Below are 113,268 nucleotides of genomic sequence, written 5' to 3'. Positions count from 1 at the left end.
TGCTGGCGCTGATCCTTGGCGTGTCGATTGTGATGATTCCATTGCTGGTCCTGGGTGTGCGCCGGTTGCTGTTTCCGCCTGCTCGGCCCAAGGCCTGGTTCGACGCCCAGGGCCTGCACCTGGCCTGCGGCACTGAAACAGCCCCCGGTGGCGTTTACCGGCACTTCATTGCCTTCGGTGATATCACCCGCATCGCGAGCCTGGATCAGTCGATCGATCTGCCGCGGCGCGGTCATGCCCAGTACCGCACCTACCTCGTCGAAACTCGGCAGTTTCTGGGCGACGACACCTGTATCCACATCAGCACCCAGCAGAGCCTGGAAGCGCTGCACAGCGTACTGGAGCGCCTGAGGAAACTGCCCGCGGCGGCCCATATCAGCCTGCCGCCGACGCACCCGTACGGCGCCTGAACCGCTGTCCAGCGTGCCTCAGCCGGGTGACGCATCCAGACGCATCCGCGCCGCCTCTGTGCACTGCGCAAGCCGTGGGTCGTTGTCTTCGAGGAGGTAGGCCTGGACCCTCAGGTGCAGGCGGGGCATTAGCCGATCCAGCAGTTGCTCGCAGTTGCGCTGGCTGTAGTTCTGCTCGCCGGTCAGACGGCTGACGAGGCGCAGCAGAAGGTTCTCCCGGGCCTGGACCAGCAGCACATAGTTCCGGCTATCGGGCTGGCGCAGCAGCCAGACACCGCTGGCGATGCGCAGCAGCGGGGCCAGGGTCTGAGCCAGTTTGTTGACTTCCACGGTGGCCAGTTCATGGGCGTGATACTGCGGCGGGCCCTGCTCGGCGTTGGTCTGTTTTTGCAGGCGGTCGGCCTGTTGCCGATAGTGGCTGGCCTGCTCCCAGTCCTGCGTGGTCATGGCCAGCATGCTCAATTGGCGCAAGCTGCCCAACTGGTAGGGCCCGGGCTCGGCGGCCAGTTGTTGCCAGCGTTGCGCGGCGGCTTGATGCTCCCCGGCCTGATACAGGCTGAAGGCTTGCTGCTGGCGCAGGGCGCGGTGTTCCGGGTCCTGGCCCAGGGCCTCTTCCAGCAATGAGGCGGCCCGGGGGTTGTCGTCCAGGTGGGTGCGATACAGCCAGGCCAGGCGGGCGATCTCATCACTGTTGAGGCTGCGGATCCGTTGCTTGCGCAACAGCTCGTGGTGTTCGCCGACCAGGGCCTGATAGTCGTCGCGGGCGTCGTTGCAGCGCTCGCGGATGAACTCGGCAAATTCTTGGTCCAGACGTTGCGCCAGGGCCTGGTGCTGTTCTCCCAGCCACGCCTGGGCGGCGCTGGGTTGGGCGCGTTGCCAGTGCAGGGGCAGGTCGGTGCGTGCGGTGTCGATGCCCAGCGCGGCCAGGCGCTCGGCCAGTGCCGGGTGGGTGTCGCTGCGTTCGGTGCTGTTGCACAGCTCGGCGTGCAACCAGGTGCCGGCCTGGGCGGCGTCCACCGGGGTCGCCAGCAGGCCGTGGCGCGCCAGTTCGAGCAGGGGTTGCAGGTCGTCCCGGGGCTGGTTCACCGCCTGGGTGTAGAGCCTGGGCCAGTAGTCCTCGGCCAAGGCGCGGCGTTGCAGGGCGGTGCCGATCAGGGCCTGGGCGAAGGTGTCGGCGCCGCAGACTCGCGCCGCCTCGGCATCGGCCTGGTATTCACAGTGGCGGGCGAAATCCAGGCTGATATCGAGAAACCTCGGCACGTACCACTCCACGAACAACCGCAGCGGGGCGCCGCTCAGGGTGCGATTGCGCTCCAGTCGGTCGCTGACGGCATGCCATTGCAGGCGGGCGAAATACACCCGGCTGGCGTAGCGCCCGTGGCGATGGGCAATGTGCGCGCATTCGTGGGCGAGGATGGCCGCGCAGGCGGCGGGCGACAAGGTGTCGAGCAACGGCAGCCCCAGCCACAGCACATTGCGGGTGCGGCCGGCGAGCACCCGGTGCTGGCGAATGCTGGCGTTGAACTGGCTGTTGAGGTACACCGCATCCAGCCTGGGCGCGCCCAGCTCGCTGCGGATCCGCTCCAGTTCGGTGAACAGCTGCGGCGCCTGCTCGGGCAGCAAGGGGATGCCGTCTTCATCCCCCTGGACCCGGCTGCTGAACGGAACCTTGAGCATCACCAGGCCGAACGGCGCGGCGGGGAAGGTCGCCACCGCCGCCAGCACTCCAAACAGCCCCGGCAAGGCCACCAGCAACAGCGCCGGCAGCAGGCAGAGCAGCAGGCCCAGGGTCAGCAGCGCCACGTCCCCCAACAGCAGCCAGGCGCTGATCCGCAGCCGGTGTCGACGCAGGTTGGGCATTTCACTCATGACGCAGGTTTGGATGGCAGGTCGTCGGGGCTGATGTTGCCGCGCTTGAAAAAGGCCCCGACCACCGTGCCCACGGTCTTCACCAGGCTATGGGAGTTGAGCACCTCGCGTTCGATTTCCTCGATGCCCTCGTTGTCCGGCAACAGGCGGGTGGCGTGCTGGGCCCATTCGATGGCGGCAAAACGGCTGCGCTTGGCGCCGCGTCCGTTCATGTAGGCCAGGGCGATTTCCGCACAGGCGCGGGCGGCGGCCCAGTCGTCCTGGTCGTCGATCAGCGAGCGCAGGTAGCCCTGCACGCCTTCTTCCTGCTCGTCGAGGGTGCCGAAGTCGCGTTGCAGCACGCCGATCCGCAGCCGGGCGAATGCTTCGCAGCGCGGGTCCTCGCGGGACTCCTGCAGCAGTTGGCGCACGGCGTTGAAGTGCTTGCGCTCGTTGAAGTCCAGGCCCTGGCTGAACAGCCGGTCCCAGGCCATGTTGTACTTGGCCAGGGCCGAACCGTCGGCCACTGCGCGCTCCAGCCAGAACTCGCGGGCGGCGTCATTGATATAGCTCTCCGGGGTGTTGCTGCGGCTGCCCCGGTGAATGTCGTACATGGCACTGGAGGCGTCGTGTACCCGGCGTTCGGCGCATTGTCGGATCAAGTAGTAGCCCGCCTCATGGGCGCCGCTGTCCCACAGCAGGTAGCCGGCATTGAGGATATTGAAGTTGTCGTCCATCTGGTTTTTGCTCAGCACCGCGGCGCGGTTGAGCAGGGTGCGTGCGCGCTCCGCATCGTGAGCAAAGCCCCAGAGCCCGAACTCGTGACCCACGGCGGCCAGGGCCAGCGGGGTGGCCAATTCATCCATGCGGCACATGCGTTCGATCGCGTCTCTGAAGACGTCGATGTGGTCCGTCATCTGATGGATCAGGGTCAGGTAGGCGAAGCTGTGGAACGGGCCGTCGACCTCACGGAAATACACCCCGGGCGCAAAGGCCGCGACGCTGGCCACATGCAGCGAGTAGGCGCGGGCTTCGTCGTTCAGCGAGTAGCTGCAGAAGTTGGCGAAGCGGCCCAGGGCATCGCCGCGCTCTTCGGGCCGCAGGTCGCGTTGCAGCCAGGCTTCGAAGCGCGTCTGGAAGGCTTGCGCGGTGCTGACTTCATCGGCGGCCGGGTAGTCGCTGATGGCGTCGTAGGCGCCAATCCAGCGGATCGCGTTGCGTTGCGCTTCGTCCAGCCCGGTGGCGAGCGGGCCGCTGGCCAGGCCTTCGATGTCTTCGTAACTGCCGCCCCAGCGCGGCCGCAGATAATTGGTGTAGGCCAGCAAGGCTTCGAGGCAGGCGGGGCGCCATTGCAGGATCTGATGCAACCAGTAGTCCTGGCCCTGGTCCATTTCGTGGGCCTCCCGGGTCGGCAGCAGCTCCGGCAGCGCCTGAGGCGCTTGGGCCAGCGGGGTCAGGCCATAGTCGGCCAGGTGCGCCAGGGCTTGGGCCAGCAGTTCCGGCTCCTGGTCGTTGGCGGCGCAGGTGACGGCGGGCTGTTGGCGGAACAGCTCCAGCAGCCAGGCCGGCTCCTGGAAGTGTGACGACAATTGCAGCATGGCCATGCCGGCTGCCACCGGGCGCGACGAGCGCTGCATGGCGGTCAGCAGTGCCGCGGTGGCGTTCTCGCAGGCCATGGCTGCGCCCAGCCAGCAGTCCTGGGATACGCCCTGGGCCCAGCCGTAGCCGCGGATGTCGGTGGCGCGGCCAAAGCAGAATTTGCCCCAGATCAGTTGTGGGTGATACGCCTCGGGGCAGGCCGCGATCCAGGCCTGGAGAAACTGCGCCACGGACGCATAGGACTGGGTGCTGTAGTCGAACAGCGTCCCGGCCTGGGTTGCATCGATGTAGGGATGGCTGCCAGTGGGCGCCTCCAGCCATTGCGCCTCGAGCTCGTTGTAGTAGTGATCCAGCTCGGCATAGGCGGCAGTGCGTACCAGATCACGAACGTGCAGGCGCAGGGTAGAGAGGGTATGCAAGGGGCATCATCCTTGATCGGGTAAGGGGGCGGCGCAGTCCGGGGTTTGCGCGTGGGGCGTATCGCATGGGGCATCGCGCCCGGGCTGCGGTAAAAAATCCGCGTGATATTAATACAATGGCAGGCGTGACGCAGCCGGATGTTCAGGTTGGCAGCGGTGGGGTGTCGGCATCGAGCTTTTTGGCGGCCTGGGCCTCATCGTCAGCGCGCAATTCATCCTCCAGCCATTGCACCAGGGCCCGGGTTTCGTGACGATCGCGATCCTGATAGCGGCTGAACACCGAGATCGCCTCCGGCAGCGGCACGCTCTGCACGCAAGGGCGGATCAGCGCGCCGCTCTCGATCAAGCGGTTGGCCGTGCGCTGCCAGCCCATGGCGATGCCATGCCCCTCGACAGCGGCTTGCAGCATCATCGGGTAGTTATCGAACACCTGACTGGCACTGTGCTGGGCCAGGGTCAGGCCGAACTTGCCCAGCCAACTGTCCCATTCCATCAAGTGCGGCGGGCTGGAGCGGTGGTGCAGCAGGGTGTGCTGCGGCAAGTCAGTGAGGGCCAGCGGCAGTGCGGTACCTGCCAGATAGCTCGGGCTGCACACCGGGAATACCTCGTCGGACGCCGTGAACGCCAGGGCCTGGGAGCCGCTGGCGCGCCCGGTGCTTTGCAGGGCGACGTCGAAATGGCCGTTAAATTCGGTCAGCGGGCGGGTGGTGGTGACCACCTGGATCTCGATCTGCGCATGCCGCTGATGAAAACCGGACAGGCGCGGCATCAGCCAGTAGAAGGCCTCGCACAGCTGGCACAGCAGCACCAGCTGGTTCTTGCGCGGCGCGCCACGCAGTTCGTCGGCGCTGGTGCCGATGCTGCGCAAGGCACTGCCGACCACCCGCGACAACTCGATGCCCTGGGCCGTGAGAAACACCGCGCGATTGCGCCGGCTGAACAACTGCACACCGAGGTTCTCCTCCAGCCCGCGAATCTGCCGGCTGATGGCGGCCTGGGTGATGTGCAGCTCCTGCGCCGCCAGGGAAAAACTGCCGAGCCGCGCGGCGGCCTCGAACGGCAGCAAGCTGGCGAGTGGGGGAAGGGACTTGCCGAGAGCATTCATAATCTGTGGTTATGCATAGGCGGCTGAGAACTCGTTTGTAGCACAGAACCGGCGTTGCGCAGTATGGCCCCACGTTATCGATGGAGGCTGTCATGTCCCAACCTGTCCCACATCTGGCCGCTGGCATCGCCTGCGCCGTGTTCGCCACCCTGAGCTGGGCGCTGAACTTCATTGCGCCCTACGTCAGCGGGGCTTACAGCCTGTTTGATCTGCTGGCGCTGCGGTTTCTGCTGGCGGGGTTGGTCGGCGGCGTGTTGCTGCTGATGCACCACCGCCAACTGACCTTTATCCGCCCGTGGCAGCGCGGGCTCGGGCTGAGCCTGGGGGTTATGGGTTACCTGGGCTACAGCGCCTGCATCGCCGGCGGCATCCTCTTCGCCGGCCCGGTACTGACTCCGGCCCTGATTGGCCTGGTGCCGGTGCTGCTGGCGCTGCTGGGCAATGTCCGCTGCCCGACATTGACGTGGAGCCGGCTGGTGTTGCCCCTGGGCTTTCTGCTGTGCGGCTTGCTGTTGATCCACCTCGGTAGCCTCAATCAACCCCTTATCGCCGGTCCATCGCTGGGCATTGGCCTGCTGTTCTCGGTGCTGGCGGTGGTGATCTGGCTGGTGTTCAGCCTGCTCAACCAGCACGCCATGGACCAGTTACCGACCACCGCCAACGGTGCGTGGACCGGGCTGATGATGGCCGGTGGCGCCCTGGGCACCCTGTGCTTGCTACCGATCGGCCTGCACCTCGACCTGTTGCGCCTGCCGCACCTGGGGTTCGGCTTCGATCAGGCCGGCTCGCTCTACGCCTGGGCCCTGGCGCTGGCCCTGCTGTCATCGGTGGCCGGCGGCTGGGCCTGGAACCTCGCCACTCGCTACCTGCCGATGGTGCTCTCGGCCCAATTGATCTCCCTCGAGTCCCTGTTCGCCAGCGTGCTTGGCCTGCTGTTCCATGGGCGCTGGCCGACCCTGTTTGAAGCCTTGGGCCTGGGGGCCGTGCTGCTGGGGGCAATGCTGGCGGTGCGGGTGATTTTGCCGGGGCGGGGGCAGGAGGTGGGTGAGGGCAGGGCGTGCGTGGGTGGGCGTTTGGATTAGCCGCGTAAACATCTCAACACGAACAGAAGTCTGTCTCAAAAAAAGCTGGCTCAGGCACAAAACAACCTGTGGCGAGGGAGCTTGCTCCCGCTGGGCCGCGCAGCGACCCCAAACCCAGCCACCGCGATCTGTCAGGAAAATCTTGCACTCGGGTTTGCGGATTCTGCGCCCCAGGACGCCGGCCGCCCGAGCGGGAGCAAGCTCCCTCGCCTCTGAACACGCCGGCGCAGGTATGCTGGCGGCTTTTGCTGATGGACCAGGAACGACAACGATGACATTACGCACATGGATTGGGCTGGCGCTGCTGGCTGTCAGCGGGCCGCTATGGGCCAGCGAACCGGCCTCGGTGTACCTGCGCTGCACGATGACAGCCGAGCAGTACGCCAAGGCCATGGCGGCGCCTCCAAGCTCGGCGCTGGCCTATAGCGATTGGCAGGCGTGGTTCGACAGCCAGGGCCCATTCGGCCCGGGGCTGGTCGAGGTGGAATGGCTGCGTGACTATTCCGCTGTCCCCAGCCTGCAAACCCTGGTGCAGTGGTGGCTGGGCGCAGGCGGGACCTCACGCTATGACCCGCAGACCGGGAGTTGGCAGTTTGCGCTGCTGGAATTCACCGACAACTACGGCGAAATGATCCAGCTGCTGGCGCCCCTGCGCGGCGTCGCCTCTTACTGCCAGCCGCAGTCCGGCAGCTTCCTGTTTATCTACTCCTACTTCTGGGGCAACGGCGACAACGCCTACCTGACCCTGGATACACAACGCAGCCAGTTCGCCCCCGGCCCGACACCGGCCCAGCGCACCGAGGCGGATGCGGCGCTCAAGGCGCTGATGGAGTCGAGTGCCGACTGAAACCGTCTTATGCCCAGGTATTTTTCGGGACTGAGCACTTCGTCGGTTCGGCAAGGAATTCATTGATAGTCTGTAAACTGTGGTTTACATTTCTTTCATGCATGCACTTATCCAGACTGAGCGTTACAGCCGATGGTTTGCCAGGCTGCGTGACGCTCGGGCACAAGCTCGAATCAAGGCTCGATTACGTCGGGTTGAGTTGGGGGTTCTGGGTGACTGCAAATCGGTGGGTGAGGGTGTATCGGAATTGCGGATTGATTATGGGCCTGGTTATCGCGTGTATTTCATCCAGCATGGGTATGAAGTGATTGTGCTGTTGGCTGGCGGTGACAAGTCGACGCAGGCCAATGACATTCGGGCGGCTATCAAGTTGGCTCGTGAGCTTTAGGAGGGTGGCATGGCAAAGATCAAACTGAGCAAGTGGGACGTTGTGGACCACTTGAAAACCGAGCAGGACATGGCGCTCTATCTGGAGGCCTGTCTGGAAGAAAACGATCCGGTTCTGCTGGCTGCTGCTCTGGGAGATATCGCCCGAGCGCGAGGCATGTCGCAGCTGGCACGTGATACTGGCCTGACCCGTGAGGGGCTTTACAAGGCGCTTTCTGTCGAGGGCAACCCCAGTCTGGCGACCGTCATGAAGGTAATGGCGGCGCTGGGGATAAAGCTTCACGCTGAAGTTGCGCCGGTATCATTGTTGTCGCCAACAGGTCTGGTAGAAGGCTAACCCCAGACAACAAAAAACCCGCACTAGGCGGGTTTTCTGGTTGCTCTCACGTGATGTAAACACCACCTGAAAGCTGAAGGTGGTGCCCAGAGACGGAATCGAACCGCCGACACGGGGATTTTCAATCCCCTGCTCTACCGACTGAGCTATCTGGGCAACGGGGCGCATTAAACGGGTTTTTCGGGGGGGCGTCAAGCGAGTTTTGAAAAAAATGTTTAATTATTACCGTCGCTTACGTTCCACCCCCGATTTATACGGGTTTACTCAGCTGGCGGCACGTAGCCGTCGGCCTTGGCGTATTCCTCGCCGGAGAAGAACTTGTCCATCTCGCCCTGCAAGTATTTGCGGTCTTCGGCGTTCATCATGTTCAGGCGTTTTTCGTTGATCAGCAGGGTCTGGTGTTTTTGCCAATCGGCCCAGGCCTTGGCCGAGACGTGGTCGAAGATGTCCTGGCCCTTGGCGCCGGGAAACGGCGCGCGCTCCAGGGCGGGCAATTCTTCTTGGTACTTGCGGCACATGATGGTGCGGGTCATGACAACTCTCCTGCGTTCAAGACGTCGGCCGCGCGTTTAAGCAGCTTTTTCACCGGGGCGGCAAGGCCCAGGCGCGGCGGGGTGGCGAGGTTATACCAGAGCCAGTCGGCCTCGGCCACGTGATGGGCCGACTCCTCGACCTGGACCAGCCAGGGTTCGATGGCCAGCTGGAAGTGGCTGAAGGTGTGCACCAGGCTCGGCAGTTCGTGTTGCTCGCCCAGGGCCAGCGAGTGTTGCAGCGCCAGGTGTTCGAGGTCGGCCAGGTCATCGAGCTCCGGCAGACTCCACAAGCCGCCCCAGAGGCCGCTGGAAGGGCGGCGATAAAGCAGGATCGCGCCGTCGCGATTGGCCAGCATCGGCATCAGGGTGCGCTTTTGCGGCACGCTCTTGCGCGGCTTGGGGATCGGGTAGCGGGTTTCGAGCCCCAGCATGTGAGCCTCGCAGCCGCGCTCCAGGGGGCACAGCAGGCAACTGGGCTTGCTGCGGGTGCAGAGCGTGGCACCCAGGTCCATCATCGCCTGGGTGTAATGGTTGACCCGGGTGTGCGGCGTGAAGCGCTCGGCGGTGGCCCACAGTTGCTTGGCCACCTTGGGCTCGCCCGGGTAGCCCTCCTGCGCCGTAAACCGTGCCAGCACGCGCTTGACGTTGCCGTCGAGGATCGAGGCGCGGATACCCATGCTCAGGCTGGCGATGGCGCCGGCGGTGGACAGGCCGATGCCTGGCAGTTCGGTGAGTTTCTCGACGTCGCGGGGAAACTCGCCGCCGTAGTCGGCAACGATGATTTTCGCGGTCTTTTGCAGGTTGCGCGCCCGGGTGTAGTAGCCCAGGCCGGTCCACAGGTGCAGCACTTCGTCTTCCGGCGCGGCGGCCAGGGCTTCGACCGTCGGCAGCGAGGCCATGAAACGGTCGAAGTAGTTGAGCACGGTGCTGACCTGGGTCTGTTGCAGCATGATCTCCGAGACCCACACCCGGTACGGGGTGATGCCCTGTTGCCAGGGCAGGTCGTGGCGGCCGTGGTGGTCGTACCAATCCAGGACCGCCGGTGCAAACTGTTCCGCTCTCATCGTTTGAACAGCCCTTTGAGCGCGTTTTTCAGTTCCGGGCTGACCTTGTCGCCGAGTTTCTCTTCAAGTTTTTCGCTGAGGCGATCGCCGGCCATCCGCGTCGCGACCTGACCCAGGCCATCCTTGTCCAGGCGGCAGGCCTTGGCCCCCAGTTCCAGCGGGCCACGGCAGCGCAATGGCAGTTCGAGGCCGACAAAGCGCTCGCCGACCTGGCAGGCCGGGTCGGGCATGTCGCTCTTGTCGCCTTCGACCACGATGCCGACGCGGTAGTCCATGCCCAGCACCCGCAGGTCGATGTCGCCGTTGCCGTTGACGGTCATGCCCGGGATGCGCACCTTCAGGTCCGGGTTGCTGGCCACGCCGTTGCGCAAGGTCAGGTTGCCCTTGAGTTCCTGGAACGGCGTGTCCTTGCCGCGCGGGGTGCTGCTGAGGGTCTTGCGGTTGAGGAAGGCGATGCCCTGGCACAGCTGCTGTTCCAGGTTGGCGTTGAGCAGTACGCCGTTGTTGATCACAAAGCTGGTGGTGCCGTTGAGGCTGTCGATCAGGGCTTTCTGGCTGTTGCCGCTACCGCTGAGGTTGCTGTTGAGCGTCACCAGACCCTTGACCGGAGGCGTCTGCCCCTGGCTTTCGAGGATGCGCTCCACCGGCACCCGGTTGATCTTGGTCTGCAGGCTCAGCAGGGGGGTGGCCTGGCGCACGTCGAGGTTGCCGCTGGCATCGAAACTGCCGTTGTACAGCTCGCCGCGCAGGCTTTGCAGTTTCAGCAGGCCGCCCTGGCCGTTGGCCTTGAGTGCGGCATTCTGGATCGGCAGTTTGTCCAGGGTCAGTTGGCCAAAGCTCAGGTCGGCGTCGACGTCCAGCTTGCTCAGGCGTTCCACCGGCAGCAGGCGTTCGGTGCTCCAGGCGCCCTTGGTCGGTGCGTCCGGCAGCGGGGTGGTGCCGGCACCGGCCATGGCATCGGCCTCGCTGCTTTGCACTTCGGCCTTGCGCGCCACTGCTGCGCTGTTGGCGGCGGCGGACTTGGGCGGCAGGTAGCGGTCGACGTTGAAGGTATCGGCCTTGAGCTGGGCGCGCAGCGACTGCTTGGCGAAGTCTTCGATGGCCAGGCGGCCGCTGAAGGTGCTGTCGTCGAGCTTCAGGTTCAGGTCTTCCAGCGCCATGCTGGTGGGCGTGCCTTGCAGGCGGCTGACCAGCTCGACCTTGGTCAGGCTACCCTCGGCCATGGCCGGCAGGGTCTGGCCGATGCTGTCGACGAATTTGGCCAGGTCGAACTGGGCAATCGAGATGCCGCCACTGATCTGCGGGGTTTTATCCAGGTCATTGACCTTGAGTTCACCCAGGGCGCGCAGTTGGTTGGCGGAGATTTTCAGGCCGGTCCATTCACCGACGTTGGCGGCCTTGTCCAGCAGCAACTGGCCTTGGGCGGCGAAGGTCACGGTCTTGCCTTGCAGCGGGTCGCCGGTGACTTCGCCCGACAGGCGCATGTCTTCGAACTGGTAGCGCTGCAGGGCGCGGTCAAAGCGCAGCTCGCCGTTGAGTTCGGTGCGCACCCGCACCACTGGCTGGTTGCTGGCCAGGAATGCGGTGAGTTTGACCGGGGTGGCGGTGGCCTCGTGGATCGGCCCGGTACTGAGCTGGATGCTCTCGGCGGTGAACTGCTTGCCGCTCTGTTCGTCGTTGTATTCAACCCGGGCGTTGTTCACGGTCAGGCTGTCGATGTCGAGGCGGATCGGCTGCGCGGCCTTGTCGGCCGTGGCCGGGGTTTCGACGCTCGGCTCGCCGGTGCTGGTGGCCGGGGTCTCGGCCTGTTTCGCCAGGGGCGCGGCACGGCCGATGTCTTCCCAGTTGCCGTGGCCGTCCTTGTCGCGGTTCAGGCGCAGGTTCAGGCCTTCGACCCTTACATCGCTCATCTGCACTTCGCGGCGCAGCAGGGGCAGCACGCGTACCGACAGGCCCAGCATCTGCAGGTCGGCGAAGGGTTGGGTCGGGTTGGCCAGGGTTGCGACGCTGGCTTCGTGCAGTTCGAGGCCGAGCCAGGGGAACAGGCTCCAGCCGATGTCGCCATTGAGCGTCAGCTCGATGTGGGCCTTGTCGCGGGCAATCTGGCGAATCTCGTCTTTGTAGTCGTTGGGATCAAACAGGTGGGTCAGGGCAAAGCCCAGAGCCACGATGATCAGCAACAGCCCGAGAAGTACCAGACCCAGGATTTTGCCGAACGCTTTCATGGGCGAGTCCTTGTAGTGTCGAATTCAAATTTAGCCGGGGAGTATAGCGCCCCGGAACCGACGACTGGTCACCGATCGCGCCTAGAGCTCATCCAGCTCCAGATGCAGTTTGGCGGCCAGTGCCTGGGCCGGCAGATGCCCGGCTGGCGCGAGCAGGCGCAAGGTTGCGCCCTGTTGTCGGGCCATTCTTTGTGCCTCGCTCACCAGTCGCTCGGCCACACCGCGGCGGCGGGTGATGCTGCGCACGCACAACTGGGACAGGTGCCAGACCGCTTGGTGCCGTTGCAGGCGCGCGGCCCCTAGCAGGCGGTCGTTGAAGCGTCCGGCGATCAGCGAGCCGTCGCCCAGGCCGGTTTCAATCAGCTGCCCGGCGTCGCTCAGCGGTGCGAAAAGCCAGTGGGGGGCGTCCTGGTAGATTTTCTGCAGGTCCTGCTGATCCTGATAGCTCACGTGGTGCAGCGACTCGACAACGATGGGCATGGATTCTCCTGGGCAGGCAGTGCGGCGTCGGCAAACACGGTTGCAGACGGGCCGGCTGCTGCGCATGGCTCGGGCTTTTGCCGGGTGTGCCTGCAGGTTTGCAGGGGTTCGAAGCAGATGAGCACTGCGCCGCCATCTGTTTGCGTTTTCTGTGGCGGGCAAATGGTAACCTCTCGCCGTTCGTCCGTCCCTCTGCGACTTAACGTCGCGCTCAAATGGAGCTTTACTCAATAAAACGGCCATGCCTGCGTGCAAAGGCCGTGGGTGAAGAGCGGCCGACGAATAATTCTAACAATTGGGGGAATATCCATGAGCACTAGCACTTCGGCGGGCAGTTCCGCCGTCCAGCCAGCGTTCTTGTCCAAAGAACGCATCATCGCCAAGCCCGGTTTCAACCGCTGGCTGGTTCCACCGGCCGCCCTGGCCATCCACCTGTGCATCGGCATGGCCTATGGCTTTTCCGTGTTCTGGCTGCCGTTGTCCCAGGCCCTGGGGGTAACCGCCCCGGTGGCCTGTGCGCCGGACATGAGCTATATCGCGCAGATCTTCTCGTCCCAGTGTGACTGGCCGATCTCCATGCTCGGCTGGATCTACACCCTGTTCTTCATCTTCCTCGGCTGCTCGGCAGCGATCTGGGGTGGCTGGCTGGAACGCGCCGGCCCGCGCAAGGCTGGGGTGGTCTCGGCACTGTGCTGGTGCGGCGGCCTACTGATTTCGGCGTTGGGCATCTATACCCACCAGATCTGGCTGATGTGGCTCGGTTCTGGAGTGATTGGCGGCATCGGCCTGGGACTGGGCTACATCTCGCCGGTGTCGACCCTGATCAAGTGGTTCCCGGACAAGCGCGGCATGGCCACCGGCATGGCGATCATGGGCTTTGGCGGCGGTGCCATGGTTGGTGCTCCGCTGGCCGCGGCGTTGATGGGTCACTTTGCCTCGCCGACCGGCGTCGGCGTATGGCAGAGCTTTCTGGTCATGGCGGCGATCTACTTCGTGTTCATGCTGGCCGGCGCCCTGTCGTACCGCGTTCCGCCGACCGGCTGGAAGCCTGAGGGCTGGACCCCGCCGGCGAAGCGAGCCGCCAACGCGATGATTACCCATCGCCATGTGCACGTGAGCGTGGCCTGGAAAACCCCGCAGTTCCGCCTGGTATGGCTGGTGCTGTGCCTGAACGTCTCGGCCGGTATCGGCATCCTCGGCATGGCTTCGCCGCTGTTGCAGGAAGTGTTCGGCGGCAAGTTGCTGGGCAATGGCTTGTCGTTCGGCCAACTGGATACCGCGCAAAAGGCGTCGATTGCGGCAATCGCCGCGGGCTTCACCGGTTTGTTGAGCCTGTTCAACATCGGCGGCCGCTTCTTCTGGGCCTCGTTCTCCGACTACCTGGGGCGTAAAAATACCTATTTCGTGTTCTTCGCCCTGGGCTTTGCCCTGTACGCGCTGATTCCGAACCTGGGCCACCTGGGCAATATCGCGCTGTTCGTGGCGGCGTTCTGCATCATCCTGTCGATGTACGGCGGCGGTTTTGCCACGGTGCCGGCCTACCTGGCGGACCTGTTCGGCACGCAGATGGTCGGCGCGATCCATGGTCGGCTGCTGACGGCCTGGGCTGCTGCCGGCGTGCTGGGCCCGGTGCTGGTGAACTACCTGCGTGAGTACCAGTTGAGCATCGGCGTCGAGCGTGCCGCCGCCTATGACATCACCCTGTACATCCTCGCCGGCCTGCTGGTGCTGGGTTTCCTGTGCAACCTGCTGGTACGCCCGGTGGCGGACAAGTACTTCATGACCGACGCGCAACTGGCGGCCGAGCAGGCACTGGGGCATGACAAGGGCGCCGACAGCAGCACCATGCTGGAGTGGAAGGCGTCGGCGTCGAGCCTGCCGCTGGTGATCGTGGCCTGGCTGGTGGTGGGTATTCCGCTGGCGTGGGGCGTGTGGGTCACCCTGCAAAAAACGGCGGTGCTGTTCCGCTAGGCCTCGGCCTGATGCACAAAAAGCCGGTGCGTGATCTTCACGCGCCGGCTTTTTGCCGTGTGGGCTGGGCCAATGTCCGTTCGGCTGGCTTGTCATGACAGGTATAGCCCCGCAGCCATTGGCTCGCGCCCGTCAGGATATTGTCCGGCATGTTTCTGTTTGGCGGCCGTCGGGCCTATAATGGTCGCCTTTTTCGCCCAATGATTTTGCGGAGCTGGTGATGGCCGAACGTAAGGCGTCTGTCGAGCGCGACACTCTGGAAACCCAGATCAAAGCCTCGATCAACCTGGATGGCACCGGAAAGGCCCGATTTGATATCGGTGTTCCGTTCCTTGAGCACATGCTGGACCAGATCGCCCGTCACGGGCTGATCGACCTGGATATCGTCAGCAAGGGCGACCTGCATATCGATGACCACCACACCGTGGAAGACGTCGGTATCACCCTGGGCCAGGCGTTTGCCAAAGCCATCGGTGACAAGAAAGGCATCCGCCGCTATGGCCATGCCTATGTGCCGTTGGATGAAGCCCTGTCGCGCGTGGTGATCGACTTCTCCGGCCGCCCGGGCCTGCAGATGCACGTGCCCTACACCCGCGCCACCGTTGGCGGCTTCGACGTCGACCTGTTCCAGGAATTCTTCCAGGGCTTCGTCAACCACGCCCTGGTCAGCCTGCACATCGACAACCTGCGCGGCACCAATACCCACCACCAGATCGAGACTGTGTTCAAGGCCTTCGGCCGTGCCCTGCGCATGGCGGTGGAGCTGGATGAGCGCATGGCCGGGCAAATGCCCTCGACCAAGGGCGTCCTTTAATGCAGACGGTCGCGGTTATCGATTACGGCATGGGCAACCTGCACTCGGTGGCCAAGGCCCTCGAGCACGTAGGGGCCGGCAAGGTGCTGATCACCAGCGATGCCGATGTGATTCGCGAAGCCGACCGGGTGGTGTTCCCCGGGGTGGGTGCGATTCGCGACTGCATGGCGGAGATCCGGCGCCTGGGTTTCGACTCGCTGGTGCGGGAAGTCAGCCAGGACCGTCCGTTCCTCGGCATTTGCGTGGGCATGCAAGCCCTGCTCGATCGCAGCGAAGAGAACGACGGCGTTGATTGCATCGGCCTGTTCCCGGGCCAGGTGAAGTTCTTCGGCAAGGGCCTGGTAGAAGACGGCGAGCACCTCAAAGTCCCGCACATGGGTTGGAATGAAGTGCAGCAGACGGTGGATCACCCGCTGTGGCACAACATCGCCGACCGTGCGCGCTTCTACTTCGTGCACAGCTACTACATTGCCGCCGGCAATGCGCGGCAGGTGGTGGGTGGCGGTCATTACGGCGTCGACTTCGCCGCGGCGCTGGCCGATGGCTCGCGTTTCGCCGTGCAGTTCCACCCGGAGAAGAGCCATACCCATGGCCTGCAATTGCTGCAGAACTTCGCCGCCTGGGACGGGCGCTGGTAATGGCCATCAAGAAAAAGCCGCCGATCCTGACCCTCACTCCCGAGCAGGAGAGCGAGGCCAATCACAAGATCAAGCGCTTTATGGAGGATCGCTTCGAACTGGACCTGGGTTCGTTCGAAGCGGCCGAAATCCTCGATCTGTTTACCCGCGAAATTGCGCCGCACTATTACAACAGGGCGATTTTCGATGTGCAGACGCACCTTAAAGAAAGGTTCGAAAGCATCGAAAGCGACTTGTGGGCGCTCGAGAAGAACTAGGGCAGCGGCAAGCTTCAGGCTGCAAGCTGCAAGAAGTAGACACGCGTGCGCGCTTGCAGCTTATGGCTTGCAGCTTGCAGCTCTTTGACGAAGGAAAAGCATGCTAATTATTCCCGCTATCGATCTCAAGGACGGCGCCTGCGTACGTCTGCGCCAGGGCCGCATGGAAGATTCCACAGTGTTCTCCGATGACCCGGTGAGCATGGCTGCCAAGTGGGTGGAGGGCGGTTGCCGTCGCCTGCACCTGGTGGACCTGAACGGTGCCTTCGAAGGTCAGCCGGTCAATGGTGAAGTGGTGACCGCGATCGCCAAGCGCTACCCGAACCTGCCGATCCAGATCGGCGGCGGCATCCGCTCCCTGGAAACCATCGAGCACTACGTCAAGGCTGGCGTCAGCTACGTGATCATCGGCACCAAGGCCGTGAAAGACCCGGCCTTCGTCGCCGAAGCCTGCCGTGCGTTCCCGGGCAAAGTCATCGTTGGCCTGGACGCCAAGGACGGCTTCGTCGCCACTGACGGCTGGGCTGAAATCAGCACCGTGCAGGTGATCGACCTGGCCAAGCAGTTCGAGGCTGATGGCGTGTCTGCCATCGTTTATACCGACATCGCCAAAGACGGCATGATGCAGGGCTGCAACGTGCCTTTCACCGCTGCGCTGGCGGCGGCCACGAAGATTCCGGTGATCGCCTCCGGTGGCATTCACAACCTGGGTGACATCAAATCGCTGCTGGACGCCAAGGCGCCTGGCATTATCGGCGCCATCACCGGCCGTGCGATCTACGAAGGCACCCTGGACGTCGCCGAAGCTCAGGCTTACTGCGACGCCTACAACGGCTGAGGACTGACCATGGCGCTGGCCAAACGCATCATCCCTTGCCTGGACGTCGACAACGGTCGCGTGGTCAAGGGCGTCAAGTTCGAGAACATCCGTGACGCCGGCGACCCGGTGGAAATCGCCCGTCGCTACGATGAGCAGGGTGCCGACGAGATTACCTTTCTCGACATCACCGCCAGCGTCGACGGTCGTGACACCACGCTGCATACCGTCGAGCGCATGGCCAGCCAGGTGTTCATTCCGCTGACCGTGGGCGGTGGTGTGCGTACCGTGCAGGACATCCGCAACCTGCTCAATGCCGGTGCGGACAAGGTTTCGATCAACACCGCAGCCGTGTTCAACCCCGAGTTCGTGGGCGAAGCGGCGCAGCATTTCGGCTCGCAGTGCATCGTCGTCGCCATCGACGCGAAGAAGGTATCCGGCCCGGGCGAAACCCCGCGCTGGGAGATCTTCACCCACGGCGGGCGCAAGCCTACCGGGCTGGACGCGGTGGAGTGGGCGAAGAAGATGGAAGGCCTGGGCGCCGGTGAAATCCTCCTGACCAGCATGGATCAGGACGGCATGAAAAACGGCTTCGACCTGGGCGTGACCCGCGCCATCAGCGATGCCCTGGGGATTCCGGTGATCGCCTCTGGTGGCGTCGGCAACCTGCAGCATCTGGCCGATGGCATCCTCGAAGGTCACGCCAGTGCGGTGCTGGCGGCGAGTATTTTCCACTTCGGCGAGTACACGGTTCCCGAGGCCAAGGCGTACATGGCCCAGCGCGGAATAGTTGTGCGATAGCCACTGGACAGCATGGCGGGCTCACGGCACTCTTGAGCACGCCATGGATTCCGGTAGCCCGTCATGTTCAAACGTCTGCTCCTTGTTCTTGCCAGCGCTACGCTCCTGCTTTCAGCGGCCTCTCGTGCCGCCGACACGTCCGATACCTCCCTGGTGTTGCTGACGGAAAACTTCCCCCCCTACAACATGGCCAAGAACGGCAAGAACTTCGCCCAGGGCGATAACATCAACGGCATCGCCGTGGATATCGTGCGGGAAATGTTCAAGCGCGCCGGGATCAATTACAGCCTCACCCTGCGTTTCCCCTGGGAGCGGATCTACAAGCTGGCCCTGGAGCAACCGGGTTACGGCGTGTTTGTCATGGCGCGCCTGCCGGACCGGGAGCAGCTGTTCAAGTGGGTCGGCCCGATCGGCCCGGATGACTGGATCATGCTGGCCAAGGCCGACAGCAAAATCGCCCTGGAGAACCTGGAGCAGGCGCGTCAGTACAAGATCGGCGCCTACAAGGGCGACGCCATCGCCGAGACCCTGGCCAAGCAGGGCCTGGCGCCGCTGGTGGTGTTGCGTGACCAGGACAACGCGAAGAAGCTGCTCAACGGCCAGATCGACCTCTGGGCCACCGGCGACCCGGCCGGGCGCTACCTGGCCAGGCAGGAAGGCATCACCGGTCTCAAGACCGTGCTGCGTTTCAACAGCGCTCAGTTGTACATGGCCCTGAACAAAGACGTCCCCGACGAAATCGTCACCAGACTCCAAGCCGCCCTGGATCAGCTGCGCAAAGAAGGCGTGGTCGACGAAATCATGGGGCGTTATCTCTAGAGCAGTTGCCCTACCTGTACTTGCCGTTCTTGCCGTGAGCTGCTGTGGCCTGGTTGCTGCGCACGCTGATCATCAATTTGATATCGATCCACTCGATGCCCTGGGCCTTGAGCTTGGGCAGCTCGCGTTCGAGTACGGCCAGGGTCTGTGGATAAGGGTGGCCGATCATCACCGCCGAGCCCTGCTTGTGCGCCAGGTTGATGGCGGTTTGCAGTTGCCCGGCAATAGCGGCTTCGGTGCGCTCGTCGTCGAGGAATACATCCCGTGAAACACTGGCCAGGCCGATTTTCTGGGCCTCGGCGGCGGCGACGGTCTGCGCGCTGGTGCGGCTGTCGACGAAGAACTTGTGGCGGCGCTGCAACTCAGCCATCAACCAGGCCATGGCCTGCGGCTGAGCGGTCATGCGACTGCCCATATGGTTGTTGATACCGCTGGTGTAGGGCACGGCCTTGAATGCCGCATCGAGACGCTTTTGCAGTTCTTCGATGGGCAGCTCGGGGTGCCAGGCAAAAGGTCCGGTGGCAGGGTCCATGGGCATGTGCAGGATGACGATCTTGCCGGCGCGATGGGCTTCGCGGGCGAATTCGGCGGCGTGGGGAGTGTCGGGCATGATCGCGGTGGTCACCGGCCCTGGCAGGGCCAGCACGCGGCGATCCCGGGGCAGGTTTTGCCCAAGGTCATCGATGATCAGGGTCAGGTAGGCCTTGCGCGGCACCCGGGAGGTTTCAGCCGCCTGGGCCGGGATCACATTCAGAAGACACAACAGGGCGACCAGAAGCCCCCACGACAACCTTGAAACGGGTTGGCGCTGGCGGGTCAGGGGGATGCGTAACATGGGATTGGGCTGCGGCCTTTGCACGGGTGGTGAGGCGCCTTCGCCGGCGAGGGGCGTGCCCCTCGGGCTCCCGCAGAATGCGCGGGAGCCGCTTTACCGGCGATGGGTTTGACGGTCAGCGACCGCGGGTGATGCTCAAGCCCTTGAGCAGGCTCAACGCCTGGGCCAGCTGGTAATCGTCGTCCTGCGGCATCGGCTTGGCCTTGCTCGCCGAACCGCTCGGCTTGTCGGCGCCGCCGTTGCCATTGCCCAGGTGGCCCTGGAGATCGGCTTCCTTGAAGTATTCGCCGTCCTGGGACTCGCTGGTGATCTTGGCGCGACGCACCTCGATGTCCGGCACGATGCCCTGGGCCTGGATCGAGCGCCCATTGGGGGTGAAGTACAGCGCGGTGGTGATCTTCAGCGCGCGGTCGTTGTTCAGGGGCAGCACGGTTTGCACCGAACCCTTGCCGAAGCTGGTGGTGCCCATCAGCACCGCGCGTTTCTGGTCTTGCAGGGCGCCGGCGACGATTTCCGAGGCCGAGGCGCTGCCGCCGTTGATCAGCACCACCATCGGCACGGCTTCGCTTTCGTCCTTGCCGGTGGCCGAGAAGCGCAGCTCGGAGTTGGCGATACGGCCCTTGGTGTAGACGATCAGGCCCTTGGTGATGAAGTGGTCGACCACTTCCACCGCCGATTGCAGCACGCCACCCGGGTTGTTACGCAGGTCGAGAATGATCCCGCTGAGTTTCTTGCCGTTGTCCTTGCGCAGCTTGGCCAGGGCCTTGGAGACTTCTTCGCCGGTCTTGACCTGGAACTGGGTGATGCGGATGTAGCCGTAGCCCGACTCCAGCAACTGGCTCTTCACGCTTTTGACCTGGATCGTGGCGCGCGCCAGGGTCACGTCGAAAGGTGTACCGCCGTCGCGGACCAGGGTCAGGGTGATCTTCTGCCCGAGTTTGCCGCGCATCTTGTCCACGGCTTCGGTCATGGTCTGGCCACGGGTCGGCTGGCCGTTGATCTTGACGATCAGGTCGCCGGCCTGGATCCCGGCCTTGGACGCCGGGGTGTCGTCGATCGGCGATACCACTTTGATAAAGCCGTCTTCGGCGCCGACTTCGATGCCCAGGCCACCGAACTCACCGCTGGTGCTTTCCTGCAGCTCGGCAAAATCTTCCGGGCCCAGATAGGCGGAGTGTGGGTCGAGGTTGCTGAGCATGCCTTTGATGGCGTTTTCCAGCAGGGTCTTGTCGTCGACAGGTTCGACATACGCGGCCTTGATCCGGTCCATGACCTCGGCAAAGGTGCGCAGCTCTTCGAGCGGCAATGGCGCCTTGGTGGTCGCGGCGGCCGCCGATTGAGCAGTTTCGGCGGCGAACGCCAGCGGCGCGCCGATCACCAGAGCGATCGTCAGGGCCAGCGAGGTGAGGCGGGACAAATGCAGCATGTCGAACGAACTCCTAAATTAGGTAACGGCGCTTATCCTTGCGCGCGGCACCATTGTGCCGGGTCGCTGGGGCGGCCCTGCTGACGAATAGCGAAGTACAGCGCAGGTGTGTCTTGTCCGCCACTATTACCGACCGTGGAAATGGACTCACCGGCTTTGACAATGTCGCCAGCTTCTTTAAGCAATGTCTGGTTGTGTCCGTAGAGGCTGAGGTAACCGTTGCCGTGGTCGAGGATCACCAGCAAGCCGGCGCCGCGCAACCAGTCGGCAAACACCACGCGACCACCATGTACGGCGTGTACCTGACTGCCGGCACTGGCGCTGATCATCACCCCGTCCCACTTGGTACGGGCGTCGTCGCCACGGGATTCACCAAAGCGTGCAAGCAGTCGACCATCAACAGGCCATGGAAGTTTTCCCCGGGCTGAAGCAAAAGGCCCGCCGAAGGATGCGCCTGAACTTGAAACCAGGGGGCCTGGCGCTGATCTGGTCGGTTTGCGTGGGGCATCGCTGGCGTCTGCTTGGGCCTCACGTAAACGCTTTTTTTCGGCTTCCTGCTGGGCGATCAGCGCTTTCTGTCGCGCTTCTTCTGCCTCTCGAGCCTGGCGAGCCAGGGTTTCCTCGATGGTTTTCAGGACTTTCGACAGGTCGGCCTGGTCTTGCTCGCGGGCTTGCAGCTTCTGGTCGCGGGCCTTCACATCGTCGTTGAGCTTGGCCAGGACCTGCTGGCGTTCCTTGCGGACTTTGTCGAGTTCTTCGCGCTGGCTGTCGAGGCTGCTTTTCTGCACCAGCAACTGGGCCTGTTGCAGGGAGATGTCTTTTTCGACATTGGCCAGTTGGCGCAGGGTTTCGTTGAAGTTCTTCAACTGCTCCAGGCGTGCCTGGCTCAGGTAGTCGTAATAGGTCAGGGTGCGGGCGAATTTTTCCGGATTCTGCTGGTTGAGCAACAGCTTGAGGTATTCCTGGCGACCGTTCTGGTAGGCCGCACGGGCCTGGATCGCGATCAGTCGTTGCTGTTCAGTGCGCGCGCTCTGGAGTTTTTTTTTCTCCTCATCGAGTCGCTGCAGCTCGGTCTCGCTTTTCTTCAGCTCTTTTTGCAGGGTTTCGACCTGCTTTTCCAGCTTGCCCATCTCGGTTTCAGTGCCGCGCAGGTCTTTTTGCACGCCGGATTTTTCTTCCTGCAGCTTGCCCAGCAGCTTTTTCAGCTCGGTAATGTCCTGACGCGTGGCGTCCAACTGTTGTTGGGTTTGCGCGCGCTCATCGGCAAACGCCGGTTGGAGCAGGCAGATCAGAGCAAGGGCAATCAGCGAGCGAAGCATAGAGGCGGGCGACACCAGGGAAAGGGACGGCCTAGTATGCCCGCCCATCGCAGCAAAAAAAACGCCTCAAAGCCAACTGCTTTGAGGCGTTCGTCATAAAAAGCCGTTTCCGGCCGGTTTTGGGCCTTTTGCTATCAAACCAGGATCGATTTGCCGGTCATCTCTTCAGGCTGCTTGAGGCCCAGCAGCTTGAGCATGGTCGGCGCGACGTCGGCCAGGACCCCGCCTTCGCGCACTTTCAGTGCACGTTTGCCGACATAAATGAACGGCACCGGCTCGGTGGTGTGGGCGGTGTGCGCCTGGCCGGTGGATTCGTCGGACATTTGCTCGACGTTGCCATGATCGGCGGTGATCAGGGCTTCGCCGCCGACCTTCTCCAGGGCGTCGACAATCCGCCCCACACACAGGTCCAGGCATTCCACGGCCTTGACCGCCGCGTCGAACACGCCGCTGTGGCCGACCATGTCGCCGTTGGCGTAGTTGACGATGATCACGTCATAGCGCTGGTGTTCGATGGCGTCGACGATCTTGTCGGTGACTTCCGGGGCGCTCATTTCCGGCTGCAGGTCATAGGTGGCGACCTTGGGCGACGGGATCAGGATGCGTTCTTCGCCGGGGAAGGGCTCTTCACGGCCGCCGGAGAAGAAGAAGGTCACGTGGGCGTATTTTTCGGTTTCGGCGATGCGCAGCTGGGTCTTGCCGTTTTTCGCCAGGTAGTCGCCGAGGACGTTTTCCAGGCTGCCGGGAGCAAAGGCCGATGGCGCGGGGATGCTGGCGGCGTATTGGGTGAGCATGACGAAGCCGGCCAGTTTCGGCTGGCGGGCGCGCTCGAAGTCCTTGAAACCGTCCTCGACGAAGACCCGGGTCAACTCGCGGGCGCGGTCGGCGCGGAAGTTCATGAACACCACGGCGTCGCCGTCTTCGACCTTCACCGGCTCGCCCAGGGTGGTGGCCTTGACGAATTCGTCGCTTTCGCCACGCTCGTAAGCGGCCTGCAGGCCTGCCTGGGCATCGGCGGCGTTGAATTCAGCCTGACCGTCGACGATCAGGTTGTAGGCCTGGGCCACGCGGTCCCAGCGATTGTCGCGGTCCATGGCGAAGTAGCGCCCGATCAGGCTGGCGATACGGCCCTTGCCCAGGGTCTTGAAGGATTCATCCAGCAGTTCGATGGACGACTGGGCGCTTTTAGGCGGGGTGTCGCGGCCATCGAGGAAGGCGTGCAGGTAGATTTTTTCGGCGCCACGCTTGAACGCCAGCTCGGCCATGGCCACCAGGTGGTCCTGGTGGCTGTGCACGCCGCCGTCGGACAGCAGGCCGAGGATGTGCACGGCCTTGCCCGCCGCCACGGCTTTATCGACGGTGGCGCAGAGGGTCGGGTTCTCGAAAAAGTCGCCGTCGCGGATCGATTTGGTCACCCGGGTGAAGTCCTGGTACACCACGCGCCCGGCGCCGAGGTTCATGTGGCCGACTTCGGAGTTGCCCATTTGCCCGTCCGGCAGGCCGACATCCATGCCCGAACCCGAGATCAGGCCGTTCGGCATGCTGGCGCACAAGCGGTCCAGGACCGGCTTCTTGGCCGAATAGACGGCGTTGGATTCGTGGCTCTCGCTGTGACCGAAGCCATCCAGAATCATCAGGACCAAAGGTTTAGGCGTGGTAGTCATAGATTCCACTCGTGGCTGGATTGGGGGAGGTGTTTAAAAAGGGAGTGGCAGTTTAAAGCTAAGTTCCGGTGCCGTCACCGCCGGGCGGGGTTTGGCCGACCTTGACGGCTGTGTATACTGGCCGACATTTTAACGCCCTGGAACCTCCTTGATGGTTGCTCACCTGATTCAATTCGCCACTGATCACTACTTGCTCGTCGGCGCCTTCGTCATCTTGTTGGCTCTGTTGATCGCCCATGAGTTGAGCCGCGGCGGCCGCAGCCTCAGCACCCGCGAGCTGACCGCACTGGTCAACAGCGAGCAGGGCGTAGTGATCGATATCCGTCCATCCAAGGACTTCGCCGCAGGCCACATCGTGGGCGCGCTGAACATTCCCCAGGACAAACTGATGGCTCGCATCGGCGAGCTGGAAAAACACAAGGCCAAGACCCTCATCCTGGTCGACGCCCAAGGCCAGCATTCAGGCATTCACGCTCGCGAACTGCTGAAGGCCGGCTTTACCGCCGCCAAGTTGTCCGGTGGCATCGGCAGCTGGAAAGCCGACAATCTGCCGTTGGTGAAGTGATATGGCCGCTGTCGTCGTCTACTCAAGTGATTACTGCCCTTACTGCTCGCGGGCCAAGCACCTGCTCGAGAACAAAGGCGTAGCCTTCGAAGAGATCAAGGTCGATGGCAAGCCCCAGGTGCGCGCCGAAATGGCCCAGAAGGCCGGACGCACGTCCGTGCCACAGATCTGGATCGGCAGCACCCATGTGGGCGGTTGTGATGATTTGTTCGCCCTGGAGCGCGCCGGCAAGCTCGACGCGCTGCTTAAGGCTTGACCGAACCCCCCAAAATAGTCGAACCCTCTAGTAGCCCCGAGATCAAGAAGGATCCGAGATGACTGACCAACAGAACACCGCCGCTACCGAAGACGAAAGCGCTCCACAATTTTCCCTGCAGCGCATTTACGTGCGTGACCTGTCCTTTGAAGCTCCGAAAAGCCCGGCAATCTTCCGCCAGCAGTGGGAGCCAAGCGTCGGTCTGGACCTGAACACCCGCCAAAAACCACTGGAAGGCGACTTCCATGAAGTGGTCCTGACCCTGTCGGTGACCGTGAAAAACGGTGAAGAAGTGGCATTCATCGCTGAAGTGCAACAGGCCGGGATCTTCCTGATCAAGAACCTGGACGAGGCTTCCATGAGCCACACCCTGGGTGCCTTCTGCCCGAACATCCTGTTCCCGTACGCTCGTGAAGCGCTGGACAGCCTGGTGACCCGTGGTTCGTTCCCGGCACTGATGCTGGCGCCGGTGAACTTCGACGCGCTGTACGCCCAGGAGCTGCAGCGCATGCAGTCGGCTGGCGAAAACACCGTCCAGTAAACCGCACGTGCAGTACGAAAAAAGCGCCGTTCAAGGCGCTTTTTTCATGTTCGGCCCAGCCATTTCCAGCGATCACCTTCAGCCGCTGCCGAGCCCGCGGGGCTGCGCTGGCCGGTGAGCTCGCCGTCGGTTGCGATCTGCGGCTGGAGCGTTTAGCAGTCTTGCGCCAGCGGCTGAAACTTACTTGAAACCCAGCTGCCGCCAGCCTTCATAGACGGCGACGGCTACGGTGTTGGACAGGTTCAGGCTGCGGCACCCTTCGCGCATCGGCAGGCGCAGGCGCTGCTCGCCGGGCAGGGCGTCCAGCACTTCGGCGGGCAGGCCGCGGCTTTCCGGGCCGAACAAAAAGGCATCGCCCTCGGCAAAGCTGGCATCGTGGAACGGCCGCGAGCCCTTGGTGGTGAAGGCGAACAAGCGTGGCTGGCCGAGACTTTCCAAGCAACTGGCGAGGTCGGCATGGCGTTGCAGGGTGGCGTATTCGTGATAGTCGAGGCCGGCACGGCGCAGGCGCTTGTCGTCCATGTCGAAACCCAGCGGTTCGATCAAATGCAGGTGGCAGCCACTGTTGGCGCACAGCCTGATAACGTTGCCGGTATTCGGCGGAATTTCTGGTTGAAAGAGGATGACGTGAAACATGCACGGCTCCGAAGAGAAAGACAGGCTGCATTCTACGCCTGAAGAAGACCCCAGGCCGAAGCTAATGCTGCGGGTGTTCGGCTCGTTGGCGATTGTCGGTTTGATGGTGGGGCTGATGATCGGCCGGCTGACGACCCCCGAGCCCACGCTGCTGCAGCAAGTGGAGGTGCAGCCCGATGGCCTGGTGGTGTGGTTCAGTCAGGAACCCAAGGTGCATGGCGAGCATATCGACGGCACCGTGGCGCTGCTGTTCGATGCCCAGGGGACGGCGCAGAACGGTCGGCTGAAGGTCAATGACAAGGATGTGAATTGGCGGGTCAGGGCGGCGGATGCGGGGTTGCTGCTGAACCTGGTGGCGGCGCGACCGCTGCACGGCGAGTGGGCCGGGACCAAGGTCGACGGGCGCTGGAAGCTGCAGATCCATCTGCGGGAGGAATAAAAGAGGGAATCCCCGGCCTGCCTGTACCAAGGTTCCCGAAACGGGTTGGACTCGTCGCTGTGAGCGTGATGAGCCCGGTGTAAAAGAGGGAATCCCCGGCCTGCCTGTACCAAGGTTCCCGAAACGGGTTGGGCTCGTCGCCGTGAGCGTGATGAGCCCGGTGTAAAAGAGGGAATCCCCGGCCTGCCTGTACCAAGGTTCCCGAAACGGGTTGGGCTCGTCGCTGTGAGCGTGATGAGCCCGGTGTAAAAGAGGGAATCCCCGGCCTGCCTGTACCAAGGTTCCCAAAACGGGTGGGCTCGTCGCTGTGAGCGTGATGAGCCCTGGTGTTAAAGAGGGAATCCCCGGCCTGCCTGTACCAAGGTTCCCGAAACTGGGTCGTGCTTGGGGTATTGCAGGGGGCGTGCCAATGTTCGAAAAGAATGTGGTTGTTGCCGGTATCCATGGTTGAAAGCCCCGTAATACGGGGCTTTTACCTTTTCGAAAGGCCACTGTTCGAATCCGAACTCCGCGAGACTCAAGGCCCGCTCCGTGCCCGATCACGGGGCACCGCGCATTCAGGCAGTGCAAAAGTCGCCTTCCCTGGCCGCCAACATAAATGCCAAGCAGAACTCCCATGCCTGTAGCCGCTGCCAAGCCCGCGAGGCTGCGCTGGCCGGGGGATCGCTCATGGATGTCAGAGTGGTTCAGAAGTGTTTGGAAGGGCCAGCGGTCGAACGCGGCCCGAGCCTGCGGCAGCGGCTACACGAGTCTGTAGCCGCTGCCGCGCTGGCGAGGCAGCGATGGCTGGGAAGGTCGCCGAAGGGTGTCAGGTGGTTTTGCGGTGTATGCGCGGGCCAGTTCAGCCTTCCTCGCCTTCGTCATCGTCACCGCCGTCGACCTTCATCCCCAACTCCTTGATCTTGCGGGTCAAGGTGTTGCGGCCCCAGCCCAAGAGCACGGCGGCATCGCGCCGGCGGCCTGCGGTGTGCTTGAGGGCCGTCTCGATCATGATCCGCTCGAAGCTCGGCACGGCGCTGTCCAGCAGGCTCGACTGACCACGGGCCAAGGCCTGGTCGGCCCATTGGCGCAGCGCCTGTTCCCAGTTGGTCACTGGCGCCGAGTCCTGCGGCAGGCTCAGCAGCTCTGGCGGCAGGTCGCTGATGTGCACTTCACGCCCCGAAGCCATGACCGTGATCCAGCGGCAGGTATTCTCCAACTGGCGCACGTTGCCCGGCCACGGCAGATTTTTCAGGTATTCCTCTGTCTCGCTTTTCAGCAGCTTCGGCTCGACCGCGAGCTCCTGGGCGGCACGGCTGAGGAAGTGGCGGGCGAGGGTCGGGATGTCTTCGCGGCGATCGGACATCCGTGGAATATGGATGCGGATCACGTTCAGGCGGTGAAACAGATCCTCACGGAATTTGCCGGCGTGGACCAGGGTTTCCAGGTTCTGGTGGGTCGCGGCGATGATCCGCACATCGACCTTGACCGGCGTGTGCCCGCCGACCCGATAGAACTCGCCATCGGCCAGTACCCGCAACAGGCGGGTCTGGGTCTCGGCCGGCATGTCGCCGATCTCATCGAGAAACAGCGTGCCGCCATCGGCCTGTTCAAAGCGTCCGCGGCGCAGATTGGCTGCGCCGGTGAAGGCGCCTTTTTCATGGCCGAACAGCTCGGACTCCATCAAGTCCTTGGGAATCGCCGCCATGTTCAGCGCAATGAACGGCGACGCCGCACGCGGGCTGTGGCGATGCAGGGCGTGGGCCACCAGCTCTTTGCCAGTACCGGATTCGCCATTGATCAACACCGTGATGTTGGAGTGACTCAGGCGGCCAATGGCGCGAAACACTTCCTGCATCGCCGGCGCTTCGCCGATGATTTCCGGGGTCCGGGCCAGGGCGGGCACCACTTCCAGGCCTTGCTGCTCCTGGGCGTGCTGGTTGGCGCGCTTGACCAGGGACACTGCCTCATCCACATCGAACGGCTTGGGCAGGTACTCGAAGGCGCCTCCCTGATAGGACGCGACAGCGCTGTCCAGGTCCGAATGGGCGGTCATGATAATCACCGGCAAACGCGGGTGCTGCTCGCGGATCCGCGCCAACAGGTCCAGGCCGCTGGCACCGGGCATCCGGATATCGGAAATGATCACGTCCGGTTGCTGGCGCGCCAGGCGACTCATCACGCCATCGGCACTGTCGAAGCTCTGGGTGGTCATGCCTTCCTGCTGCAAGGCTTTTTCCAGGACCCAACGGATAGAACGGTCGTCATCGACGATCCACACGGTTTCACTACGGCTCATGTCGATGGGGCTCCTTGTTCCAGTGGCAGAAAGATCGAGAACGTGGTGTGGCCAGGATGGCTGTCACATTCGATCAGGCCCTGGTGCTGGCTGATGATGTTCTGGGTAATGGCCAGGCCCAGCCCGGTACCGTCCGGGCGGCCACTGACCATGGGGAAGAAGATGGTTTCCTGCAGGTCGGCAGGGATCCCGGGGCCGTTGTCGATGATCTCGATTTTGGTCACCAGACGATGGCGCACGTGGCCGATGGTGAACTGGCGCATGGCCCGGGTGCGCAGGCTGATGCGCCCCAGGCGCAGTTCATTCTGGCTGCTGATGGCCTGCATCGCGTTGCGCACGATGTTGAGCACCGCCTGGATCATCTGCTCGCGGTCGATCAACACATCGGGAATGCTTGGGTCGTAGTCGCGCACCAAGGTGATGCAGCCCTGGCTCTCGGCTTCCACCAGGCTGCCGACCCGCTCCAGCACTTCATGCACATTGCACATGGCCAGGGACGGCAGCTTGTTCGAGCCGAGCATGCGGTCCACCAGGTTTCGCAGGCGGTCGGCTTCTTCAATGATGACGTTGGTGTAGTCCTTGAGGCTTTCTTCCGGCAGCTCCCGGGCCAGCAACTGGGCGGCGCCGCGAATCCCGCCGAGGGGGTTCTTGATTTCATGGGCCAGGCCGCGCACCAGCATCTTGCTGGTTTCCTGCTTGGACAACTGGGCCTCTTCCTTGGTGATGCGCAGCAGCCGGTCCCGAGGGTGGACCTCCAGCAGCAGCAAGGTGTCGCCGTTACTCAGAATCGGCGTCACCGCGTAATCCACGGTCAGGGTCTGGCCGGTCAGCGCGGTGAGCATGGCTTCACGCTTGGTGAAGGGATGAGCCTGCTCCACGGCCTGGCGCAAGGAGCTCAGTGCTTCGGCCGACTCGGTGAACAACTCACTGATAAATTGCCCGTGGCTGCGTTGTCCGCTGATGGCCAGGAGCATTTCCGCGGCCGGGTTCATGTACTCAAGGCGCAGGTCGGCGTTGAGCAGAATGGTCGCGGTGGTCAGGTTGTCGAGTAGCAAGCGGTGCAATTGGTCGCTGATGGTCATTAGGACCTCTTTTGGAGCAAAACACTTCGGGGCCGATCCCGGAGTGCGCGCGCGGGTAAAGCGCTGAGTGAGGAAAATGCAAAAACCAAACCAAGGCTCCGAAAAGAAGCGTCAAAGCCCTGAAACAGCTGTTTGAAGCTCGATTGCGTGGCGCTTGGCCAGCTTTGGCGGGTATTTTCGAACCAAAATGGGCCGGGTAATGGGTATCGGGGCGTGCGTGCGCACCAATATAGTGCGCTTCCTGAACGAGTGCTCTAAAGAATAGCCGCTGCCCGTGGCGACGCGATCGGCGCTGCGTTTTTGTGCGGCGCACCACGCACAAGGCCCGCTCGGGGCGGGCCTTGTTATTCAGTCAAAAGCGAACACTTCCTATGGGGGGGGAGCAAACTCCCGCGCCACCGGAGGCTGGTCGCTCGGTCAGCGGGCGGGCTGGGGCAATCCGCCCACGTCCTGATGTGCCGGGCGAGGACTGTCTGTCGGGGTGATGGTCGAAGTGCCGGCTTCGCGGGCCAGTTCATCGGCATCCTCCTGCTCGGCGGTCGACAGCTCGGCGGCGTTATGGCCGATGCGTTTGAGCAACAGCAGCATGCACACCAGCGACACCACGGCATAGCAGGCCGACGCGATGGCCACGCCGACGATGCTCCCGGTGCCGTTGAGGATGCTTTGCGCCAGTACCGGCGTGGCGCCGCCCACCAGCAACGAGCACAGCTGATAGGAAATCGACAGCCCGCTGTAGCGCACCCGGGTCGGGAAGGCACGGGCGAGGATACCGCCGACGGCACCGTAGAACATCGAGTGCGGCACGGTGGCCAGGCACATGCCGAGCACGGCGATCCAGTAAGTGCCGGTTTCCACCGCGAAGAACATCGCCGGCATCAGGAAAAATTCCGGCACCACCATCAGCACCACGGCCTTGCGCATGTCCATGCGTGACACCAGCACCGCGCCCAGGGGCTGGGTGATGAACTGCACCACCAGGGCGATGATGATCACGCTGAGAAACGTGCTTTGAGTGTAGCCCAGTTCCTTGGTTGCCCAGGACAGGGCAAAGGTGCTTTTGAAGTAGGTGACGTGGATGATCGGCAACACCCCGGCCCCCAGCAGCACGATTTTCCAGTGGCTGCGCAGAACCTCGAGGATCGGCAGCTTGACGGTCTTTTTCTGCTGGATCAGGCGCTTCATGTCGTCCGACTCTTCGAGCTTGAGGCGGATCACCATGCCGACGATGACCAGCGCCGCCGAGAGCAGGAACGGAATGCGCCAGCCCCAGAGCAGGAAGTCCGGCGCCGGCAGCGCACTGAGGGCAAAGAACACCAGGGTCGCCAGCAGGTTGCCGGCCGGTGAGCCTTGCTGAGCGAAGGCGGCGTAGAGAATGCCCTTGCCCTTGGGCGCGCTTTCACTGGCGATCAGCACCGCGCCGCCCCATTCACCGCCTACCGCGATGCCCTGGATGATGCGCAGCACCACCAGGGCGATTGGCGCCCAGATGCCGATCTGCAAGTAAGTGGGCAGCAGGCCGATGCAAGTGGTGGCGATGCCCATCATGATCAGGGTGATGACCAGGGTGGTCTTGCGCCCGATCTTGTCGCCCAGGTGGCCGAAGATGATGCCGCCGACGGGGCGTGCGACAAAACCGGCCCACAGGGTCAGGAACGACAGCAGGGTAGCGGTGCCTGGTGGCAGGTCGGCGGGGAAGAACACTTTGCCGAAGACCAGGGCGGCCGCGATCCCGTAGGCATAGAAGTCATACCATTCGATGGTGGTGCCGATGAATGAGGCAACGCCCGCTTTGCGGGCTTTTTTGTGGGCAGCAGCTTCCAGGGCGGGATTCATGTTCACTTCCTGCTTGTTGTTATTGTTATGTGCGCCCCGCGCCATTTTCTGCCGAAAATGTCGCGGACATTTCGCTGGGCGAATCGGCGCATGAGGTTCTTGCAAGGTCCGACTGCTCGGAGCCTATACAGGCAGGTATGAAAAAAATAATGATTAAAACTTATTGTTTGATACGTGATTTCGTATGGTCGCCCGGGCTCAGGGCTCCGCTGTTGCGGGTTGTTGCAGGGCCTTGAGCAGCGCCAGGAAACTCTCGGCGGCGGCCGCCGGTTTGTCGGCATGACGAATCGCATGGATCTCTGAAAGCGCGCCCTCGCCCTCGATCTCGCAGTAATGCACCCCTTGTTGCCGAGTCATGGCCAGGGTCTGCGGGACCAGCGCCACGCCCATTTCGTAAGCCACCATCGCCACCACGGTTTGCCAGAGCCGGGTCTCATGGCGGATGCGCGGGCTGAACCCGGCGGCCACGCAGCGGGCGATGATCAGGTCGTGGTAGTGCGGCGAGACGTTACGCGGAAACAGAATGAAATCATCACCGGCCAGTTGTGCCAGGTCGATCCGCTGTTGCTGCGCCAGGGGGTGTCGCTCGGGCAGGCAGCAGAGAAAGGGTTCGGCCAGCACCGGCTCGCAGTGGATGCTCGCGGCGAAGGTGTTGCCATGCACGAAGCCGATATCGATCTGGCCGCGTTGCAGGGCCTGGACCTGTTCGGCGCTGTTCATTTCCATCATCACCACTTCGGTGTCCGGGTGTTGCTGCTCGAAGCTCTTCACCGCCTGGGGCAGGCCGCGGTGCAGGATCGAGTTGACGAAACCGACACTCAGGCGCCCGACAAAACCCTGGGCCGAACGCTGGGTCAGGCGCCGCGCCTGCTCTGCGCGCAGCAGCAGGTAACGCGCCTCGTCGAGCAGCACCTGGCCGGCATTGGTCAAACTCACCGACTTGTTGTTGCGGATCAGCAGCTGGATATCCAGCTGGCTCTCGAGCTTTTTGATGTCGAAACTCAGCGCCGGTTGCGAGATGAACAGGCGAGTCGCGGCGCGCCCGAAATGCAGTTCTTCGGCCACGGCGACGAAGTAGCGCAACTGTTTGAGGTCCATGCTGATCCCCTGCTCTACGATTTGGTTTTCTTATCGTAGTGGAATGATTTTGTATTAGATACTTATCGATGGCGGTTCTAGTCTCGGCGTACAAGAACCAGGAGACGCCCCATGAACGTCGAGCCACACGCCACCGAAGACAGCCTGAACATCCCCGATAGCCGGGGCCTGAATCTATTCGAATGCGATGCCGGGCTGGCCGCGCTGCTCAAGGTTTACCTGCCGGCGCAGGTCTATGGGCAGTGGCTACCGACCTGGCAGCGCCTGGGGGCCAGGGCGGGTGGCGAACTGGACGTGCTGGCCCTGTCGGCCGACAAGAATCCCCCGGTACTGCGGCCCCGCACCCGACGAGGGGAAAACCTGCAAAGCATCGCCAAGCATCCCGACTTCGTTGAGCTGGAGCGTGTCGCCTATGCCGAACTGGGCCTGGCCGCCATGAGCCATCGCCCCGAGCCGGCGCTGCCGCTGGTGAAGTACGCGCTGACCTACCTGTTCGTGCAGGCGGAGTTCGGCCTGTGCTGCCCGGTGAGCATGACCGACTCCCTGACCCGCACATTGCGCAAGTTCGGTGCCCCGGAATTGGTGGAACGCTACCTGCCGCAGCTGGCGTCACAGGATTTTGACCAACTGTTCCAGGGCGCCATGTTCATGACCGAGCAGGCGGCCGGCTCCGATGTGTCGCGCACCGAAACCCGGGCGCGGCTTGAGAATGGCGAATGGCAGCTGTTTGGCGAAAAGTGGTTCTGTTCCAACCCGGATGCCGACCTGGCCATGGTTCTGGCCCGGCCAGACGATGCCCCGGCGGGCATGGCCGGGGTCACCCTGTTCCTGCTGCCCAGGCTGCGCCACGATGGTTCGCGCAACGCCTACCGGATCCAGCGCCTGAAGGACAAGTTGGGCAGCCGCTCGATGGCCAGTGGCGAGATCACCCTGGAAGGGGCCACCGCGTACCTGATCGGCGAAGTCGGCCGCGGTTTTCAGCAGATGGCCGACATGGTCAACATGTCGCGCCTGTCCAACGGGGTGCGTGCGGCGGGGTTGATGCGCCGTGGCCTCAACGAGGCGCTGTTTATCGCGCGCCAGCGCCGAGCCTTCGGCAAACACCTGATCGAAATGCCCCTGATGCAGCGCCAGTTGCTGAAGATGATGCTGCCCACCGAGCAGGCCCGCTCGATGTTCATGCAGATCGCCACGTTGCTGCCTCGGGCCGATGGCGGCGATGAAGCGGCGCGCAAGTGTGTGCGCATCCTCACCCCGATGATCAAGTTCCGCGCCTGTCGCGATGCGCGGCGGGTGACCGGCGATGCCATGGAGGTACGCGGCGGGGTTGGTTACATCGAAGAGTGGAGCGACGGGCGGCTGGTGCGCGATGCCCACCTGGGTTCGATCTGGGAAGGCACCAGCAACATTGTTGCGTTGGATATCGCCCGCGCCGTGACCCGCGAGCAAGCCCTGGAACCCTTGCAGAAAATGCTTGCGCAATTGCTGGCCGAAGCCGACTTGCCGGAGCCCAGCCGGCGCCTGTTCGAGGTGACCCTGCAGCGTACGGTCAGCCACTTCGACGAGGTGGCCCGGCAGCGTCAGGATGAACAGGTGCGCCAAGCCGGCAGCGCCCTGTATCACCTCGCCAGCGCGATTTTCATGGCCTGGGAAGCCTGTCGCCAGGCACCTGACTATCGCCGCCTGGCCTTGGCTCATCTGGTGCTGCAGCACAAGTTGCTGCCCCGCGACCCGCTGCGTTCGGCACCGGTGATCGACGCCGCGCTGCTGGCGAACCTGGCCAATGAGCGTCCGCTGTCGCTGGCTGAAGCCATGCAGTTGCTGCCTGCCTGAACGGCACTTCCCCTCTTTGCTGGAGAACACTGATGAACCCAACCCAAGGTGCCCTGGCGGGCCTGAAAGTCATTGACCTCAGCCGCGTGCTGGGCGGCCCTTACTGCTCCCAGGCACTGGCTGACCATGGCGCCGAAGTGATCAAGCTCGAACCATTGGGCGGCGACGAAACCCGTGGCTGGGGGCCGCCCTTCGAGGGTGACGATGCCTCGTACTTCAAGGGTGTGAACCGCAACAAGCAAGGGATCGCCGTTGACCTGTCGCGGCCCGAGGGCCTGGATCTGTTGATGCAACTGCTGGAAGGTGCCGACGTGCTGGTGGAGAACTTCAAGCCAGGCACCCTGCAGCGCTGGGGGATCGGTTATGCCGAGGTGCTGAGCCAGCGCTTCCCGGGGCTGATCCATTGCGCGATTTCCGGCTTTGGCGGCGATGGGCCCCTGGGCGGCTTGCCCGGCTACGACGCGGTGATCCAGGCGATGGCGGGCTTGATGAGCGTCAACGGCGAAGGCGATGGCGGGCCGTTGCGCATCGGACTGCCGATTGTGGACATGGTCACCGGCCTGAACGCCCTGGCCGGGATTCTGCTGGCGCTCAATGAACGTCACCGCAGCGGCCTTGGGCAGTCCCTGGACATCAGCCTCTACGATTGCGGCGTGTCGCTGCTGCACCCGCACCTGGCGAACTTCTTCGCCGCCGGCAAGACCCCGCAGCGCACCGGCAATGCCCACCCCAATATCGCGCCCTACGACAGCTATCGCACCGGCAGCGTGCCGATCTTCCTGGCTGTGGGCAACGACCGCCAGTTCGCCCGATTGTGCGAGCAACTGGGGGCGGGTGCCTTGCTCGATGACCCGCGTTTTGCCAGCAACGGCAGCCGTTCGGTCAACCGTGAGGCACTGAAGCAGGCGCTGGAGCACCACCTGCAAACCCATGACGGCGCGGCCTTGGCCCAGCAACTGATTGGCCTGGGGGTGCCCTGCGGTTCGATTGCCACCATCGACCAGGTGGTGGCCCACCCCCACACCCGGCACCGGGGCTTGCTGGTGCAGATCGACGAGTACCGCGGGGTCGGCTCGCCGGTGAAGCTGTCGCGCACCCCCGCCAGCTACCGCAGTGCACCGCCGGCCCTGGGCCAGGACACGCGCCAGGTTCTCGAAGGCCTGGGCCTGGATGCGCAGATGATCGCCGGCCTGTACGCCAGCGGCATCGTGCGCGGCTGAGCACGTCATGGCTGTTTCATTTTTCGGGAGCGCTTTATGAATGGCGAGTCGGTCTGCCTGAACACCTTGCAATGCATCGGCGTGGTCGGTGCCGGCGCCATGGGCCAGGGCATCACCCAGGTGCTGCTCCAGGCCGGGCTGACGGTGCAACTGTTCGACGCCCGTTCCGGTGCCGCCGATAGTGCCCGCGAACAACTGCACGTGCGCTTCGCCCGGTTGCAGGACAAGGCACGCATGAGCCCGGAGGCAGTGGTGCAGGCGCTGGGCAAGCTACAGGTCGTGGACAGCCTGCAAGCGCTGGGCGACTGCCAGTTGGTGATCGAGGCGATCGTCGAAAACCTGGAGGCCAAGCAGCAGCTGTTCCGGGAGCTGGAGCAGGTGCTGGACAGCAGCGCGCTGCTGGCGAGCAACACCTCGTCGCTGTCGATCACGGCCATCGCGGCGGCCTGTCGTAACCCGCAGCGGGTCGCGGGGCTGCACTTCTTCAACCCGGTGCCGCGTATGCGCCTGGTGGAAGTGATCGCCGGCCTGGAAACCGCGCCCGAGATCGCCGGGCAATTGCAGGCCCTGGTGCGGCACATTGGGCACCAGCCGGTGCTGGCCAAGGATTCCCCCGGTTTTATCGTCAACCATGCCGGCCGTGCGTTTGGCACCGAGGCCTTGCGTATTTTGAGCGAGGGCGTGGCGTCGGTGGCGCAGATCGATGCGCTGCTGCGTGACGGTGCCGGATTCGCCATGGGGCCCTTCGAACTGATGGACCTGGTGGGCCTGGATGTCAGCCTGCCGGTGATGGAATCGGTCTACCGGCAGTTCTACCAGGAGCCGCGCTACCGCCCCCATCCGCTGCTGCGCCAGATGCAGGCTGCTGGCCATCTGGGGCGCAAGAGTGGCCAGGGTTTCTACCGCTATGACGGCGTGCACGACACTCCGCAGCCATCCTCTGTATCAGCGCCACGTGGTATGCCGCCGGCGGTGTGGATGGCCGCCGATGACGAGCTGGGGCATGCGCGTCTGCTGGCCCTGCTCCAGCGCCTGGGGGTGGAGCCGCAAACCGGCCCTAGGCCATCCGGCGATGCGTTGTGCCTGCTGGCGCCCCTGGGCGATGACGCCACTGAGGCCGCCTTGCGTCATGGGGTCGACCCGGCGCGCACGGTGGCGAGCGATACCTTGTTCGGGCTCGATCACCAGCGCTGCCTGATGCTCACTCCCTGCACCCGGCCGGACATGCAGCAGGCTGCCCACGACTTGTTCAGTGCTGACGGTGGCCGGGTGACGCTGATCCACGACAGCTGCGGTTTTGTCCTGCAACGAACCCTGGCGTCGATCGTCAACCTGGCTTGCGACATCGCCCAGCAAGGCATTGCCTCAGTTGCCGATATCGATACCGCGGTGCGCCTGGGGCTCGGTTACCCCCAGGGGCCGCTGGCCTGGGGCGATCAATTGGGTGCCGAGCGGCTGTTACAGATTCTGCTGCGCATGCACGCCCTGACCGGCGAGCCGCGCTATCGCCCGAGTGGCTGGCTGCGGCGCCGGGTGCGCCTGGGCCTGTCGTTGTGTCAGGCGCCCGAGCCGCTGCTGGCTTGAGTGCTGTCGTCCACCTGCCATGAGAGTTGCGCCATGCTTGATGCCTACATTTACAGCGGTTTGCGTACCCCGTTCGGCCGCTATGCCGGTTGCCTGTCGCGGGTGCGCCCGGATGATCTGGTCGGGCCGTTGCTGGCCCGGTTGATGGAAACCTCGGGCTTGCCGATGGATGAGCTGGAGGAGGTGATTCTGGGCTGCACCAACCAGGCGGGCGAAGACAGCCGCAACCTGGCGCGCAATGCCTTGCTCAGCGCCGGCCTGCCTTGGTGCGTGCCCGGGCAGACGATCAACCGCCTGTGCGCCAGCGGCCTGTCGGCGGTGGTCGATGCGGCGCGTGCCATCACCTGTGGCGAGGGCCAGTTGTACCTGGCTGGCGGCGTCGAAAGCATGTCCCGTGCGCCCTTTGTCATGGCCAAGGCCGAGAGCGCGTTCAGCCGCTCGGCGGAGGTGGCGGACAGCACCCTCGGCGCGCGTTTCAGCAACCCGCGTCTGGTCCGGCTCTACGGCAACGACAGCATGCCGCAGACCGCTGACAACCTGGCGCGGCTGTTTTCCATCAGTCGCGAGCAGGCCGATATCTTTGCCGCGCTGTCCCAATCGCGTTACCAGTCGGCCCTGCAGGCCGGGCACCTGGACGACGAGATCCTGCCGGTCGAGGTGCCGGCGGGGCGCAAGGGCGAGGTGCTGCAGGTCAGCCACGACGAACATCCACGGCCGCAATCCGATTTCGAACGGCTGTCGAAAATGTCGCCCCTGGCTCCGGGCTCGGTGATCACTGCGGGTAATGCCTCGGGGATCAACGACGGTGCGGCGGTGCTGTTGCTCGGCAATCGCGCCATTGGCGAGGCGCATGGGGTGGCCCCGATGGCGCGGATTCTTTCGTCGGCCGCCGTCGGCGTGGAGCCGCGAATCATGGGGATCGGCCCGCATCAGGCCATCGAGCTGGCGTTGCACCGTGCCGGCCTGACCCTGGAGCAGGTCGACCTGATTGAAATCAACGAGGCATTCGCGGTGCAGGTGCTGGCCTGTCTCAAAGTCCTGGGCCTGCGCCATGACGACCCTCGGGTCAACCCGGGCGGCGGGGCCATTGCCATCGGTCATCCGCTGGGCGCATCCGGCGCTCGCCTGGTACTGAGTGCCTGCCGCACCTTGCAACGCTACAAGCTGCGCTATGCGGTGGTCAGCCTCTGCGTCGGGTTGGGCCAGGGTGTGGCCATGGTCATTGAGCGCGCCTGAGGCCCAGGGCTCAACCTCAAGGCCGGTGCACCCGCAGCAGGTGAAACGTGGTGCTCGGGCTTTGTTGCACCACGTGTTCGCCATCGAGTACCTGGACCGCCAGGCGATGTTCGCCGCGGTCGATATTTTCCAGATGCAGTTCCAGTGCCGTGCCGGGTTGGCCGTAGGGCTGGTCGTCCAACAGCAGGCGCAGGCGATGGGGCCCTTGCAGGTTCGGTCGCAGCAGCACCTGCACGCTGAAGCTGCCGTTGTTGGCCCGCAATGCGCCGTCGCGCGGCAAGCCACTGACTTGCAGCACCTCATAGGGCTGCGCCACAACGGTGCGCGGCCTGGCGGCAGGTGGCGGCGTCGGTAACGGCAAGCGGGTTGGGCCGGAAATGGCATGGGTGGGCGTTGGCGCAATGGCCTGGCTGCGGGTGTCGCTTGGCGGCTGATCACTGTAGGCCGGGTTGCCCTGGGCATCGGTGTATTGATAGATCTGCGCCGTCGCCGGCAGACAGATGATCAGCAGCAGGTAGCAAACGGCAGCGCGCATGGCTGAGGGTTCCTGGGCGGCGAGGTGAGGGCCCCAGCCTAGAGCAAGGGGCCGTTCGCGGGGCGCGGGCTTAACCTTTGAACACACAAAGCTCGGCCGTGGCCCGGGTCAGGGCCAGCCTGCGCAGTGGGTCCTGGCTTGCGGCCTGGGTGGCCTGGGCCAGCCACTGCGGGCATTGCGCATCGGTGCGCGCCGGGCTGAAGTCGGCCAGTTGCTGCAGCAGGCGTTTTTGTAACTGATCGAGTTGCGGGCGGATCTGCCCCAGCAGATCGGGGCGGGCGCTGTCCGGCGCGTGGCCTTGCAGGTGCCAGGCAGACAGGTGGGCGTATTGCACCAGCTTGTTGGCTTCGATCTGCGCTGCAAAAAACTGCTCAACATCGGCGGCGGCCAGTGAGTATTGCGCGGCCTGGGCCACCGCGCCGGCAATCACTTCACGCTCCCGGGGGCGGTCTTCCACGGCTTTATGGCTGTCCCATTTGCTCAGGGCCACCTGGTCGGCTATTGCCAGGCGCGCCTCGATACTGCTCAACAACGGGGCGAGAGTGGTCGGGGCGTTGGCTGCGCAGGCGTTGCCGGCCAGCAGCAGGGTCGTCAGGGCGAGGCAGAGTGTGGCGTGCAGGGGCATGGGCGATCTCGGCTGTTGTGGGCAAGTCGGCGGCCATGATGCACGCAAAGGCGCCCGGTCTGGCAAGCGCTCGCCCTGGGCGCGGGGATTTGGCGAGCGCCGATTGTGACCTGTACCAGGCGCGCCGGTCAGTGCACGGCCTCGGCACTGGTCGGTCTGCGGCAACCGCTGGGGCCGGGGAAGGTTTGCTTGCCGGTCTCGTCATACAGGGTCTTGCAACCGGTGGGGCCCTTGTCGAAAAAGTCGCGACTCTTGATCACGCCATTGGGGTAGTAACACAGCTGCTCGCCGCTCAGGACCGCCTGGTTGTAGTTCTTGAGCTTCTGCTGGTTGATGGTCATCCACTCGAACCCGACCTTGTTGACCCGGCACTCGACCTGGCCGTTGTCGTAGTAGGTGATTTCGCTGACCTGGTCACCCTCGCCGATGACGCGCTCTCGAGTCTTGAGTCCGGTTTGCGCGTTGTATTCGCGGTATTCCTGCAGCTCGCCGTACAGGTAGTCGCGTTCGCTGGTGACCCGGCCCTGGCGGAACTCGCGGGACATGCCGCAGAGGCCGACGGTCGACTGGTAGCTTTGGAAGCGGCAGCGGGTTGCGGCGGAAAAGATCTGGCCATGCTCATCGAGCTGGGTCATCAGGCCAATGAATTCGCTGCCCTCGACGCGCCCGACCGTGGCCGGCGAACCGTCCGCGAGGAAAGTCAGGTACGGGCCCTGCTTGTTGCCGTTCTTGTAGCTCATGTCCGACAGCAGCACCTTGCCGTCGGCGCTGTAGATCAGCGAGCGACCTTCGCGCTGGCCGTTTTCGTAGGCATAGGAATACATCAACTGGCCGCTGTCGTTGTAACCCTCCTGAGTGCCCCAGAGCAGGCCGTCGCGATAGTGCTCGATGACCCGCAGCACGCCCTGGGCGTCGGTGTCGCGTAGTTCGCCCTGCATCTTGTCCGCAACAAAGCTGACGCTGTGGGTATGACCATCGGCGGCCTTGAGTTGCCAGGGCCCGCTCTTCAGGCCCCGGTCGTAGCTGCCGCTGCCGGCGGTGGTCAGCCAGGGCCCCTGGCGCAGGTCATCGCGGTAGTCGCCCCGCTCCAGCACCGCGCCACCTTCGCGGCTTTCACTGGGGCCGTTGCGCAGGTCATGGAGGTAGGTGACGAAGCCGCCGTCTTCCAGGGCTTCGGAGTCGCTCAGCTTGATGTCCCAGCGTCCTTCCCGCAGGTCGTCGCGATACAGACCGGTCATGCCGTAGCCTTCGCTTTCATTGGACAGGCTCCATTGGCCCTGGCGCTTGCCGTCGACATAGGGCCCGTGGGACCAACTGTTGGACGGTCCGGCAAAGCCCCACTCGCCGTTGCGTTGGCCATGGGTGTAAGGCCCGCGAGAGGCGATGGCCCCGTCTTCGCTGTAGGCCACCGAGGGCCCGTCTTCACTGCCGGTCAGGCGCGCGGGTTCGGTGTCCCAGGTCACGCGGCTGGCCTGGTAGTTGTAGAGCTGGCGCGGGCCGTCGACCAGGGCCGGGCTCTGGTCGCGCTGATAGGTGACGCTGAGATAGCGCCCCTGTTTTTCGCCAAAGGTCTTTTTGTAGCTGTAGGCCTCGGCACCTGGCGAGGTATTGCCCAGGGGCTGGCCGTCCTGGCCGAAGTAACCCACCAGGGTCCCGGCGCTGTGGTCGAGCTGGTCGAACTCGGCAATGCCCGAATCTTCGTAGGAAACCCGGTAATTGAGCGGCGTGAGCTGGCTCAGGGCCTGGTTCACCGTGCGTGCGTCGAGTTTGCGCTGGCCCTGGGTAATGCGGTCCAGGGCTTTTTGCAGATTGCCCAGGCGGCTGTAGAGGTGGTCGTTGTCGTCATAACGGTAGGCGCGCAGGTGATAGTTGCCCTGCAGCTTGAACAGCACCAGGCGTGTCAGGTGCTGGTTATCCAGGGCGATGTTGAACACCGACTCGATCGAGGCCTTGCCGAAATCGTCCAGCAATTGCGCCTGGCTTTGCGCCTCATCGACCGCGTAATAGCCCCGCACTCCGGCAGGCGTCTTGATAAAGGCCAGGGTCGCCGAGCTTTCCGCCAGGCCGGTGATCAGCGGATGGGCCAGGGTCTTGCCTTCGTAGAAGGGCGCAGCCTGGGCCTGGCTCAAAGCCAGGCAAGCGATCAGGCCGAGCGCGCGTGTCCATTGCATACCATTCCTTCGTCAATGCGCCGCACCGAGGGTGCGCGAGGCGCGGATTATCCACCGAAGGGGCGAGCGAAGGAACAATCGCGGCCAATGGCCGGGCAATAAAAAAGGCCTCCCGAAGGAGGCCTCTTGGTTACGCCGCTTGCGCGGGCGTCACGGGATCAGCAGCTGTAGTACAGCTCGTATTCCAGTGGGTGCACGAAGGTACGAACCTTGATTTCTTCTTCGCTTTTCAGGGCGATGTAAGCGTCGATGAAGTCGTCGCTGAAAACGCCGCCTTTGGTCAGGAACGCACGACCTTTGTCCAGCTCTTCCAGGGCTTCTTTCAGGCTGCCGCAAACTTGTGGGATCTCTTTGGCCTCTTCAGGCGGCAGGTCATACAGGTTTTTGTCAGCAGCGTCGCCAGGGTGGATCTTGTTCTGGATGCCGTCCAGGCCAGCCATCAGCAGTGCAGCGAAGCCCAGGTACGGGTTGGCTGCTGGATCCGGGAAGCGGGCTTCGATACGGCGAGCGCGAGGGCTGGACACGTAAGGAATACGGATCGAAGCGGAACGGTTGCGAGCCGAGTAGGCCAGCATCACGGGTGCTTCGAAACCTGGGACCAGACGCTTGTAGGAGTTGGTCGACGGGTTGGTGAAGCCGTTCAGGGCCTTACCGTGCTTGATGATGCCGCCGATGAAGTACAGGGCGGTGTCGGACAGGCCGGCATAACCTTCGCCAGCGAAGGTGTTCTTGCCATCTTTGGCGATGGACAGGTGAACGTGCATACCCGAGCCGTTGTCGCCGTACAGAGGCTTAGGCATGAAGGTAGCGGTACGGCCGTAGGCATCAGCCACGTTGTGTACGCAGTACTTCAGGGTCTGAACTTCGTCAGCCTTGGCTACCAGGGTGTTGAACTTGACGCCGATTTCGTTCTGGCCGGCAGTCGCCACTTCGTGGTGGTGAACTTCGATGACCAGGCCCATTTCTTCCATGGCGTTGCACATGGAGGTACGGATTTCGTGGTCGTGGTCGAACGGAGGAACCGGGAAGTAGCCGCCCTTGATACCTGGACGGTGGCCACGGTTGCCGCCTTCCACGTCCTGGTCGGACATCCACGAACCTTGTTCGGAGAAGATTTTGAACATGGAACCGGAGATGTCGGACTTGAACTTCACTTCGTCGAAGATGAAGAACTCAGGCTCCGGGCCTACGAATACGGTGTCGCCGATACCGGTCGACTTCAGGTATTCCTCGGCACGCTTGGCGATGGCCCGTGGGTCACGGTCGTAGCCTTGCATGGTCGAAGGCTCGATCACGTCGCAGACCAGGATCAGGGTCGGCTCTTCGGTGAACGGGTCGAGTACGGCAGTGGTGTCGTCCGGCATCAGGATCATGTCGGAGGCTTCGATGCCTTTCCAGCCAGCAATGGAGGAGCCGTCGAACATTTTGCCTTCTTCGAAGAAGGCGTCATCCAGCGCGTCACGGGCCGGCATGGTCACGTGGTGCTGAGTGCCTTTGGTATCAGTGAAGCGCAGATCAATCCACTTGACGTCATGATCTTTGATGAGTTGAACCGACTTCGACATAGTGTCCTCCGGGTGGCTTCGGGCTAAGTAGTGGAGTGCCCTTAGAATGTGGGTGATGCCGGCGCGAATACTCGACCAAGGCAACCTGCCTCACAAGGGAGCAAATTGCATGCCAGTGCCCCGACTTGGGTTTTCTGCCCCAAACTCACGCATATAAAGGTGCAATCCGCCGTTTTCGGGAAAATCGCGCACCGCAATGTGGCGCTGATAAATCAAAATGACCTGTTTTGGTGCATCGAAAACCATCTGTACATAAACTGGTTAAACCTTGAGCAATTTCCGCTATAATCCGCGCCCCCCTTTTTCGGCTGGCCCTGCGCGCGCTGTTTTCATGAAACTAATCGTTAAAGTTTTCCCGGAAATCACCATCAAGAGCCGCCCGGTACGGATGCGTTTCATCCGTCAGTTGGCGAAAAACATCCGTGCCGTGCTCCGCGATCTGGACCCGGCTGTGGTGGTCAATGGTGTCTGGGACAACCTCGAGCTTGAAACCGCGCTCACTGACCCCAAATCCTTGAAGGACATGACCGAGCGCCTGAGTTGCATGCCGGGCATCGCGCATTTCCTGCAGGTCGACGAGTACCCGCTGGGTGACTTCGACGACATCGTCGCCAAGTGCAAGCAGCACTTCGGCGAAGCCCTGGCGGGGAAGATTTTTTCCGTGCGCTGCAAGCGTGCCGGCAAGCATGAATTCACCTCCATGGAGGTCGAAAAATACGTCGGCAGCCAGCTGCGTCGTCAGTGCGGCGCCGCCGGAATCTCCCTGAAAGAGCCGGAAATCGAAGTTCGCATCGAAATTCGCGACCAACGGTTGTTTGTGATCCACAACCAGCACAACAGCATCGGCGGCTACCCCCTGGGCGCCCTGGAACAGACCCTGGTCCTGATGTCCGGCGGTTTCGATTCCACGGTGGCGGCGTACCAGATCATGCGGCGCGGGCTGATGAGCCATTTCTGCTTCTTCAACCTGGGCGGGCGTGCCCACGAATTGGGCGTGATGGAAGTTGCGCACTTTATCTGGAAGAAGTACGGCAGCTCCCAGCGCGTGCTGTTTGTCAGCGTGCCGTTCGAGGAAGTGCTGGGAGAAATTCTCGGCAAAGTCGATAACAGTCATATGGGCGTAGTATTGAAGCGTATGATGTTGCGCGCTGCGTCGAGAATCGCCGACCGCCTGGAGATCGATGCCCTGGTCACCGGTGAAGCGATTTCCCAGGTGTCGAGCCAGACGCTGCCGAACCTGTCCGTGATCGACTGCGTGACCGACAAGCTGGTGCTGCGACCGCTGATCGCCAGCCACAAGCAGGACATCATCGACCTGGCGAATGAAATCGGCACCGCCGACTTCGCCAAGCACATGCCGGAGTATTGCGGGGTCATCTCGGTGAACCCCAAGACCCACGCCAAGCGCCCGCGCGTGGAGCATGAAGAGAAAGAATTCGATATGGCGGTTCTGGAGCGTGCGCTCGAGAACGCCAAGCTGGTGCCGATCGATCGAGTGATCGACGAGTTGGGCCAGGATTTGCAGATCGAAGAAGTCAGCGAAGCGCTGGCCGGCCAGATCGTGATCGACATCCGTCACCCGGATGCTCAGGAAGATCAGCCGCTGGAGCTTGCTGGCATTGAGGTACAAGCGATGCCGTTTTATGCACTGAACGCTCGTTTCAAGGAACTGGACCCTACTCGCCAGTACCTGCTCTATTGCGACAAAGGCGTGATGAGTCGCCTGCATGCCCACCATTTGCTCAGTGAGGGACATGCCAATGTGCGCGTTTATCGACCGAGCTAAGTGCCCGGGGATGTTTGCCTGTGGCCTGCGTCACCGGCCCCCCGACGCCGCCGTCGAGCTGTAACGGCTTTACGGACGCAACGTTAATCGCTGCCACGACCTGTCAGCACACCGAATCCTCTGATCGAGATACACAAGTGATCGAAAATCTACGCAACATCGCCATCATTGCTCACGTTGACCACGGTAAAACCACCCTGGTAGACAAACTCTTGCGTCAATCCGGCACTCTGGAGCGCAACGAGCTCAACGACGAGCGCGTGATGGACTCCAACGACCAGGAGAAAGAGCGCGGTATTACCATTCTGGCGAAAAACACCGCCATCAACTGGAACGGCTACCACATCAACATCGTGGACACCCCGGGCCACGCCGACTTCGGCGGCGAAGTTGAACGTGTAATGTCGATGGTTGACTCCGTTCTGCTGCTGGTTGATGCCCAGGACGGCCCTATGCCGCAAACCCGTTTTGTGACCAAGAAGGCTTTCGAAGCCGGCCTGCGTCCAATCGTGGTAATCAACAAGGTTGACCGTCCAGGCGCGCGTCCGGACTGGGTTCTGGACCAGATCTTCGACCTGTTCGACAACCTGGGTGCTACCGAAGAACAGCTGGACTTCAAAGTGGTTTACGCCTCCGCCCTGAACGGTATTGCTGGTCTTGACCACACCGACATGGCTGAAGACATGACCCCGCTGTACCAGTCGATCGTCGACAACGTACCAGCACCAGCCGTTGACCGTGACGGTCCGTTCCAGATGCAAATCTCGGCTCTGGACTACAACAGCTTCCTGGGTGTTATCGGCGTTGGCCGTATCGCTCGTGGTCGCGTCAAGCCGAACACTCCGGTCGTGGCTATCGACGCCGACGGCAAGAAGCGCAACGGTCGTATCCTCAAGCTGATGGGTCACCACGGCCTGCACCGCATCGACGTTGAAGAAGCAGCTGCCGGCGACATCGTCTGCATCAGCGGCTTCGACCAGCTGTTCATCTCCGACACCCTGTGCGACCCAACCGCTGTTGAAGCGATGAAGCCGCTGACCGTTGACGAGCCAACCGTTTCCATGACCTTCCAGGTAAACGACTCGCCATTCTGCGGTAAAGAAGGCAAGTTCGTGACCAGCCGTAACATCAAGGAACGTCTGGACAAAGAGCTGCTCTACAACGTTGCTCTGCGCGTTGAAGAAGGCGACTCGGCTGACAAGTTCAAGGTCTCCGGCCGTGGTGAGCTGCACCTCTCGGTACTGATCGAAACCATGCGTCGCGAAGGCTTCGAAATGGGTGTTGGTCGTCCGGAAGTGATCATCCGCATGGTTGACGGCGTGAAGCACGAACCGTACGAAAACGTGACCATCGACCTGCCGGAAGAATCGCAAGGTTCGATCATGGAGCAGATCGGTATCCGTAAAGGCGACCTGACCAACATGGTTCCGGATGGCAAGGGCCGTGTGCGCCTTGAGTACAACATCCCGGCTCGTGGCCTGATCGGTTTCCGTAACGAGTTCCTGACCCTGACCTCCGGTGCAGGCATCCTGACCTCGATCTTCGACCGTTACGACGTGATGAAGTCCGGCGACATGTCCGGCCGTCAGAACGGCGTGCTGGTATCGGTTGCTACCGGTAAGGCGCTGACCTACTCGCTGGAAACCCTGCAGTCCCGTGGCAAGCTGTTCATCGAACACGGCCAGGACATCTATGAAGGTCAAATCGTTGGTCTGAACAGCCGCGACAACGACCTGGGTGTGAACCCAACCAAAGGCAAGAAGCTCGACAACATGCGTGCTTCGGGTAAAGACGAAACCATCGCTCTGGTTCCGCCTGTACGTTTCACTCTGGAGCAAGCTCTGGAATTCGTACAAGAAGACGAGCTGTGTGAAGTCACTCCTAAGTCCATCCGTCTTCGCAAGAAGATCCTGGGCGAAAGCGAGCGTACCCGCGCTGCCAAGAAAAGCAGTAACTAAGTCATTTAGTTAGCTGCAAAAAAACGCCCCCGACCGCAAGGTCGGGGGCGTTTTTGTTTGTCTGGGCTTTATGGCCTGGCAACGACCTTGTGGCGAGGGAGCTTGCTCCCGTTGGGCTGCGCAGCAGCCCTAAAGCAGATCGACCCGATCTACCTGAAAGACCGCGCCAGCCTTATTGGGGTCGCTTCGCAACCCAGCGGGAGCAAGCTCCCTCGCCACAGGTAGGCTATTTAAAACTTCTCGAGGGTGCGCAGCTTGGTTTCGCGCACCACTTCCTTGGGCTTGTAGGCGCAGTAGCCTGGGCGCGGCCCGATTTTCGGGTGGTTGCGGCAGGTGTCGGGGCGCTTGTCATAAATAGTGCAGAAGCGGCTTTTACGATCCAGGTACAGGCAGTCGTCGTTGCTCATGCGCTGCAGGGTGAAGATCTCGGACTTGGCGTTGAAGCGCTCGACGATGCCTTCTTTCTGCAAACGCTTGGCGATGTTCTTCGGCGGATCGCCACGCTCGAACTCATCGACGATGCCGATGCGGATCAGGTCCTTGATCTTCACCTCGACCGGCAGGGTGCAGCAGCTCGACACACAGCCGCCGCACATATGGCTCGAGTATTTCTGCCAGGTCTCGAGACGGTCGAGTTCCGCGGCGGCGATCAGTTGAGGCTTCATCAGGTTTCCAAGAGGGGGCTTTATCCGGGCGCGCGATCATACCGGGATTGGTGGTTTTTTGAACAATATTTTGCAGCTTTCAGCTCGAAGGCTGCTTTGGCGAATAAACGGGCACGGCCCCTGCATCTAATTAGCGCAAAGGTGAATGAGTTTAAAAACTGCCGAACCAGAGCGTCTACCGTCTGTCAGACCGTCTAGGCTCTAGCAACTCCTTCTATCTCGCCCGAGGTCGCATCGATGTCTCAGGAACCGCTTGTACGAGAAGCAGAGGTAGCCGCATTCCGCGATGCCGTCTTGACCAAACTCACCTACGCGGTGGGCAAGGACCCGGATCACGCCTTTGACCATGACTGGTTCGAAGCCATTGCCCTGGCGGCGCGTGATCATATGGTCGAACACTGGATGGACCACACCCGGCAGATCTACCGCAAGGGTCAGAAGCGGGTGTACTACCTGTCCCTGGAATTCCTTATCGGCCGCCTGCTGTATGACAGCCTGAGCAACCTGGGGCTGCTCGACGTGGCGCGCGATGCCCTCACCGAACTGGGCGTCGACCTGGAACGCATTCGCCTGCTGGAGCCGGATGCGGCCCTGGGCAACGGTGGCCTGGGGCGCCTGGCGGCGTGCTTCATGGAAAGCATGTCGACCCTGGGCATCGCCGGCCATGGCTACGGCATTCGTTATGAGCACGGGCTGTTCCGCCAGGCCATCGTCGATGGCTGGCAGCAGGAGCAGACCGAGCACTGGCTGGATTTCGGCAACCCCTGGGAGTTCGAGCGTGCCGAGGTGATCTACCCGATCGGCTTTGGCGGCGGAGTCGAAACCCTGCTCGATGCCAGCGGCAAATCGATCCAGGTCTGGACCCCCAGTGAAACCGTGCGCGCGGTGGCCTATGACACGCCGGTAGTGGGCTGGCGCGGTGCCAGCGTGAATACCCTGCGCCTGTGGCGCGCGCGGGCGGTGGAAGACTTGCACCTGGAACGCTTCAACGCCGGCGACCACTTGGGCGCGGTGGCGGAGGTCGCCCGGGCAGAAAGCATCTCCCGTGTGCTGTACCCGGCCGACAGCACCGAAGCGGGGCAGGAACTGCGTCTGCGCCAGGAATATTTCTTTGTCTCGGCCTCGCTGCAAGACCTGCTGCGTCGCCACAAAAACATGCACGGCTCGGTGCTCAGCCTGGGCGAGCATGCGGCGATCCAGCTCAACGACACCCACCCCTCGATCGCCGTGGCCGAGCTGATGCGACAGCTGGTCGACCTGCACGACATCGCCTGGGATGCGGCCTGGCAAGTCACCGTGGAAACCCTGGCCTACACCAACCACACCTTGCTCCCCGAAGCCCTGGAAACCTGGCCGGTCGGCCTGATGGAACGCATGTTGCCGCGGCATATGCAGATCATTTACCTGATCAACGCCCAGCACATCGATTCGCTGCGGGCCAAGGGCATCCATGACTTCGACGTGCTGCGCGCGGTGTCGCTGATCGAGGAAGACAATGGCCGTCGGGTGCGCATGGGCAACCTGGCGTTTCTCGGCTCCCACAGCGTCAACGGCGTGTCCGGGCTGCACACCCAACTGATGCGCAGCACGGTGTTTTCGGAGCTGCACAAGCTGTATCCGGAACGTATCAACAACAAGACCAACGGCATCACCTTCCGCCGCTGGCTGTATCAGGCCAATGCCCAACTGACGGCGATGATGGTCGAGGCGGTCGGCCCCGAGTTGCTGGACAACCCCGAAGAGCTGCTGCTGAAGCTGGAGCCCTTTGCCGAAAAACCCGGGTTCCGCAAACAGTTCGCCGAGCAGCGTCTGCACAGCAAGCGCGCCCTGGCGGCGATCATTCATGAGCGCCTGGGGATTTCGGTCAACCCGGCGGCCATGTTCGATGTGCAGGTCAAGCGCATCCACGAGTACAAGCGCCAGTTGCTCAACCTGCTGCACACCGTGGCGCTGTACCAGGCGATCCGCGCCGAGCCGGAAACCGACTGGGTGCCGCGGGTGAAGATCTTCGCCGGCAAGGCCGCCGCCAGTTATCACCAGGCCAAGCTGATCATCAAGCTGACCAACGACATCGCGCGCACGGTCAACAACGACCCCACCGTGCGCGGCCTGCTCAAGGTGGTGTTCCTGCCCAACTACAACGTCAGCCTGGCGGAAAGCATCATCCCGGCGGCCGACCTCTCGGAGCAGATCTCCACCGCGGGCTTCGAGGCCTCAGGCACCAGCAACATGAAGTTCGGCCTGAACGGCGCGCTGACCATCGGCACCCTGGACGGCGCCAACGTCGAGATGTGCGAGCGCGTGGGCGCCGATCACATGTTTATCTTCGGCCTCACTGCCCAGCAGGTGGAAGCCCGCAAGCGTAACGGCGAGTTCAGCGCGGCGCCGGATATCGCCGCCTCCCACCGGCTCAACGATGTGTTGCAGGCCATCCGTGGCGGGGTGTTTTCGCCGGACGATCCGTCGCGCTACACCGGGCTTATCGATTCACTGATTGACTACGACCGCTTCCTGGTCTGTGCCGACTTCGATTCCTACTGGGCCGCCCAGGCCCGGGTCGAAGAGCGCTGGCACGATTCCAAGGAATGGTGGCGTTCAGCAGTGCTCAACAGTGCGCGGATGGGCTGGTTCTCTTCGGACCGAACCATTCGCGAGTACGCCACGGAAATCTGGAAGGCTCTGGAGTAACCGCTTTCAGAGAATTCTAGAAATGCGCACAAGGCCCAACGTTTGTTGGGCCTTGTCGATATACTGGGCGCCAGTTTTTTCTGCGGCTGCTGGCGGCAGGATCTGATTCGGTGCTTAGGGATATCGACCATGCAATGGATTTTCATGCTGATAGGGCTGGTGCTGGGCTGGGTGCTCGATGAGTCCTTCAGCGACGCACTGATCGGCGCGCTGCTGGGTCTGGGCATTGGCCTGGCGGTCCGGGTGGGTGGCCTGAGTGCCCAGGCCCGCGAGCTGCACCGCGAGCTGCAGCAGGCCAAAACCGCGCTGGCAGCCCTCGGCCAGCGTCTGTCCTCCCTTGAGCGCAGTGGCGTCAGCACGCCTGAGCCGGCCCCGGCCAGCGAAGCGCCCAGCGTCCACCCGGCGCCCACGCCGGAAGCTGCGCTGCCGATTCTGCTGGCCCAGTCTGCAAAACCTCAGCCGCCACCGGTTGTCGAGCCTGCGCCCGGGGAATTGGTCTGGGAACTGCCACCCACACTGCAACCGAGCCCGGCAACCACTCGCGAATTCAGCCAGGCCCCGCCGGCCGACGTCCTGCGCCAGGCGCAGCCTGCGCGCCAGCCGATAGCGCCAGCGGCCCCCGCCGAACCCTTGGAACCCAACCTGATCGAACGCGCCATCAGCGGCGCGCGCGCTTGGCTGTTTGGCGGCAACACTGTGCTGCGGGTGGGTGTGCTGCTGTTGTTCCTCGGCCTGGCCTTCCTGTTGCGCTATGCCACCGAAGGCATGGTGGTGCCGATTGAATTGCGTTACGCCGGGGTTGCCGCCAGCGCCCTGGGGTTGCTGGGCCTGGGCTGGTGGCTGCGGCTGCGCAACAGCAACTACGGGCTGATGCTGCAAGGCACGGGGATCGGCGTGCTGTACCTGACGGTCTTTGCGGCCATGCGCCTGCACCCGCTGCTCGACCCATCGGCAGCCCTGGGACTGTTGGTGGCGGTCACACTGTTCTCGGCGATCCTGGCTGTGACCCAGGATGCCCTGGGCCTGGCCGCCGCCGCTGCCCTGGGCGGCTTTGCCGCGCCGATCCTGACCTCCACCGGAGCCGGCAGCCACGTCGCTTTATTCAGCTACTTCGCCCTGCTCAATGCCGGGATCCTCGCCATCGCCTGGTTCAAGGCCTGGCGCCTGCTGAACCTGATCGGTTTTGTCGGCACCTTCGGCATCGGTTTCGCCTGGGGCCTGCGCTCCTACGAGCCGCAGCTGTTGTGGAGCACCGAGCCGTTCCTGGTGGTGTTCTTCCTGATGTACCTGGCGATCGGTCTGCTGTTCGCCCGGCGCACACTCATGGACCTGCCCGATGCGCCGCAAGACGCCAGCCGCGAGGCACTGCTGCGCTGGTCGGCGCGCAAGGGCGACTACGTCGACGGCAGCATGCTGTTCGGCCCGCCGCTGGTAGGCTTCGGCCTGCAGTTCGCGCTGGTGCAGCACCTGGAGTTCGGCGCGGCGTTCAGTGCCCTGGCGCTGGGCATCCTCTACATGGGCCTGGCCCGCGTGCTGAGCAGCGGCCGCGCCTTGCTGCTGGGCGAGACCTGCCTGGCCCTGGGCGTGATTTTCGCCAGCCTGGCGATTCCCCTGGGCCTGGACGCACGCTGGACCAGCGCCGCCTGGGCGGTCGAAGGCGCGGGGATCTTCTGGCTCGGCTTGCGCCAGCAACGGCCATTGGCCCGGGCATTTGCCTTGTTGCTGCAACTGGGCGCGGCGGTGGCCTTCCTCGGCGAATTGCGCCCCGGCAGCAACAGCCTGCTGGATGGCGCGCCCCTGGGCGCGCTGTTGTTGGGTGCTGCGCTGCTGTTCAGCTTTTATCAACTGCGCAAGGCCCAACCGCAGCATGTGTCGAGTTGGGAGCAAGGGCTGTTGCCGATTCTGGCCTGCCTGGGCTTGAGCTTCCTGTACCTGTTGGCGCCGTTGTTCTTCTTCACCCACGGCACCGCCATCGGTTGGGCCCTGGCCGGTTTGGCGACGCTGTTTGTCGGCCTGCGCCTGCAATCGCGGACCTTCCTGTTCACGGCCTTTGCCGTGCAGCTGTTGGGCGGTGCGTTGTTTCTGTTGCGCCTGCAAGGCGCCGAAGGCGATTCCACGGCAGTGTTCAGCGCCGGCTGGAATGGCCTGCTCAGCGCCTCGCTGATTGGCCTGGCGCTGATCGGCGGCATGTTGCTGGCTGCCCGGGACGACATGGTGCGCAACGATGTGCGCTTGCTGCGCGGGTTGTCGGTGGTGCTGCTGGCCGGCTTGATGATGATCAACCTCGCGGTGCTGTTTGTCCTGCCGTGGTCCATCGCCAGCGGGGTGTGGGCGGCCAGTGGCCTGTTGATCATCTGGCTGAGCCTGTATTTGCAGCAGCGCGCCAGTTTCGTTTTCGGTTTGCTGTTGCAGGTGATCGGCGGCAGCGCCTTCCTGTTGGCCGGTGCCGACTGGTTCGGCCCGTTGCTCAGCGAAGGCCTGCGGCCGTTGGCCAACGCTGACTTCTGCACGCCGATGGTGCTGGCCCTGGCCGCGCTGGTCGGCGCCTGGCGCCTGCAACGCGGGAGCCATGGCCCGGTGTTCGACGCCTTGAAGCTGGGACACCTGTCGGATCTGTTGCTGGCCTGGGGCGCCTGCTGGTGGAGTTTTGCCCTGGTCCGGGAAGTGCTGCGCTTTGCCCCTGTGCACCTGCAAGGCAGCCTGTTGCTGGCGATTGCCGCGCTCAGTGTGCTGCTCTGGGCCTGGTTGGCACTGCGCCTGAAGTGGGCCTCGCTGGGCCTGCTGTGCAGCCTGTTGATGCCGGTGGCTGCGCTGGTGCTGATCGCCTCCTGGCATTCGCGTTACCACCCGGCCGCGAGTGTTGGCTGGCTGGCCTGGACGCTGGTGTTCGCGGTGCATTTCTTCAGCCTGCGGCGCCTGGCGTCGATGCTGCCGGCGCGGCTGCAAAGCGCTGCCCATGTGCTCGGTTGCTGGTTGCTGATCGGCGTGCTGGCCCTGGAGCTGCGCTACGGCCTGCTGCTGTTGTCCGAGCAGTACAACGCCTGGCGCTGGTTGGGCTGGGCGATTCTGCCGAGCCTGTACCTGGTGCTGATGGCCGCGCCGCGGGCCTGGCCATGGCCGGTGGCGGCCCATGCCCGCGAGTATCGGCTGTACGCGGCATTGCCCCTGGCGGTGTTGATGCTGGGCTGGCTCTGGCTGGCGAACATCGCCAGCGACGGCAGCGCCGAGCCTCTGCCGTACCTGCCATTGCTCAACCCGCTGGAACTGGGGCTGCTGTTTGCCTTGTTCGGGGTTTATATGTGGTCGCGCAGCGCGGTGGAGCAATGGGCGATCCGTGTCGACTACGCCGAGCGCGGCACCCAGGCCGTGGCGGGGATTTCGCTGTTCGCGTTCTTCACCGCACTGGTGATGCGTGCCGCGCACCATTGGAGCGGGGTGCCGTACGAGCTCGATGCGTTGCTCGGCTCGATGCGGGTGCAGGCCGGGTTGTCCATCGTCTGGACCCTGATTGCCCTGGGGCTGATGATCGGCGGCCACCTGCGCCATCGCCGCGAGGTCTGGCTGGTGGGGGCGGGGTTGATCGCCCTGGTGGTCGCCAAGCTGTTCTTTGTCGAATTGAGCAACCGTGGCGGGCTGGCGCGGATCGTGTCGTTTATCGGCGTTGGGGTGTTGCTGCTGGTGGTCGGCTATTTCGCCCCGCTGCCGCCCAAGCGCGTCGAGGCAGAGCCGGATCAACCCCGGCCAGAGCCTGAAACCGAAGGAGTGTCGTCTTGAAGCAGAACCTGAACCTGGGGTGGCTGGGGGCACTGGGCCTATGTGTGGCGCTGTCGGCCACAGCCCAGGAAAAACCTGCGGACTTCAAGTCCCAGTTGCCGCTGAGCCTGAGTGGCGAGGGCCCCTGGTACCGCCTGGAACTGCCGCTGGCGGCGCAGCTCAATGCCAGCCAGAGCGATCTGGGTGATATCCGCGTGTTCAACGCTGCCGGCGAACCCCAGGCATATGCCCTGGCCCGCGAACAGGCCGAAACCCGCGAACAGCGCAGCTTGACCGAGGTCAAGTGGTTCCCGCTGTACAGCTCGGCGGATGCCAGCGAAGCGGCGCCGAGCGTGCGCGTGCAGTCGAGCGCCAGCGGGACCCTGGTCGAGGTGCAGCCGTCCAGCCAGCTTGAGGCCGGTGAAGAGGTGCTGCGGGGGTGGTTGCTGGACGCCAGCGCGATCAAGGCACCCTTGCAGCAACTGGTGCTCGACTGGACCAGCGAGCGCGATGGTTTCCAGCGTTTCAGCATCGAGGCCAGCGACGACCTGCAACATTGGCAGGCCTGGGGAGAGGGGCAGGTGGCGCGGCTGTCGTTTGCCGATGAGCGCATCGAGCAGCATGAAGTCGGCTTGCCCGGGCAGTCGGCGCGTTACCTGCGCCTGCTGTGGAGCGCCCCGCAATCAGCGCCGATCCTGACCTCGGCGCAACTGCAAAGCACCAGCACCAGCAGCCTGCCGTTGCCCCTGCTGTGGTCGCAGCCGCTGGCCGGCAGCAGCCCCAAGGCCGGGGAATACATCTGGCAGTTGCCGACGGGGTTGAATGTCGAGCGCCTGCAGGTCGAGCTGAGCCAGCCCAACAGCCTGGCCCCGGTGACCCTGTACGGGCGCCGCGACAACAACCAACCCTGGCAGCCGCTGACCAGTGGCTTGCTCTATCGCCTGACCCAGAATGGCCAGGACGTGGTGCAGAACGATCTGCAACTGACCGGGCGCAACGTGCAGCAACTGAGGTTGATGGTGGACGAGCGCGGCGGTGGCCTGGGTGCCGAGGCCCCGGCCTTGAAGGTTGCCGTGCGTGCCACGCAACTGGTGTTCCTGGCCCGTGGCGCCGGCCCCTACACCCTGGCGCTGGGCAACCCCACGGTCGCAGCGGCGAACCTGCCATTGGCCACCCTGATCCCTGACTACAGCCCGCAACGCCTCAAGGCCCTGGGCCAGGCCCGGGTCGATGGCGCGCTGCAGCTGGCTGCGTCCACCGCCACCCCCTCGGTCGCCCCGCAAGCGAGCGGGCCGGACTGGAAGAAAATCGCCCTGTGGGCAGTCTTGCTGCTCGGGGTACTGGCCCTGGGCGCCATGGCCTTCAGCCTGTTGCGCAAACCCGCGGCGAAAACCTGATCGCCGTTGACATCACCGGCGGTGGCCAGGGCGCCTGCTCTTGCGCCACCGCCGATTGGCGGGGCCGTTGGGGATGTCAGTCATAAAGGCTGTTTTGTAGCTACGCTGAAAGCGGTCCATGAACTCTATTGGGCAGTTCCCTGTCTGACAGGAGGAAATGCGCCTCGACTCGCGTTAAACTGCGCGGGTTTTTAGTCCCCCATCCTCCGGAGCCTTCCATGTCCCGCGTTACCCTGAGTCGCTATTTGATTGAGCAGACCCGCAGCAACAACACTCCTGCCGATCTGCGCTTCCTGATCGAAGTGGTGGCGCGTGCTTGCAAGGAAATCAGCCACGCTGTCTCCAAAGGCGCCCTGGGCGGTGTTCTGGGCAGCATGGGCACCGAAAACGTACAGGGCGAAGTGCAGAAGAAGCTCGACGTGATCTCCAACGAGATCCTGCTCGAAGCCAACGAATGGGGCGGTCACCTGGCCGGCATGGCGTCCGAGGAAATGGACAATGCCTACCAGATTCCCGGCAAATACCCGAAAGGTGCCTACCTGCTGGTATTCGACCCATTGGACGGTTCGTCGAACATCGACATCAACGTCTCGGTCGGCACCATCTTCTCGGTACTGCGTTGCCCTAACGAGCACCTGAGCCAGAACGAAGCCCTGAGCGAAAAAGCCTTCCTGCAACCGGGCACCCAACAAGTGGCTGCCGGTTACGCGATCTACGGCCCGCAGACCATGCTGGTGCTGACCCTGGGCGACGGCGTCAAAGGTTTCACCCTGGACCGTGAAATGGGCAGCTTCGTCCTGACCCACGAAAACATGACCATCCCGGCATCGACCCAGGAATTTGCCATCAACATGTCCAACCAGCGTCACTGGGAAGCCCCGGTACAGCGCTACGTGAGCGAGTTGCTGGAAGGCGAGACCGGCCCGCTGAAGAAAGACTTCAACATGCGCTGGATCGCCGCGATGGTGGCCGACGTGCACCGCATCCTGACCCGTGGCGGTCTGTTCATGTACCCGCGTGATGCTCGCGACCCGTCCAAGCCCGGCAAATTGCGCCTGATGTACGAAGCCAACCCGATGTCGTTCCTGGTGGAACAGGCGGGCGGCGTTTCCACTGACGGTCACCAGCGTATCCTCGACATCCAGCCTGAAGGCCTGCACCAGCGTGTGGCGGTGTTCCTGGGTTCGAAGGAAGAAGTTGACCGCGTGACCGCGTACCACAAGGAATAACCCCATGGCCCAGCCCTGGCAGCCCCTGCTCGATTGGTGGTTCGGCTCAGCCGAAAAGCCGGCCGAGATTGTGGCGGACAAGGGCGGGCTGTGGTTTGGCAAGCGTGACAGCCAGGACCTTGAAGCGCGCGAGCGCTTCGGGGCTCAGGTCGAACAGGCACTGGCCGGCGGATTGACCGAATGGGCGCAAGGCCCACACGGTTGGCTGGCCCTGGTGTTGTTGCTTGATCAACTGCCACGGATGATCTTTCGCGAAACCCCCAAGGCCTTCAGCGGTGACCTGCGTGCGCAAGCACTGGTGGCCCAGGGCATCGCCGCGGATTTTGACCGGCAACTGCCGCCCATGCAGCGCGCGTTCATCTACCTGGTATTCGAGCATTGCGAAAACCTGGCGGTGCAGAACGAAGGCGTATCGCGCTTTGCTGCGTTGCATGACCAACAGCCTGCGGAGGATCGTCCGGTATTTGCCGACCACCTGGATTACGCCGAACGGCACCAGAAGGTCATCGCCCGCTTCGGCCGCTTCCCTCACCGCAATGCCATTCTCGGCCGTGAATCCACCGCTGAAGAACTTACCTTCCTGAGCCAGCCTGGCTCGCGTTTTTAAGCTGCGTTCGATCCTGTCGTCGAGGTACACCCGTGTCAGTTGCGTGGGTATAAACCCAGCGCCCGAATGGCGGCTACAGGCTTTGTAGCCGCTGCCGAAGGCTGCGCTGGTCCCCACGACCGCTGACGTATTCCCGGATGCTCCCTAGCGGCTACGGACTCAGATCCGAAAACTACCCACCAACTGCTTCAGGCGTGCCGCCTGCTGTTCCAGGTCGGCGCAGGCGCGCAGGGTGGATTGCAGGTTTTCCACGCCTTCCTGGTTCAGGGTGTTGATCTCGGTGATATCGACATTGATCGACTCGACCACCGCGGTCTGCTCCTCGGTGGCGGTGGCCACCGACTGGTTCATGCCGTCGATCTCGCCGATGCGCTGGGTCACGCTGCCCAGGCGCTCGCCGGCCTGGTTGGCAATGCCCACGCTGCTTTCGCTCTCGCGCTGGCTTTCGGTCATGGTGCTCACCGCCTGGCGCGCGCCCACTTGCAGCTCCTCGATCATCTTCTGCACTTGCTGCGCCGAATCCTGAGTCCGGTGGGCCAGGTTGCGCACCTCATCGGCCACCACCGCAAACCCACGCCCGGCTTCACCGGCGCGGGCCGCTTCAATGGCCGCGTTCAGGGCCAGCAGGTTGGTTTGCTGGGAGATGCTGGTGATCACTTCGAGGATCTGCCCGATGTTCACCGTGTTGCTGTTCAGGGTTTCGATATTGCCGCAGGAGTCGCTGATCTTGGCCGACAGCTGGTGCATCGCGGCGATGGTCTGATCCACCACCTGTTGGCCTTCGGCGGCCAGGTTGCGCGCGTCGCTGGAATGCTGCGAGGCGAGGGCGGCGTTCTGGGCGATTTCCTGGGCCGCGGCCCCCAGTTCGTTGATGGCTGCGGCCACGCTGCTGGTGCGCGAGGCCTGTTGGTCGGAGTTGAACATCGACGAGTTGGAGGCCGCGACCACTCGCAGCGCCACTTCATTGACCTGGCCGGTGGCCGAGGACACCTCGGTGATCGAGGTGTGGATGCGCTCGACAAACCGGTTGAACGACAGGCCCAGGGTGCCGAACTCATCGTGGCCGTGGATGCTCAGGCGCTTGGTCAGGTCGCCTTCGCCTTCGGCGATGTCATGCATGGCGCGGCCCATCAGGTGCAGCGGTTGCATCAGTACCCGGATCAGCATGCCGAGCAGGGCGATAATGATCACCACCGCGATAAACATGGCAATGATCGCCGAGGTGCGGAACTCGCTGAGCATGGCGAACGCGGTGTCCTGATCCAGCACCAGCGCCACGTACCAGTCGGCCGAGGGCACACCGTTGACGTGGGTGAAGGAGATGAATTGGCGTTTGCCGTTCACGTCCACTTCTTTCAGGCCTGGGCTGATGCTGGGGGCGCCGTTGGGGTAGGCCTCGCCCAGGCTTTTGAGCACCAGTTTGCTGTCCGGGTGGATCAGGATCTTGCCGTCGGCACTGACGATAAACGCGTGGCCATGGCCGCCGAAGTTCAGCGAGTTGATGATGGCACTGACACTGGAGAGGTCGATGTCGGCGCCGGCCACGCCGATAAACTGGTTCTGGTGCTGCACCGGCGTGGCGACGGTGATCACCAGCTTGCCGGAGGACGCGGCGATGTACGGCTCGGTGACGATGGTCCGGCCGGCGCTGTTGGCCGCCTTGAACCAGCCCCGGGCACGCGGATCGTAGTCGGCGGCCCGGTTGCCGGCTGGCACCGAGAACATCACCCCGTCCTGGCCGCCAAAATAGCTGAGCTGGAAGTTGCTGGCGTAAGCCGGCAGGCCGACGCTGCGTTGCAGGCTGTCGCCACCGTTGCCATCCACGGCGATCTGCTGGGCCAGGGATTGCAGGAGCTGGATGCGGCTTTCGAGCCAGGTCTGAATGTTGCTGGTGGTCAGGCTGCCGAGTTCCTGCATGGAAGATTCGGTGCTGCTGCGCAGGGCTGCGCGCTGACGGTAGTCGTTGAACAGGATGAAACAGGCGAACGCCACGGCGACCACAAGGGCGGCGGCGAGCAGGATCTTGTGGCTGAACTTCATGTTTCTGGTCATTAAATGAACTACCGCGAGAGGCTGGTCAACGAGGGTGCGCTAATTTGCCACAGTGGAGGGCTTTTCGCTGCCTATATGTCGACTTGCCAGCGTCAAAACTGAAGCGAGTTTCGGCAAAGCCGACGAAATGCTTTAGGCCTCGGGAAAGTGCCTGATTTGTGACGCAAATCGTGTTTTTTGCCGGTAATAAATACCCGCCGTCATGGGGAACCAGATCGGGGTTTTCTCTTCTAAGCTTCTGGTTGGCAGCCATGCCTTCCCCCTTCCGTCCAGGAGTTCACCATGTCGCTGCGTTCCCTCGCTCTGTTGTCGTTCTGCGTGCTGCTGGCAGCCTGCAGCAAGGTCAATCAGGAAAACTATTCCAAGCTGTCGGCGGGCATGCCCAAGGCCGAGGTTGAAAACCTGCTCGGCAAACCGACCGACTGCTCCGGCGCCCTGGGCATGTCCAGCTGCACCTGGGGTGACAAGAACAGCTTTATCAGCGTGCAGTACGCCGGTGACAAAGTGCTGATGTTTTCCGGGCAAGGCCTGAAGTAAACCGGGGCCACGTGCCCGCGGGAGAAAAATAATGATGCGTTTGGTATTCACTCTTCTGGCCGGCCTGCTCTTGGCCGGCTGCGCCACGTCCCGGGACGATTCGCTGGCGCCCAAGACCGTTAGTCACGTCGACCTCAAGCGTTACCAAGGGACCTGGTACGAGCTGGCGCGACTGCCGATGTATTTCCAGCGCAATTGTGCGCAATCCGAAGCCCGTTACACCCTGTTGCCCGAAGGCAATGTGGCGGTGCTCAACCGCTGCCTGACGCCCGAGTGGAAGTGGGAAGAAGCGCGGGGCACGGCGACGCCGCAGGTACCGGGTAAAACCGACAAGCTGTGGGTCGAGTTCGACAACTGGTTTTCCCGGTTGCTGCCCGGGGTCGCGAAGGGTGATTACTGGGTGCTTTACGTCAGCGACGACTACAAGACAGCCATTGTCGGCGACCCGAGCCGGCGTTACCTGTGGCTGCTGTCGCGCAAGCCGGAGGTCAGCGAGACGGTTCGTGAGGACTTGCTGAGCCGGGCACGCCAGCAGGGCTACGACACCACGCGACTGATCTGGCGGGTGTCGGATTCGGTGATGGCGAAGAATTCCAAGTAACGCTGGGGGCGGGGCGATTGGCAGGTGACTGTTGAATTGCCCGTTTGGCCCGAGTGGCCGCTGTGCGGCCAGGCGCGAGCAAGCTCCCGCGTCACAATGATTCCCCGCGCCGCAAGAGCGCGGGGCCGACCTCAGTTGAGCAGTTCGCGCAGGACCTGGGTGAAGGCGCGGTTGCTTTCTTCTTCCCCGGCATGGCGTCCGTTGCGCACCACCCACTGGCCGTTGACCAGCACATCGCGTACCTGACGGTCGCCGCCGGCGAACAGCCAACGATTGAGAATGGCGTCGCCGTCGGCAGTGGCCAGGTACGGGTCGTTGCCGTCCAGCACCAGCCAGTCGGCACGCTTGCCCACTTCCAATGCCCCGATGGCTTGCCCCAGCGCCTCGGCGCCGCCATCCAGCGCGGCGTCATACAGGGTGCGCCCGACCATCGGCTGATCGGCGCCATACAAGCGGTTGCGCCGCTGGTCGCGCAGACGCTGGCCGTATTCCAGCCAGCGCAATTCCTCGACCACGCTCAGTGACACATGGCTGTCGGAACCGATGCCCATGCGCCCGCCCTGGGCCAGGAAGTCCACGGCGGGGAAGATCCCGTCCCCGAGGTTGGCTTCGGTGGTCAGGCACAGTCCGGCAATCGCCCGGCTCCTGGCCATCAGCGTGACTTCTTCCGGGTTGGCATGGGTGGCGTGGACCAGGCACCAGCGCTGATCGACCTCAGTGTTTTCATACAGCCATTGCAACGGCCGGCGCCCGCTCCAGGCCAGACAGTCGTCGACTTCCTTCTGCTGCTCGGCGATGTGGATATGCACCGGGCACTCTCGGTCGCTGGCGGCCAGGACCTCGCTGATCTGCTGCGGCGTGACTGCGCGCAAGGAGTGAAAGCACAATCCCAGTCGTTGCGCCGGCTGTGCGGCCAGCAGCGGTTGCAGGCGCGATTGCAGCTTGAGGTAGTTCTCGGTGCTGTTGATAAAGCGTCGCTGGCCTTCATTGGGCGCCTGGCCGCCGAAGCCCGAGTGGCTGTAGAGCACGGGTAGCAGAGTCAGGCCGATGCCGGCAGAGCTGGCCGCCTGGCTGATACGCAGCGCCAGTTCGGCTGGGTCTGCATAGGGCTGGCCGGTGGTGTCGTGGTGCACGTAATGGAATTCGGCGACCGAGGTGTAGCCGGCCTTGAGCATTTCGATGTACAGCTGGCGCGCGATGACGTGCAGTTGCTCGGGGCTGATCTTGCCGACCAGGCGATACATCAGGTCGCGCCAGGTCCAGAAGCTGTCATTGGGGTTGCCGGCGACTTCCGCCAGGCCGGCCATCGCCCGCTGGAAGGCGTGGGAGTGCAGGTTGGGCATGCCTGGCAGCAGCGGGCCCTGGACCCGTTCGGCTCCTTGCGCATCGGCGTTGGCCTGGATGTGGGTCAGCAGGCCGTCGGCGCTGACCTCAAGACGTACATTGTTGGCCCATCCATTAGGCAGCAGCGCGCGTTCGGCAAAGAAGGCGGACATGGTTCAGCACCCCATCGTGTGTTATTTGTATATACATATACAGACGTTTGCCTGCTCGGTAAACTCCGGCAAGCTAGCCCCCTTTATTCACGAACAAGGATTCCCTGTGCCGATTCCGACTGCCAACTCCCCGCTGGCCGCCCACTTGGGCGATAGTCCGGCGCCCTTGTACGCCCGCGTCAAACAGATGATTACCCAGCAGATCGAGAGCGGAAACTGGCCGCCGCACTACCGCGTTCCGTCGGAAAGTGAACTGGTCAATCAGCTGGGTTTCAGCCGCATGACCATCAACCGTGCCCTGCGCGAAATGACTGCCGAGGGCATGCTGGTGCGGATGCAGGGCGTCGGCACCTTCGTCGCTGAACCCAAGAGCCAGTCGGCGCTGTTCGAAGTGCATAACATTGCCGACGAGATTGCCTCCCGTGGCCATCGCCACACCTGCAAGGTCATCACCTTGGGTGAAGAGGCCGCCGGCTCCGAGCGCGCCGTGGCCCTGGACATGCGCGAAGGGCAGAAGGTGTTCCACTCGCTGATCGTGCATTTCGAAAACGATATTCCGGTACAAATCGAAGACCGCTTCGTCAACGCCCTGGTGGCGCCGGAGTACCTCAAGCAAGACTTCACCCTGCAAACCCCCTACGCCTACCTGAACCAGGTGGCCCCGCTGACCGAGGGCGAGCATGTGGTCGAGGCGATTCTGGCCGAGGCCGAGGAGTGCAGGCTGTTGCAGATCGAGCGCGGCGAGCCATGCCTGCTGATCCGGCGCCGCACCTGGTCCGGTCGCCAGCCAGTGACCGCGGCGCGGTTGATCCACCCCGGTTCCCGTCATCGTCTGGAAGGACGCTTTCATAAATGACCCAGTTGAAACTTTTGCGCGCGACCGACTACCCGCGCATGCCGTGGAAGAACGGCGGTGGCAGCACCGAAGAAATCACCCGTGATGCCGGCGTTGGCCTGGAAGGGTTTGGCTGGCGCCTGTCGATTGCCGATATCGGTGAGTCCGGTGGTTTTTCCAGCTTTGCCGGCTGCCAGCGGATCATCACCGTGCTGCAAGGCAGCGGCATGGCGCTGACGGTGGATGGCCACGAGACGCGCCCGCTGCTGCCCCTCGACCCCTTCGCTTTCAGTGGCGCGAGCCAGGTGACCTGCAACCTGCTGGACGGTCCGATCCGCGACTTCAACCTGATCTACGCCGCCGACCGCTATAAAGCGCGCCTGCAATGGCTCGAAGGCGAGCAGCGTTTCTTCAGCCAGGCCAGCACCCTGCTGGTGTTCAGCGTGGCTGAGCAGTTGCAGGTCACGATCAATGACGGCGCGTTGCAGGAGCTGGGTTGCCACGATTGCCTGCAACTGGACGGCAATGCCTCATTGCTGGAGGTCGCCATCGGCGGCCGCTGCTGCGTAATCGAACTCACCCACCTCTAAAAACCGTAGCCCTGCAGCGCTACAGATTTTGTGGGATTGGCGTTTCCCAATCGCGCACCAGTTTGTTACCGAACGCCCCAGCGTGGCGCAAAACCACGCTTTGGTAACAGCCGTTACCACCCTCGAAAAATCCCGCGAAAAAAATCACCTCTGCGCAAAGCCTTTATTTTCAAGGCGTGCACACTTGCATCGAATTTTCTTCGGTAGTCGTTTCCCGAGTTGGCCGCTTGATTGCATATGCTTGTATGTACAAGTAAATATGTGTGCGTAAGAGTGAGGTGATTTCCTCTTCGCGCCATTGCTGATTCGCTTGTAGCGCAACCCCTGCGCGCAGGCTCGCTGGCCCACTGCCTGGGTTGGTTTGGATTGATTGCTGAGGATTTTTTCCGTGACTGACAACAAACCTACGAAATACCGGAACGTCGAAATTCGCGCTGCCCGCGGCAACAAGCTGACCGCCAAGAGCTGGCTGACGGAAGCGCCGCTGCGGATGCTGATGAACAACCTCGATCCGGAAGTCGCCGAGAACCCTAAAGAGCTGGTGGTCTACGGCGGCATTGGTCGCGCCGCGCGCAACTGGGAGTGCTACGACAAGATCGTCGAGAGCCTGACCAACCTCAATGACGATGAAACCCTGCTGGTGCAGTCGGGCAAGCCGGTCGGCGTGTTCAAGACCCACAGCAACGCACCGCGCGTACTGATCGCCAACTCCAACCTGGTGCCGCACTGGGCCAGTTGGGAACACTTCAACGAACTGGATGCCAAGGGCCTGGCCATGTATGGCCAGATGACCGCCGGCAGCTGGATCTACATCGGCAGCCAGGGCATCGTCCAGGGCACCTACGAAACCTTCGTCGAAGCCGGTCGCCAGCACTACAACAGCAATCTGAAAGGCCGCTGGGTCCTCACCGCCGGCCTCGGCGGCATGGGTGGCGCCCAGCCGCTGGCCGCGACCCTGGCCGGTGCCTGCTCGCTGAACATCGAATGCCAGCAGGTCAGCATCGATTTCCGCCTCAACAGCCGCTACGTCGATGAACAAGCCCGCGACCTCGACGACGCCCTGGCCCGCATCGAGAAATACACCAAGGAAGGCAAGGCCATCTCCATTGCCCTGCTGGGTAACGCCGCGGAAATCCTCCCGGAACTGGTCAAGCGTGGCGTGCGCCCGGACATGGTCACCGACCAGACCAGCGCCCACGATCCGCTCAACGGTTACCTGCCAGCCGGCTGGACCTGGGACGAGTACCGCGCTCGCGCCAAGACCGAGCCCGCCGCCGTGGTCAAGGCCGCCAAGCAATCCATGGCGGTGCACGTCAAGGCCATGCTCGACTTCCAGAAGCAGGGCATTCCGACCTTCGACTACGGCAACAACATCCGGCAGATGGCTCAGGAAGAGGGCGTGGAAAACGCCTTCGACTTCCCGGGTTTCGTACCGGCCTATATCCGTCCGCTGTTCTGCCGTGGCATCGGTCCGTTCCGTTGGGCCGCGCTGTCCGGCGACCCGCAGGACATCTACAAGACCGACGCCAAGGTCAAGGAACTGATCCCCGACGACGCCCACCTGCACAACTGGCTGGACATGGCCCTCGAGCGCATCAGCTTCCAGGGCCTGCCGGCGCGTATCTGCTGGGTCGGCCTGGGCCAGCGCGCCAAGCTCGGCCTGGCATTCAACGAAATGGTGCGCCGCGGTGAGCTGTCGGCGCCGATCGTGATCGGTCGCGACCACCTGGACTCCGGTTCGGTCGCCAGCCCGAACCGCGAAACCGAGTCGATGCAGGATGGTTCCGACGCCGTGTCCGACTGGCCACTGCTCAACGCCCTGCTCAACACCGCCAGTGGCGCGACCTGGGTCTCGCTGCACCACGGTGGCGGCGTCGGCATGGGCTTCTCCCAGCACTCGGGGATGGTCATCGTCTGCGACGGTACCGATGAGGCTGCCGAGCGTATCGCGCGCGTGCTGCACAACGACCCGGCCACCGGTGTCATGCGTCACGCCGACGCCGGCTATCAGATCGCCATCGACTGCGCCAAGGAGCAAGGCCTGAATCTGCCGATGATCACCGGCCAGTAAGCCGTATCGCGGGGGCCGGTTCACCGGCTCCCGCCGCTACAAAAAACGCTCCTGTCGGAGCAGCAAATCGTCTGCAGTGCCCATAGAGGTTCGACGTAAATGGCTTTATCGAATGATCGTGCAAGCAGTAAACCGTTGATCGAAAGGCGTTCGATCGACTACATCCCGGAAGCGGAAAGACACGGTCGTCTATTGAGTCAGTTCACCCTATGGCTGGGTGCCAACCTGCAAATCACTGCAATTGTCACCGGGGCCCTGGCCGTGGTGCTGGGCGGTGATGTGTTCTGGTCGCTGATCGGCCTGTTGCTTGGGCAATTGATCGGCGGCGGGGTTATGGCGCTGCACGCGGCGCAAGGGCCGCAACTGGGCCTGCCGCAGATGATCTCCAGCCGTGTGCAGTTCGGTGTCTACGGTGCGGTGATTCCCCTGGTGCTGGTGTGCCTGATGTACATCGGTTTCTCGGCCAGCGGTTCGTTGCTGGCGGGGCAAGCGGTGGCGCAACTGCTGCAGGTCCAGGACTGGGTCGGCATCGTGTTGTTTGCCGGCTCGATCATGGTCTTCACCATCTTCGGCTACCGGGTAATTCACGGCATTGGCCGGGTCGCCAGCGTGCTGGGGGTCGTGGCCTTCATCTACCTGTTCTACAAACTGCTGTCCGGCAACGACATTGGCGCGTTGCTGGGGAACAAGCATTTTTCTCTTTCGAGCTTTCTGTTGGCGGTGTCGTTGTCGGCATCCTGGCAGATCGCGTTTGGCCCTTATGTGGCCGACTACTCGCGTTATCTGCCGCGCAGCACTTCGGCGGTCAAGACCTTCTGGGCCGTGGGCCTGGGTTCGGTGATCGGCGCGCAGGCGGCGATGGTGTTCGGGGTGTTCGCGGCGGCCCTGGCCGGTTCGCAGTTCGCCCACCACGAGGTGTCGTTTATCGTCGGCCTGGGTGGCACCGGGATCGTTGCCGGCCTGCTGTATTTCGCCGTGGCCTTCGGCAAGGTGACAGTGACCACCCTCAACGCCTACGGCAGCTTCATGTCGATCGCCACCATCATCAGCGGCTTTCGTGGCAGCCGGCACATCGGCAGCGGCGTGCGCCTGCTGTACATCTTCATCATGGTCTCGATCGCGGCGTCCCTGGCACTGCTGGGCAAGGACTCGTTCCTCAAGGATTTCTCCGCGTTCATCCTGTTCCTGCTGGCGTTCTTCACGCCCTGGAGCGCGATCAACCTGGTGGACTTCTACTGCATCACCAAAGAGCGCTATGACATTCCCGCGCTCTCGGACCCCAATGCCCGGTACGGGCGCTGGAACCTCATGGGCATCAGCATTTACGTGTTTGGTGTGTTGATTCAAATGCCGTTCATCTCCACCCATTTCTATACCGGTCCGCTGGTGGCGAGCCTGGGGGACACCGATATCTCCTGGATCATCGGCCTGGTGGTGCCGGCAGCGCTGTATTACTTCGCCGCCAGGAAATGGCATGGCGCGGTACCCGATCGTCTGATCCTGCCGGTAGAGCAGGACGCGGTCACCGAACAAAAGCTGAGTGGGGCGGCCCGCGCAAGCGCGGTGTGAGCCTGATTGGACGTGGATAGGGCTGGATGCCTCTTGACTGCCGTATGCCAATTCATGATTAGGAGCGTCACACAATGAGCGTCAATAAGACCCTGCTGACCACTCTGCTTTCCATGGGCCTGCTGGCCAGTGCCGGTGCTGCCCAGGCCGCCGGCTGGTGCGAATCCGGCAAACCGGTGAAGTTCGCCGGGCTGAACTGGGAAAGCGGCATGTTGCTGACCGACGTGCTGCAACTGGTGCTGGAAAAAGGCTACGACTGCAAGACCGACACCTTGCCCGGCAACTCCATCACCATGGAGAACGCCCTGGGCAGCAACGACATTCAAGTGTTCGCCGAGGAGTGGGTAGGCCGCAGCGAAGTCTGGAACAAGGCCGAGAAGGCCGGCAAGGTGGTGGGTGTCGGCGCCCCGGTGGTGGGTGCCGTCGAAGGCTGGTACGTGCCGCGCTACGTGATCGAGGGCGATGCCAAGCGCAAGCTGGAAGCCAAGGCGCCGGACCTGAAGAACATCGCCGACCTGGCCAAGTATTCAGCAGTGTTCAAGGACCAGGAAGAGCCTGCCAAAGGCCGTTTCTACAACTGCCCGGCCGGCTGGACCTGTGAGCTGGACAATAGCGAAATGCTCAAGAGCTACGGCCTGGAAAACAGCTACACCAACTTCCGCCCGGGCACCGGCCCGGCCCTGGATGCCGCTGTGCTGTCGAGCTACAAGCGTGGCGAGCCGATCCTGTTTTACTACTGGTCGCCGACGCCGCTGATGGGCCAGGTCGACCTGGTGAAGCTCGAGGAGAAACCCGGCGTGGATAAAAGCGTGACCATCAAGGTCGGCCTGTCCAAGGTGTTCCACGAGCAGGCGCCGGAGCTGGTCTCGGTGCTGGAGAAGGTCAACCTGCCGATCGATCTGCTGAACCAGAACCTGGCGCGGATGACCAAGGAACGCATCGAATCGCCGAAACTGGCGAAAATTTTTCTCAAGGAACATCCTGAAGTCTGGCATGCATGGGTAAGCGACGATGCGGCCAGGAAAATCGACGCGGCCTTGTAGGTAGAGCCTTTGCGGCCGTCAGCACTGGCTGCCGCAAGCGACGCCACATCCCCCCTTGATCGAGAGTTGCTTATGTTTCCTGAGCGTTTCACATTTTCTATCGCCGACTGGGTCAACGGTTGGGTTGACTCGTTGGTGACCAATTACGGCGATGTCTTCCGCCACATCTCCGACACCCTGCTGTGGGCCATCGTCAACCTCGAAGGCCTGCTGCGCATGGCGCCCTGGTGGCTGATGCTGGCCATTGTCGGCGGCATTGCCTGGCATGCGACACGCAAGGTGGTGACCACTGCGGTGATTGTCGGCCTGCTGTTTCTGGTGGGCGCCGTCGGGCTGTGGGACAAGCTGATGCAGACCCTGGCACTGATGCTGGTGGCGACCGTGATTTCGGTGCTGATCGGCATTCCCCTGGGCATCCTTTCGGCGCGCAGCAATCGCCTGCGTTCGGTGCTGATGCCGCTGCTCGACATCATGCAGACCATGCCCAGCTTCGTGTACCTGATCCCGGTGCTGATGCTGTTCGGCCTGGGCAAGGTGCCGGCGATCTTCGCCACCGTCATCTACGCCGCGCCGCCGCTGATCCGCCTCACCGACCTGGGTATTCGCCAGGTCGACCGCGAGGTCATGGAAGCGATCAACGCCTTTGGTGCCAATCGCTGGCAGCAGCTGTTCGGCGTGCAATTGCCGCTGGCGCTGCCGAGCATCATGGCCGGGATCAACCAGACCACCATGATGGCTCTGTCGATGGTGGTGATCGCCTCGATGATCGGTGCCCGTGGCCTGGGCGAAGACGTGCTGGTGGGCATCCAGACCCTCAACGTCGGGCGCGGCCTGGAGGCGGGGCTGGCCATCGTGATTCTGGCGGTGGTGATCGATCGGATTACCCAGGCCTATGGTCGTCCACGCCATGAGGTGAACCCATGAGCAACACAGCCATCAGCAAAATCGAAGTCAAGAACGTGTTCAAGATCTTCGGCAATCGTTCCGCCGATGCCTTGAACATGATTCGCCAGAACAAGAGCAAGGACCAGGTGCTGGCCGAGACCGGTTGCGTGGTCGGGGTCAACGACCTGTCGCTGAGCATCGGCACCGGCGAAATCTTCGTGATCATGGGCCTCTCCGGCTCCGGCAAGTCGACCCTGGTGCGCCACTTCAATCGCCTGATCGACCCCACCAGCGGCGCGATCCTGGTGGACGGCGAGGACATCCTGCAATACGACATGGACGCCCTGCGCCAGTTTCGCCGGCACAAGATCAGCATGGTGTTCCAGAGCTTCGGCCTGTTGCCCCACAAGAGCGTGCTGGACAACGTCGCCTATGGCCTGAAAGTGCGCGGCGAGAGCAAGCAGGTCTGTGCCGAACGGGCGCTGCACTGGATCAATACCGTGGGCCTCAAGGGCTATGAAAACAAATACCCGCACCAGCTCTCCGGCGGCATGCGCCAACGGGTCGGCCTGGCCCGGGCGTTGGCGGCGGACACCGACATTATCCTGATGGACGAAGCCTTCAGCGCCCTCGACCCACTGATCCGCGCCGAAATGCAGGACCAGTTGCTGGAGCTGCAGAAGACCCTGCACAAGACCATCGTTTTTATCACTCACGATCTGGATGAGGCGGTACGCATCGGCAATCGCATCGCGATCCTCAAGGACGGCCGCCTGATCCAGGTCGGCACGCCGAAAGAGATCCTGCATTCGCCGGCCGACGAGTACGTCGACCGTTTCGTCCAGCGCCGCGCGGCGGTGGTCTGATGAGCACCGTGGCTGCTGCACCGTCATTCACTCGGTATGAGGCCGGACATGTCCCAGGCTGAAACAATCGTTATCGCCGACGCCCCGCTGCGTTGGCAGGATGTCGTCGCCGTCGCCCGCCAGGGCGCGCAGCTGGCGCTGTCGGAGCAGGCCTGGGCGCGGGTCGAGAATGCCCAGGCCATCGTCCAGCGCATCGTCGCCAGCGGCGAGCGCGCCTACGGCGTCAGCACCGGCCTGGGGGCGCTGTGCAACGTTTCGCTCGAGGGTGAGCAACTCAGCCAGTTGTCGCGCAATACCTTGCTCAGCCACGCCTGCGGCGTCGGTCCGGTGCTGAGTGACGAGCAGACCCGGGCCATTCTCTGCGCCGCCATCATCAACTTCAGCCAGGGCAAATCCGGGGTGCAGCGGCCGGTGGTCGAGGCACTGCTGAACGTGCTCAATCGCGGGATTACGCCGCAGGTGCCGTCCCAGGGTTCGGTGGGTTACCTGACCCACATGGCGCATATCAGCATCGCCCTGCTCGGGGTGGGCCAGGTCAGTTATCGCGGCCAGGTGGTCGCGGCCGCGCACGCCCTGGCAGCCGAAGGTTTGCAGCCGGTGCAACTGGGGGCCAAGGACGGCCTGTGCCTGGTCAACGGCACGCCCTGCATGACCGGCCTCAGTTGCCTGGCATTGGCCGATGCCACACGCCTGCTGCAATGGGCCGATGTGATCGGTGCCATGAGTTTTGAAGCCTTGCGCGGGCAGATTGCTGCGTTCGACGCCGAGATCATCGCCCTCAAGCCGCACCCGGGTATGCAACAGGTCGCCACCAACCTGCGGGGCCTGCTCGAAGGCAGCGAAGTGATCGCCAACAGCCTGGGTATCCGCACCCAGGACGCCTTGAGCATTCGTTCGATTCCCCAGGTGCACGGCGCCGCCCGCGACCAGTTGGCCCACGCCACGCGCCAGATCGAAACCGAACTCAACGCCGCCACCGACAACCCGCTGCTGCTGGGCACGCCGGATAACTACCGGGTGGTGTCCCAGGCCAATCCCCACGGCCAATCGGTGGCCCTGGCCGCGGACCTGCTGGCGATCGCCATGGCGGAAATCGGCTCGATCGCCGAGCGTCGCCTGGACCGCCTGATCAACCCTCATGTCAGCGGCCTGCCGGCCTTCCTGGTGAGCAACCCGGGGGTCAATTCCGGAATGATGATCGTGCAATACGTGGCCGCGTCGCTGTGCGCGGAAAACCGCCAATTGGCGCAACCCGCGGTGCTCGACAACTACGTGACCTCAGGCCTGCAGGAGGATCACCTGAGCCTGGGCACCAACGCCGCGCTGAAGCTGCACCGGGCCCTGGAGAACTGCCGTCAGATCCTCGCCATCGAGTACCTGCTGGCGGCCCAGGCCTTCGAATTTCTCAAGCCCCAGGGCTTTGGCCAGGGCACCGGCCGCGCCTGGAAGCTGCTGCGCGAACGGGTCCCGGCCTATGACCAGGACCGCTGGCTGGCGCCGGACATCGCCAGCGCCGCCTCGATTTTGCAAGACCCGACACTGCTCGAAGACGTTTTACCGAAGCTGTACTGATTTCTACACAAGCCAGCGTGCCAAGGCGCCACTCCGCTCAACCAGCGGGTGGCGACGGACAACGGAATTATCCGGAGCGACTGGCAAGTTAATAAAACTCTCAAAAGGAGAATGAATGTGACTGCGCTTAACCTTATCCCCGGCCAACTGAGCCTGGCTCAACTGCGTGCCATCTATCAGCAACCGGTGACCCTGAGCCTGGATGACAGTGCCTCGGCCCAGATCGACGCCAGCGTTGCCTGCGTCGAGCAGATCCTCGCGGAAAACCGCACCGCCTATGGCATCAACACCGGTTTCGGCCTGCTGGCCTCGACCCGCATTGCCAGCGCCGACCTGGAAAACCTCCAGCGCTCGCTGGTGCTGTCCCACGCCGCCGGTGTCGGCGAGCCGATCAGCGATGACCTGGTGCGCCTGATCATGGTGCTCAAGGTCAACAGCCTGAGCCGTGGTTTCTCGGGTATCCGTCGCCAGGTGATCGATGGCCTGATCGCGCTGATCAACGCCGAGGTTTATCCCCACATCCCGCTCAAGGGTTCGGTAGGCGCCTCCGGCGACCTGGCACCATTGGCCCATATGTCGCTGGTGCTGCTGGGCGAGGGCAAGGCGCGCTACAAGGGTGAATGGCTGGAAGCGACCGCAGCCTTGAAAGTTGCCGGTCTCAAGCCCCTGACCCTGGCCGCCAAGGAAGGGCTGGCCCTGCTCAATGGCACCCAGGTGTCCACCGCCTATGCCTTGCGCGGCCTGTTTGAAGGTGAAGACCTGTTCGCCGGCGCCCTGGCCTGTGGCGGCCTGACGGTCGAGGCGGTACTGGGTTCGCGCTCGCCGTTCGACGCGCGGATTCACGCAGCCCGTGGCCAGCGTGGCCAGATCGATGCCGCCGCGGCCTACCGCGACCTGCTGGGCGAGGGCAGTGAAGTGTCGGCCTCCCACGAGAACTGCGACAAGGTCCAGGATCCGTACTCCCTGCGCTGCCAGCCGCAAGTCATGGGCGCCTGCCTGACTCAGTTGCGCCAGGCGGCCGAAGTGCTGGTGGTCGAAGCCAACGCGGTTTCCGACAACCCGCTGGTATTCGCCGCCGAAGGCGACGTGATTTCCGGTGGCAACTTCCACGCCGAGCCGGTGGCCATGGCCGCCGACAACATGGCCCTGGCCATTGCCGAAATCGGCTCCCTGAGCGAGCGTCGCATTTCGCTGATGATGGACAAGCACATGTCGCAACTGCCGCCGTTCCTGGTGGCCAATGGCGGCGTCAACTCCGGCTTCATGATCGCCCAGGTCACCGCGGCGGCCCTGGCCAGCGAAAACAAGGCCCTGGCTCACCCGCATTCGGTGGACAGCATCCCGACCTCCGCCAACCAGGAAGACCACGTGTCGATGGCTCCGGCCGCTGGCAAGCGCCTGTGGGAAATGGCTGAAAACACCCGTGGCGTGCTCGCCGTGGAATGGCTGGCGGCCTGCCAGGGCCTGGACCTGCGCGATGGCCTGAAGACCTCGGTCAAGCTGGAAAAAGCCCGCAGCGCCCTGCGTGCCAAGGTGCCGTTCTACGAGAAGGACCGCTTCTTCGCGCCGGACATCAATTCCGCAAGCGAACTGCTGGCCTCGCGCTGCCTGAACGAGCTGGTGCCGGCCAAGTTGCTGCCAAGCCTGTAATCACCAAAAAGCCTTGCGCGGCCCGGCCTTCACGCCGGGCTTGTGCAGGCTGCTGCCGAGCCTCGAGTAGGGGAGGCTGCTGATTGTCTCCATGCCTGGCATGGAAGTGCGGCCTGTGACGCCTGGCGTCACAAAATGGACGCGGAGCGTCTGTTGATGATTCTTCCCGGGCATGTGCCCGGGAAGAAATGGTCGTCTGATAAGAATAAATAGGGGACGAAGAAATGGAACAGAAAACAGCTGGATTGAAGCGCGGCCTATCGGCTCGCCACATTCGGTTCATGGCCTTGGGGTCTGCCATCGGCACCGGGCTTTTTTACGGTTCTGCCTCGGCCATTCAAATGGCCGGCCCTGCAGTTTTGCTCGCCTACCTGATTGGTGGCGCAGCCGTTTTCATGGTGATGCGCGCCCTCGGCGAGATGGCCGTGCATAACCCGGTGTCCGGTTCGTTCGGGCACTACGCAAGCCAGTACCTGGGGCCGTTGTCGGGCTTCATCCTGGGCTGGACCTACGCTTTTGAAATGATCATCGTCTGCCTCGCGGACGTCACTGCGTTCGGTATCTACATGGGCTTCTGGTTCCCGGAGGTGGCCCGCTGGATCTGGGTGCTGGGCATCGTGCTGCTGATCGGCGGCCTGAACCTGTGCAACGTCAAGGTCTTCGGCGAGATGGAGTTCTGGCTGTCGCTGCTCAAGGTCGGGGCCATTGTCGCGATGATTCTCGGCGGCTTCGGCATCATGCTGTTCGGCATCGGTTCGGCCGGCAGCGACCAGGCAGTGGGGGTCTCCAACTTGTGGGCCCATGGCGGTTTCATGCCTAACGGCATCGGTGGCCTGATCGCCTCGTTCGCGGTGGTGATGTTTGCCTTTGGCGGGATTGAAATCATCGGCATCACCGCCGGTGAAGCCAAGGACCCGCGTCGGGTTATTCCCAAGGCGATCAACGCCGTACCGCTGCGGATTCTGCTGTTCTACGTGCTGACCCTGTTTGTGCTGATGGCCATCTACCCATGGCAGCAGATCGGCACCCAGGGCAGCCCGTTCGTGCAGATCTTCGATAACCTGGGCATCGCCTCGGCGGCGACCATCCTCAACATCGTGGTGATCTCGGCGGCGGTTTCGGCCATCAACAGCGACATCTTCGGCGCCGGGCGCATGATGTATGGCCTGGCCCAGCAAGGTCAGGCGCCCAAGGGCTTTGCCCAACTGTCGAAGCAGGGCGTGCCATGGATGACCGTGGTGGTGATGGCGGCGGCCCTGTTGGGCGGCGTGCTGCTGAACTACCTGATCCCGGAAAACGTGTTCCTGCTGATCGCGTCCATCGCGACCTTTGCCACGGTCTGGGTCTGGCTGATGATTCTCGTGACCCAGGTGGCAATGCGTCGCTCCATGAACGCCGAGCAGGTTGCCCAGTTGCAGTTCAAAGTGCCGTTCTGGCCTTGGGCACCGGCGGCGGCCATCGTCTTCATGCTGTTCATCTTTGGCGTGCTGGGCTATTTCCCGCAGACTCAGGCGGCGCTGATGGTGGGCGCGGTGTGGATCGTGCTGCTGGTGATTGCCTATATGTTGTGGGTCAAGCCAGCGGCGGCTCAGGCGCTGGAGGTTGATCGCACTTTTTCACCGACTGACCATTAACGGAGACCCTGGATGAAAACTCTTTGGCAACACTGCAACGTCGCCAGCATGGCCTCGGGCACTTACTCGATCATCGAGGACGCGGCCATGGTGACGTCAGGGGCGCACATCGAGTGGATCGGCCGGCGCTCGGAGGCGCCGGCCGGCGACTACGCCCAGGTCAAGGACCTGGCTGGAGCCTGGGTAACCCCGGGCTTTATCGATTGCCATACCCATACGGTTTTCGGCGGCAACCGCAGCGGTGAATTCGAGCAGCGCCTGCAAGGCGTGAGTTATGCCGAGATCGCCGCCGCCGGTGGCGGTATCGCCAGCACCGTGCGCGCGACCCGCGCCGCCAGTGAGGACGAGCTGTTCGCCAGTGCCAAAAAGCGTCTGCAAAGCCTGCTGCGCGACGGCGTCACCAGTGTCGAGATCAAGTCCGGCTACGGCCTGGACCTGGCCAGCGAGCGCAAGATCCTGCGGGTTATCCGCCGCCTGGGCGCCGAGTTGCCGGTCAGTGTGCGCAGCACCTGCCTGGCGGCCCACGCCTTGCCACCGGAATACGCCGACCGCGCTGACGACTATATCGACCACATCTGCCACGAGATGCTTCCGGCGCTGGCCGCCGAAGGGCTGGTGGATGCAGTGGATGCGTTCTGCGAATACCTGGCGTTTTCGCCGGCCCAGGTGGAACGGGTGTTTATTGCCGCGCAGGCACTTGGCTTGCCGGTGAAGCTGCACGCCGAGCAATTGTCGTCGCTGCACGGTTCGAGCCTGGCCGCGCGCTACCACGCGCTGTCGGCCGACCACCTGGAATTCATGACCGAAGACGATGCCATCGCCATGGCCCAGTCCGGCACGGTGGCGGTGTTGTTGCCGGGGGCGTTCTACTTTTTGCGCGAAACCCAACTGCCGCCGATGGAGGCCCTGCGCAAGCATGGGGTGAAGATCGCCGTGGCCAGCGACCTCAACCCTGGCACCTCGCCGGCGTTGTCGGTGCGCCTGATGCTGAACATGGCCTGCACCTGTTTCCGCATGACCCCGGAAGAAGCCCTGGCCGGCGTCACGCTGCACGCGGCCACGGCCCTGGGCATGGAACAGACCCATGGTTCGCTGGAGGTCGGCAAGGTCGCGGACTTTGTCGCCTGGCAGATTGATCGTCCGGCCGACCTGGCCTACTGGCTGGGCGGCGACCTGGAAAAACGCGTCGTGCGTCACGGCGTGGAAGTGACTGTTTAGGAGAATGCTTGTGGATAAGGTGCTGAACTTCAAACAAGGCCGGGTGCCGCTGCTGATCAGCATGCCCCATGCCGGCGTGCGCCTGACGCCCGCCGTGGAGGCCGGGCTGATCGCCGAGGCGCAAAGCCTGCCGGACACCGACTGGCACATCCCGCAGCTCTACGAGTTTGCCCAGGAACTGGGGGCGAGCACCCTGGCTGCCGAGTACTCGCGGTTTGTCATCGACCTCAACCGCCCGTCCGACGACACACCTTTATATGTCGGGGCCACCACCGGCCTGTACCCGGCCACCCTGTTCGACGGCGTGCCGTTGTTCAAGGAGGGCCATGAGCCGTCGGCCGAGGAACGGGTGAGTTACCTGCAAAAGGTCTGGGGGCCGTATCACCGCACCCTGCAGGAAGAACTGGCGCGGCTGCGGGACGAGTTTGGCTACGCCTTGCTGTTCGATGCCCACTCGATCCGTTCGCTGATCCCCCATCTGTTCGAGGGCAAGCTGCCGGACTTCAACCTCGGCACCTTCAACGGCGCCAGCTGCGACTCGCAACTGGCTAACCAGCTGGAGGCTATCTGCGCCGGCCATGGCGACTACAGCCATGTGTTGAACGGGCGCTTCAAGGGCGGTCATATCACCCGCCATTACGGCAACCCGGCCGAGCATATCCACGCGGTGCAACTGGAGCTGGCGCAGAGCACCTACATGGAAGAGTTCGAACCGTTCCGCTATCGCCCGGACCTGGCGGCGCCGACCCAGGTGGTGCTCAAGGAGTTGCTGCAAGGGTTGCTCGCCTGGGGCCGGCAGCGTTACGGCAAGTGAGGGTGCGCGCCCTGGCGGCAAACCCCTGAGGGGGCAGGGTTCATGTGCATGAATGGGGCTGACAACCCCATTTTTCTCAAGGGCATGCCGATTGCGTAATTCGGGTTTATGATGCCGGACGGCAGAATAATTGAAGTCCCCCCAGGGATGAACCCGACCCTTACGGAGCGCGCAATGCAGACTTTGTACCCGCAGATCAAACCCTACGCCCGGCACGATCTGGCTGTCGACGAACCGCATGTGCTGTACGTCGATGAAAGCGGTTCTCCGGAAGGCCTGCCGGTGGTGTTTATCCACGGTGGCCCGGGAGCCGGGTGCGATGCCCAGAGCCGCTGCTACTTCGACCCGAACCTGTACCGCATCATCACCTTCGATCAGCGCGGTTGCGGTCGCTCCACCCCCCACGCCAGCCTGGAAAACAACACCACCTGGGACCTGGTCGCCGACCTGGAGCGGATTCGCCTGCACCTGGGGATCGAAAAGTGGGTGGTGTTTGGCGGTTCATGGGGGTCGACCCTGGCGCTGGCTTACGCGCAAAGCCATCCAGAGCGTGTGCACGGTCTGATTCTGCGCGGGATCTTTCTGGCGCGTCCGCAGGAAATCGAGTGGTTCTACCAGAACGGCGCCAGCCGTCTGTTCCCGGATTACTGGCAGGACTACGTGGCGCCCATCCCACAGGATGAACGCCACGACCTGCTCAACGCCTTCCACAAACGCCTGACCGGCACCGACCAGATTGCCCAGATGCATGCGGCCAAGGCCTGGTCGACCTGGGAGGGGCGCACCGCGACCCTGCGCCCGAACCCATTGGTGGTGGATCGCTTCTCCGAGCCGCAGCGCGCGCTGTCGATTGCCCGGATCGAATGCCACTACTTCACCAACAATGCCTTCCTTGAGCCCGACCAGCTGATTCGCGACATGGGCAAGATCGCCCACCTACCGGGGGTTATTGTCCACGGTCGCTACGACGTGATCTGCCCCCTGGACAACGCCTGGGAGCTGCACCAGGCCTGGCCCAACAGCGAGCTGCAAGTCATCCGCGACGCCGGCCATGCGGCCTCCGAGCCAGGGATCACCGACGCCTTGGTGCGCGCCGCCGACCAGATGGCCCGGCGCCTGCTCGACCTGCCGCTTGAAGAAGCATGAAGGGCCTGCTGCAACGGGTGCGTGGCGCACGAGTGGAAGTGGCGGGGGAGGTGGTAGGCGCCGTCGACCAGGGGTTGCTGGTGCTGGTGGCGGTGGAACCCGACGACACCCGGGCCAGCGCCGACAAACTTCTGCACAAGCTGCTTAACTATCGGGTGTTCAGTGATCCCGAGGGCAAGATGAATCTGTCCCTGGCCGAGGTTGGTGGCGGTCTGCTGCTGGTGTCGCAGTTCACCCTGGCCGCCGACACCAGAAGCGGCTTGCGTCCGAGCTTTTCCACGGCCGCGCCGCCAGCCCTGGGCCAGGAGCTTTTCGACTATCTATTAGCAAAGGCGCAACAGTTACATGGCAAAGTGGCATCGGGACGTTTCGGTGCGGACATGCAGGTGCATCTGGTCAATGATGGCCCGGTAACCTTCCTGTTACAGACCTGAAAGTGCTTGAAACATCTTTTTCCGCCGATTTAGGTCGAAAACAGCTGTTTTACCCAATAAATACTTTGTTCCCCCTGATGCGTTGTAACGCGGCCTACTAGATAATCGCGCGCTACGGGGATCAGCGTTCGTTGGTCCATTTTGACTTAGGTAGAGACTTGTCCGTGACCGCTTGGGGAATCATTTCGCCCCATCGGAGTCGGAACAATGCTCGCCAACCTGGCATATAGATAGCTGGCCGTTGGTTTTTTGATCTGTTTTCGGCGAGGGTTGCTCGTGATTGTTAGTCCCTGTAATGCACCAAAATTGTCTGCCAAACGGTTACGAAACGCGCTGCTGACAGGCTCTGCCCTGCTTTGCCTGCTTGGCGCCGGTCCGCTCATGGCTTTCAATCTGGATGATGTATCGGCCAAAGCCAAAGAGCTGGCCGGGCAGAAGTACGAGGCCCCGCGCAGTAACCTGCCGAACGAATTTCGTGACATGAAGTTCGCGGATTATCAAAAAATCCGCTTCCTCACTGAAAAAGCTGAGTGGGCCAATCAGAAAACCCCCTTCAAGCTGTCGTTCTATCACCAGGGCATGCACTTCGATACGCCGGTGAAAATCAACGAAATCACGGCCAACACCGTCGAAGAGATCAAATACGACCCAAGTCGCTTCGACTTCGGCGACGTCAAGTTCGATCCCAAGGCCACCGAGAAGCTGGGTTATGCCGGTTTCCGTGTGCTGTACCCGATCAACAAGGCCGACAAGCAAGACGAGATCATGACCATGCTCGGCGCGAGCTACTTCCGCGTTGTGGGCAAGGGCCATACCTACGGCTTGTCCGCCCGTGGCCTGGCGATCGATACCGCCTTGCCTTCCGGCGAAGAGTTCCCGCGTTTCAGCGAGTTCTGGATCCAGCAACCCAAGCCGACCGACAAGCACCTGGTGATCTACGCCCTGCTGGACTCGCCGCGTGCAGCCGGTGCCTACCGCCTGACCCTGCGTCCGGGCAGCGACACCATCGTCGACGTCAAGGCCAAAGTGTTCCTGCGGGACAAGGTCGGCAAGCTGGGCATCGCCCCGCTGACCAGCATGTTCCTGTTCGGCGCCAACCAGCCGTCCAAGGTCCTCAACTACCGTCGCGAGTTGCATGACTCCAGCGGCCTGTCGATCCATGCCGGCAATGGCGAGTGGATCTGGCGCCCGCTGAACAACCCGAAACACCTGGCTGTGAGCAACTTCTCGGTCGAAAACCCGCGTGGTTTCGGCTTGCTGCAACGTGGCCGTGACTTCAGCCACTACGAAGACCTCGATGACCGCTACGACAAGCGTCCAAGCGCGTGGATCGAGCCGAAAGGCGATTGGGGCAAGGGCACCGTCGATCTGGTAGAGATCCCGACTGCCGATGAAACCAACGACAACATCGTTGCCTTCTGGAGCCCGGAGAAACAGCCGGAGCCGGGCCAGGCCTTTGATTTCGCCTACCGCCTGCACTGGACCATCGACGAAGCCGCCCTGCATTCGCCGGACAGCGCCTGGGTCGAGCAGACCCTGCGTTCCACAGGTGACGTCAAGCAGTCGAACCTGATCCGTCAGCCGGACGGCAGCGTGGCGTACCTGGTGGACTTCCAGGGCCCATCCCTGGCGGCCCTGCCGGAAGATGCCGAAGTGCGCAGCCAGGTCAGCGTTGGCGATAACGCCGAGCTGGTCGAAAACAGCGTGCGCTACAACCCTGAAACCAAAGGCTGGCGCCTGACCCTGCGGATGAAAATCAAGGACGCAGGCAAGTCCACCGAGATGCGTGCGGCGCTGGTGAGAAACGTGGCTCCGGCCGAACCTGCCAAGTCGACCCTGCCGGCATCCAATTCTTCCGTGGCCAAGGCTGACAAGATTGCCGCCAAGCAACAGGAGAAGAAGGACAAGGAAGCCAAGCTGGCCGAGGCCAAGCAAGCTGACGCCAAGCCGGCCAAAGACGCCAAGGACGCCAAGGACAACAAAGACGCGAAGCAGCCTGTCGCTGCCGATGCCGCCCCAGCCACACCGGAATCTGTCCCGACTGAGCAAGTCCTGACCGAGACCTGGAGCTATCAGTTGCCTGCCGATGAGTAACTCTCAAGTACAGCCAGAGACTCTCGCCGAGTACCTGGCGCACCTGCCAATGACGGACGAGCAGCGCGCTGAACTGGCGGGTTGCCAGTCTTTCAGCGAGCTGCACCAGCGGCTGTCGTCTGCAACCTTCGATGCCCCTGCCGATGCCGCCCAGGCGTCGGTCGGCCGGCGTCTGACCCTGAGCACCGCCGAAGAGCTGGAGGACGCCGAAATGCTGGCGCTCGATGCCAGCGGCCGGGTGTGCCTCAAGGCCACGCCGCCGATCCGTCGCACCAAGGTGGTTCCGGAGCCGTGGCGCACCAACATTCTGGTCCGTGGCTGGCGGCGCCTGACCGGGCGCACCAACCCGCCGGCGCCACCCAAGGATGAGCGGGTGCTCCCGGCGGCGCGCTGGCGTACCGTGGGCTCGATCCGCCGTTACATCCTGCTGGTGCTGATGCTCGGCCAGACCATCGTCGCCGGCTGGTACATGAAAGGCATCATGCCGTACCAGGGCTGGGCCTTCGTCGACCTGGAAGAAGTCCTGCACCAACCCTTGATGCAGACCGCAACCCAGGTGCTGCCGTATGCGCTGCAGACCAGCATCCTGATCCTGTTCGGGATTCTGTTCTGCTGGGTTTCGGCGGGCTTCTGGACCGCGCTGATGGGCTTCCTCGAGTTGCTCACCGGGCATGACAAATACCGTATCTCCGGCGCCAGTGCCGGTGACGAGCCGATCCCTCGGGACGCGCGTACCGCTCTGGTCATGCCGATCTGCAACGAAGACGTGCCGCGGGTATTCGCCGGTTTGCGAGCGACTTTCGAGTCGGTTGCCGCCACGGGTGACCTCGACCGCTTCGACTTTTTCGTGCTCAGCGACAGTAACGATGCCGATATCTGCATCGCCGAACAGCAGGCGTGGCTGGATGTGTGCCGTGAAGCCAAGGGCTTCGGCAAGATCTTCTATCGTCGCCGTCGTCGCCGGGTCAAACGCAAGAGCGGCAACCTCGACGACTTCTGCCGTCGCTGGGGCGGCGACTACAAGTACATGGTGGTGCTCGACGCCGACAGCGTGATGAGCGGTGAATGCCTGACCAGCCTGGTGCGCTTGATGGAAGCCACGCCGGACGCCGGGATCATTCAGACCGCGCCACGGGCTTCGGGAATGGACACGCTGTATGCGCGCATGCAGCAGTTCGCGACCCGGGTCTACGGCCCGCTGTTCACCGCCGGCCTGCACTTCTGGCAGTTGGGTGAGTCCCACTACTGGGGCCACAACGCGATCATCCGTATGCAGCCGTTCATCGAGCATTGCGCCCTGGCGCCTTTGCCGGGCAAAGGTGCGTTCGCCGGTGCGATTCTTTCCCACGACTTCGTCGAAGCTGCGCTGATGCGCCGTGCCGGCTGGGGTGTGTGGATTGCCTACGACCTGCCGGGCAGCTATGAAGAACTGCCGCCGAACCTGCTGGACGAACTCAAGCGTGACCGTCGCTGGTGCCACGGCAACCTGATGAACTTCCGCCTGTTCCTGGTAAAAGGCATGCACCCGGTGCACCGCGCGGTGTTCCTCACTGGCGTGATGTCCTACCTGTCGGCGCCCTTGTGGTTCTTCTTCCTGGTGTTGTCCACCGCCCTGCTGGCAGTGAACACGCTGATGGAGCCGCAGTACTTCATGGAGCCGCGCCAACTGTACCCGCTGTGGCCGCAATGGCACCCGGACAAGGCCGTGGCCCTGTTCTCGACCACCATCGTGCTGCTGTTCCTGCCCAAGTTGCTGAGCATCATCCTGATCTGGGCCAAGGGCGCGAAAGAGTTCGGCGGCAAGTTCAAGGTGACCCTGTCGATGCTGCTGGAGATGCTGTTCTCCATGCTGCTGGCGCCGGTGCGGATGATTTTCCACACCCGCTTCGTTCTGGCCGCGTTCCTCGGCTGGGCTGCGACCTGGAACTCGCCACAGCGTGACGACGACTCCACGCCGTGGAGCGAGGCGGTCAAGCGCCACGGTCCGCAGACCTTGCTGGGTTTCTTCTGGGCATTGCTGGTGGTGTGGCTGAACCCGAGCTTCCTGTGGTGGCTGGTGCCGATTGTCGGTTCGCTGATGCTGTCGATCCCGGTGTCGGTGATCTCCAGCCGTGTCGGCCTGGGCCTGAAGTCCCGTGACGAGAGCCTGTTCCTGATCCCCGAGGAATACAATCCGCCGCAGGCCTTGCTGGCAACTGATCAGTACACCCACGAAAACCGCTGGCACGCCCTCAACGACGGCTTTATCCGTGCCGTGGTCGACCCGCAGCAGAACGCCCTGGCGTGTGCGCTGGCGACCTCCCGTCACGGTCAGGCCGAGCCGATCGAGTGGCTGCGTATCGAGCGCGTGCGGCATGCGCTGAAAGTCGGGCCGGCGGCCCTCAACAACAGCGAGCGCCTGGCGCTGTTGAGCGACCCGGTGGCTCTGGCCCGCCTGCATGAGCAGGTCTGGAGCGAAGGCCACGGTGAATGGCTCGGTGCCTGGCGCCAGTCGGTAGACGCCGACCCCCATGCCCCGCTGTTACCGTTGCAACCGCTGATCGCGGCCCCGCAACCGGCCTGACGCCAACGCCCTTGAGCTCCCACTCAAGGGCGTTTTACATTGCACCACCACCCTTCAACCCCGTAGCCGCTGCCGCAGGCTGCGCCGGCCGGTACTGGCGCCACCTCTTTTCCTGACACGCTCCGGCGCCCCATAGGGCCAGCGCCGCCCCGCGGGCTCGGCAGCAGCTACAGGTCATACTTTTTCTGGTGCTTCTGCGGTGCTCTCTGGGGCCTGCGTACGGGGTTGTCGTGCTGACAAAAAACCTTGTGCAAATGGCCGAGTGCGTTAGCATCGCTCCCGCAAATTCTTGCGCGTGAACGACAACGGCTTGATATCCGGAGATTTTCCTTCCGGCGCCAGTACGCGCAGGCATCACAATAAAATCGGTTCAGGGGACTTGAAGATGAAGAAGTATCTCTCGATGCTGCTGCTCGGCGTCAGCGCCTTGATGGCAGTCAACGCAGCCCAGGCGGGCGCCATCGACGACGCGGTCAAGCGCGGCACATTGAAAGTCGGCATGGACCCGACCTATATGCCGTTTGAAATGACCAACAAGCGTGGCGAGATCATCGGTTTTGAAGTCGACCTGCTCAAAGCCATGGCCAAGTCCATGGGCGTCAAGCTGGAGATGGTTTCCACCGGTTACGACGGCATCATCCCGGCCCTGCTGACCGACAAGTTCGACATGATCGGCAGCGGCATGACCCTGACCCAGGAACGCAACCTGCGCCTGAACTTCAGCGACCCCTTCATCGTGGTCGGCCAGACCCTGCTGATCCGCAAAGAACTCGAAGGCACTATCAAGTCCTATAAAGACCTGAACAGCGCCGACTACCGCATCACCTCCAAACTCGGCACCACCGGTGAGATGGTCGCCAAGAAGCTGATCGCCAAAGCCAAGTACCACGGTTACGACAATGAGCAGGAAGCGGTGCTCGACGTGGTCAACGGCAAGGCCGACGCCTTTATCTACGACGCCCCGTACAACGTGGTGGCGCTGGGCAAGGTCGGCAACGGCAAGCTTACGTTCCTTGATAAGCCGTTCACCTACGAGCCTCTGGCCTTCGGTCTGAAGAAGGGTGACTACGACAGCATCAACTTCATCAACAACTTCCTGCACCAGATCCACGAAGACGGCACCTACGATCGCATCCATGACAAGTGGTTCAAGAGCACCGAGTGGCTCAAGGACATGGAATAAGCACCCTGTAGCCAAGGCGCTGGTTTTCTTCGGGCCGCTTGCGGTTCCGCCAGCGCCGTCGCCGCGCCCCGCTCTTTGACCAAGGCGGCGTCCCCCTACCGTTGTGGGGTGCTGTCCTTTGATCGCTATGGATTCACCGACCCATGAAGCAGAAAAAAGCCCAGTGGCCCTGGCACATCCTGACCGTACTGGTCCTGATCGGCCTGGCCGGCGCCTTGTATTACGCCACCTCGCTGATGTCTTACGAATGGCGCTGGAACCGCGTACCGCAGTATTTCGTCTACCAGGCTGAAGAGCCCCAGCGCGCCGCGGAGGTTTCCACCGTCAGCCAGCTGGTGCGCAAGGGCGATACGTTCGAGGTCTCCCTGCGCAACGACGGCGGCAACGAGCAGGTGCTGACGGTCGATGCGACCAGCCTGCAAGTGGCCAATGGCGACGATGTGGGCGAGGGCGATGTGATTGGCATGACTTACCACTGGGCGGCCGGGCCGCTGTTGTGGGGGCTGTGGACCACCTTGTGGCTGTCGGTGGTGTCCGGCGTGCTCGGGCTGCTGATCGGCCTGGCAACGGGCCTGTGCCGGCTGTCGAGCAACCCGACCCTGCGTGATCTGTCGACGATTTATGTCGAGTTGGTACGGGGCACGCCGCTGCTGGTGCAGATTTTCATTTTCTACTTCTTTATCGGCACCGTGCTCAATCTGTCCCGGGAGTTCGCCGGGATTGCCGCACTGTCGCTGTTCACCGGCGCCTATGTGGCGGAAATCATTCGCGCCGGGGTGCAGTCCATTGCCCGCGGGCAGAACGAAGCCGCGCGCTCCCTGGGCTTGAGCGGTGGCCAGTCGATGCGCCATGTGGTGCTGCCGCAGGCGCTCAAGCGCGTGCTGCCGCCGTTGGCCGGGCAGTTCATCAGCCTTGTCAAGGACACCTCGCTGGTCTCGGTGATCGCCATTACCGAACTGCTCAAGAGCGGCCGCGAGGTGATCACCACCTCGTTCTCGCCGTTCGAGATCCTGTTCTGCGTGGCCGGTCTTTATCTGTTGATCAACCTGCCGCTGTCGAAAATCGCCAGCCGGCTTGAGCGGAGGCTCGCGCAAAGTGATTGAAGTCCGCGATCTGGTAAAAGTCTTCGACACCCGCGGCCAAGTGGTGCGCGCGGTGGATAACGTCACCACCCAGGTGGCCCGTGGCGAAGTGCTGGTGGTGATCGGCCCGTCCGGCTCCGGCAAATCGACCTTCCTGCGTTGCCTCAATGGCCTGGAGGAATTCGACTCTGGCTCGGTGAGCATCGACGGCCTGCAACTGGCCGACCCCAAGACCGATGTGAACGCCTACCGCCGGGAAGTGGGCATGGTGTTCCAGCACTTCAACTTGTTTCCGCACATGACGGTGCTGGAAAACCTGTGCCTGGCGCAGAAAGTGGTGCGCAAGCGCGGCAAGAAAGAGCGCGAGACCAAGGCCCTGGCGCTGCTGGAAAAAGTCGGTATTGCGCAGAAGGCCAATGAGTTTCCGTCACGTCTGTCCGGCGGCCAGCAGCAGCGCGTGGCGATTGCCCGGGCGCTGGCGATGGAGCCCAAGGTCATGCTGTTCGATGAGCCGACCTCGGCCCTGGACCCGGAAATGGTCGGCGAAGTGCTGGACGTGATGAAAACCCTGGCCCTGGAAGGCATGACTATGGTCTGCGTGACCCACGAAATGGGCTTCGCCCGGGAAGTGGCGGACCGGGTGCTGTTTTTCGACCACGGCAAACTGCTGGAAGACGCCGCGCCGGCGGCGTTCTTCGACGCCCCCCAGGACCCCCGGGCCCAGGCCTTCTTGCGCCAGGTGCTGTAGCCGCTCCTGATTCACTCGGCCCCGAGCGCAACCTGCTGGCAGCGGCTACAAATGTAGCCGCCGCCGAGGGACGAGGCTGCGCTGGCCATCCCTGACACACCCGCTCACCTGCTAGGCCGTTGCGGCTACCGGTCAGACCCGAAAGCGCCCCACCAGGCTTTGCAGGTGGATGCCCAGGCGCGCCAGTTCGGCGCTGGAGGCGGCGGTTTCTTCGCTGGCGGCGGAGGTCTGCTCGGAAACGTCACGCACGTTCAGCACGCTGCGGTTGATCTCTTCGGCCACGGCGCTTTGCTGCTCGGCGGCGGTGGCGATCTGTTGGTTCATGGCCTGGATCGCCGACACCGTACGGGTGATGTTCTCCAGGGCTCCGCCGGCACGCCGGGTCAGCTCGACGCTGCTTTCGGTCAGGCCACGGCTGTTGTCCATGATGGTTGCCACCTGCTGAGTGCCGCTTTGCAGGCCGACGATAAGCTCCTCGATCTCCTCGGTGGACTTCTGTGTGCGCTGGGCCAGGCTGCGCACCTCGTCGGCCACCACCGCAAAACCACGGCCGGCTTCCCCGGCACGAGCGGCTTCGATGGCGGCATTGAGCGCCAGCAGATTGGTCTGCTGGGCCACGGACTTGATCACATCCAGCACGCTGCCGATCTTGTCGCTCTCGTGCTTGAGGTGGCTCATGGCATCGGTGGAGTTGCCGACCTCGGTCGCCAGGCGCTCGATCTGGGCGATGGCTTCGCTGACCACCCGATCACCCTCACGGGCCTGTTGATCTGCAGCCACAGCGGCCTCGGAGGCCTCCTCGGCGTTACGCGCGACCTCTTGCACGGTAGCCGCCATCTCATTCATGGCGGTGGCGACCTGGTCGGTCTCGACTTTCTGGTTATTGACCCCGGCGCTGGTCTGCTCGGTGACGGCCGACAGCTGCTCGGCGGCGCTGGCGATCTGGGTCACGCCATCGCCGATGCCGCCGATCAGCTCGCGCAGGCTCAGGGTCATGCGCTGCATGGCGCCTTGTAGCTGGCCCAGCTCATCACGGCGCTCGACGTTGAGGTTCTGGCTCAGATCCCCCGAGGCGACCCGCTCGGCGGCTTTCAGCGCCTGTTGCAGGGGAATGACGATCTGCCGGGTGATGCTCCACGCGGCGATCAGGCCAAAGAGCAGGGCCAGTGCGGTGACGATGATCAGTGTGTTCCGGGCCTGGGCCGCGTCGCTGTCGCGCTTGAGAGTCTGGGCGCTGGTGAGCTGCTTGCTCAGGTCCATCAGGCGCGTGCCTTGATCGGCCATGCGTTTGAGCGCTGCGGCACTGGCCACTTGCGAGTCTCGGAACTCGCTGACGGCGGCGCGATAGCCTTTGAGGGAGTCGGTGGCCTGTTGCAGGTTGGCGATATGTTGCTCAGGCAATCGGCTCGGCAGGCTGGCCAGGTTGCTCAGGGCGTTGTCGATGGCGTCCAGGGCCGGCTGCTCGGCATCGGCCTTGCCGCTGTAGGTGTAGCCACGCACCTGGAAGCGCGCCTGCTGGATCAGCTTGGAAAGATCGATGACGCTGTTGAACTGGGCGACGCTGTCGCCCTGCAGCAGGGATTTCTCGACCTCGGCAACCCGGGCCACGGCGTTGTCCGCGGTGGCCCCGAGTTTGCCGCGGGCGGCCTCACGGCTGTCGGTGGCACGGGTCATGTCGCTGAAAGCGGCCTTGTACTCGCCGACCGCTGCCAGCTGTTGGTCAATCAGGGTCAGGCTGTCGGATTGCTCCAGCATGCCGCGTGCAGTCTGCAAGCCGCTGTCGAGCTGCTTGAGCAGGTCGCTGACCGCCCCCGGGCCTTGTTCGCCGCGGCGCATTTCGTAATCCAGGCGCGCGGCACGCAGGTCCTTGGTCAATTCGTTGAGGCTGGAGATGTAGCCGAGCTTGTCGCCACGCTCGATCACGCTGCCCAGGCCCATCCAGCCGGTGGCGGTGATCAGCAGGGTCAGGAGCAGCACCAGGCCGAAGCCAAAGCCCAGTTTTTTATTGACGCTTACATTCCCCAGGGTTTGGGCGAGCCAGCGGTACATGGTGTGAACTCCCTTTTTTGCCGATTGGGTTTATCCATACGCTATCGGCGGGCACGGGCGTTCCTGTAGGCAACGGCCTGCCGACAATGGCGCAATAGAGGGGGTAGCGCTGGATGCAAGGCGCCGGCGAGCACCTGCTCGAGCCTCAGAACAAGCGGGCGAGCAGGGCGGTGACGGCGGTTTCGACGCGCAGGATGCGTTCGCCGAGCTGTACCGGCTGCAGGCCGGCCTTGCCCAGCAAGTCGATTTCGTAGGGGATCCAGCCGCCTTCGGGGCCGATGGCCAGGGTCACCGGCTCGTCCAGCCCGCGTGGGCAGGCCGGGTAGGGGCCCGGGTGGCCGACCAGGCCTCGCGTGCCTTCAACCAGGCCAGGCAGGCGGTCTTCGACAAAGGGCTTGAAGCGTTTTTCGATCAGCACCTGCGGCAGCACAGTGTCCCGGGCCTGTTCAAGGCCGAGAATCAGCTGTTCGCGAATGGCCGCAGGTTCGAGGAAGGGGGTTTGCCAGAAGCTCTTTTCGACCCGGTAGCTGTTGACCAGGATCAGCCGTGGCACGCCCATGGCGGAAACGGTCTGCAGCACCCGACGCAGCATCTTCGGCCGGGGCAGGGCCAGCACCAGGGTCAGCGGCAGCTTGGCGGGCGGCGACAGGTCGAGGCTGACCCGCAGTTCGGCCTCATGGGCCTCCAGGCGCAGCAGTTCGGCCGAACCCATCGCGCCGTCGATGCGCCCGACCCGCAGGCTGTCACCGACCGCGGCGCGATGCACTTCCTGCATGTGGGTCAGGCGCCGATCCCGCAGGATCACGCGGTCCGGCGCGATGAAATCGGCCTCTTCGAGGAGCAGCAGGTTCACGCCTGGGTCGCTGGCGGCTGGTCGTTGTGATCGTCGGCCGGTTGATCGTCCACGTGGTCGCCACGCTTGCTGATCAGGCTGCCGAACAGGATGCCGATTTCAAACAGCAGCCACATGGGAACGGCCAGCAGTGTCTGCGAGAAAATGTCCGGCGGCGTGAGGATCATGCCAACCACGAAGCAGCCGATGATCACGTACGGGCGGATCTTCTTCAGGTATTTGACGTCGACCACGCCGATCCAGACCAGCAGCACCACGGCCACCGGGATCTCGAAGGCCACGCCAAAGGCGAAGAACAGGGTCATCACGAAATCGAGGTAGCTGGTGATGTCGGTCATCATTTCGACGCCGGCCGGAGTGGCGGCGGCAAAGAACTTGAAGATCAGCGGGAACACCAGGAAGTAGGCGAAGGCCATGCCGGTGTAGAACAGCATGATGCTCGACACCAGCAGCGGCACGGCGATGCGTTTTTCATGCTTGTACAGGCCCGGTGCGATAAAGCCCCAGATTTGATGCAGGATCACCGGGATCGCCAGAAACAGCGAGACCATCATGGTCAGCTTCAGCGGCGTCAGGAACGGCGAGGACACATCGGTGGCGATCATCGTCGCGCCCACCGGCAGGTACTGGCGCAGCGGCGTGGAGACGAAGGTGTAGATTTGCTGGGTGAAGGCGAACAGCCCGGCAAAGATCAGGAAGATCGCCGCGACGCAGCGCAACAGGCGGGTGCGCAACTCGGTGAGGTGCGACACCAGCGGCATGTGTTGGTCGTTTTCCGGAATATCGCTCATGGGGCTCGCGGCGGCAAAGTAGGGTCATGGGGCGCGGGCGTGGCTGGAGCCGCCGCGGCAGGTGCAGGTTCAGTCAGCGTCTGGGGCGTTGCCGGCTCGACGGGGCCGGTCGGTGCTGGCGCCGGGGCGCTGGCCACTGGCGGAGCGTCGCTCGCAGCCGGGGCCGGTTGTTCGGCCACCGGTGGTGGCGGGGTGGCTTCCAGCTGGGTCGGTGCCAGGATCTTCCGCGCTTCCTGCTCCAACGACAGAATGTGTTCGTTGTGCAGTTGCCGGCGAATCTCGTCGGCACCGATTTCCCGTTCAACTTCCTGTTTAATCGCGTTGAAGCTGCGCTTCAGGCGCCCGACCCAGAGACCGGCGGTCCGCGCAGCACCCGGCAGGCGCTCCGGGCCCAGGACCAGCAGGGCCACGAGGCCGACGAGCAGCAGTTCAGAGAAGCTGATACCAAACATTAGTCAGTGCTCACGAGTCTTTGCGGGTCGGCTCTTCGACTTTTTGGGCCTGCACGTCAATGGTGTGCGGTTGGCTCAGCGGCGCGGTGGTGTGTGGTTGCACCGGTGGCACGGGCTGCGCGGTCGGCGGTACCACAGGCTCGGCAGGCTTTTCATCGTCGTTCATGGCCTTGCGAAAGCCCTTGATCGATTCGCCGACATCAGTGCCCAGGTTCTTCAGTTTCTTGGTGCCGAATACCAGTACCACGACAACCAGGATGACGATCCAGTGTTTCCAGTCAAAAATGCCCATGCTGCGTTTTCCTCTCTAAAGTGTGGTTCAGGCGGATGGGCGCGAGGCCTTCTCGGCGTGCCCGGACAAACCGAAGCGACGATCCAGCTCATCGAGAACGGCCTGCGGATGCTGCCCCAGTTGGGCGAGCATGACCATACTGTGAAACCACAAATCGGCGGTTTCGTAGATCACATCGCTGCAGTCGCCACTGATGGCGGCGTCCTTGGCGGCGAGGATGGTTTCGACCGACTCTTCGCCCACTTTCTCCAGAATCTTGTTCAGACCCTTGTGGTACAGGCTGGCGACATAGGAACTGTCGGCCGCGGCCCCTTTGCGCTCTTCCAGCACCTGTGCCAGACGGTTCAGGGTGTCATTCATGTTCAGTGTCCTGCCGAATAAATCGCATGCGGGTCTTTGAGGACCGGTTCGACGGTCTTCCACTCGCCGTTCTGGTGAACGCGGTAGAAGCAGCTATGGCGGCCGGTGTGGCAGGCGATGTCGCCGACTTGCTCGACCATCAGGATGATCACGTCGGCGTCGCAGTCCAGGCGCATTTCGTGGAGCTTCTGCACGTGCCCGGACTCTTCGCCCTTGCGCCACAGTTTGCCGCGCGAACGTGACCAGTAAATGGCACGGTTCTCGGCGGCGGTCAGGCTCAGGGCCTCGCGGTTCATCCAGGCCATCATCAGCACGCGCCCGGTCTTGTGATCCTGGGCGATGGCCGGCACCAGGCCGTCAGCGTCCCATTTGATCTCGTCCAGCCAATCTTTCATCTTCGACTCCGACTACCAGGTTCAACCCGATGGTTGCGCCTCGGCGATTTGAACAGTTTGCCAGCCGACTGCGTCACTGGCTATCGGCGAACGACCAGATACAGGCCGACCGCAATCATGATTCCCGCCGGCCAGTGCCCCAGTTCGTTCAACGGGCCACCGACCGCGAGGATCGCGCCGCCGGCCAGATGGGCGCAGCCCAGCAGGCGCAGGAACCAGTCGTCCTTGCGCTGATGCCAGGGCGGCGGCGGATCCTTGGCGTGGGGTTGGGACATGCGTTCGAGCAGGTCGCGGGTCATGTTGGCCAGGTGCGGCAGTTGTTCGACCTGGCTGTGGAGGTTGCCCAGCAGGGTTTTCGGGCTGACCCGCTCGCGCATCCAGCGTTCGAGGAAAGGCTGCGCGGTGTTCCACAGGTCCAGGTCCGGGTACAGCTGGCGGCCCAGGCCCTCGATGTTGAGCAGGGTCTTTTGCAGCAGCACCAGTTGCGGCTGGACTTCCATATTGAAGCGCCGCGCCGTCTGGAACAGGCGCATCAGCACCTGGCCGAAGGAAATATCCTTTAACGGTTTTTCGAAGATCGGTTCGCACACGGTGCGGATCGCCGCTTCGAATTCGTTGAGTTTGGTTTCCGCCGGCACCCAGCCGGAGTCAATGTGCAACTGGGCCACGCGGCGGTAGTCGCGCTTGAAAAAGGCGAACAGGTTGCGCGCCAGGTAGTCCTGGTCCTCGGGCGTCAGGCTGCCGACGATGCCGCAGTCGATCGCTATGTATTGCGGGCTCCACGGGTTGACGGTGCTGACGAAAATGTTGCCCGGGTGCATGTCGGCGTGGAAGAAGCTGTCGCGGAACACCTGGGTGAAGAAAATCTCCACACCGCGCTCGGCAAGCATCTTCATGTCGGTGCGCTGGTCGGCCAGGGTCGCGAGGTCAGTGACCTGGATCCCGTAGATACGCTCCATCACCAGCACTTTGGGGCGGCACCAGTCCCAGTAGACCTGGGGCACATACAGCAGCGACGAGCCCTCGAAGTTGCGCTTGAGCTGGCTGGCGTTGGCCGCCTCGCGCAGCAGGTCGAGTTCGTCGTAGATGGTTTTTTCGTAGTCGCTGACCACGTCCACCGGGTGCAGCAGGCGTGCGTCGGCCGAGAGTTTTTCCGCAGTGCGGGCCAGGATGAACAGCCACGCCAGGTCCTGGGCGATGATCGGCTTGAGGCCCGGGCGGATGACCTTGACCACCACCTCTTCACCACTTTTGAGCTGCGCGGCGTGTACCTGCGCCACCGAAGCCGAGGCCAGGGGCTCGATATCAAAGCGACTGAAGACGTCGCTGATCTTCTTGCCCAACTGCTGCTCGATCAGCGCCACGGCCTTTTGCGAGTCGAACGGCGGCACGCGGTCCTGCAGGCGCATCAGTTCATCGGCGATGTCTTCGGGGAGCAGGTCGCGGCGGGTGGAGAGGATCTGCCCGAACTTGATAAAGATCGGCCCCAGGTCCTGCAGTGCCAGGCGCAAGCGCGCACCCCGGCTCAGCTCCAGCGGTTTGCGCGGCAGCCAGCGCCAGGGCAGGGCGTAGCGCAGGGCCAGGAGAAACCAGGGCAGGGGCAGGGCAAACAGCAGGTCATCGAGGCGGTAACGAATCACGACGCGCTGGATGCGCAACAAACGGCGGACGGCGAGCAGCTTCATGCGTTATCGCTTGGATCAAGGGATCGGGAAAGGCGCTCGAAGCGCGCCTCAAGACGTTCCAGGTCGAGTTTGATCTGGTCCAGCTCGCTAAACCGGGCTTCGGCTTCGCGCTGGCCTACCAGGGTGCGTGATTCTTCGGCCAGGTATTCACCCAGGTTCTGATTGAGGCTGGCGAACCCTTGCTGATACCAGCGGGCCCGGCTGCGCACATGGCCGCTGAACAGCGAGGTGGTGACCGGGCCAAGCCAGCGCGACAGCTCGTATTCCCAGTCCAGGTCGAGGTCCTGGAGGATCGCCGCCAGTTCCAGGAGCACGCCGCTGTCGCCTTCCAGCTCGACCTCGGGACCATGCAGGATTGTGGTCTTGTCTTTGCTCAGGGCCAGCTTTAGCAGGCTTGAGGCCGGGGCCCGCAAGGTGCAGTCGGCATCGGTGGCCCAGTGCGCGGCCAGCATCAGGCCTTCATCACTGGGCAGGATAAACAGCTGCAACGCCGGGTTGCGGCAGTCGACCGCGATCACCTTGCCGCTCAGTTGTTGCAGGCGCGGCAGGGCCGTGCTGTCGAGGCGCAGCACGCGATTGACGCCGAGTTCGACGCTGGCGAGCAGGCCGCTGAGCAACATCAGGGCTTGATGCCGCGATGCAGGGCGACGATGCCCGCGGTCATATTGTGGTAGGTCACGCGGTCGAAACCGGCCTCGACCATCATCGATTTCAGGGTTTCCTGATTCGGGTGCATGCGGATCGATTCGGCCAGGTAACGGTAGCTTTCCGAGTCATTGGTGATCAGCTTGCCCATCAACGGCATGAAGGCGAACGAATACGCGTCATAGGCCTTGGACATCAGCGCGTTGGTCGGCTTGGAGAACTCCAGCACCAGCAGGCGGCCACCGGGCTTGAGTACACGCAGCATCGAGCGCAGGGCGTCTTCCTTGTGGGTGACGTTGCGCAGGCCGAAGGCGATGGTCACGCAGTCGAAATGGTTGTCCGGGAACGGCAGTTTTTCTGCATCGGCCTGGACGAATTCGACATTGCCGGCCACACCGAGGTCCAGCAGACGGTCGCGACCGACCTTGAGCATGGATGCGTTGATATCAGCCAGTACTACCTGGCCGGTCGGGCCAACCAGGTGCGAGAACTTCTTAGTCAGGTCGCCAGTGCCACCGGCGATGTCCAATACGCGGTTGCCGCTGCGTACGCCCGACAGCTCGATGGCAAAGCGCTTCCACAAACGGTGCATCCCGCCCGACAGCAGGTCGTTCATCAGGTCGTACTTGGCGGCTACCGAGTGGAACACCTCAGCGACTTTTTCCGCCTTTTGGCTTTCTGGAACGTTCTTGAAGCCGAAGTGTGTGGTGGGTTCGGCATCGCTGCCTTTGCGCTGATCAGTCATATCGCTGTCACCAAAAGAGAATGCGGGACATTCTAATCCCGGTGGCGGCCTTTGTCTTGGCAAGGCTGAATGTAAGATAGTGCGCCGCCGAGACGTTTTGACGCAGCCACGGTCAAGATGCTTCAGGCAAGTCCCGATAAATCAGGAGTTATTTAATGGCCCGTATTACTGTTGAACGTGCCCATGGCCTGGGCAAGGAAGCAGCCCGTGAAAAGGCTGAGCAACTGGCGCAGAAACTGGCCGACCAATATGGCCTGGAACCCAAGTGGTCGGGCGACACCCTGAACCTCAAGCGTTCCGGAGTCAAAGGCACGGTGCACGTGGGCGAGGAGTTGATCCGGATTGATGTTGAACTGGGACTGTTGATGTCCGCCATGAGCGGCACCATCAAGTCGGAAATCGAAAAGGCTATGGATAAAGCTCTGGCCTGATTGTCTGTTACAGCAACTGGCTTGCCGGCCATCGCAGGCGTTGCAATGGCGCTGATTGAACACCACCGGTAAGCCAGCACCCCTATCAAGTTGCTTCACTGTTTTGTTGCAGTGGTTAGGGTGCCGATTCTAATTTTTCTCACTACTTTGTGCTTCAGCCCCATTTTCTGTGGGCAGTTCCTCCAACCTTCTGCGCGTGAGGTGCACCATGGCCAAAGTAATTCTGAAGAAAAAAGTTGATGTTTCGTCGACTGCTCTGAGTGAAGTCAAATCCTATGCCCGCAAGATCTGGCTGGCAGGCCTGGGTGCCTACGCCAAGGTCGGACAGGAAGGCAGCGAGTACTTCCAGGAACTCATCAAGGAAGGTCAAGTTGTTGAAAAGAAGGGCAAAAAAGTTGTGACTGAACAACTTGATGCTGCCAACAGTCAAATCGACAACGTCAAGGGTGATGTCACCAGTCTCAAAGGCAAAGTTGAAGTGCAACTGGATAAAGTCGAAAAGGCTTTTGACACGCGCGTCGCAAGTGCCTTGAATCGCATCGGCATTCCGTCTAAACATGACGTTGAGACACTCTCTGCTAAGCTCGATGAGCTGACGGCATTGCTCGAACGTGTCGCGCGTAAACATTAAGGAGAACGGGATGGCTGGTAAAAAGAATACTGAAAAAGAAGGCAGCTCGTGGATCGGGAAAGTCGAAGACTACTCCCGCAAAATCTGGCTTGCTGGTTTAGGCGTGTACTCGAAGATTGACACTGACGGCAGCAAACTCTTCGAGACCCTGGTCAAAGATGGCGAGAAAGCCGAGAAACTGACTAAAAGTGCGGTCGGCAAGAAAGTTGAATCCGCCAAGGATTCCGCCAGCTCTGCCAAGTCGCGTATCAGTGATGTCAAAGACCGTGCACTGGGCAAGTGGGACGAACTCGAAGGTGCGTTCGACAAGCGTCTGAACAGTGCCATCTCGCGCCTCGGCGTGCCAAGCCGCAATGAGGTCAAGGCCCTGCACAGCAAGGTCGATACCCTGACCAAGCAAATCGAAAAACTCACAGGTGCCAAGGTGGCGCCCGTTGCGGCTAAAACTGCAGCGGCCAAGCCGGCTGCCAAACCCGCCGCCAAGCCACTGGTCAAGGCTGCTGCTAAACCCGCTGCCAAGCCAGCTGCAAAACCTGCCGCCAAGACCGCAGCGGCTAAACCGGCAGCCAAACCTGCCGCCAAGACCGCCGCCGCGAAACCTGCCGCCAAACCCGCGGCCAAACCAGTAGCCGCCAAGCCGGCAGCCAAGCCAGCAGCTAAACCTGCTGCGAAGCCCGCCGCTAAAACAGCCGCCGCCAAACCGGCAGCTGCTGCCAAGCCTGCGGTCAAACCGGCAGCCAAGCCGGCCGCGGCGAAAAAGCCGGTAGCCAAGAAACCTGCTGCGGCCAAACCCGCCGCTCCAAAAGCAGCGGCGCCAAAGCCTGCTGTTGCAGCAAAACCTGCCGCCCCGGTCAGCCCAGCGAACTCCTCGTCGGCTCCGACCCCGGTTGCAACCCCGACTGCCGCGCCAACTCCAGTGACGCCAACCAGTCAAACCTGATCTTTTCAGGTTTTGCAAAAACGCCCGGCCTGCAAAGGTCGGGCGTTTTTGTTGCTGCCCGCCAGGGCTTGAATCCTTGAATGCACTGCTTGCCGGTCAGCACTGCCGACAGTGGCTTATTCATGCTGGTCCAGATACTGGCGTGCCATCTGTTCGGTTGCCATCTTGGCCGGCGGCAGCAAGTGCGGCGCCACCAGCATCATGATCTGGTACACCACCAGCCGCACCTCGCCTTCGCGGTCGAGGATGCGCTGGTAGTCCAGGGAAAACAGCAAGGTCATGGTGATCTGTTCCACCAGTTGGCCCAGGGCCTGGGTGTCGCTGACCAATTGACCGGCCGCCTTGAGTCGGGCCAGCAAGGACGCCAGGGTGCGTTTGAGGGCATTGAGCAGGTTGCGAATGCCCCTGGCCAGTTTCGGCAGGCGACCGGCCAGGTTCGACAGGTCCTGGAACAGGAAGCGGTAGTGCGCCAGGCGCTCGACGATCAGGTGCAAAAACAGCCAATAGTCTTCTGGAGCCAGCAACGCGTCGGCGGGCGGGTCCAGCAAGGGGGTCAGCTCGTTCTGGAAGCGCTCGAACAGGCCCAGGATCAACGGCTCCTTGCCGTGGAAATGGTAGTAGAGGTTGCCGGGGCTGATCCCCATTTCATTGGCAACTTCCATGGTCGAGACATTGGGTTCGCCCTTTTGGTTGAACAATTGCAGGGCACATTCGAGGATCCGGTCGCGGGTTTTCATCCAGTCTTCTTGATTGTTCCGTCAGGCCACGGCCCGCTGGCGGGCGTGGCGCCAGGGTTGTTCAGCGTACGTGCACGTAAGTGCCGGGTGCCGCTTCCATGGGTGGATAGTTCTGGTTGCCGAGGGTCATCTGGGTTTCGCGCTGGACGCCGGAACGCTCCTGAATCCAGCCCAGCCACTGAGTCCACCAACTGCCATCGACGTGCTTGGCGTCGTAGTACCAGGCGCGCGGGTCGCTGCTGAGCTTGGGGTTTTCAACGTAGTTGGCCTTGGGGTTGCTCGGCGGGTTGAGGATGCTCTGCACGTGGCCGCTGTTGGACAGCACGAAGCGCCGCTCGCCGCCCAGCAGCAGGGTCGAGCGATACACCGCGTCCCAGGGCGTGATGTGATCGTTGATCCCGGCCACGCTGAAGCTGTCGACATTGACCTTCTGCAGGTCGATCGGTGTGCCGCAGACCTCCAGGCCCCCGGCATGGCTCAACGGGTTGTGCTTGAAGAAGTCCAGCAGGTCGCCGTGCAGCGCGGCCGGCAGGCGGGTGTTGTCATTGTTCCAGTAGAGGATGTCAAAAGCCGGTGGCTCTTTGCCCAGCAGGTAGTTGTTGACCCAGTAATTCCAGATCAGGTCGTTGGGGCGCATCCAGGCGAAGACTTTGGCCATATCCCGGCCGTCCAGCACCCCTTGCTGATAGGAGCGGCGCTTGGCGGCTTCCAGGGTCTGTTCGTCGGCGAACAGGGTTGCGGGGCTGTCCATCTGGCTGTCGAGCAGGCTGACCAGGTAGCTGGCGCTGGACACCCGGCGCAATTGGCGCTTGGCCTGCAAGTGGCCTTGCAGGGCAGCGATGGTCAGGCCACCGGCGCAGGCGCCCATCAGGTTCACTTCGCGGCTGCCGGTGATCGCCCGGCACACATTCATCGCCTCTTCGGCTGCTTCGATGTAGCTGGAAAGCCCCCATTCTCGGTGGCGGATATCCGGGTTGCGCCAACTGATCATGAAGGTCTGCAAGCCGTTTTTCAGGGCGAACTGGACGAAGCTGTTGGCCGGGCTGAGGTCGAAAATGTAGTACTTGTTGATTTGCGGCGGCACGATCAGCAAGGGCTTGGCGTATTGTTTCTCGCTCATCGGCTTGTACTGGATCAGCTCCAGCAGCTCGTTGCGAAACACCACCGAGCCTGGAGTGGTGGCCAGGGTCTTGCCGATCTCGAAAGCCTGTTTGGTGACCTGGCTGGGCAGGCCGTTGTTGTGCAACAGGTCGTCCACCAGATGGCCAAGACCGCGAACCACGCTGTTGCCGCCGGAGTTGAACAGCTCCTTGATCGCCAGCGGGTTGAGCAAGGTGTTGGAGGGGGCGATGGCGTCATTGAGCAAGGTGAAGGCGAAATGCGCACGGGCGCGGTCGTCGTCGTTCATGCCACTGTCGTCGATCCAGTTCCTGGTCTGCTTTTGCCAACTCAGGTAAGCCTGCAGGCTGCGCCGATAGAAGGGGTTCAGGCTCCAGGTCGGGTCGGCGAACCGACTGTCCTGGGGGTTGGGTTTGTGCAGGGTCTCCCCCAGCAGTACCCGGCCCCATTGGCCGCCCAGGGCCAGGGCGTGCCGGGCGCTGTGCAGGGGGTTACGCAGGCCGTGAGCGGCCACGTTGCGCAGCGTCGACAACAGATCTCGGCCGCGCAGGCCGGTGATCGCGCTTTGAGCATTGATAAACGCGGCGGGCGTCGTCAACGAGCCTGTCGCTGGTTTTTCTCGCATGAGTCAACACTCCTTCGTCACCATCAACAAGCACACCAATCCAAGACAGACAACATAGTCGGTCCCGGGCCAACTTGCGCGCGAAGTCCTGTTCGACGTGCGCCTTCTCACGTACCGCTGAAAGGCGTCGGGTGCGGATGCATCACGGCCCGCTGCCGCTCCTCCTGGAGAAATTTCATGATGATCGGTGCAACCGCTTCGGCCCGGGTGATCAGAAACAGATGGCCGTCGTCGATGATGTGCAACTGAGCATTGGGGATGCGCCAGGCGAGCAGGCGCATATTGATCAGCGGGATCAGCGGGTCGTCGTCACCGGCCAGCACCAGGGTCGGCTGATGGATCTTGTGCAGCCAGTGGATGCTGGTCCAGCCCATGCCGGCGAACAATTGCCAGTAGTAGCCCAGTTTGCCAGCCGAACGCACCTTGGCCGCGTGTTCTGCGGCCAGGGACGGATCGCGACGAAAGGCGCCGCCATAGATCATCGGTGCGATGCGAATCACGTGGGAGGGCTGAATGTAGCGCCGTGGACTGGCCATCATCCACAGCACCTTGGGCTTGCCCGGGACCATGAAGGCGCCTGCGGCGGTAGCGGCCAGCACCAGCTTCTTGCAGCGCTCGGGATAGTCGTAGGCGAACTGCTGGGCCAGGGCGCCGCCCCACGACACGCCCACCGCATTGACCTGGCCATAGTCGAGGTAATCGAGCATGCGCGCGGTGAGCTTGGCCAGGCCGGGAAAGCGGTAAGGGTGGCTGGGCGTCGAGGAACCGCCGACGCCTGGCACATCGAACGCGATGACTTCCAGGTCCGGGTCCAGGGCCTGGACGAACGGAAACACCAGCTCCAGGTTGGCGCCGATGCCGTTGAAAATCAGCAGCGGGGTCAAGTGAGGCTTGCCTGGGCGTACGGCGGTGCGGATGGTCTGTCCATCCAGATCGACGGTACGAAATATGAACGGTTGAGGCATGCCTGGACCCTGTGAATTAAACCGCCGGAGCCGCCATCGTGGCTGAATCCGGATGACCCGAGGTGGGTATCCGCCTCGTCGAAAAGTAAGGCTGACGGCACCTCCAGGTGCCGGGTTGGTCATTGCCGGCGGACGGTTTACCGCTCGTGGACATAGGTGCCGGGTGCGGCTTCGGCGGCGGCGAACTTCTTGTTGCCCAGGGCGGTCGGCGACGCTTTCAGCTTGCCCGAGCGCTCGGCCTGCCAGGCCTGCCAGTGCAGCCACCAGGAGTCAGTGTGCTTGGTGGAGTTTTCCTGCCAGTCGTCGGCTTTGTCGGTCATTCCGGTGCCGGTCATGTAACGCGACTTGGGGTTGCCCGGCGGGTTGAGAATGCTCTGGATATGGCCGCTGCTGGACAGCACGAACTCGACATTGCCGCCAAACAGCTGGGCAGACTTGTAGCAGGACTTCCACGGCGTGATGTGATCGTTGGTGCCGGCCAGGGAGAAGATGTCGGCGGTGACTTGTTTCAGATCGATCGGCGTGCCGCACACTTCCAGTGCATTGGGCCGGATCAGTGGGTTGTTTTTGAACATCTCGATCAGGTCGCCGTGGAATGCCGCCGGCAGCCGGGTCGTGTCGTTGTTCCAGAACAGGATGTCGAACACCGGCGGCTCGTTGCCCAGCAGGTAGTTATTGACCCAGTAATTCCAGATCAGGTCGTTGGGACGCATCCAGGCGAAGACTTTTGCCATGTCGCGCCCTTCCAGGACACCGGCCTGGTAGGAGTGGCGTTTGGCCGCCTCCAGCGTCTGCTCGTCGACAAACAACGCCACATCGCTGTCCAGGGTGGTGTCGAGCACGCTCACCAGCAAGGTCAGGGCGTTGACCTTCTTCTCACCGATCGCGGCGTAGTGCCCGAGCAGGGCGGTGCAGGTAATGCCGCCGGAGCAGGCGCCGAGCATGTTCACGTCTTTGCTGCCGGTGATCGCGGTGACCACATCGACCGCTTCCTTGAGCGCCTCGATATAGGTCGACAGGCCCCACTCGCGCTGGGCCTTGGTCGGGTTGCGCCAACTGATGATAAAGGTCTGCACGTTGTTGCGCAGGCAGAAGCGCGCCAGGCTTTTGTCCGGGCTGAGGTCGAAGACATAGAACTTGTTGATCTGCGGCGGCACCACCAGCAGCGGGCGCTCGTGCACCTGTTCGGTGATTGGGCGGTATTGGATCAATTCCAGCACGTCGTTGCGAAACACCACCGCACCTTCGCTGGTGCCCAGGTTCTTGCCGACCTCGAAGGCGTCCATGTTGACCTGGCTGGGCATGCCGCCGTTGTGCACCAGGTCCTTGGCCAGGTGTGACAGGCCGTCGAGCAGACTCTTGCCGCCGGTTTCGAAGAAGCGCTTGACCGCCGCCGGGTTGGCCGCACTGTTGGTCGGGGCCATGGCTTCGGTCATCAGGTTGATCACGAAATGCCCGCGGCTGATGTCTTTGGGCGAGAGGTTACTGTCGTCGATCCAGTCGTGGAGCTCCTTGCGCCACGCCAGGTAGGTTTGCAGGTAACGCTTGTAGAGCGGATTCTGGCTCCAGGCCGGATCATTGAAGCGGCGGTCATCGCCAGCCGGTTGCAATTGCGATTTGCCGAACAGTACGTTTTTCAGTTCAAGACCGAAATGGGTGACGTGCTTGACACTGTGCAGCGGTTGTTTGATGGCCTGGGTGAGCACCATGCGAGCAGAGCCAAGAAGATCCTTTCGACGCAAGCCAATGACCGGATTTAGCCCCAGGGTGTTTTCCGAGGCTTGGGCTTTCAGGTCATCGTTATTCTTGTTACTCATCTACGACGCTCCATTGTCCTGAGACGAGTACCAGACCTGCTGTGTAGTCACACAGCAAAGATGCCAGGTACTACTGCTCGGGTGACCGTTGATTCCACATCGCTGCTTTGTTGCTGCACAAAGCATTGCAGGGAACTTGCCAGCTCCATTGGTTACCCGAGTTTAATTTTTTTCGCAAGCAGGCCAATGCATGGCACTGCGGCCAAGCATTCAAACAGATGAAATTAGAAAATGCGTTCTAATCAGTTGGAGGCTTGAGCTAGAGCATCAGCTTGACGATCGACTCGCTCGGATCGCGGGATTTTCCAGCCGCTTTGAGCTCGGCCAAATAATCGTTCCACAGCGTGTCCTGGCGCACTGCCAACTGGTACAGGTAGTCCCAGGTGAACAGGCCGCTGTCATGACCGTCGTCGAAGGTCAATTTCAGTGCGTACTGGCCGGCCGGTTCGACCTTGGTCAGGCCGACGTTGATCTTGCCCCATTGCAGGATGGGTTTGCCGTGGCCCTGGACCTCGGCGGAAGGAGAGTGCACGCGCAACAGCTCGGCGGGCAGGTGATAGACCTCGTCCGGCCCATAGGTCAGGGTCAGGGTTTTCGAGGCTTTGTGCAGGTTGATGGCAGTCGGGAGTTTGGTCATGGGGGGCAGCTTAAAGCTGCGAGCTGCAAGCCACAAGATGACCGCGGTCAACTTGCAGCTTGGCGCTCGTCACGGGTCGCTTAAAGAATGTAGCGCGACAGGTCTTCGTTCTGCGCCAATTCGCCGAGGTGGCTGTTGACGTAGGCGGCGTCGATGCGAATCGGCTCTTCGCCATGGGCGCTGGCCAGGTCACCGGCGCTGAACGACACCTCTTCGAGCAGACGCTCGAGCAGGGTGTGCAGACGGCGCGCACCGATGTTCTCGGTCTTCTCGTTGACCTGCCAGGCGATTTCCGCCAGGCGCTTGATGCCGTCGGGCAGGAACTCGATGGCCAGGCCTTCGGTTTTCAGCAACTCGCGATACTGCTCAGTCAACGAAGCATGGGGCTCGCTGAGGATGCGCTCGAAGTCGCCGGGGGTCAGGGCCTTGAGTTCGACGCGGATGGGCAGCCGGCCTTGCAACTCGGGGACCAGGTCGCTCGGTTTGCTCAAGTGGAAAGCACCGGAGGCGATGAACAGGATGTGGTCGGTCTTGACCATGCCCAGTTTGGTATTGACCGTGCAGCCTTCGATCAACGGCAGCAGGTCGCGCTGTACGCCTTCCCGGGAGACGTCGACGCCGCCCGAGTTGCCGCGCTTGGCGACCTTGTCGATTTCGTCGATGAACACGATGCCGTGCTGCTCGACCGCTTCCAGGGCCTTGGCTTTCAATTCTTCATCATTGACCAGGCGCCCGGCTTCTTCGTCGCGCACCAGCTTCAGCGCTTCCTTGACCTTGAGCTTGCGGTTCTTGCGCTTGCCCTTGCCCATGTTGGCGAACAGGCTTTGCAGCTGGTTGGTCATTTCTTCCATGCCCGGTGGCGCGGAGATATCGACGCCGGCGCTTTCCGCCACTTCGATCTCGATCTCCTTGTCATCCAGTTGCCCTTCGCGCAGGCGCTTGCGGAACAGCTGGCGGGTGTTGGAGTCCTGGGCGGGAGCGTCGTCGCTGCTGAAACCCATGCGTGCCGGGGGCAGCAGGGCGTCGAGAATGCGCTCTTCGGCAGCATCTTCGGCGCGATGGCGAACCTTGATGATTTCCTGCTCGCGAAACAGCTTGATCGCGGCATCGGCCAGGTCACGGATGATCGACTCGACATCGCGGCCGACGTAGCCGACTTCGGTGAACTTGGTCGCTTCGACCTTGATGAACGGTGCATTGGCCAGCTTGGCCAGGCGGCGGGCGATTTCGGTCTTGCCGACGCCGGTCGGGCCGATCATCAGGATGTTCTTGGGGGTTACTTCAACGCGCAGCTCTTCCGGCAGCTGCATCCGGCGCCAGCGGTTACGCAGGGCGATGGCGACGGCGCGCTTGGCATCGTCCTGGCCGATGATATGGCGGTTGAGTTCGTGGACGATTTCGCGGGGAGTCATGGACATAGTAGTTGGCGGTCCTCAAGCAAGAATAAATACCGTGGCCCTGGGCCTGTAGCGGATTTATTCCGCGAGATCCTGCTCCTCAATGGTGATGTTGTGGTTGGTGAATACGCAGATATCGCCGGCGATGCCGAGGGCGGTTTCAACGATTTCCCGGGCCGACAGGTCGGTTTTCTTCAGCAGGGCGCTGGCTGCGGCCTGGGCGAAGGCGCCGCCGGAACCCATGGCGATCAGGCCGTCTTCGGGTTCGACCACGTCACCGTTGCCGGTGATGATCAGGGAAGCGTCCTTGTTGGCCACGGCGAGCATGGCTTCCAGGCGGCTCAGGGAACGGTCGGTACGCCACTCCTTGGCCAGCTCGACAGCGGCGCGGACCAGATGGCCCTGGTGTTTTTCCAACTGGCCTTCGAAGCGCTCGAACAGGGTGAAGGCGTCAGCGGTGGCACCGGCGAAGCCGGCAATGACTTCACCGTGGTACAGGCGGCGCACTTTTTTGGCGTTGCCTTTCATCACGGTATTGCCCAGAGAAACCTGGCCGTCGCCGCCCATGACGACTTTGCCGTGGCGGCGAACTGAAACGATGGTGGTCAAGGGAGAGTCTCCACGCTGCGGGGCGAAAATGCCCTGATGGAAACTCATATGGGGGTGGTGAGAGGTTTTTCAACCGTGGGGCGGGGATAGAGACGAGCGGTGAGACGGGTCTAATGTCACAGAGTGTGACTTGCCAGACAGCGCAGCCGCACGTTGTAGCCGCTGCCGCAGGCGGGAGGGACTGCGTGGCTTTCACTGATGCTCCAGCGGCGGTCCTGATGGCCAGCGCTGCTTCGTGTCTCGGCAGTGGCTACGGGCGAATACGGTGGTGAGGGTATTGAGCCATACCCCCGCCACGGATTGGCTTAGCGGCTTTGGCGCTGTTGCAGCAGCAGGTTGCTGAAGCCGGCGCCGGCCAGTTGTTTCTGTGCGGTGGTCAGTTGCTCGCGGTTGCTGAACGGACCGACCAGCACCCGATACCAGGTCTCGTCCTTGACCGTGCCCGACTCCACGGCCACCGACTGCCCGAGCAGGATGATCTGTGCGCGCACCTTGTCGGCGTCGGCTTCCTTGCGGAACGAGCCCGCCTGCAGGAAGAACTTGGTGACCGCTGCGGCCTTGGCCACGGGCGGTGGCGGCGGCGGGGTGATGCCGGCCAGCGCCGCCTGTGCGCGGGCGGTGTCGATCTTCGCCGCTTCGGCTGGGGTGACCGGAGTGGTGGGAGTGGTCTGCGGCGTCGGCAGGGTTTTCTCCGGCACGGCCTCAGGCGGCACTATCACTTCCGATTCCGGCAGCAGGGTGTAGAAGTCGTATTTCGGCTTCACCGGTTGCTGCGGGCTCGGCGGGGTCTTGTTGGCCTCGGCGATCTTGCTGGCCTTTTGCTGCTCCAGCTTTTCCCGTTTGACGTTGTCGCCCTTGCCTGGCTCCAGCTTCATCAGGAACACGATAAACGCGCCGACGGTCAGGCCGATGGCCAGCCACAGCCAGCCCGGGATCGGTTTCTTCGCAGGAGCTTGGTAACGGCTGGCGCCACGCTTGGGTGCAGGTTTTTTCTTGGCAGCCAACTTACATGCGCTCCAGAGTTTCCAGACCCAGCAGTTCCAGGCCTTGCTTGAGTGTGCGGCCGGTCAGTGCGGCGAGGCGCAAGCGGCTCTGCATCTGAGCCGGGGTTTCGGCGTTCAGGATCGGGCAGTTCTCGTAGAAGCTGGAGAACAGGCCGGCCACATCGTACAGGTAGGTGCAGAGAATGTGCGGCGTGCCTTTTTCGCCAACGCTGTTGAGCACTTCACCGAACTGCGCCAGCTTGGCCGCCAGTTCCTGCTCGTGAGCGGCTTCGAGCACGATCTGCCCTTCGACCTGGCTGAAGTCCTTGCCCAGCTTGCGGAATACGCCAGCGACACGGGTGTAGGCGTACAGCAGGTAAGGCGCGGTGTTGCCTTCGAAATTGAGCATCAGGTCGAAGTTGAAGCTGTAGTCGCTGGTGCGGTGTTTGGACAGGTCGGCGTATTTGACCGCGCCAATACCCACCACGCGGGCGATGTTGCGCAGTTCGTTCTCGGCCAGTTCCGGGTTCTTTTCCTTGACCAGGGTGTAGGCGCGCTCCCGGGCTTCGGTCAGCAGGTCGATCAGCTTCACGGTGCCGCCGTCACGGGTCTTGAATGGACGGCCGTCAGCGCCGTTCATGGTGCCGAAGCCCATGTGCTCCATTTCCATCGGGTGGGTCACGAAGCCGGCCTTGCGTGCTACCGCGAACACCTGCTGGAAGTGCAGGGCCTGGCGCTGGTCGACGAAATACAGCGCGCGGTCGGCCTTGAGCACGCCGCTGCGGTAACGCACGGCGGCCAGGTCGGTGGTGGCGTAGAGGTAGCCGCCGTCGGCCTTGACGATGATCACCGGCAGCGGCTCGCCATCAGCGTCCTTGAACTCGTCGAGGAACACGCACTGGGCGCCTTTGCTCTCGACCAGCATGCCCTTGGCCTTGAGGTCATTGACCACGTTGATCAGGTCGTCGTTGTAGGCGCTTTCGCCCATCACGTCGGCCATGGTCAGTTTGACGTTGAGCAGCTCGTAGATCTTCTGGCAGTGGGACAGCGAGATGTCCTTGAACTTGGTCCACAGCGCCAGGCAGTCCGGGTCGCCGGCTTGCAGCTTGACCACCAGCCCACGGGCGCGGTCGGCGAACTCCGCAGACTCGTCGAAGCGCTGCTTGGCGGCGCGGTAGAAGTTTTCCAGGTCCGACAGCTCTTCGCTGGTGATCGGGTTTTCCTGCAGGTAGGCCATCAGCATGCCGAACTGGGTGCCCCAGTCGCCAACGTGGTTCTGGCGGATCACGGTATCGCCGAGGAACTCCAGGACCCGCGCCACGCCGTCGCCGATGATGGTCGAACGCAGGTGGCCAACGTGCATTTCCTTGGCCAGGTTTGGCGCCGAGAGGTCGACCACCGTGCGTTGTACCGGGCCAGCCTTCCGTACGCCAACCTGCTCATCGGCCAGGGCCGCATCCAGCCGGCTGGCCAGGGCCTGGGTGTTCTGGAAGAAGTTGATGAAGCCTGGGCCGGCAATTTCGGCCTTGGTCACGCTGCCATCGGCCGGCAGCGCGGCGATGATTTTTTCCGCCAGGTCTCGCGGTTTCATGCCGGCCGGCTTGGCCAGCATCATGGCGATATTGCTGGCGAAATCGCCGTGGGTCTTGTCGCGCGTGTTTTCTACCTGGATCGCCGGCGTCAGGCCTTCTGGCAACACACCGTCGTTGACGAGTTGGGTGATGGCTTGCTGGATGAGCTGGCGAATGGTGTCTTTCATGGTCTTCTCTTTCGACCGCAGGCGCGGCGGCGCTTCGATGCGCAGGTGGAAAAACTGGGCATTATCCGTTGCCGGGGCAGGCTTGCCAACCTTCGCACGCCCCGGACGGACGATTAACCGGTGCTGGGGGAGCAAGCTCCCGCGCCACAGGCTTATCAATATAGATCGACGGGATCCACATCCAGCGACCAGCGCACCTGGCGCCCGCTGGGCATCTGCTCCAGCACCAGCAGCCAACTGCTCAGCAGGCGGTGCAGGGGCGCGCGGGCGTTGGCCTGCAGCAGCAGCTGCGCGCGATAACGCCCGGCGCGGCGCTCCATCGGCGCCGGTACCGGGCCCAACAGCTCGATGCCGCCCAGGTTGTACTCGGCGAGCAGGCGTTCGGCTTCGCTGCAGGCTTCATCGAGAAACCCCTCGGCCTGCCCCGGTTTGTGGGCTTCGGCCCGCAGCAGCGCCAGGTGCGCAAAGGGCGGTAGCCCGGCGGCGCGGCGCTCGCTCAGGGCCTGTTCGGCAAAGGCGAAATAACCCTGTTCGGTCAGTTGCACCAGCAATGGGTGGTCGGCGAGGTGGGTCTGGATGATCACCTTGCCCGGCTCCTCGGCGCGTCCGGCACGGCCGGCGACCTGGACGATCAACTGGGCCATGCGTTCGCTGGCGCGGAAGTCACCGGAAAACAGCCCGCCGTCGGCATCCAGGATCGACACCAGGGTCACCCGGGGGAAGTGATGGCCCTTTGCGAGCATCTGCGTGCCCACCAGGATGCACGGGTGGCCCTTCTGGATGGTGGCGAACAACTGGTTCATCGCGTCCTTGCGCGAGGTGCTGTCGCGATCCACCCGCAGCACCGGGAAATCGGGAAACAGAATCCCCAGGCGCTCCTCGGCGCGCTCGGTGCCGGCGCCCACCGGACGCAAATCGACCTTGCCGCACTGCGGGCAGTGCCGCGGAACCCGCTCCACATGGCCGCAATGGTGACAGCGCAGTTCGCCGGAGCGCTGGTGCACGGTCATCCGCGCATCGCAGCGGTTGCATTCGGACATCCAGCCGCAGTCGTGGCACAGCAGGGTCGGCGCAAAGCCGCGGCGGTTGAGAAACACCAGCACCTGCTGGCCGGCGGCAAGCGTCTGGCCGATGGCCTGCTGCATCGGCCCGGAGATGCCGCTGTCCAGAGGGCGGCTTTTGACGTCGAGGCGCAAAAAGCGCGGTTGCTTGGCGCCGCCGGCGCGCTCGGTCAGGCGCAGCAGGCCATAACGGCCGGTGTAGGCGTTGTGCAGGCTTTCCAGGGACGGCGTGGCGGAGCCGAGGACGATCGGAATGTTTTCCTGGCGCGCGCGCACCAGGGCCAGATCGCGGGCGTGGTAGCGCAGGCCTTCCTGCTGTTTATAGGAGCCGTCGTGTTCTTCATCGATGATGATCAGCCCGGGGTTCTTCATCGGCGTGAACAGCGCCGAGCGGGTGCCGATAATAATGTCGGCATCGCCGTCCCGCGCCGCCAGCCAGGCGTCCAGGCGTTCGCGGTCATTGACGGCCGAGTGCAGCAGGGCGATGCGTGCATTGAAGCGCTGTTCGAAACGCGCCAGGGTCTGGGGCCCGAGGTTGATCTCCGGGATCAGCACCAGGGCTTGCTTGCCGGCTTCCAGGGTTTCGCGGATCAGTTGCAGGTAGACCTCGGTCTTGCCGCTGCCGGTAACGCCTGCGAGCAGGAACGCGTGGTAGCTGTCGAAACCCGCGCGGATGGCCTCGTAGGCGGCGCGCTGCTCATGGTTGAGGGGCAGTTCCGGCTGCGCCAGCCAGTGTTCATGGCGCGCTTCGGGGGCGTGCTTGCGGATCTCGACCTGGACCAGCTCCTTGGCCAGCAGCAGGTCGAGGCTGTCCTTGCTCAGCATCAACTTGCTCAGCAACTGATGGGCGACGCCGTGGGGGTGCTGGGCCAGGGTCGCCAGGGCTTCCCGCTGGCGTGGCGCGCGGGCGATACGCGGATCGTCCAGCTTGGCGCCGGGGCTGACCGACCAGAAGCGCTCCTGGCGCGCCTCGGCCAGCTCGCCCTGGCGCAGCAGCACCGGCAGTGCCCAGCTCAGGGTGTCGCCGAGGCTGTGCTGGTAATACTGCGAGGTCCACAGGCACAGTTTGAACAGCGCGGGCGGCAGCGGTGGGGTGGCGTCGAGCAGGGCGAGGGCCGGTTTGAGTTTCTCGGCGGGGACTTCGCTGCTGTCGGCGATCTCCACCAGGATGCCGATCATCTCCCGGCGACCAAAGGGCACTCGCAGGCGCATGCCCGGGTGCAACTGGGCTCGCAGGACGCCGGCCGGGGCACGGTAGTCGAACAGGCGGCGCAGGGGCGAAGGCAGGGCGAGGCGCAAGATGGCGTCGGGCACGCGGGGAAATCTCATGAACGGGCGGTAAAGAAGGCCCGGAGCCTAGCAGACGACCGGTGTAAGGGACAGCTTGCGTGATTGACGCGCTCTGGTAGAATCCGCGGCCTAATTACGTGCGGTATTCAACAATAGTGTTGGGTGGCGGCACGCTAGCCTGAGGAAGACACCATGAAAGCCGATATCCATCCAGTATACGAAGCCATTACCGCTACTTGCAGCTGCGGTAACGTCATCGAAACTCGCTCCACCCTGGCCAAGCCTCTGAGCCTGGACGTGTGCAACGAGTGCCACCCGTTCTACACCGGTAAGCAAAAAACTCTGGACGTTGGCGGCCGTGTCGACAAGTTCAAGTCGCGCTTCGGTGCTTTCGGCGCAACGAAAAAAGCCTAAGGCTGATCGTTCTGGAAAGCCAATACGGCCTTTCCTCGCTGATGAAAAAGGCGTCCCTGGTGGGCGCCTTTTTTGTGTCTGCGATTTGGCTGACAGCCGCCCAGGCATTTTGCCCAACCCCCAGCGGCCTGACGCCGGCCGTGGTGCAGCGCGTGGTCGATGGCGACACCCTGCGCCTGAAAGACGGTCGCAGCGTGCGCCTGATCGGCCTCAATGCGCCCGAGCTGGCGCGCCAAGGTCGTCCTGCCGAGCCCTTCGCGGTGGCGGCGCGTGCGCGTTTGCAGGCGTTGGTCAAGCAAGGCGCAGGGCGAGTGGGCTTGCGGCTCGGGGCCGAGACCAGCGACCGTTACGGCCGGACCCTGGCCTACGTCTACGGTGCCGATGGCAGTAACCTGGCCGCGCGTTTGCTGGCCGAGGGCCTGGCCTATCAGATTGCGATTGCGCCCAACGTCGCCCTGGCGTCCTGCCAGCGGGCTGCCGAAGACAGCGCGCGCCAGGCTCGGCTGGGCCTGTGGCGCCAGGCATCTGTACTGAAAGCGCAGCAGATCAGGGCCTCGGGCTTTGCCGTGCTCAGTGGGCGTGTGAGCAAGGTGCAACGCAATCGCGGTGGGGTTTGGATTGAGTTGCAGGGTTCGGTTGTATTGCACATTGCGCCCAAACTGCTGGCGAATTTCGATGCTTCGCTGCTGGATCGCCTCCAGGGTCGGGAAATCGAGGCGCGGGGCTGGGTCGTGGATCGCGCGCGAAAAGCACCGGTCAAGCCTGGTCAGGCTCGCTGGATGTTGCCGCTGACCGACCCAACGATGCTCGGAATGTTCTGATAAATAAAAATTGTAGACATTTTTTATTTGGATTGTGAACAGTTGTAGGCCTTGTGTTCCGTGGCTCTTGGGCCAAAGTCGTATGCCAGGGCCCTTGACAGGGGTGACTGGTCAGTCTTGTAGGGACTTTGCGACACGCGTATCCTCGGCGGTCCGTCTGTCCAACAGTAAAAAGCGGAATGCCCACATGTCTGATTTGAAAACTGCCGCTCTCGAATATCATGCCCATCCTCGTCCAGGAAAGCTGAGTGTCGAGCTCACCAAGGCCACTGCTACCGCTCGCGACCTGTCGCTGGCCTACAGCCCCGGCGTAGCCGAACCAGTACGCGAAATCGCCCGCGATCCTGAACTGGCCTACAAATACACCGGCAAGGGCAACCTGGTTGCAGTCATTTCCGATGGCACCGCGATTCTCGGCCTGGGTAACCTCGGTCCATTGGCTTCCAAGCCAGTCATGGAAGGCAAGGGCGTGCTGTTCAAGCGTTTCGCCGGCATTGACGTGTTCGACATCGAAGTCGACTCCGAAAGCCCGCAAGCCTTCATCGACACCGTCAAGCGTATCTCCATCACCTTCGGTGGCATCAACCTGGAAGACATCAAGGCACCTGAGTGCTTTGAGATCGAACGTGCTCTGATCGAGCAGTGCGACATTCCGGTATTCCACGATGACCAGCACGGCACCGCGATCGTTACTGCGGCCGGCATGATCAACGCCCTGGAAATCGCTGGCAAAACCCTGCCTGAAGCGAAAATCGTCTGCCTCGGTGCAGGCGCTGCGGCCATCTCCTGCATGAAGTTGCTGGTGAGCATGGGCGCCAATATCGAAAACATCTTCATGGTTGACCGTACCGGCGTGATCCACTCCGGCCGTGACGACCTGAACCAGTACAAGGCGGTGTTCGCCCACGCTACCGACAAGCGCAGCCTGGCTGACGCCCTGCAAGGCGCTGACGTGTTCGTTGGCCTGTCCGGCCCGAACCTGCTGAGCGCTGAAGGCCTGAAGTCGATGGCCGCCAACCCGATCGTGTTCGCGTGCTCGAACCCGGATCCGGAAATCGCTCCTGAGCTGGCCCACGCCACTCGTGACGACGTGATCATGGCCACCGGTCGTTCCGACTACCCGAACCAGGTCAACAACGTACTGGGCTTCCCGTTCATCTTCCGTGGTGCCCTGGACGTTCGCGCCAAGCGCATCAACGAAGAAATGAAAGTCGCCGCAGCCAACGCCCTGCGTGAACTGGCCAAACTGCCAGTGCCACAGGAAGTCTGCGACGCCTACGGCGGCATCAAGCTGGAATTCGGTCGTGAGTACATCATCCCGAAACCAATGGACGCCCGCCTGATCACCGTGATCTCCGATGCCGTGGCCAATGCCGCGATCGAGACTGGCGTAGCGACCCTGCCGTATCCGAAGAACTACCCGCTGAAAAGCGTGGATGACGTGTTCAACGGTTAACAGCAGCGCATAAAAAACCCGGCCTTTGAGCCGGGTTTTTTTATGGGCGTTTTGAGCTGCAAGCTACAGGCGGCAAGAAGCAGTGCGTACTGCTTCTCTCTTGCCGCTTGAAACTAAAAGCTCGCCGCTGCCCCCTTAGAACAAATCGGCTGGCGCTGATTCGTCGGCTGGCAGTGGGCTGCCCGGCACGCTGCCGTTGCCCAGTTCGTTGACCGACGGTGGGCTGTCTTCGCTTTTGAACAGCTCGAAGTAGGCGTTTGGCGTGCCTGGGGTGGCGGCGCGGCCACTGACCGGGTCGACCCGCAGGCTGAGGATGCCTTCCGGTTCAGGCTGGGTGTGTGGTGGCCGGCCCTTGAGCGCGGCGCCCATGTAGTTCATCCAGATCGGTAGGGCCACGGTGCCGCCGAATTCGCGGCGGCCGAGGCTTTCAGGCTGGTCGAAGCCGGTCCACACGGTGGTCACGTAATCGGCGTTGTAGCCGGAGAACCAGGCGTCCTTGGACTCGTTGGTGGTACCGGTCTTGCCTGCCAGGTCGGTGCGGCCCAGGGCCAGGGCGCGGCGCCCGGTGCCGAGCTTGATCACGTCCTGCAGCATGCTGTTGAGGATGTAGGTGGTGCGCCCGTCGACAATCCGCTCGGCAACGGCCGGGGTCTGGGCCACTGGCTGAGCCGGGTTTTCGCCGCCAACCTGGTTGACGGTGAAGGTCTGCTCGCTTGGCGCCGCGATGCCGCTGCTGGCGCTGACGCTGTTGGGCACGCTGGGCGGGTTGGCGGTGAACAGGTTCTCGCCGTTGCGGCTTTCGATCTTGTCGATGATGTACGGCGAGATCTTGTAGCCGCCATTGGCAAAGGTGCTCCAGCCGGTGGCGATTTCCATCGGGGTCAGGGTCGCGGTGCCCAGGGCCAGGGACAGGTTGCGTGGCAGGTCCTGCTTGTTGAAGCCGAACTTGCTGATGTAGTCGATGGTGCGGTCGACCCCCATGCTTTGCAGGAGGCGGATCGATACCAGGTTGCGCGACTTGTACAGCGCTTCGCGCATGCGAATCGGGCCGAGGAAGGTGTTGGTGTCGTTTTTCGGACGCCAGACCTTATCCAGGTATTCGTCGACGAACACGATCGGCGCATCGTTCACCAGGCTGGCGGCGGTGTAGCCGTTATCCAGGGCAGCGCTATAGACGAACGGCTTGAAGCTCGATCCGGGCTGGCGTTTGGCCTGCATGGCGCGGTTGTAGTTGCTTTGCTCGAAGGCGAAGCCGCCAACCAGTGCCCGAATGGCCCCGTTCTGTGGGTCCAGGGACACCAGGGCGCCCTGGGCCACGGGGATCTGGCTGAATTTCAGCGAGTTGT

At 62.9% G+C, this 113,268-nt stretch carries 99 protein-coding genes, 1 tRNA gene and 2 pseudogenes (2 of these 102 cut by a window edge); 54 read left to right on the top strand and 48 right to left on the bottom strand.

Going from position 1 to position 113,268, the window contains the following annotated elements; translation table 11 throughout:
• Positions 1-410 carry the 3' portion of a hypothetical protein gene (locus tag AC19YX_RS11540; RefSeq protein WP_500606280.1) on the top strand. Its footprint begins 151 nt before the window's first position, so 410 of the gene's 561 nt are visible here — the last part of the coding sequence; the start codon falls outside the window, past its left edge; its stop codon occupies positions 408-410.
• A gap of 18 nt (positions 411-428) precedes the next feature.
• Here the strand turns inward: AC19YX_RS11540 and AC19YX_RS11535 are convergent, their stop codons facing one another.
• The 3 genes from AC19YX_RS11535 to AC19YX_RS11525 all read right to left on the bottom strand — a co-directional run bounded on the left by AC19YX_RS11535 (position 429) and on the right by AC19YX_RS11525 (position 5,381).
• The gene (locus AC19YX_RS11535; protein ID WP_500606279.1) at positions 429-2,270 is read right to left on the bottom strand and encodes a M48 family metalloprotease; all 1,842 of its coding nucleotides are present in this window, start codon (positions 2,268-2,270) and stop codon (positions 429-431) included.
• Positions 2,271-2,275: 5 nt separating this feature from the next.
• Positions 2,276-4,276, bottom strand: a complete 2,001-nt coding sequence (locus AC19YX_RS11530; RefSeq protein ID WP_500606278.1) for a DUF4034 domain-containing protein — start codon at positions 4,274-4,276, stop codon at positions 2,276-2,278.
• Positions 4,277-4,418: 142 nt separating this feature from the next.
• Positions 4,419-5,381, bottom strand: coding sequence for a LysR substrate-binding domain-containing protein (locus AC19YX_RS11525; protein ID WP_500606277.1), 963 nt, complete (start codon positions 5,379-5,381; stop codon positions 4,419-4,421).
• 92 nt (positions 5,382-5,473) lie between these two features.
• Between AC19YX_RS11525 and AC19YX_RS11520 the strand changes: the two genes are divergently transcribed.
• The 4 genes from AC19YX_RS11520 (at position 5,474) to AC19YX_RS11505 (ending at position 8,034) form a co-directional block, all read left to right on the top strand.
• Positions 5,474-6,463, top strand: a complete 990-nt coding sequence (locus tag AC19YX_RS11520) for a DMT family transporter (RefSeq protein ID WP_500606276.1) — start codon at positions 5,474-5,476, stop codon at positions 6,461-6,463.
• A 271-nt stretch (positions 6,464-6,734) separates the two neighbouring features.
• On the top strand, positions 6,735-7,310 hold the full coding sequence (locus tag AC19YX_RS11515) for a hypothetical protein (protein ID WP_500606275.1): 576 nt from the start codon (positions 6,735-6,737) through the stop codon (positions 7,308-7,310).
• A 97-nt stretch (positions 7,311-7,407) separates the two neighbouring features.
• Positions 7,408-7,698, top strand: a complete 291-nt coding sequence (locus tag AC19YX_RS11510; RefSeq protein WP_500606274.1) for a type II toxin-antitoxin system RelE/ParE family toxin — start codon at positions 7,408-7,410, stop codon at positions 7,696-7,698.
• A 9-nt stretch (positions 7,699-7,707) separates the two neighbouring features.
• Entirely contained in the window at positions 7,708-8,034 is a 327-nt protein-coding gene (locus AC19YX_RS11505) for an addiction module antidote protein (protein WP_201129066.1), read from the top strand.
• 80 nt (positions 8,035-8,114) lie between these two features.
• Here AC19YX_RS11505 and AC19YX_RS11500 read toward each other — a convergent pair.
• The 5 genes from AC19YX_RS11500 to AC19YX_RS11480 all read right to left on the bottom strand — a co-directional run bounded on the left by AC19YX_RS11500 (position 8,115) and on the right by AC19YX_RS11480 (position 12,336).
• Positions 8,115-8,190: transfer RNA gene (locus AC19YX_RS11500), tRNA-Phe, on the bottom strand.
• Between the two features lie 104 nt (positions 8,191-8,294).
• Positions 8,295-8,567 carry an oxidative damage protection protein gene (locus AC19YX_RS11495; RefSeq protein ID WP_078469385.1) on the bottom strand — a complete coding sequence of 91 codons (273 nt, stop codon included), beginning with the start codon at positions 8,565-8,567 and terminating at the stop codon, positions 8,295-8,297.
• Entirely contained in the window at positions 8,564-9,631 is a 1,068-nt protein-coding gene (gene mutY, locus AC19YX_RS11490) for an A/G-specific adenine glycosylase (RefSeq protein ID WP_078469386.1), read from the bottom strand. The genes AC19YX_RS11495 and mutY overlap by 4 nt, the downstream gene beginning before the upstream one ends.
• Positions 9,628-11,856 (bottom strand): AsmA family protein, encoded by a 2,229-nt coding sequence (locus AC19YX_RS11485; protein WP_500606273.1) that lies wholly within the window; start codon positions 11,854-11,856, stop codon positions 9,628-9,630. Before AC19YX_RS11485 ends, mutY begins: the two co-directional genes overlap by 4 nt.
• Before the next feature lie 81 nt (positions 11,857-11,937).
• Positions 11,938-12,336 carry an acetyl-CoA sensor PanZ family protein gene (locus tag AC19YX_RS11480; protein WP_500606272.1) on the bottom strand — a complete coding sequence of 133 codons (399 nt, stop codon included), beginning with the start codon at positions 12,334-12,336 and terminating at the stop codon, positions 11,938-11,940.
• Between the two features lie 309 nt (positions 12,337-12,645).
• On the opposite strand from AC19YX_RS11480, the gene AC19YX_RS11475 reads away from it, so the two are divergent.
• The 7 genes from AC19YX_RS11475 (at position 12,646) to AC19YX_RS11445 (ending at position 18,453) form a co-directional block, all read left to right on the top strand.
• The gene (locus AC19YX_RS11475) at positions 12,646-14,307 is read left to right on the top strand and encodes an OFA family MFS transporter (protein ID WP_201129072.1); all 1,662 of its coding nucleotides are present in this window, start codon (positions 12,646-12,648) and stop codon (positions 14,305-14,307) included.
• Between the two features lie 220 nt (positions 14,308-14,527).
• Positions 14,528-15,121 (top strand): imidazoleglycerol-phosphate dehydratase HisB, encoded by a 594-nt coding sequence (hisB, locus tag AC19YX_RS11470; RefSeq protein WP_017849940.1) that lies wholly within the window; start codon positions 14,528-14,530, stop codon positions 15,119-15,121.
• Positions 15,121-15,759: an imidazole glycerol phosphate synthase subunit HisH gene (gene hisH, locus AC19YX_RS11465; RefSeq protein WP_020299546.1), complete on the top strand. Its 639-nt coding sequence runs from the start codon at positions 15,121-15,123 to the stop codon at positions 15,757-15,759. The genes hisB and hisH overlap by 1 nt, the downstream gene beginning before the upstream one ends.
• Entirely contained in the window at positions 15,759-16,016 is a 258-nt protein-coding gene (locus AC19YX_RS11460) for a DUF2164 domain-containing protein (protein ID WP_078469390.1), read from the top strand. Before hisH ends, AC19YX_RS11460 begins: the two co-directional genes overlap by 1 nt.
• 100 nt (positions 16,017-16,116) lie before the next feature.
• The gene (gene hisA / locus AC19YX_RS11455; RefSeq protein ID WP_003187784.1) at positions 16,117-16,854 is read left to right on the top strand and encodes a 1-(5-phosphoribosyl)-5-[(5-phosphoribosylamino)methylideneamino]imidazole-4-carboxamide isomerase; all 738 of its coding nucleotides are present in this window, start codon (positions 16,117-16,119) and stop codon (positions 16,852-16,854) included.
• 9 nt (positions 16,855-16,863) lie between these two features.
• On the top strand, positions 16,864-17,634 hold the full coding sequence (gene hisF, locus AC19YX_RS11450) for an imidazole glycerol phosphate synthase subunit HisF (protein ID WP_020299543.1): 771 nt from the start codon (positions 16,864-16,866) through the stop codon (positions 17,632-17,634).
• Positions 17,635-17,697: 63 nt separating this feature from the next.
• Positions 17,698-18,453: a substrate-binding periplasmic protein gene (locus AC19YX_RS11445; protein WP_078469391.1), complete on the top strand. Its 756-nt coding sequence runs from the start codon at positions 17,698-17,700 to the stop codon at positions 18,451-18,453.
• 10 nt (positions 18,454-18,463) lie between these two features.
• On the opposite strand, the gene AC19YX_RS11440 is transcribed toward AC19YX_RS11445, so the two are convergent.
• From AC19YX_RS11440 to gpmI, 4 genes are all read right to left on the bottom strand, one after another.
• Entirely contained in the window at positions 18,464-19,288 is an 825-nt protein-coding gene (locus tag AC19YX_RS11440; RefSeq protein ID WP_500606271.1) for a divergent polysaccharide deacetylase family protein, read from the bottom strand.
• Between the two features lie 115 nt (positions 19,289-19,403).
• Entirely contained in the window at positions 19,404-20,714 is a 1,311-nt protein-coding gene (locus tag AC19YX_RS11435) for a S41 family peptidase (protein ID WP_020299540.1), read from the bottom strand.
• A 32-nt stretch (positions 20,715-20,746) separates the two neighbouring features.
• The gene (locus AC19YX_RS11430) at positions 20,747-22,033 is read right to left on the bottom strand and encodes a murein hydrolase activator EnvC family protein (protein ID WP_020299539.1); all 1,287 of its coding nucleotides are present in this window, start codon (positions 22,031-22,033) and stop codon (positions 20,747-20,749) included.
• Positions 22,034-22,167: 134 nt separating this feature from the next.
• Positions 22,168-23,697 (bottom strand): 2,3-bisphosphoglycerate-independent phosphoglycerate mutase, encoded by a 1,530-nt coding sequence (gpmI, locus tag AC19YX_RS11425; protein WP_078469393.1) that lies wholly within the window; start codon positions 23,695-23,697, stop codon positions 22,168-22,170.
• 151 nt (positions 23,698-23,848) lie between these two features.
• Here gpmI and AC19YX_RS11420 point away from each other — a divergent pair, with 151 nt between their 5' ends.
• Genes AC19YX_RS11420 through secB form a run of 3 tightly spaced genes read left to right on the top strand, consistent with a single transcriptional unit; the run spans position 23,849 to position 25,059 of the window.
• On the top strand, positions 23,849-24,262 hold the full coding sequence (locus tag AC19YX_RS11420) for a rhodanese-like domain-containing protein (RefSeq protein WP_078469394.1): 414 nt from the start codon (positions 23,849-23,851) through the stop codon (positions 24,260-24,262).
• A 1-nt stretch (position 24,263) separates the two neighbouring features.
• Positions 24,264-24,518: a glutaredoxin 3 gene (gene grxC / locus AC19YX_RS11415; protein WP_020299536.1), complete on the top strand. Its 255-nt coding sequence runs from the start codon at positions 24,264-24,266 to the stop codon at positions 24,516-24,518.
• 58 nt (positions 24,519-24,576) lie between these two features.
• Positions 24,577-25,059 (top strand): protein-export chaperone SecB, encoded by a 483-nt coding sequence (gene secB, locus AC19YX_RS11410; protein WP_020299535.1) that lies wholly within the window; start codon positions 24,577-24,579, stop codon positions 25,057-25,059.
• 180 nt (positions 25,060-25,239) lie between these two features.
• Here the strand turns inward: secB and AC19YX_RS11405 are convergent, their stop codons facing one another.
• The gene (locus AC19YX_RS11405; RefSeq protein ID WP_078469395.1) at positions 25,240-25,695 is read right to left on the bottom strand and encodes a tRNA (cytidine(34)-2'-O)-methyltransferase; all 456 of its coding nucleotides are present in this window, start codon (positions 25,693-25,695) and stop codon (positions 25,240-25,242) included.
• Between AC19YX_RS11405 and AC19YX_RS11400 the strand changes: the two genes are divergently transcribed.
• Complete coding sequence (locus tag AC19YX_RS11400) at positions 25,694-26,134, top strand: hypothetical protein (protein ID WP_201129074.1); 441 nt, start codon at positions 25,694-25,696, stop codon at positions 26,132-26,134. The two genes, AC19YX_RS11405 and AC19YX_RS11400, sit on opposite strands and share 2 nt — an antisense overlap.
• Before the next feature lie 841 nt (positions 26,135-26,975).
• Here the strand turns inward: AC19YX_RS11400 and ntrC are convergent.
• The 4 genes from ntrC to AC19YX_RS11380 all read right to left on the bottom strand — a co-directional run bounded on the left by ntrC (position 26,976) and on the right by AC19YX_RS11380 (position 32,428).
• Positions 26,976-28,412 carry a nitrogen regulation protein NR(I) gene (gene ntrC / locus AC19YX_RS11395; protein WP_020299532.1) on the bottom strand — a complete coding sequence of 479 codons (1,437 nt, stop codon included), beginning with the start codon at positions 28,410-28,412 and terminating at the stop codon, positions 26,976-26,978.
• Positions 28,409-29,494: a nitrogen regulation protein NR(II) gene (glnL, locus tag AC19YX_RS11390; RefSeq protein ID WP_500606270.1), complete on the bottom strand. Its 1,086-nt coding sequence runs from the start codon at positions 29,492-29,494 to the stop codon at positions 28,409-28,411. Before glnL ends, ntrC begins: the two co-directional genes overlap by 4 nt.
• Positions 29,495-29,911: 417 nt before the next feature.
• The gene (locus AC19YX_RS11385) at positions 29,912-31,330 is read right to left on the bottom strand and encodes an MFS transporter (RefSeq protein ID WP_500606269.1); all 1,419 of its coding nucleotides are present in this window, start codon (positions 31,328-31,330) and stop codon (positions 29,912-29,914) included.
• Positions 31,331-31,528: 198 nt separating this feature from the next.
• Positions 31,529-32,428, bottom strand: coding sequence for a LysR substrate-binding domain-containing protein (locus AC19YX_RS11380; RefSeq protein WP_500606268.1), 900 nt, complete (start codon positions 32,426-32,428; stop codon positions 31,529-31,531).
• 111 nt (positions 32,429-32,539) lie between these two features.
• Here AC19YX_RS11380 and AC19YX_RS11375 point away from each other — a divergent pair, with 111 nt between their 5' ends.
• The 4 genes from AC19YX_RS11375 to AC19YX_RS11360 are packed head-to-tail and all read left to right on the top strand — an operon-like array spanning position 32,540 to position 38,301.
• Complete coding sequence (locus tag AC19YX_RS11375) at positions 32,540-34,261, top strand: acyl-CoA dehydrogenase family protein (protein ID WP_500606267.1); 1,722 nt, start codon at positions 32,540-32,542, stop codon at positions 34,259-34,261.
• Between the two features lie 32 nt (positions 34,262-34,293).
• A complete protein-coding gene (locus AC19YX_RS11370) occupies positions 34,294-35,481 on the top strand; it encodes a CaiB/BaiF CoA transferase family protein (protein ID WP_500606266.1) in 1,188 nt (395 codons plus the stop codon).
• 36 nt (positions 35,482-35,517) lie between these two features.
• A complete protein-coding gene (locus tag AC19YX_RS11365; RefSeq protein WP_500606265.1) occupies positions 35,518-37,065 on the top strand; it encodes a 3-hydroxyacyl-CoA dehydrogenase in 1,548 nt (515 codons plus the stop codon).
• A 33-nt stretch (positions 37,066-37,098) separates the two neighbouring features.
• Complete coding sequence (locus tag AC19YX_RS11360) at positions 37,099-38,301, top strand: 3-oxoadipyl-CoA thiolase (protein ID WP_078469402.1); 1,203 nt, start codon at positions 37,099-37,101, stop codon at positions 38,299-38,301.
• Positions 38,302-38,317: 16 nt separating this feature from the next.
• Here AC19YX_RS11360 and AC19YX_RS11355 read toward each other — a convergent pair whose 3' ends face one another.
• From AC19YX_RS11355 to glnA, 4 genes are all read right to left on the bottom strand, one after another.
• The gene (locus AC19YX_RS11355) at positions 38,318-38,836 is read right to left on the bottom strand and encodes a DUF4124 domain-containing protein (protein WP_421547617.1); all 519 of its coding nucleotides are present in this window, start codon (positions 38,834-38,836) and stop codon (positions 38,318-38,320) included.
• Positions 38,837-38,906: 70 nt separating this feature from the next.
• The gene (locus tag AC19YX_RS11350; RefSeq protein ID WP_421547616.1) at positions 38,907-39,461 is read right to left on the bottom strand and encodes a chorismate mutase; all 555 of its coding nucleotides are present in this window, start codon (positions 39,459-39,461) and stop codon (positions 38,907-38,909) included.
• A gap of 128 nt (positions 39,462-39,589) precedes the next feature.
• Positions 39,590-41,632: a hypothetical protein gene (locus AC19YX_RS11345; protein WP_500606264.1), complete on the bottom strand. Its 2,043-nt coding sequence runs from the start codon at positions 41,630-41,632 to the stop codon at positions 39,590-39,592.
• Between the two features lie 158 nt (positions 41,633-41,790).
• Positions 41,791-43,197, bottom strand: coding sequence for a glutamate--ammonia ligase (glnA, locus tag AC19YX_RS11340; RefSeq protein WP_020299521.1), 1,407 nt, complete (start codon positions 43,195-43,197; stop codon positions 41,791-41,793).
• 331 nt (positions 43,198-43,528) lie between these two features.
• Here glnA and thiI point away from each other — a divergent pair, with 331 nt between their 5' ends.
• Together thiI and typA are read left to right on the top strand one after the other, a co-directional pair.
• Positions 43,529-44,983, top strand: a complete 1,455-nt coding sequence (gene thiI / locus AC19YX_RS11335) for a tRNA uracil 4-sulfurtransferase ThiI (protein ID WP_078469407.1) — start codon at positions 43,529-43,531, stop codon at positions 44,981-44,983.
• Positions 44,984-45,120: 137 nt separating this feature from the next.
• Entirely contained in the window at positions 45,121-46,941 is a 1,821-nt protein-coding gene (gene typA / locus AC19YX_RS11330; RefSeq protein WP_020299519.1) for a translational GTPase TypA, read from the top strand.
• Between the two features lie 230 nt (positions 46,942-47,171).
• On the opposite strand, the gene AC19YX_RS11325 is transcribed toward typA, so the two are convergent.
• A complete protein-coding gene (locus tag AC19YX_RS11325; RefSeq protein ID WP_020299518.1) occupies positions 47,172-47,606 on the bottom strand; it encodes a YkgJ family cysteine cluster protein in 435 nt (144 codons plus the stop codon).
• Between the two features lie 237 nt (positions 47,607-47,843).
• Between AC19YX_RS11325 and AC19YX_RS11320 the strand changes: the two genes are divergently transcribed.
• The 5 genes from AC19YX_RS11320 to AC19YX_RS11300 all read left to right on the top strand — a co-directional run bounded on the left by AC19YX_RS11320 (position 47,844) and on the right by AC19YX_RS11300 (position 57,280).
• A complete protein-coding gene (locus tag AC19YX_RS11320; protein WP_078469408.1) occupies positions 47,844-50,294 on the top strand; it encodes a glycogen/starch/alpha-glucan phosphorylase in 2,451 nt (816 codons plus the stop codon).
• Between the two features lie 129 nt (positions 50,295-50,423).
• Entirely contained in the window at positions 50,424-54,068 is a 3,645-nt protein-coding gene (locus tag AC19YX_RS11315) for a DUF2339 domain-containing protein (protein WP_500606263.1), read from the top strand.
• Positions 54,065-55,444: a DUF3999 domain-containing protein gene (locus AC19YX_RS11310; protein ID WP_500606262.1), complete on the top strand. Its 1,380-nt coding sequence runs from the start codon at positions 54,065-54,067 to the stop codon at positions 55,442-55,444. Before AC19YX_RS11315 ends, AC19YX_RS11310 begins: the two co-directional genes overlap by 4 nt.
• A 218-nt stretch (positions 55,445-55,662) precedes the next feature.
• Positions 55,663-56,673: a class 1 fructose-bisphosphatase gene (locus tag AC19YX_RS11305; protein WP_020299514.1), complete on the top strand. Its 1,011-nt coding sequence runs from the start codon at positions 55,663-55,665 to the stop codon at positions 56,671-56,673.
• 4 nt (positions 56,674-56,677) lie between these two features.
• The gene (locus tag AC19YX_RS11300; RefSeq protein WP_500606261.1) at positions 56,678-57,280 is read left to right on the top strand and encodes a DUF924 family protein; all 603 of its coding nucleotides are present in this window, start codon (positions 56,678-56,680) and stop codon (positions 57,278-57,280) included.
• Positions 57,281-57,439: 159 nt separating this feature from the next.
• On the opposite strand, the gene AC19YX_RS11295 is transcribed toward AC19YX_RS11300, so the two are convergent.
• From AC19YX_RS11295 to AC19YX_RS11285, 3 genes and pseudogenes are all read right to left on the bottom strand, one after another.
• Positions 57,440-58,204: a methyl-accepting chemotaxis protein gene (locus tag AC19YX_RS11295; protein ID WP_421548313.1), complete on the bottom strand. Its 765-nt coding sequence runs from the start codon at positions 58,202-58,204 to the stop codon at positions 57,440-57,442.
• A 93-nt stretch (positions 58,205-58,297) separates the two neighbouring features.
• Positions 58,298-59,320 (bottom strand): annotated as a pseudogene (locus AC19YX_RS11290) (HAMP domain-containing protein); the annotation flags it as partial.
• Positions 59,321-59,357: 37 nt separating this feature from the next.
• Entirely contained in the window at positions 59,358-59,585 is a 228-nt protein-coding gene (locus tag AC19YX_RS11285) for a hypothetical protein (RefSeq protein ID WP_500606260.1), read from the bottom strand.
• Between the two features lie 29 nt (positions 59,586-59,614).
• Here AC19YX_RS11285 and AC19YX_RS11280 point away from each other — a divergent pair, with 29 nt between their 5' ends.
• Positions 59,615-59,869 carry a lipoprotein gene (locus AC19YX_RS11280; RefSeq protein ID WP_020299511.1) on the top strand — a complete coding sequence of 85 codons (255 nt, stop codon included), beginning with the start codon at positions 59,615-59,617 and terminating at the stop codon, positions 59,867-59,869.
• Positions 59,870-59,900: 31 nt separating this feature from the next.
• The gene (locus AC19YX_RS11275) at positions 59,901-60,470 is read left to right on the top strand and encodes a lipocalin family protein (protein ID WP_078469413.1); all 570 of its coding nucleotides are present in this window, start codon (positions 59,901-59,903) and stop codon (positions 60,468-60,470) included.
• A 131-nt stretch (positions 60,471-60,601) separates the two neighbouring features.
• Here AC19YX_RS11275 and AC19YX_RS11270 read toward each other — a convergent pair whose 3' ends face one another.
• Positions 60,602-61,966: a formimidoylglutamate deiminase gene (locus AC19YX_RS11270; protein ID WP_500606259.1), complete on the bottom strand. Its 1,365-nt coding sequence runs from the start codon at positions 61,964-61,966 to the stop codon at positions 60,602-60,604.
• 187 nt (positions 61,967-62,153) lie between these two features.
• Between AC19YX_RS11270 and hutC the strand changes: the two genes are divergently transcribed.
• The 19 genes from hutC (at position 62,154) to AC19YX_RS11175 (ending at position 85,963) form a co-directional block, all read left to right on the top strand.
• Positions 62,154-62,822, top strand: a complete 669-nt coding sequence (gene hutC, locus AC19YX_RS11265) for a histidine utilization transcriptional repressor HutC (protein ID WP_238596131.1) — start codon at positions 62,154-62,156, stop codon at positions 62,820-62,822.
• On the top strand, positions 62,819-63,391 hold the full coding sequence (locus AC19YX_RS11260; RefSeq protein WP_500606258.1) for a HutD/Ves family protein: 573 nt from the start codon (positions 62,819-62,821) through the stop codon (positions 63,389-63,391). The genes hutC and AC19YX_RS11260 overlap by 4 nt, the downstream gene beginning before the upstream one ends.
• A gap of 388 nt (positions 63,392-63,779) precedes the next feature.
• Positions 63,780-65,462 carry a urocanate hydratase gene (hutU, locus tag AC19YX_RS11255; RefSeq protein ID WP_500606257.1) on the top strand — a complete coding sequence of 561 codons (1,683 nt, stop codon included), beginning with the start codon at positions 63,780-63,782 and terminating at the stop codon, positions 65,460-65,462.
• Between the two features lie 99 nt (positions 65,463-65,561).
• On the top strand, positions 65,562-67,031 hold the full coding sequence (locus AC19YX_RS11250) for a purine-cytosine permease family protein (protein ID WP_078469417.1): 1,470 nt from the start codon (positions 65,562-65,564) through the stop codon (positions 67,029-67,031).
• A gap of 74 nt (positions 67,032-67,105) precedes the next feature.
• Positions 67,106-68,074, top strand: a complete 969-nt coding sequence (locus AC19YX_RS11245; RefSeq protein ID WP_500606256.1) for an ABC transporter substrate-binding protein — start codon at positions 67,106-67,108, stop codon at positions 68,072-68,074.
• A gap of 72 nt (positions 68,075-68,146) precedes the next feature.
• Positions 68,147-68,998 carry an ABC transporter permease gene (locus AC19YX_RS11240; RefSeq protein ID WP_078469419.1) on the top strand — a complete coding sequence of 284 codons (852 nt, stop codon included), beginning with the start codon at positions 68,147-68,149 and terminating at the stop codon, positions 68,996-68,998.
• Positions 68,995-69,825, top strand: a complete 831-nt coding sequence (locus AC19YX_RS11235) for a quaternary amine ABC transporter ATP-binding protein (RefSeq protein ID WP_020299502.1) — start codon at positions 68,995-68,997, stop codon at positions 69,823-69,825. The genes AC19YX_RS11240 and AC19YX_RS11235 overlap by 4 nt, the downstream gene beginning before the upstream one ends.
• Positions 69,826-69,873: 48 nt before the next feature.
• Positions 69,874-71,397 (top strand): histidine ammonia-lyase, encoded by a 1,524-nt coding sequence (gene hutH / locus AC19YX_RS11230; RefSeq protein WP_500606255.1) that lies wholly within the window; start codon positions 69,874-69,876, stop codon positions 71,395-71,397.
• 111 nt (positions 71,398-71,508) lie between these two features.
• On the top strand, positions 71,509-73,047 hold the full coding sequence (gene hutH, locus AC19YX_RS11225; RefSeq protein ID WP_500606254.1) for a histidine ammonia-lyase: 1,539 nt from the start codon (positions 71,509-71,511) through the stop codon (positions 73,045-73,047).
• Positions 73,048-73,271: 224 nt separating this feature from the next.
• On the top strand, positions 73,272-74,681 hold the full coding sequence (locus tag AC19YX_RS11220) for an amino acid permease (protein WP_078469421.1): 1,410 nt from the start codon (positions 73,272-73,274) through the stop codon (positions 74,679-74,681).
• A gap of 12 nt (positions 74,682-74,693) precedes the next feature.
• The gene (hutI, locus tag AC19YX_RS11215; protein WP_500606253.1) at positions 74,694-75,899 is read left to right on the top strand and encodes an imidazolonepropionase; all 1,206 of its coding nucleotides are present in this window, start codon (positions 74,694-74,696) and stop codon (positions 75,897-75,899) included.
• Positions 75,900-75,909: 10 nt separating this feature from the next.
• Entirely contained in the window at positions 75,910-76,713 is an 804-nt protein-coding gene (gene hutG / locus AC19YX_RS11210) for an N-formylglutamate deformylase (protein ID WP_500606252.1), read from the top strand.
• 174 nt (positions 76,714-76,887) lie between these two features.
• A complete protein-coding gene (gene pip / locus AC19YX_RS11205) occupies positions 76,888-77,859 on the top strand; it encodes a prolyl aminopeptidase (protein WP_078469424.1) in 972 nt (323 codons plus the stop codon).
• Complete coding sequence (gene dtd / locus AC19YX_RS11200) at positions 77,856-78,293, top strand: D-aminoacyl-tRNA deacylase (protein ID WP_500606251.1); 438 nt, start codon at positions 77,856-77,858, stop codon at positions 78,291-78,293. Before pip ends, dtd begins: the two co-directional genes overlap by 4 nt.
• Before the next feature lie 276 nt (positions 78,294-78,569).
• Positions 78,570-80,387, top strand: a complete 1,818-nt coding sequence (locus AC19YX_RS11195) for a glucan biosynthesis protein (RefSeq protein WP_201129106.1) — start codon at positions 78,570-78,572, stop codon at positions 80,385-80,387.
• Complete coding sequence (gene mdoH, locus AC19YX_RS11190) at positions 80,380-82,950, top strand: glucans biosynthesis glucosyltransferase MdoH (RefSeq protein ID WP_078469426.1); 2,571 nt, start codon at positions 80,380-80,382, stop codon at positions 82,948-82,950. Before AC19YX_RS11195 ends, mdoH begins: the two co-directional genes overlap by 8 nt.
• Before the next feature lie 385 nt (positions 82,951-83,335).
• Positions 83,336-84,133, top strand: a complete 798-nt coding sequence (locus AC19YX_RS11185; RefSeq protein ID WP_421548912.1) for a transporter substrate-binding domain-containing protein — start codon at positions 83,336-83,338, stop codon at positions 84,131-84,133.
• A gap of 143 nt (positions 84,134-84,276) precedes the next feature.
• Complete coding sequence (locus AC19YX_RS11180; protein WP_078469428.1) at positions 84,277-85,236, top strand: amino acid ABC transporter permease; 960 nt, start codon at positions 84,277-84,279, stop codon at positions 85,234-85,236.
• Entirely contained in the window at positions 85,229-85,963 is a 735-nt protein-coding gene (locus AC19YX_RS11175) for an amino acid ABC transporter ATP-binding protein (protein ID WP_500606250.1), read from the top strand. Before AC19YX_RS11180 ends, AC19YX_RS11175 begins: the two co-directional genes overlap by 8 nt.
• Before the next feature lie 132 nt (positions 85,964-86,095).
• Here the strand turns inward: AC19YX_RS11175 and AC19YX_RS11170 are convergent, their stop codons facing one another.
• The 11 genes and pseudogenes from AC19YX_RS11170 to ubiE all read right to left on the bottom strand — a co-directional run bounded on the left by AC19YX_RS11170 (position 86,096) and on the right by ubiE (position 94,230).
• Entirely contained in the window at positions 86,096-86,809 is a 714-nt protein-coding gene (locus AC19YX_RS11170; protein ID WP_371106547.1) for a methyl-accepting chemotaxis protein, read from the bottom strand.
• Positions 86,810-86,950: 141 nt separating this feature from the next.
• Positions 86,951-87,901: pseudogene (locus AC19YX_RS11165) on the bottom strand (methyl-accepting chemotaxis protein); the annotation flags it as partial.
• Between the two features lie 256 nt (positions 87,902-88,157).
• On the bottom strand, positions 88,158-88,865 hold the full coding sequence (locus AC19YX_RS11160) for a 16S rRNA (uracil(1498)-N(3))-methyltransferase (RefSeq protein WP_500606249.1): 708 nt from the start codon (positions 88,863-88,865) through the stop codon (positions 88,158-88,160).
• Positions 88,862-89,656, bottom strand: coding sequence for a twin-arginine translocase subunit TatC (tatC, locus tag AC19YX_RS11155; protein WP_078469432.1), 795 nt, complete (start codon positions 89,654-89,656; stop codon positions 88,862-88,864). The genes AC19YX_RS11160 and tatC overlap by 4 nt, the downstream gene beginning before the upstream one ends.
• Complete coding sequence (tatB, locus tag AC19YX_RS11150; RefSeq protein ID WP_500606248.1) at positions 89,653-90,108, bottom strand: Sec-independent protein translocase protein TatB; 456 nt, start codon at positions 90,106-90,108, stop codon at positions 89,653-89,655. Before tatB ends, tatC begins: the two co-directional genes overlap by 4 nt.
• Before the next feature lie 10 nt (positions 90,109-90,118).
• Positions 90,119-90,400, bottom strand: a complete 282-nt coding sequence (locus AC19YX_RS11145; RefSeq protein WP_078469434.1) for a twin-arginine translocase TatA/TatE family subunit — start codon at positions 90,398-90,400, stop codon at positions 90,119-90,121.
• 27 nt (positions 90,401-90,427) lie between these two features.
• Positions 90,428-90,760, bottom strand: coding sequence for a phosphoribosyl-ATP diphosphatase (locus tag AC19YX_RS11140; protein WP_020299481.1), 333 nt, complete (start codon positions 90,758-90,760; stop codon positions 90,428-90,430).
• 2 nt (positions 90,761-90,762) lie between these two features.
• The gene (gene hisI, locus AC19YX_RS11135; RefSeq protein WP_201129112.1) at positions 90,763-91,155 is read right to left on the bottom strand and encodes a phosphoribosyl-AMP cyclohydrolase; all 393 of its coding nucleotides are present in this window, start codon (positions 91,153-91,155) and stop codon (positions 90,763-90,765) included.
• Positions 91,156-91,235: 80 nt separating this feature from the next.
• Complete coding sequence (gene ubiB, locus AC19YX_RS11130) at positions 91,236-92,840, bottom strand: ubiquinone biosynthesis regulatory protein kinase UbiB (protein WP_201129113.1); 1,605 nt, start codon at positions 92,838-92,840, stop codon at positions 91,236-91,238.
• Positions 92,837-93,460 carry a ubiquinone biosynthesis accessory factor UbiJ gene (locus AC19YX_RS11125; RefSeq protein WP_078469437.1) on the bottom strand — a complete coding sequence of 208 codons (624 nt, stop codon included), beginning with the start codon at positions 93,458-93,460 and terminating at the stop codon, positions 92,837-92,839. Before AC19YX_RS11125 ends, ubiB begins: the two co-directional genes overlap by 4 nt.
• Positions 93,460-94,230 carry a bifunctional demethylmenaquinone methyltransferase/2-methoxy-6-polyprenyl-1,4-benzoquinol methylase UbiE gene (gene ubiE / locus AC19YX_RS11120; RefSeq protein ID WP_020299477.1) on the bottom strand — a complete coding sequence of 257 codons (771 nt, stop codon included), beginning with the start codon at positions 94,228-94,230 and terminating at the stop codon, positions 93,460-93,462. The genes AC19YX_RS11125 and ubiE overlap by 1 nt, the downstream gene beginning before the upstream one ends.
• A gap of 155 nt (positions 94,231-94,385) precedes the next feature.
• Between ubiE and AC19YX_RS11115 the strand changes: the two genes are divergently transcribed.
• The 3 genes from AC19YX_RS11115 to AC19YX_RS11105 all read left to right on the top strand — a co-directional run bounded on the left by AC19YX_RS11115 (position 94,386) and on the right by AC19YX_RS11105 (position 96,232).
• Positions 94,386-94,661 carry a polyhydroxyalkanoic acid system family protein gene (locus AC19YX_RS11115; RefSeq protein WP_078469438.1) on the top strand — a complete coding sequence of 92 codons (276 nt, stop codon included), beginning with the start codon at positions 94,386-94,388 and terminating at the stop codon, positions 94,659-94,661.
• Between the two features lie 208 nt (positions 94,662-94,869).
• A complete protein-coding gene (locus AC19YX_RS11110) occupies positions 94,870-95,292 on the top strand; it encodes a phasin family protein (protein ID WP_020299475.1) in 423 nt (140 codons plus the stop codon).
• 10 nt (positions 95,293-95,302) lie between these two features.
• Complete coding sequence (locus AC19YX_RS11105) at positions 95,303-96,232, top strand: phasin family protein (RefSeq protein ID WP_078469439.1); 930 nt, start codon at positions 95,303-95,305, stop codon at positions 96,230-96,232.
• A 116-nt stretch (positions 96,233-96,348) separates the two neighbouring features.
• Here AC19YX_RS11105 and AC19YX_RS11100 read toward each other — a convergent pair whose 3' ends face one another.
• From AC19YX_RS11100 to AC19YX_RS11055, 10 genes are all read right to left on the bottom strand, one after another.
• On the bottom strand, positions 96,349-96,969 hold the full coding sequence (locus AC19YX_RS11100) for a TetR/AcrR family transcriptional regulator (RefSeq protein ID WP_078469440.1): 621 nt from the start codon (positions 96,967-96,969) through the stop codon (positions 96,349-96,351).
• A gap of 61 nt (positions 96,970-97,030) precedes the next feature.
• On the bottom strand, positions 97,031-98,713 hold the full coding sequence (gene phaC / locus AC19YX_RS11095) for a class II poly(R)-hydroxyalkanoic acid synthase (RefSeq protein WP_201129117.1): 1,683 nt from the start codon (positions 98,711-98,713) through the stop codon (positions 97,031-97,033).
• Positions 98,714-98,820: 107 nt separating this feature from the next.
• Positions 98,821-99,678, bottom strand: coding sequence for a poly(3-hydroxyalkanoate) depolymerase (gene phaZ / locus AC19YX_RS11090; RefSeq protein WP_078469442.1), 858 nt, complete (start codon positions 99,676-99,678; stop codon positions 98,821-98,823).
• Between the two features lie 137 nt (positions 99,679-99,815).
• Positions 99,816-101,495, bottom strand: coding sequence for a class II poly(R)-hydroxyalkanoic acid synthase (gene phaC / locus AC19YX_RS11085; RefSeq protein WP_078469443.1), 1,680 nt, complete (start codon positions 101,493-101,495; stop codon positions 99,816-99,818).
• 259 nt (positions 101,496-101,754) lie between these two features.
• On the bottom strand, positions 101,755-102,132 hold the full coding sequence (locus AC19YX_RS11080; RefSeq protein ID WP_078469444.1) for a gamma-butyrobetaine hydroxylase family protein: 378 nt from the start codon (positions 102,130-102,132) through the stop codon (positions 101,755-101,757).
• Between the two features lie 80 nt (positions 102,133-102,212).
• Positions 102,213-103,550 (bottom strand): ATP-dependent protease ATPase subunit HslU, encoded by a 1,338-nt coding sequence (gene hslU / locus AC19YX_RS11075; RefSeq protein WP_020299468.1) that lies wholly within the window; start codon positions 103,548-103,550, stop codon positions 102,213-102,215.
• A gap of 57 nt (positions 103,551-103,607) precedes the next feature.
• Complete coding sequence (gene hslV, locus AC19YX_RS11070; protein ID WP_020299467.1) at positions 103,608-104,138, bottom strand: ATP-dependent protease subunit HslV; 531 nt, start codon at positions 104,136-104,138, stop codon at positions 103,608-103,610.
• Positions 104,139-104,443: 305 nt separating this feature from the next.
• On the bottom strand, positions 104,444-105,142 hold the full coding sequence (locus AC19YX_RS11065; RefSeq protein ID WP_078469445.1) for an SPOR domain-containing protein: 699 nt from the start codon (positions 105,140-105,142) through the stop codon (positions 104,444-104,446).
• 1 nt (position 105,143) lies between these two features.
• Positions 105,144-106,880 carry an arginine--tRNA ligase gene (argS, locus tag AC19YX_RS11060; RefSeq protein WP_500606247.1) on the bottom strand — a complete coding sequence of 579 codons (1,737 nt, stop codon included), beginning with the start codon at positions 106,878-106,880 and terminating at the stop codon, positions 105,144-105,146.
• 155 nt (positions 106,881-107,035) lie between these two features.
• Positions 107,036-109,255, bottom strand: coding sequence for a primosomal protein N' (locus tag AC19YX_RS11055; RefSeq protein ID WP_500606246.1), 2,220 nt, complete (start codon positions 109,253-109,255; stop codon positions 107,036-107,038).
• Positions 109,256-109,423: 168 nt separating this feature from the next.
• On the opposite strand from AC19YX_RS11055, the gene rpmE reads away from it, so the two are divergent.
• The 3 genes from rpmE (at position 109,424) to AC19YX_RS11040 (ending at position 111,922) form a co-directional block, all read left to right on the top strand.
• Complete coding sequence (gene rpmE / locus AC19YX_RS11050) at positions 109,424-109,645, top strand: 50S ribosomal protein L31 (protein WP_011058815.1); 222 nt, start codon at positions 109,424-109,426, stop codon at positions 109,643-109,645.
• Positions 109,646-109,686: 41 nt separating this feature from the next.
• Positions 109,687-110,466, top strand: coding sequence for a thermonuclease family protein (locus tag AC19YX_RS11045; RefSeq protein ID WP_500606245.1), 780 nt, complete (start codon positions 109,687-109,689; stop codon positions 110,464-110,466).
• Between the two features lie 187 nt (positions 110,467-110,653).
• Complete coding sequence (locus tag AC19YX_RS11040; RefSeq protein ID WP_500606244.1) at positions 110,654-111,922, top strand: malic enzyme-like NAD(P)-binding protein; 1,269 nt, start codon at positions 110,654-110,656, stop codon at positions 111,920-111,922.
• A gap of 135 nt (positions 111,923-112,057) precedes the next feature.
• Here AC19YX_RS11040 and AC19YX_RS11035 read toward each other — a convergent pair whose 3' ends face one another.
• Positions 112,058-113,268: the final stretch of a penicillin-binding protein 1A gene (locus tag AC19YX_RS11035; protein ID WP_500606379.1), read on the bottom strand. The gene runs 1,225 nt beyond the window's last position; 1,211 of the gene's 2,436 nt are visible here — the last part of the coding sequence; the start codon falls outside the window, past its right edge; the stop codon is at positions 112,058-112,060.

It is taken from the genome of Pseudomonas sp. MF09150 (assembly GCF_059862355.1).
The sequence above is the reverse complement of the archived record's forward strand: the minus strand, read 5'-3'. Positions and strand labels throughout refer to the sequence as shown.

What these genes read in the sequence shown, in the direction of transcription:
- AC19YX_RS11535 (WP_500606279.1), bottom strand. Translation starts at nt 2,270, where the DNA reads ATGCCCAACCTGCGTCGACACCGGCTGCGGATCAGCGCCTGGCTGCTG.
- AC19YX_RS11525 (WP_500606277.1), bottom strand. Translation starts at nt 5,381, where the DNA reads ATGAATGCTCTCGGCAAGTCCCTTCCCCCACTCGCCAGCTTGCTGCCG.
- AC19YX_RS11520 (WP_500606276.1), top strand. Translation starts at nt 5,474, where the DNA reads ATGTCCCAACCTGTCCCACATCTGGCCGCTGGCATCGCCTGCGCCGTG.
- AC19YX_RS11515 (WP_500606275.1), top strand. Translation starts at nt 6,735, where the DNA reads ATGACATTACGCACATGGATTGGGCTGGCGCTGCTGGCTGTCAGCGGG.
- AC19YX_RS11510 (WP_500606274.1), top strand. Translation starts at nt 7,408, where the DNA reads ATGCATGCACTTATCCAGACTGAGCGTTACAGCCGATGGTTTGCCAGG.
- AC19YX_RS11505 (WP_201129066.1), top strand. Translation starts at nt 7,708, where the DNA reads ATGGCAAAGATCAAACTGAGCAAGTGGGACGTTGTGGACCACTTGAAA.
- AC19YX_RS11495 (WP_078469385.1), bottom strand. Translation starts at nt 8,567, where the DNA reads ATGACCCGCACCATCATGTGCCGCAAGTACCAAGAAGAATTGCCCGCC.
- mutY (WP_078469386.1), bottom strand. Translation starts at nt 9,631, where the DNA reads ATGAGAGCGGAACAGTTTGCACCGGCGGTCCTGGATTGGTACGACCAC.
- AC19YX_RS11485 (WP_500606273.1), bottom strand. Translation starts at nt 11,856, where the DNA reads ATGAAAGCGTTCGGCAAAATCCTGGGTCTGGTACTTCTCGGGCTGTTG.
- AC19YX_RS11480 (WP_500606272.1), bottom strand. Translation starts at nt 12,336, where the DNA reads ATGCCCATCGTTGTCGAGTCGCTGCACCACGTGAGCTATCAGGATCAG.
- AC19YX_RS11475 (WP_201129072.1), top strand. Translation starts at nt 12,646, where the DNA reads ATGAGCACTAGCACTTCGGCGGGCAGTTCCGCCGTCCAGCCAGCGTTC.
- hisB (WP_017849940.1), top strand. Translation starts at nt 14,528, where the DNA reads ATGGCCGAACGTAAGGCGTCTGTCGAGCGCGACACTCTGGAAACCCAG.
- hisH (WP_020299546.1), top strand. Translation starts at nt 15,121, where the DNA reads ATGCAGACGGTCGCGGTTATCGATTACGGCATGGGCAACCTGCACTCG.
- AC19YX_RS11460 (WP_078469390.1), top strand. Translation starts at nt 15,759, where the DNA reads ATGGCCATCAAGAAAAAGCCGCCGATCCTGACCCTCACTCCCGAGCAG.
- hisA (WP_003187784.1), top strand. Translation starts at nt 16,117, where the DNA reads ATGCTAATTATTCCCGCTATCGATCTCAAGGACGGCGCCTGCGTACGT.
- hisF (WP_020299543.1), top strand. Translation starts at nt 16,864, where the DNA reads ATGGCGCTGGCCAAACGCATCATCCCTTGCCTGGACGTCGACAACGGT.
- AC19YX_RS11445 (WP_078469391.1), top strand. Translation starts at nt 17,698, where the DNA reads ATGTTCAAACGTCTGCTCCTTGTTCTTGCCAGCGCTACGCTCCTGCTT.
- AC19YX_RS11440 (WP_500606271.1), bottom strand. Translation starts at nt 19,288, where the DNA reads ATGTTACGCATCCCCCTGACCCGCCAGCGCCAACCCGTTTCAAGGTTG.
- AC19YX_RS11435 (WP_020299540.1), bottom strand. Translation starts at nt 20,714, where the DNA reads ATGCTGCATTTGTCCCGCCTCACCTCGCTGGCCCTGACGATCGCTCTG.
- AC19YX_RS11430 (WP_020299539.1), bottom strand. Translation starts at nt 22,033, where the DNA reads ATGCTTCGCTCGCTGATTGCCCTTGCTCTGATCTGCCTGCTCCAACCG.
- gpmI (WP_078469393.1), bottom strand. Translation starts at nt 23,697, where the DNA reads ATGACTACCACGCCTAAACCTTTGGTCCTGATGATTCTGGATGGCTTC.
- AC19YX_RS11420 (WP_078469394.1), top strand. Translation starts at nt 23,849, where the DNA reads ATGGTTGCTCACCTGATTCAATTCGCCACTGATCACTACTTGCTCGTC.
- grxC (WP_020299536.1), top strand. Translation starts at nt 24,264, where the DNA reads ATGGCCGCTGTCGTCGTCTACTCAAGTGATTACTGCCCTTACTGCTCG.
- secB (WP_020299535.1), top strand. Translation starts at nt 24,577, where the DNA reads ATGACTGACCAACAGAACACCGCCGCTACCGAAGACGAAAGCGCTCCA.
- AC19YX_RS11400 (WP_201129074.1), top strand. Translation starts at nt 25,694, where the DNA reads ATGCACGGCTCCGAAGAGAAAGACAGGCTGCATTCTACGCCTGAAGAA.
- AC19YX_RS11405 (WP_078469395.1), bottom strand. Translation starts at nt 25,695, where the DNA reads ATGTTTCACGTCATCCTCTTTCAACCAGAAATTCCGCCGAATACCGGC.
- ntrC (WP_020299532.1), bottom strand. Translation starts at nt 28,412, where the DNA reads ATGAGCCGTAGTGAAACCGTGTGGATCGTCGATGACGACCGTTCTATC.
- glnL (WP_500606270.1), bottom strand. Translation starts at nt 29,494, where the DNA reads ATGACCATCAGCGACCAATTGCACCGCTTGCTACTCGACAACCTGACC.
- AC19YX_RS11385 (WP_500606269.1), bottom strand. Translation starts at nt 31,330, where the DNA reads ATGAATCCCGCCCTGGAAGCTGCTGCCCACAAAAAAGCCCGCAAAGCG.
- AC19YX_RS11380 (WP_500606268.1), bottom strand. Translation starts at nt 32,428, where the DNA reads ATGGACCTCAAACAGTTGCGCTACTTCGTCGCCGTGGCCGAAGAACTG.
- AC19YX_RS11375 (WP_500606267.1), top strand. Translation starts at nt 32,540, where the DNA reads ATGAACGTCGAGCCACACGCCACCGAAGACAGCCTGAACATCCCCGAT.
- AC19YX_RS11370 (WP_500606266.1), top strand. Translation starts at nt 34,294, where the DNA reads ATGAACCCAACCCAAGGTGCCCTGGCGGGCCTGAAAGTCATTGACCTC.
- AC19YX_RS11365 (WP_500606265.1), top strand. Translation starts at nt 35,518, where the DNA reads ATGAATGGCGAGTCGGTCTGCCTGAACACCTTGCAATGCATCGGCGTG.
- AC19YX_RS11360 (WP_078469402.1), top strand. Translation starts at nt 37,099, where the DNA reads ATGCTTGATGCCTACATTTACAGCGGTTTGCGTACCCCGTTCGGCCGC.
- AC19YX_RS11355 (WP_421547617.1), bottom strand. Translation starts at nt 38,836, where the DNA reads ATGCGCGCTGCCGTTTGCTACCTGCTGCTGATCATCTGTCTGCCGGCG.
- AC19YX_RS11350 (WP_421547616.1), bottom strand. Translation starts at nt 39,461, where the DNA reads ATGCCCCTGCACGCCACACTCTGCCTCGCCCTGACGACCCTGCTGCTG.
- AC19YX_RS11345 (WP_500606264.1), bottom strand. Translation starts at nt 41,632, where the DNA reads ATGCAATGGACACGCGCGCTCGGCCTGATCGCTTGCCTGGCTTTGAGC.
- glnA (WP_020299521.1), bottom strand. Translation starts at nt 43,197, where the DNA reads ATGTCGAAGTCGGTTCAACTCATCAAAGATCATGACGTCAAGTGGATT.
- thiI (WP_078469407.1), top strand. Translation starts at nt 43,529, where the DNA reads ATGAAACTAATCGTTAAAGTTTTCCCGGAAATCACCATCAAGAGCCGC.
- AC19YX_RS11325 (WP_020299518.1), bottom strand. Translation starts at nt 47,606, where the DNA reads ATGAAGCCTCAACTGATCGCCGCCGCGGAACTCGACCGTCTCGAGACC.
- AC19YX_RS11320 (WP_078469408.1), top strand. Translation starts at nt 47,844, where the DNA reads ATGTCTCAGGAACCGCTTGTACGAGAAGCAGAGGTAGCCGCATTCCGC.
- AC19YX_RS11315 (WP_500606263.1), top strand. Translation starts at nt 50,424, where the DNA reads ATGCAATGGATTTTCATGCTGATAGGGCTGGTGCTGGGCTGGGTGCTC.
- AC19YX_RS11305 (WP_020299514.1), top strand. Translation starts at nt 55,663, where the DNA reads ATGTCCCGCGTTACCCTGAGTCGCTATTTGATTGAGCAGACCCGCAGC.
- AC19YX_RS11300 (WP_500606261.1), top strand. Translation starts at nt 56,678, where the DNA reads ATGGCCCAGCCCTGGCAGCCCCTGCTCGATTGGTGGTTCGGCTCAGCC.
- AC19YX_RS11295 (WP_421548313.1), bottom strand. Translation starts at nt 58,204, where the DNA reads ATGTTCAACTCCGACCAACAGGCCTCGCGCACCAGCAGCGTGGCCGCA.
- AC19YX_RS11285 (WP_500606260.1), bottom strand. Translation starts at nt 59,585, where the DNA reads ATGGCTGCCAACCAGAAGCTTAGAAGAGAAAACCCCGATCTGGTTCCC.
- AC19YX_RS11280 (WP_020299511.1), top strand. Translation starts at nt 59,615, where the DNA reads ATGTCGCTGCGTTCCCTCGCTCTGTTGTCGTTCTGCGTGCTGCTGGCA.
- AC19YX_RS11275 (WP_078469413.1), top strand. Translation starts at nt 59,901, where the DNA reads ATGATGCGTTTGGTATTCACTCTTCTGGCCGGCCTGCTCTTGGCCGGC.
- AC19YX_RS11270 (WP_500606259.1), bottom strand. Translation starts at nt 61,966, where the DNA reads ATGTCCGCCTTCTTTGCCGAACGCGCGCTGCTGCCTAATGGATGGGCC.
- hutC (WP_238596131.1), top strand. Translation starts at nt 62,154, where the DNA reads ATGATTACCCAGCAGATCGAGAGCGGAAACTGGCCGCCGCACTACCGC.
- AC19YX_RS11260 (WP_500606258.1), top strand. Translation starts at nt 62,819, where the DNA reads ATGACCCAGTTGAAACTTTTGCGCGCGACCGACTACCCGCGCATGCCG.
- AC19YX_RS11250 (WP_078469417.1), top strand. Translation starts at nt 65,562, where the DNA reads ATGGCTTTATCGAATGATCGTGCAAGCAGTAAACCGTTGATCGAAAGG.
- AC19YX_RS11245 (WP_500606256.1), top strand. Translation starts at nt 67,106, where the DNA reads ATGAGCGTCAATAAGACCCTGCTGACCACTCTGCTTTCCATGGGCCTG.
- AC19YX_RS11240 (WP_078469419.1), top strand. Translation starts at nt 68,147, where the DNA reads ATGTTTCCTGAGCGTTTCACATTTTCTATCGCCGACTGGGTCAACGGT.
- AC19YX_RS11235 (WP_020299502.1), top strand. Translation starts at nt 68,995, where the DNA reads ATGAGCAACACAGCCATCAGCAAAATCGAAGTCAAGAACGTGTTCAAG.
- hutH (WP_500606255.1), top strand. Translation starts at nt 69,874, where the DNA reads ATGTCCCAGGCTGAAACAATCGTTATCGCCGACGCCCCGCTGCGTTGG.
- hutH (WP_500606254.1), top strand. Translation starts at nt 71,509, where the DNA reads ATGAATGTGACTGCGCTTAACCTTATCCCCGGCCAACTGAGCCTGGCT.
- AC19YX_RS11220 (WP_078469421.1), top strand. Translation starts at nt 73,272, where the DNA reads ATGGAACAGAAAACAGCTGGATTGAAGCGCGGCCTATCGGCTCGCCAC.
- hutI (WP_500606253.1), top strand. Translation starts at nt 74,694, where the DNA reads ATGAAAACTCTTTGGCAACACTGCAACGTCGCCAGCATGGCCTCGGGC.
- pip (WP_078469424.1), top strand. Translation starts at nt 76,888, where the DNA reads ATGCAGACTTTGTACCCGCAGATCAAACCCTACGCCCGGCACGATCTG.
- dtd (WP_500606251.1), top strand. Translation starts at nt 77,856, where the DNA reads ATGAAGGGCCTGCTGCAACGGGTGCGTGGCGCACGAGTGGAAGTGGCG.
- mdoH (WP_078469426.1), top strand. Translation starts at nt 80,380, where the DNA reads ATGAGTAACTCTCAAGTACAGCCAGAGACTCTCGCCGAGTACCTGGCG.
- AC19YX_RS11185 (WP_421548912.1), top strand. Translation starts at nt 83,336, where the DNA reads ATGAAGAAGTATCTCTCGATGCTGCTGCTCGGCGTCAGCGCCTTGATG.
- AC19YX_RS11180 (WP_078469428.1), top strand. Translation starts at nt 84,277, where the DNA reads ATGAAGCAGAAAAAAGCCCAGTGGCCCTGGCACATCCTGACCGTACTG.
- AC19YX_RS11170 (WP_371106547.1), bottom strand. Translation starts at nt 86,809, where the DNA reads ATGAATGAGATGGCGGCTACCGTGCAAGAGGTCGCGCGTAACGCCGAG.
- tatC (WP_078469432.1), bottom strand. Translation starts at nt 89,656, where the DNA reads ATGAGCGATATTCCGGAAAACGACCAACACATGCCGCTGGTGTCGCAC.
- tatB (WP_500606248.1), bottom strand. Translation starts at nt 90,108, where the DNA reads ATGTTTGGTATCAGCTTCTCTGAACTGCTGCTCGTCGGCCTCGTGGCC.
- AC19YX_RS11145 (WP_078469434.1), bottom strand. Translation starts at nt 90,400, where the DNA reads ATGGGCATTTTTGACTGGAAACACTGGATCGTCATCCTGGTTGTCGTG.
- AC19YX_RS11140 (WP_020299481.1), bottom strand. Translation starts at nt 90,760, where the DNA reads ATGAATGACACCCTGAACCGTCTGGCACAGGTGCTGGAAGAGCGCAAA.
- hisI (WP_201129112.1), bottom strand. Translation starts at nt 91,155, where the DNA reads ATGAAAGATTGGCTGGACGAGATCAAATGGGACGCTGACGGCCTGGTG.
- ubiB (WP_201129113.1), bottom strand. Translation starts at nt 92,840, where the DNA reads ATGAAGCTGCTCGCCGTCCGCCGTTTGTTGCGCATCCAGCGCGTCGTG.
- AC19YX_RS11125 (WP_078469437.1), bottom strand. Translation starts at nt 93,460, where the DNA reads ATGTTGCTCAGCGGCCTGCTCGCCAGCGTCGAACTCGGCGTCAATCGC.
- ubiE (WP_020299477.1), bottom strand. Translation starts at nt 94,230, where the DNA reads ATGACTGATCAGCGCAAAGGCAGCGATGCCGAACCCACCACACACTTC.
- AC19YX_RS11115 (WP_078469438.1), top strand. Translation starts at nt 94,386, where the DNA reads ATGGCCCGTATTACTGTTGAACGTGCCCATGGCCTGGGCAAGGAAGCA.
- AC19YX_RS11110 (WP_020299475.1), top strand. Translation starts at nt 94,870, where the DNA reads ATGGCCAAAGTAATTCTGAAGAAAAAAGTTGATGTTTCGTCGACTGCT.
- AC19YX_RS11105 (WP_078469439.1), top strand. Translation starts at nt 95,303, where the DNA reads ATGGCTGGTAAAAAGAATACTGAAAAAGAAGGCAGCTCGTGGATCGGG.
- AC19YX_RS11100 (WP_078469440.1), bottom strand. Translation starts at nt 96,969, where the DNA reads ATGAAAACCCGCGACCGGATCCTCGAATGTGCCCTGCAATTGTTCAAC.
- phaC (WP_201129117.1), bottom strand. Translation starts at nt 98,713, where the DNA reads ATGCGAGAAAAACCAGCGACAGGCTCGTTGACGACGCCCGCCGCGTTT.
- phaZ (WP_078469442.1), bottom strand. Translation starts at nt 99,678, where the DNA reads ATGCCTCAACCGTTCATATTTCGTACCGTCGATCTGGATGGACAGACC.
- phaC (WP_078469443.1), bottom strand. Translation starts at nt 101,495, where the DNA reads ATGAGTAACAAGAATAACGATGACCTGAAAGCCCAAGCCTCGGAAAAC.
- AC19YX_RS11080 (WP_078469444.1), bottom strand. Translation starts at nt 102,132, where the DNA reads ATGACCAAACTCCCGACTGCCATCAACCTGCACAAAGCCTCGAAAACC.
- hslU (WP_020299468.1), bottom strand. Translation starts at nt 103,550, where the DNA reads ATGTCCATGACTCCCCGCGAAATCGTCCACGAACTCAACCGCCATATC.
- argS (WP_500606247.1), bottom strand. Translation starts at nt 106,880, where the DNA reads ATGAAAGACACCATTCGCCAGCTCATCCAGCAAGCCATCACCCAACTC.
- rpmE (WP_011058815.1), top strand. Translation starts at nt 109,424, where the DNA reads ATGAAAGCCGATATCCATCCAGTATACGAAGCCATTACCGCTACTTGC.
- AC19YX_RS11045 (WP_500606245.1), top strand. Translation starts at nt 109,687, where the DNA reads ATGAAAAAGGCGTCCCTGGTGGGCGCCTTTTTTGTGTCTGCGATTTGG.
- AC19YX_RS11040 (WP_500606244.1), top strand. Translation starts at nt 110,654, where the DNA reads ATGTCTGATTTGAAAACTGCCGCTCTCGAATATCATGCCCATCCTCGT.